This is a genomic window from Sphaerisporangium flaviroseum, assembly GCF_039537005.1.
Taxonomy (GTDB): domain Bacteria; phylum Actinomycetota; class Actinomycetes; order Streptosporangiales; family Streptosporangiaceae; genus Sphaerisporangium; species Sphaerisporangium flaviroseum.
The window spans coordinates 184,885-297,555 of sequence record NZ_BAAAZR010000043.1; the positions used below are offsets into that span (position 1 = coordinate 184,885).

Annotated in this window: 105 protein-coding genes, 4 tRNA genes and 1 riboswitch (2 of these 110 cut by a window edge); of the genes, 71 read left to right on the forward strand and 38 right to left on the reverse strand. The window is 69.5% G+C overall.

What is annotated here, in order from left to right; genetic code table 11:
* Nucleotides 1-182 carry the 5' end (the start) of a heparinase II/III domain-containing protein gene (locus ABD810_RS35650; RefSeq protein WP_344951353.1) on the reverse strand. It extends 1,522 nt beyond the left edge of the window, so only the first 182 of its 1,704 coding nucleotides appear in the window; its start codon is at nt 180-182; the stop codon falls past the left edge of the window.
* A gap of 323 nt (nt 183-505) precedes the next feature.
* Between ABD810_RS35650 and ABD810_RS35655 the strand changes: the two genes are divergently transcribed.
* Nucleotides 506-1,465, forward strand: a complete 960-nt coding sequence (locus tag ABD810_RS35655; protein WP_344951356.1) for a helix-turn-helix transcriptional regulator — start codon at nt 506-508, stop codon at nt 1,463-1,465.
* 105 nt (nt 1,466-1,570) lie between these two features.
* Here the strand turns inward: ABD810_RS35655 and ABD810_RS35660 are convergent, their stop codons facing one another.
* Entirely contained in the window at nt 1,571-1,984 is a 414-nt protein-coding gene (locus ABD810_RS35660) for an antibiotic biosynthesis monooxygenase family protein (protein WP_344951359.1), read from the reverse strand.
* A 153-nt stretch (nt 1,985-2,137) separates the two neighbouring features.
* On the opposite strand from ABD810_RS35660, the gene ABD810_RS35665 reads away from it, so the two are divergent.
* Nucleotides 2,138-2,914 (forward strand): fumarylacetoacetate hydrolase family protein, encoded by a 777-nt coding sequence (locus tag ABD810_RS35665; protein WP_344951362.1) that lies wholly within the window; start codon nt 2,138-2,140, stop codon nt 2,912-2,914.
* 58 nt (nt 2,915-2,972) lie between these two features.
* Nucleotides 2,973-4,319, forward strand: coding sequence for a glutamate--tRNA ligase (gltX, locus tag ABD810_RS35670; RefSeq protein ID WP_425567017.1), 1,347 nt, complete (start codon nt 2,973-2,975; stop codon nt 4,317-4,319).
* 238 nt (nt 4,320-4,557) lie between these two features.
* Here gltX and ABD810_RS35675 read toward each other — a convergent pair whose 3' ends face one another.
* Both ABD810_RS35675 and ABD810_RS35680 read right to left on the reverse strand, forming a co-directional pair.
* A complete protein-coding gene (locus ABD810_RS35675) occupies nt 4,558-5,121 on the reverse strand; it encodes a hypothetical protein (protein ID WP_344951365.1) in 564 nt (187 codons plus the stop codon).
* A gap of 93 nt (nt 5,122-5,214) precedes the next feature.
* Nucleotides 5,215-7,209, reverse strand: coding sequence for a M3 family metallopeptidase (locus tag ABD810_RS35680; protein WP_344951368.1), 1,995 nt, complete (start codon nt 7,207-7,209; stop codon nt 5,215-5,217).
* 208 nt (nt 7,210-7,417) lie between these two features.
* Here ABD810_RS35680 and ABD810_RS35685 point away from each other — a divergent pair.
* Nucleotides 7,418-7,489 (forward strand) — tRNA-Gln (locus ABD810_RS35685).
* 98 nt (nt 7,490-7,587) lie between these two features.
* On the opposite strand, the gene ABD810_RS41185 is transcribed toward ABD810_RS35685, so the two are convergent.
* Nucleotides 7,588-7,833, reverse strand: a complete 246-nt coding sequence (locus tag ABD810_RS41185; protein WP_425567023.1) for a hypothetical protein — start codon at nt 7,831-7,833, stop codon at nt 7,588-7,590.
* Between ABD810_RS41185 and ABD810_RS41190 the strand changes: the two genes are divergently transcribed.
* The 3 genes from ABD810_RS41190 (at nt 7,715) to ABD810_RS35700 (ending at nt 8,252) form a co-directional block, all read left to right on the forward strand.
* Nucleotides 7,715-8,083 carry a helix-turn-helix domain-containing protein gene (locus tag ABD810_RS41190; RefSeq protein ID WP_425567018.1) on the forward strand — a complete coding sequence of 123 codons (369 nt, stop codon included), beginning with the start codon at nt 7,715-7,717 and terminating at the stop codon, nt 8,081-8,083. The genes ABD810_RS41185 and ABD810_RS41190 overlap by 119 nt on opposite strands.
* Nucleotides 8,069-8,144 (forward strand) — tRNA-Glu (locus ABD810_RS35695). The genes ABD810_RS41190 and ABD810_RS35695 overlap by 15 nt, the downstream gene beginning before the upstream one ends.
* Nucleotides 8,145-8,179: 35 nt before the next feature.
* A tRNA-Glu gene (locus ABD810_RS35700) sits at nt 8,180-8,252 on the forward strand.
* Nucleotides 8,253-8,598: 346 nt separating this feature from the next.
* On the opposite strand, the gene ABD810_RS35705 is transcribed toward ABD810_RS35700, so the two are convergent.
* On the reverse strand, nt 8,599-10,236 hold the full coding sequence (locus tag ABD810_RS35705) for a hypothetical protein (RefSeq protein ID WP_344951371.1): 1,638 nt from the start codon (nt 10,234-10,236) through the stop codon (nt 8,599-8,601).
* A gap of 300 nt (nt 10,237-10,536) precedes the next feature.
* Entirely contained in the window at nt 10,537-11,253 is a 717-nt protein-coding gene (locus ABD810_RS35710) for an IclR family transcriptional regulator (protein WP_344951374.1), read from the reverse strand.
* Between the two features lie 137 nt (nt 11,254-11,390).
* On the opposite strand from ABD810_RS35710, the gene leuC reads away from it, so the two are divergent.
* The 4 genes from leuC to ABD810_RS35730 all read left to right on the forward strand — a co-directional run bounded on the left by leuC (nt 11,391) and on the right by ABD810_RS35730 (nt 14,072).
* A complete protein-coding gene (gene leuC / locus ABD810_RS35715) occupies nt 11,391-12,767 on the forward strand; it encodes a 3-isopropylmalate dehydratase large subunit (RefSeq protein ID WP_344951376.1) in 1,377 nt (458 codons plus the stop codon).
* Between the two features lie 14 nt (nt 12,768-12,781).
* Nucleotides 12,782-13,369, forward strand: coding sequence for a 3-isopropylmalate dehydratase small subunit (gene leuD, locus ABD810_RS35720; protein WP_344951379.1), 588 nt, complete (start codon nt 12,782-12,784; stop codon nt 13,367-13,369).
* Nucleotides 13,348-13,608 (forward strand): SCO5555 family protein, encoded by a 261-nt coding sequence (locus ABD810_RS35725; protein WP_344951381.1) that lies wholly within the window; start codon nt 13,348-13,350, stop codon nt 13,606-13,608. The genes leuD and ABD810_RS35725 overlap by 22 nt, the downstream gene beginning before the upstream one ends.
* A gap of 164 nt (nt 13,609-13,772) precedes the next feature.
* Nucleotides 13,773-14,072, forward strand: coding sequence for an HU family DNA-binding protein (locus ABD810_RS35730; RefSeq protein ID WP_344951383.1), 300 nt, complete (start codon nt 13,773-13,775; stop codon nt 14,070-14,072).
* A gap of 139 nt (nt 14,073-14,211) precedes the next feature.
* Here ABD810_RS35730 and ABD810_RS35735 read toward each other — a convergent pair whose 3' ends face one another.
* On the reverse strand, nt 14,212-14,415 hold the full coding sequence (locus tag ABD810_RS35735) for a hypothetical protein (RefSeq protein ID WP_344951386.1): 204 nt from the start codon (nt 14,413-14,415) through the stop codon (nt 14,212-14,214).
* Between the two features lie 114 nt (nt 14,416-14,529).
* A complete protein-coding gene (locus ABD810_RS35740) occupies nt 14,530-15,273 on the reverse strand; it encodes a TetR/AcrR family transcriptional regulator (RefSeq protein WP_344951389.1) in 744 nt (247 codons plus the stop codon).
* A 239-nt stretch (nt 15,274-15,512) separates the two neighbouring features.
* Here ABD810_RS35740 and ABD810_RS35745 point away from each other — a divergent pair, with 239 nt between their 5' ends.
* Entirely contained in the window at nt 15,513-17,225 is a 1,713-nt protein-coding gene (locus ABD810_RS35745; protein ID WP_344951392.1) for an MFS transporter, read from the forward strand.
* Between the two features lie 58 nt (nt 17,226-17,283).
* On the opposite strand, the gene cofC is transcribed toward ABD810_RS35745, so the two are convergent.
* Complete coding sequence (gene cofC / locus ABD810_RS35750) at nt 17,284-17,967, reverse strand: 2-phospho-L-lactate guanylyltransferase (RefSeq protein ID WP_344951395.1); 684 nt, start codon at nt 17,965-17,967, stop codon at nt 17,284-17,286.
* Between the two features lie 77 nt (nt 17,968-18,044).
* Between cofC and ABD810_RS35755 the strand changes: the two genes are divergently transcribed.
* The 4 genes from ABD810_RS35755 (at nt 18,045) to ABD810_RS35770 (ending at nt 22,258) form a co-directional block, all read left to right on the forward strand.
* Entirely contained in the window at nt 18,045-18,764 is a 720-nt protein-coding gene (locus tag ABD810_RS35755; RefSeq protein WP_344951398.1) for a lysophospholipid acyltransferase family protein, read from the forward strand.
* Between the two features lie 80 nt (nt 18,765-18,844).
* Nucleotides 18,845-19,852, forward strand: coding sequence for an NAD(P)H-dependent glycerol-3-phosphate dehydrogenase (locus ABD810_RS35760; RefSeq protein ID WP_344951401.1), 1,008 nt, complete (start codon nt 18,845-18,847; stop codon nt 19,850-19,852).
* Between the two features lie 14 nt (nt 19,853-19,866).
* Complete coding sequence (locus tag ABD810_RS35765; protein WP_344951680.1) at nt 19,867-21,102, forward strand: trans-sulfuration enzyme family protein; 1,236 nt, start codon at nt 19,867-19,869, stop codon at nt 21,100-21,102.
* A 40-nt stretch (nt 21,103-21,142) separates the two neighbouring features.
* Nucleotides 21,143-22,258 (forward strand): D-alanine--D-alanine ligase family protein, encoded by a 1,116-nt coding sequence (locus ABD810_RS35770; RefSeq protein WP_344951404.1) that lies wholly within the window; start codon nt 21,143-21,145, stop codon nt 22,256-22,258.
* Nucleotides 22,259-22,320: 62 nt separating this feature from the next.
* Here the strand turns inward: ABD810_RS35770 and ABD810_RS35775 are convergent, their stop codons facing one another.
* Nucleotides 22,321-22,749, reverse strand: coding sequence for a DUF3515 family protein (locus ABD810_RS35775; RefSeq protein WP_344951407.1), 429 nt, complete (start codon nt 22,747-22,749; stop codon nt 22,321-22,323).
* A gap of 25 nt (nt 22,750-22,774) precedes the next feature.
* Nucleotides 22,775-23,008 carry an Lrp/AsnC family transcriptional regulator gene (locus tag ABD810_RS35780; RefSeq protein WP_344951410.1) on the reverse strand — a complete coding sequence of 78 codons (234 nt, stop codon included), beginning with the start codon at nt 23,006-23,008 and terminating at the stop codon, nt 22,775-22,777.
* Between the two features lie 59 nt (nt 23,009-23,067).
* On the opposite strand from ABD810_RS35780, the gene ABD810_RS35785 reads away from it, so the two are divergent.
* The 3 genes from ABD810_RS35785 (at nt 23,068) to thiD (ending at nt 26,600) form a co-directional block, all read left to right on the forward strand.
* Complete coding sequence (locus ABD810_RS35785) at nt 23,068-24,036, forward strand: thiamine-phosphate kinase (protein ID WP_344951413.1); 969 nt, start codon at nt 23,068-23,070, stop codon at nt 24,034-24,036.
* Between the two features lie 77 nt (nt 24,037-24,113).
* Complete coding sequence (locus tag ABD810_RS35790) at nt 24,114-25,784, forward strand: hypothetical protein (protein WP_344951416.1); 1,671 nt, start codon at nt 24,114-24,116, stop codon at nt 25,782-25,784.
* Nucleotides 25,785-25,814: 30 nt separating this feature from the next.
* A complete protein-coding gene (gene thiD / locus ABD810_RS35795; protein WP_344951419.1) occupies nt 25,815-26,600 on the forward strand; it encodes a bifunctional hydroxymethylpyrimidine kinase/phosphomethylpyrimidine kinase in 786 nt (261 codons plus the stop codon).
* Between the two features lie 14 nt (nt 26,601-26,614).
* Here thiD and ABD810_RS35800 read toward each other — a convergent pair whose 3' ends face one another.
* Both ABD810_RS35800 and rpmB read right to left on the reverse strand, forming a co-directional pair.
* Nucleotides 26,615-27,238, reverse strand: a complete 624-nt coding sequence (locus ABD810_RS35800) for a hypothetical protein (protein WP_344951422.1) — start codon at nt 27,236-27,238, stop codon at nt 26,615-26,617.
* A 148-nt stretch (nt 27,239-27,386) separates the two neighbouring features.
* Nucleotides 27,387-27,572, reverse strand: a complete 186-nt coding sequence (rpmB, locus tag ABD810_RS35805) for a 50S ribosomal protein L28 (protein ID WP_262848146.1) — start codon at nt 27,570-27,572, stop codon at nt 27,387-27,389.
* 333 nt (nt 27,573-27,905) lie between these two features.
* On the opposite strand from rpmB, the gene ABD810_RS35810 reads away from it, so the two are divergent.
* The 12 genes from ABD810_RS35810 (at nt 27,906) to ftsY (ending at nt 42,141) form a co-directional block, all read left to right on the forward strand.
* Nucleotides 27,906-29,513, forward strand: coding sequence for a DAK2 domain-containing protein (locus ABD810_RS35810; RefSeq protein ID WP_344951425.1), 1,608 nt, complete (start codon nt 27,906-27,908; stop codon nt 29,511-29,513).
* 114 nt (nt 29,514-29,627) lie between these two features.
* The gene (gene recG / locus ABD810_RS35815) at nt 29,628-31,811 is read left to right on the forward strand and encodes an ATP-dependent DNA helicase RecG (RefSeq protein WP_344951428.1); all 2,184 of its coding nucleotides are present in this window, start codon (nt 29,628-29,630) and stop codon (nt 31,809-31,811) included.
* A gap of 359 nt (nt 31,812-32,170) precedes the next feature.
* The gene (gene rsmD / locus ABD810_RS35820; RefSeq protein ID WP_344951431.1) at nt 32,171-32,740 is read left to right on the forward strand and encodes a 16S rRNA (guanine(966)-N(2))-methyltransferase RsmD; all 570 of its coding nucleotides are present in this window, start codon (nt 32,171-32,173) and stop codon (nt 32,738-32,740) included.
* Between the two features lie 15 nt (nt 32,741-32,755).
* The gene (coaD, locus tag ABD810_RS35825; protein ID WP_189161848.1) at nt 32,756-33,232 is read left to right on the forward strand and encodes a pantetheine-phosphate adenylyltransferase; all 477 of its coding nucleotides are present in this window, start codon (nt 32,756-32,758) and stop codon (nt 33,230-33,232) included.
* A gap of 48 nt (nt 33,233-33,280) precedes the next feature.
* The gene (locus ABD810_RS35830) at nt 33,281-33,853 is read left to right on the forward strand and encodes a YceD family protein (protein ID WP_344951442.1); all 573 of its coding nucleotides are present in this window, start codon (nt 33,281-33,283) and stop codon (nt 33,851-33,853) included.
* 1 nt (nt 33,854) lies between these two features.
* Entirely contained in the window at nt 33,855-34,034 is a 180-nt protein-coding gene (gene rpmF, locus ABD810_RS35835; protein WP_248958187.1) for a 50S ribosomal protein L32, read from the forward strand.
* A gap of 293 nt (nt 34,035-34,327) precedes the next feature.
* Nucleotides 34,328-35,017 (forward strand): ribonuclease III, encoded by a 690-nt coding sequence (gene rnc / locus ABD810_RS35840; RefSeq protein ID WP_425567019.1) that lies wholly within the window; start codon nt 34,328-34,330, stop codon nt 35,015-35,017.
* A gap of 4 nt (nt 35,018-35,021) precedes the next feature.
* Nucleotides 35,022-35,909, forward strand: coding sequence for a bifunctional DNA-formamidopyrimidine glycosylase/DNA-(apurinic or apyrimidinic site) lyase (gene mutM, locus ABD810_RS35845; protein ID WP_344951450.1), 888 nt, complete (start codon nt 35,022-35,024; stop codon nt 35,907-35,909).
* A complete protein-coding gene (locus tag ABD810_RS35850; RefSeq protein ID WP_344951453.1) occupies nt 35,906-36,205 on the forward strand; it encodes an acylphosphatase in 300 nt (99 codons plus the stop codon). The genes mutM and ABD810_RS35850 overlap by 4 nt, the downstream gene beginning before the upstream one ends.
* Before the next feature lie 189 nt (nt 36,206-36,394).
* Nucleotides 36,395-36,589, forward strand: coding sequence for a hypothetical protein (locus ABD810_RS35855; protein WP_262848107.1), 195 nt, complete (start codon nt 36,395-36,397; stop codon nt 36,587-36,589).
* Between the two features lie 346 nt (nt 36,590-36,935).
* Nucleotides 36,936-40,616 (forward strand): chromosome segregation protein SMC, encoded by a 3,681-nt coding sequence (smc, locus tag ABD810_RS35860; RefSeq protein ID WP_344951462.1) that lies wholly within the window; start codon nt 36,936-36,938, stop codon nt 40,614-40,616.
* A gap of 346 nt (nt 40,617-40,962) precedes the next feature.
* Nucleotides 40,963-42,141, forward strand: coding sequence for a signal recognition particle-docking protein FtsY (gene ftsY / locus ABD810_RS35865; protein WP_344951465.1), 1,179 nt, complete (start codon nt 40,963-40,965; stop codon nt 42,139-42,141).
* A 39-nt stretch (nt 42,142-42,180) separates the two neighbouring features.
* On the opposite strand, the gene cds1 is transcribed toward ftsY, so the two are convergent.
* Nucleotides 42,181-43,254: an L-cysteine desulfhydrase Cds1 gene (gene cds1 / locus ABD810_RS35870; RefSeq protein ID WP_344951468.1), complete on the reverse strand. Its 1,074-nt coding sequence runs from the start codon at nt 43,252-43,254 to the stop codon at nt 42,181-42,183.
* Between the two features lie 286 nt (nt 43,255-43,540).
* Here cds1 and ABD810_RS35875 point away from each other — a divergent pair, with 286 nt between their 5' ends.
* Together ABD810_RS35875 and ABD810_RS35880 are read left to right on the forward strand one after the other, a co-directional pair.
* Entirely contained in the window at nt 43,541-44,137 is a 597-nt protein-coding gene (locus ABD810_RS35875; protein ID WP_344951471.1) for a sigma-70 family RNA polymerase sigma factor, read from the forward strand.
* 20 nt (nt 44,138-44,157) lie between these two features.
* Nucleotides 44,158-44,550: a RidA family protein gene (locus ABD810_RS35880; protein ID WP_344951473.1), complete on the forward strand. Its 393-nt coding sequence runs from the start codon at nt 44,158-44,160 to the stop codon at nt 44,548-44,550.
* A 35-nt stretch (nt 44,551-44,585) separates the two neighbouring features.
* Here ABD810_RS35880 and ABD810_RS35885 read toward each other — a convergent pair whose 3' ends face one another.
* Complete coding sequence (locus ABD810_RS35885; RefSeq protein WP_344951476.1) at nt 44,586-45,422, reverse strand: EamA family transporter; 837 nt, start codon at nt 45,420-45,422, stop codon at nt 44,586-44,588.
* Between the two features lie 84 nt (nt 45,423-45,506).
* Here ABD810_RS35885 and ABD810_RS35890 point away from each other — a divergent pair, with 84 nt between their 5' ends.
* Entirely contained in the window at nt 45,507-46,088 is a 582-nt protein-coding gene (locus ABD810_RS35890) for a helix-turn-helix domain-containing protein (protein WP_344951480.1), read from the forward strand.
* 598 nt (nt 46,089-46,686) lie between these two features.
* A complete protein-coding gene (locus ABD810_RS35895; RefSeq protein ID WP_344951483.1) occupies nt 46,687-47,466 on the forward strand; it encodes a polysaccharide deacetylase family protein in 780 nt (259 codons plus the stop codon).
* Between the two features lie 22 nt (nt 47,467-47,488).
* On the opposite strand, the gene typA is transcribed toward ABD810_RS35895, so the two are convergent.
* Nucleotides 47,489-49,342, reverse strand: a complete 1,854-nt coding sequence (gene typA, locus ABD810_RS35900; RefSeq protein WP_344951486.1) for a translational GTPase TypA — start codon at nt 49,340-49,342, stop codon at nt 47,489-47,491.
* Between the two features lie 511 nt (nt 49,343-49,853).
* Here typA and ABD810_RS35905 point away from each other — a divergent pair.
* Nucleotides 49,854-50,651, forward strand: coding sequence for an alpha/beta hydrolase (locus ABD810_RS35905; RefSeq protein ID WP_344951489.1), 798 nt, complete (start codon nt 49,854-49,856; stop codon nt 50,649-50,651).
* A gap of 56 nt (nt 50,652-50,707) precedes the next feature.
* On the forward strand, nt 50,708-51,835 hold the full coding sequence (locus ABD810_RS35910; RefSeq protein WP_344951492.1) for an acetate/propionate family kinase: 1,128 nt from the start codon (nt 50,708-50,710) through the stop codon (nt 51,833-51,835).
* Nucleotides 51,836-51,986: 151 nt separating this feature from the next.
* Here the strand turns inward: ABD810_RS35910 and ABD810_RS35915 are convergent, their stop codons facing one another.
* The gene (locus tag ABD810_RS35915) at nt 51,987-53,423 is read right to left on the reverse strand and encodes an aldehyde dehydrogenase (protein ID WP_344951495.1); all 1,437 of its coding nucleotides are present in this window, start codon (nt 53,421-53,423) and stop codon (nt 51,987-51,989) included.
* Nucleotides 53,424-53,806: 383 nt separating this feature from the next.
* On the opposite strand from ABD810_RS35915, the gene ABD810_RS35920 reads away from it, so the two are divergent.
* Nucleotides 53,807-54,706: a coiled-coil domain-containing protein gene (locus tag ABD810_RS35920; RefSeq protein ID WP_344951498.1), complete on the forward strand. Its 900-nt coding sequence runs from the start codon at nt 53,807-53,809 to the stop codon at nt 54,704-54,706.
* 61 nt (nt 54,707-54,767) lie between these two features.
* On the opposite strand, the gene ABD810_RS35925 is transcribed toward ABD810_RS35920, so the two are convergent.
* Complete coding sequence (locus ABD810_RS35925) at nt 54,768-56,093, reverse strand: GH1 family beta-glucosidase (RefSeq protein WP_344951501.1); 1,326 nt, start codon at nt 56,091-56,093, stop codon at nt 54,768-54,770.
* Nucleotides 56,094-56,163: 70 nt separating this feature from the next.
* Here ABD810_RS35925 and ABD810_RS35930 point away from each other — a divergent pair, with 70 nt between their 5' ends.
* The 3 genes from ABD810_RS35930 to ABD810_RS35940 all read left to right on the forward strand — a co-directional run bounded on the left by ABD810_RS35930 (nt 56,164) and on the right by ABD810_RS35940 (nt 58,875).
* Nucleotides 56,164-56,820, forward strand: a complete 657-nt coding sequence (locus ABD810_RS35930) for a TetR/AcrR family transcriptional regulator (protein ID WP_344951503.1) — start codon at nt 56,164-56,166, stop codon at nt 56,818-56,820.
* An 84-nt stretch (nt 56,821-56,904) separates the two neighbouring features.
* Nucleotides 56,905-57,315, forward strand: coding sequence for a MerR family transcriptional regulator (locus tag ABD810_RS35935; protein WP_344951506.1), 411 nt, complete (start codon nt 56,905-56,907; stop codon nt 57,313-57,315).
* A 108-nt stretch (nt 57,316-57,423) separates the two neighbouring features.
* Nucleotides 57,424-58,875: a peptidoglycan D,D-transpeptidase FtsI family protein gene (locus ABD810_RS35940; protein ID WP_344951508.1), complete on the forward strand. Its 1,452-nt coding sequence runs from the start codon at nt 57,424-57,426 to the stop codon at nt 58,873-58,875.
* Nucleotides 58,876-58,882: 7 nt separating this feature from the next.
* On the opposite strand, the gene ABD810_RS35945 is transcribed toward ABD810_RS35940, so the two are convergent.
* Both ABD810_RS35945 and ABD810_RS35950 read right to left on the reverse strand, forming a co-directional pair.
* Complete coding sequence (locus tag ABD810_RS35945) at nt 58,883-60,715, reverse strand: ABC transporter ATP-binding protein (RefSeq protein ID WP_425567020.1); 1,833 nt, start codon at nt 60,713-60,715, stop codon at nt 58,883-58,885.
* 351 nt (nt 60,716-61,066) lie between these two features.
* Nucleotides 61,067-61,210, reverse strand: coding sequence for a hypothetical protein (locus tag ABD810_RS35950; RefSeq protein WP_344951513.1), 144 nt, complete (start codon nt 61,208-61,210; stop codon nt 61,067-61,069).
* Nucleotides 61,211-62,000: 790 nt separating this feature from the next.
* Here ABD810_RS35950 and ABD810_RS35955 point away from each other — a divergent pair.
* Nucleotides 62,001-64,277 carry an ATP-binding protein gene (locus ABD810_RS35955; RefSeq protein ID WP_344951516.1) on the forward strand — a complete coding sequence of 759 codons (2,277 nt, stop codon included), beginning with the start codon at nt 62,001-62,003 and terminating at the stop codon, nt 64,275-64,277.
* A 484-nt stretch (nt 64,278-64,761) separates the two neighbouring features.
* On the forward strand, nt 64,762-65,550 hold the full coding sequence (locus ABD810_RS35960) for an AMP-binding protein (RefSeq protein ID WP_344951519.1): 789 nt from the start codon (nt 64,762-64,764) through the stop codon (nt 65,548-65,550).
* Nucleotides 65,551-65,602: 52 nt separating this feature from the next.
* Here the strand turns inward: ABD810_RS35960 and ABD810_RS35965 are convergent, their stop codons facing one another.
* Nucleotides 65,603-66,223, reverse strand: coding sequence for a pentapeptide repeat-containing protein (locus ABD810_RS35965; RefSeq protein ID WP_344951522.1), 621 nt, complete (start codon nt 66,221-66,223; stop codon nt 65,603-65,605).
* Nucleotides 66,224-66,596: 373 nt separating this feature from the next.
* On the opposite strand from ABD810_RS35965, the gene ABD810_RS35970 reads away from it, so the two are divergent.
* From ABD810_RS35970 to ABD810_RS35980, 3 genes are all read left to right on the forward strand, one after another.
* Nucleotides 66,597-67,883: an ABC transporter substrate-binding protein gene (locus ABD810_RS35970; protein WP_344951525.1), complete on the forward strand. Its 1,287-nt coding sequence runs from the start codon at nt 66,597-66,599 to the stop codon at nt 67,881-67,883.
* Nucleotides 67,884-67,948: 65 nt separating this feature from the next.
* Nucleotides 67,949-68,836, forward strand: coding sequence for a carbohydrate ABC transporter permease (locus ABD810_RS35975; protein ID WP_344951527.1), 888 nt, complete (start codon nt 67,949-67,951; stop codon nt 68,834-68,836).
* Nucleotides 68,833-69,708, forward strand: a complete 876-nt coding sequence (locus ABD810_RS35980; RefSeq protein WP_344951530.1) for a carbohydrate ABC transporter permease — start codon at nt 68,833-68,835, stop codon at nt 69,706-69,708. The genes ABD810_RS35975 and ABD810_RS35980 overlap by 4 nt, the downstream gene beginning before the upstream one ends.
* Before the next feature lie 27 nt (nt 69,709-69,735).
* Here the strand turns inward: ABD810_RS35980 and ABD810_RS35985 are convergent, their stop codons facing one another.
* The gene (locus tag ABD810_RS35985; protein WP_344951688.1) at nt 69,736-70,716 is read right to left on the reverse strand and encodes an ArsR/SmtB family transcription factor; all 981 of its coding nucleotides are present in this window, start codon (nt 70,714-70,716) and stop codon (nt 69,736-69,738) included.
* Nucleotides 70,717-70,894: 178 nt separating this feature from the next.
* Here ABD810_RS35985 and ABD810_RS35990 point away from each other — a divergent pair, with 178 nt between their 5' ends.
* A complete protein-coding gene (locus ABD810_RS35990; RefSeq protein ID WP_344951532.1) occupies nt 70,895-72,280 on the forward strand; it encodes an MFS transporter in 1,386 nt (461 codons plus the stop codon).
* A gap of 75 nt (nt 72,281-72,355) precedes the next feature.
* Complete coding sequence (locus ABD810_RS35995) at nt 72,356-72,916, forward strand: hemerythrin domain-containing protein (protein WP_344951536.1); 561 nt, start codon at nt 72,356-72,358, stop codon at nt 72,914-72,916.
* 179 nt (nt 72,917-73,095) lie between these two features.
* Here the strand turns inward: ABD810_RS35995 and ABD810_RS36000 are convergent, their stop codons facing one another.
* Nucleotides 73,096-74,064: a zinc-binding dehydrogenase gene (locus tag ABD810_RS36000; RefSeq protein WP_344951539.1), complete on the reverse strand. Its 969-nt coding sequence runs from the start codon at nt 74,062-74,064 to the stop codon at nt 73,096-73,098.
* 274 nt (nt 74,065-74,338) lie between these two features.
* Between ABD810_RS36000 and ABD810_RS36005 the strand changes: the two genes are divergently transcribed.
* From ABD810_RS36005 to ABD810_RS36015, 3 genes are all read left to right on the forward strand, one after another.
* Nucleotides 74,339-74,695, forward strand: coding sequence for a hypothetical protein (locus ABD810_RS36005; RefSeq protein WP_344951542.1), 357 nt, complete (start codon nt 74,339-74,341; stop codon nt 74,693-74,695).
* A gap of 180 nt (nt 74,696-74,875) precedes the next feature.
* Entirely contained in the window at nt 74,876-75,628 is a 753-nt protein-coding gene (locus tag ABD810_RS36010) for a hypothetical protein (protein ID WP_344951545.1), read from the forward strand.
* A gap of 364 nt (nt 75,629-75,992) precedes the next feature.
* Nucleotides 75,993-76,334 carry a hypothetical protein gene (locus tag ABD810_RS36015; protein WP_344951548.1) on the forward strand — a complete coding sequence of 114 codons (342 nt, stop codon included), beginning with the start codon at nt 75,993-75,995 and terminating at the stop codon, nt 76,332-76,334.
* 352 nt (nt 76,335-76,686) lie between these two features.
* Here ABD810_RS36015 and ABD810_RS36020 read toward each other — a convergent pair whose 3' ends face one another.
* On the reverse strand, nt 76,687-78,768 hold the full coding sequence (locus ABD810_RS36020; protein ID WP_344951550.1) for a hypothetical protein: 2,082 nt from the start codon (nt 78,766-78,768) through the stop codon (nt 76,687-76,689).
* Nucleotides 78,769-78,899: 131 nt separating this feature from the next.
* Nucleotides 78,900-79,859, reverse strand: coding sequence for a winged helix-turn-helix domain-containing protein (locus ABD810_RS36025; RefSeq protein WP_344951552.1), 960 nt, complete (start codon nt 79,857-79,859; stop codon nt 78,900-78,902).
* A gap of 315 nt (nt 79,860-80,174) precedes the next feature.
* Between ABD810_RS36025 and ABD810_RS36030 the strand changes: the two genes are divergently transcribed.
* Entirely contained in the window at nt 80,175-80,498 is a 324-nt protein-coding gene (locus tag ABD810_RS36030) for a hypothetical protein (protein ID WP_344951555.1), read from the forward strand.
* Nucleotides 80,499-80,815: 317 nt separating this feature from the next.
* Complete coding sequence (locus ABD810_RS36035) at nt 80,816-81,202, forward strand: hypothetical protein (protein ID WP_344951558.1); 387 nt, start codon at nt 80,816-80,818, stop codon at nt 81,200-81,202.
* Between the two features lie 380 nt (nt 81,203-81,582).
* On the opposite strand, the gene ABD810_RS36040 is transcribed toward ABD810_RS36035, so the two are convergent.
* The 4 genes from ABD810_RS36040 to ABD810_RS36055 form a co-directional block, all read right to left on the reverse strand.
* Nucleotides 81,583-82,194: a dihydrofolate reductase family protein gene (locus ABD810_RS36040; protein ID WP_344951561.1), complete on the reverse strand. Its 612-nt coding sequence runs from the start codon at nt 82,192-82,194 to the stop codon at nt 81,583-81,585.
* Between the two features lie 74 nt (nt 82,195-82,268).
* The gene (locus ABD810_RS36045) at nt 82,269-82,463 is read right to left on the reverse strand and encodes a hypothetical protein (protein ID WP_344951564.1); all 195 of its coding nucleotides are present in this window, start codon (nt 82,461-82,463) and stop codon (nt 82,269-82,271) included.
* Complete coding sequence (locus ABD810_RS36050) at nt 82,454-83,563, reverse strand: LacI family DNA-binding transcriptional regulator (RefSeq protein WP_344951567.1); 1,110 nt, start codon at nt 83,561-83,563, stop codon at nt 82,454-82,456. The genes ABD810_RS36045 and ABD810_RS36050 overlap by 10 nt, the downstream gene beginning before the upstream one ends.
* A gap of 81 nt (nt 83,564-83,644) precedes the next feature.
* Nucleotides 83,645-84,436 (reverse strand): IclR family transcriptional regulator, encoded by a 792-nt coding sequence (locus ABD810_RS36055; RefSeq protein WP_344951570.1) that lies wholly within the window; start codon nt 84,434-84,436, stop codon nt 83,645-83,647.
* Between the two features lie 287 nt (nt 84,437-84,723).
* Between ABD810_RS36055 and ABD810_RS36060 the strand changes: the two genes are divergently transcribed.
* The 6 genes from ABD810_RS36060 to ABD810_RS36085 all read left to right on the forward strand — a co-directional run bounded on the left by ABD810_RS36060 (nt 84,724) and on the right by ABD810_RS36085 (nt 90,867).
* On the forward strand, nt 84,724-85,665 hold the full coding sequence (locus tag ABD810_RS36060) for an ABC transporter substrate-binding protein (RefSeq protein WP_344951572.1): 942 nt from the start codon (nt 84,724-84,726) through the stop codon (nt 85,663-85,665).
* 41 nt (nt 85,666-85,706) lie between these two features.
* On the forward strand, nt 85,707-86,483 hold the full coding sequence (locus tag ABD810_RS36065; RefSeq protein WP_344951575.1) for an ABC transporter permease: 777 nt from the start codon (nt 85,707-85,709) through the stop codon (nt 86,481-86,483).
* Between the two features lie 5 nt (nt 86,484-86,488).
* The gene (locus tag ABD810_RS36070) at nt 86,489-87,295 is read left to right on the forward strand and encodes an ABC transporter permease (protein ID WP_425567022.1); all 807 of its coding nucleotides are present in this window, start codon (nt 86,489-86,491) and stop codon (nt 87,293-87,295) included.
* Nucleotides 87,288-88,052, forward strand: a complete 765-nt coding sequence (locus ABD810_RS36075; protein ID WP_344951579.1) for an ABC transporter ATP-binding protein — start codon at nt 87,288-87,290, stop codon at nt 88,050-88,052. Before ABD810_RS36070 ends, ABD810_RS36075 begins: the two co-directional genes overlap by 8 nt.
* Before the next feature lie 69 nt (nt 88,053-88,121).
* The gene (locus ABD810_RS36080) at nt 88,122-89,585 is read left to right on the forward strand and encodes a benzaldehyde dehydrogenase (protein WP_344951581.1); all 1,464 of its coding nucleotides are present in this window, start codon (nt 88,122-88,124) and stop codon (nt 89,583-89,585) included.
* 25 nt (nt 89,586-89,610) lie between these two features.
* Nucleotides 89,611-90,867 (forward strand): CynX/NimT family MFS transporter, encoded by a 1,257-nt coding sequence (locus ABD810_RS36085; RefSeq protein ID WP_344951584.1) that lies wholly within the window; start codon nt 89,611-89,613, stop codon nt 90,865-90,867.
* 48 nt (nt 90,868-90,915) lie between these two features.
* On the opposite strand, the gene ABD810_RS36090 is transcribed toward ABD810_RS36085, so the two are convergent.
* Nucleotides 90,916-92,208: an ABC transporter substrate-binding protein gene (locus tag ABD810_RS36090; RefSeq protein ID WP_344951587.1), complete on the reverse strand. Its 1,293-nt coding sequence runs from the start codon at nt 92,206-92,208 to the stop codon at nt 90,916-90,918.
* Between the two features lie 305 nt (nt 92,209-92,513).
* Here ABD810_RS36090 and ABD810_RS36095 point away from each other — a divergent pair, with 305 nt between their 5' ends.
* Entirely contained in the window at nt 92,514-93,653 is a 1,140-nt protein-coding gene (locus ABD810_RS36095) for a glycerophosphodiester phosphodiesterase (protein WP_344951590.1), read from the forward strand.
* A gap of 14 nt (nt 93,654-93,667) precedes the next feature.
* On the opposite strand, the gene ABD810_RS36100 is transcribed toward ABD810_RS36095, so the two are convergent.
* The gene (locus ABD810_RS36100) at nt 93,668-94,318 is read right to left on the reverse strand and encodes a response regulator (RefSeq protein ID WP_344951592.1); all 651 of its coding nucleotides are present in this window, start codon (nt 94,316-94,318) and stop codon (nt 93,668-93,670) included.
* Nucleotides 94,319-94,364: 46 nt separating this feature from the next.
* The gene (locus ABD810_RS36105; RefSeq protein WP_344951595.1) at nt 94,365-95,651 is read right to left on the reverse strand and encodes a sensor histidine kinase; all 1,287 of its coding nucleotides are present in this window, start codon (nt 95,649-95,651) and stop codon (nt 94,365-94,367) included.
* 172 nt (nt 95,652-95,823) lie between these two features.
* Between ABD810_RS36105 and ABD810_RS36110 the strand changes: the two genes are divergently transcribed.
* From ABD810_RS36110 to ABD810_RS36125, 4 genes are read left to right on the forward strand one after another with little or no spacing between them, the layout of a single operon-like run.
* A complete protein-coding gene (locus ABD810_RS36110; protein ID WP_344951598.1) occupies nt 95,824-96,372 on the forward strand; it encodes a hypothetical protein in 549 nt (182 codons plus the stop codon).
* Nucleotides 96,369-97,454, forward strand: a complete 1,086-nt coding sequence (locus ABD810_RS36115; protein WP_344951601.1) for a peptidoglycan-binding protein — start codon at nt 96,369-96,371, stop codon at nt 97,452-97,454. The genes ABD810_RS36110 and ABD810_RS36115 overlap by 4 nt, the downstream gene beginning before the upstream one ends.
* Nucleotides 97,451-98,143: an ABC transporter ATP-binding protein gene (locus ABD810_RS36120; protein WP_344951603.1), complete on the forward strand. Its 693-nt coding sequence runs from the start codon at nt 97,451-97,453 to the stop codon at nt 98,141-98,143. The genes ABD810_RS36115 and ABD810_RS36120 overlap by 4 nt, the downstream gene beginning before the upstream one ends.
* A complete protein-coding gene (locus ABD810_RS36125; protein ID WP_344951606.1) occupies nt 98,140-99,399 on the forward strand; it encodes an ABC transporter permease in 1,260 nt (419 codons plus the stop codon). Before ABD810_RS36120 ends, ABD810_RS36125 begins: the two co-directional genes overlap by 4 nt.
* A gap of 49 nt (nt 99,400-99,448) precedes the next feature.
* On the opposite strand, the gene ABD810_RS36130 is transcribed toward ABD810_RS36125, so the two are convergent.
* Nucleotides 99,449-99,958: a cysteine dioxygenase gene (locus tag ABD810_RS36130; protein WP_344951609.1), complete on the reverse strand. Its 510-nt coding sequence runs from the start codon at nt 99,956-99,958 to the stop codon at nt 99,449-99,451.
* A complete protein-coding gene (locus tag ABD810_RS36135) occupies nt 99,955-100,848 on the reverse strand; it encodes an amidohydrolase family protein (RefSeq protein WP_344951612.1) in 894 nt (297 codons plus the stop codon). Before ABD810_RS36135 ends, ABD810_RS36130 begins: the two co-directional genes overlap by 4 nt.
* 195 nt (nt 100,849-101,043) lie before the next feature.
* Here ABD810_RS36135 and ABD810_RS36140 point away from each other — a divergent pair, with 195 nt between their 5' ends.
* Nucleotides 101,044-102,051, forward strand: a complete 1,008-nt coding sequence (locus tag ABD810_RS36140; protein WP_344951614.1) for a LacI family DNA-binding transcriptional regulator — start codon at nt 101,044-101,046, stop codon at nt 102,049-102,051.
* Here the strand turns inward: ABD810_RS36140 and ABD810_RS36145 are convergent.
* Nucleotides 102,038-102,415 carry a phage holin family protein gene (locus tag ABD810_RS36145; protein ID WP_344951695.1) on the reverse strand — a complete coding sequence of 126 codons (378 nt, stop codon included), beginning with the start codon at nt 102,413-102,415 and terminating at the stop codon, nt 102,038-102,040. The genes ABD810_RS36140 and ABD810_RS36145 overlap by 14 nt on opposite strands.
* Before the next feature lie 143 nt (nt 102,416-102,558).
* Between ABD810_RS36145 and ABD810_RS36150 the strand changes: the two genes are divergently transcribed.
* The 6 genes from ABD810_RS36150 to ABD810_RS36175 all read left to right on the forward strand — a co-directional run bounded on the left by ABD810_RS36150 (nt 102,559) and on the right by ABD810_RS36175 (nt 108,359).
* Nucleotides 102,559-103,563, forward strand: coding sequence for an NADP-dependent oxidoreductase (locus ABD810_RS36150; protein ID WP_344951617.1), 1,005 nt, complete (start codon nt 102,559-102,561; stop codon nt 103,561-103,563).
* 53 nt (nt 103,564-103,616) lie between these two features.
* Nucleotides 103,617-103,892, forward strand: coding sequence for a hypothetical protein (locus tag ABD810_RS36155; protein ID WP_344951620.1), 276 nt, complete (start codon nt 103,617-103,619; stop codon nt 103,890-103,892).
* A gap of 44 nt (nt 103,893-103,936) precedes the next feature.
* Nucleotides 103,937-104,320, forward strand: coding sequence for an OsmC family protein (locus ABD810_RS36160; RefSeq protein ID WP_344951623.1), 384 nt, complete (start codon nt 103,937-103,939; stop codon nt 104,318-104,320).
* 714 nt (nt 104,321-105,034) lie between these two features.
* A riboswitch (cyclic di-AMP (ydaO/yuaA leader) is annotated at nt 105,035-105,176 on the forward strand.
* A gap of 314 nt (nt 105,177-105,490) precedes the next feature.
* Entirely contained in the window at nt 105,491-106,096 is a 606-nt protein-coding gene (locus tag ABD810_RS36165; protein WP_344951625.1) for a hypothetical protein, read from the forward strand.
* Between the two features lie 194 nt (nt 106,097-106,290).
* Nucleotides 106,291-106,367: transfer RNA gene (locus ABD810_RS36170), tRNA-Lys, on the forward strand.
* A gap of 600 nt (nt 106,368-106,967) precedes the next feature.
* Entirely contained in the window at nt 106,968-108,359 is a 1,392-nt protein-coding gene (locus ABD810_RS36175; RefSeq protein WP_344951628.1) for an endonuclease/exonuclease/phosphatase family protein, read from the forward strand.
* A 214-nt stretch (nt 108,360-108,573) separates the two neighbouring features.
* On the opposite strand, the gene ABD810_RS36180 is transcribed toward ABD810_RS36175, so the two are convergent.
* Nucleotides 108,574-111,405, reverse strand: a complete 2,832-nt coding sequence (locus tag ABD810_RS36180; protein WP_344951631.1) for an AfsR/SARP family transcriptional regulator — start codon at nt 111,403-111,405, stop codon at nt 108,574-108,576.
* A gap of 144 nt (nt 111,406-111,549) precedes the next feature.
* A protein-coding gene (locus ABD810_RS36185) for a M20 family metallo-hydrolase (protein WP_344951634.1) crosses the window boundary here: on the reverse strand, nt 111,550-112,671 show its 3' portion. It continues 117 nt past the right edge of the window; only the last 1,122 of its 1,239 coding nucleotides appear in the window; the start codon falls outside the window, past its right edge; it ends in the stop codon at nt 111,550-111,552.

Here is a 112,671-nt window from a genome sequence, read left to right on the forward strand (position 1 = left end):
CCCGACATGACCTGTGTGGACGTCGGGGTGGCCGGCAGCCAGTCGCCCTGGCATTCCGAGGTGGGCTTCGCGGAGGCCCGCGTGCCGAGGGTCCCGGCGGCGGCGGGCGCCGCCTGGGAGATCCCGCCGCCGGTCAGGAGGAGGGTGAGGAGAAGACCGAGAGCTCGTGAGCGGCGGGGCACGCCATTTCCTTCCGTACCGAAGTGGGGCGGATCATGCTGACATGAATCACACCGAATCGGTCAAGTAGCAGGGGCCCCATCCAGCACATCGTTAACAACCAGATGCCATGGCGCCCCCGGTCGCGACGTGCGCGGCCGGGGGCGTACGAGGTGGGCCGCTCCATCGGCGGACCACCGGTACGGGGCGGGCATTCCGGCGCGGGCCGCGGGCGGGGCTTCGAGTATCGCGGTCATTCGAGTGCCTCCTGATTTGGAGGCCGTTAAGACCACGCTAGGCTGGATAGCGGCCACTTCCTGACCGGAATGACGAGCACCCTGAAGACATGGCGAACACGAGCTCACGGACGCTGCGATTGCTCTCCTTGCTGCAGACCCACCGCTACTGGCCGGGCGCGGAGCTGGCCGGCCGGCTGGAGGTCTCGGTCCGCACCCTGCGCCGCGATGTCGACCGGCTCCGCGAGCTCGGCTACCCGGTGGAGGCCCATCGCGGGGTCGACGGCGGCTACCAGCTCGCCGCCGGCGCCGCGCTGCCTCCGCTGCTGGTCGACGACGAGGAGGCGGTCGCGCTGGCCATCGGGCTGCGGATGGCGGCCCAGGGTTCGGTCGCCGGCATCGAGGAGTCCTCGGTCCGCGCGCTGACCAAGGTCGTCCAGGTCATGCCGCCCCGGCTGCGGCGGCGCATCGAGGCGCTGCGCTCGGCGACCGTTCCCACGGTGTGGGGCAGCGGGCCGACCGTCGACGCCGGGGTGCTGACCGCCGTCGCCCAGGCCTGCCGCGACGAGGAACGGTTGCGGTTCTCCTACCAGGCGCGCGGGGCCGAGCCGGGCGATCGCCATGTCGAGCCCCATCGCCTGGTCTCGCTCGGGCGTCGCTGGTATCTGGTGGCCTACGACCTGATCCGCCACGACTGGCGCAGCTTCCGCCTCGACCGCCTCGACGACCCGCGCAGCACCGGTGAGAGGTTCCGGCCGCGCGAGCTGCCCGCCGAGGACGCCGCGGCCTTCGTACGGGCCGGCATCGACAACATCGCCGCGCCGTACGCCTTCGAGGCGGTGCTGCACGCGCCCGCGGAGAGGGTTCGCCGCCTCGTCGGCCAATGGGGAACGATCGAGGAGATCGACGAAGGGCGATGCCTGCTGCGGATGAGCTCGGACACGCTCGACTGGCCGACGATGGCCCTGGGCGTGGTGGGCGCGGACTTCGAGGTGATCCACCCACCCGAGCTGATCGACCACCTACGCGACTGGGGCACCCGCTTCACCCGCGCCTCCGCCGGCGCCTGATCGGGATAGGCCCGCGCGGGGTCAGGGCGTGTGCGGGCCGGGGCCGGGGCGCCTGCCGGTGTCGCCTCCGGGCGGGCGGCACCGGCGGCGCGCCGTGTCACGGGCTCAGGACTTCCTCCGCCCGGTGCTCTGGACGACCTCGAAGGACCACAGCTCCGAGCCCGTGGCCGCCGGTCCTTGACCGTGACCATGCCCCGGCCCCTGCCCCTGCCCGTGCCCCTGGCTCGGCCCCTGCCCATGGCCGTGCCCCTGCCCCTGCCCCTGGCTCGCGGCCTCGGCCGCCGCCTGCGCGTGGCCCGCCTGGAAGGACTGGCTCTCCTGCCAGCGCTTGAAGTCCTCCTCGCTGCGCCAGCGGGTGTACACCAGGTACCTGTCAGTGCCCTCGACCGGCCTCAGCAGCTCGAACCACTCGAAGCCGTCGGACGACTCGACCATGCCGGCACGGTTACCGAACCGGCGTTCAAGCTCCTCGCGCATCTCGGCCGGGACCGTCAGCGCGTTGATCTTCACAACGGACATGTCCACTCCTCGTCAGGCGTGTTCCTACCGGTCGGCCCGCCTGCCTTGGCCGGCGGCGAACCCGGTACCGCCACCTTACGATCGACCACCTCCGCCAGGCGTTCCGCGACGGTGGTGTCCCTGCGGGTTCGTGCGCGGCACTAGCCTTGTGGGGTGCGTATCGCAAGGTTCTCCACAGGTGAAGGTGTCGCTTTCGGCGTGGTCGAAGGCGCTCAGGGTGAGGAGTTCGTCGCCAGGATCGCCGGGCACCCGTTCGGTGAGATCCAGTTCACCGGCGAGCGCTACCCCCTGCAGGAAGTCCGCCTCGTCGCCCCGATGCTGCCCAGCAAGATCATCGCCGTCGGCAGGAACTACGCCGAGCACGCCCGTGAGATGGGCGGCGAGCCTCCGGCCGAGCCGCTGATCTTCAGCAAGCCGTCCACGTCCGTGATCGGGCACAACGAGTCGATCGCGTATCCCCACAAGCTCTCCGAGCGCGTCGACTACGAGGGCGAGCTGGCCGTGGTGATCGGCCGCCTGTGCCGCGAGGTGCCGGTCGAGCGGGCCCACGAGGTCATCTTCGGATACACCTGCGCGAACGACGTGACCGCCCGTGACCTGCAGCGTAAGGACGGGCAGTGGACGCGGGCGAAGGGGTTCGACACCTTCTGCCCGCTCGGCCCGTGGATCCAGACGCAGCTCGACCCCGGCGACCTGGCGATCACGACGACCGTGAACGGCGAGCTCAGGCAGAGCGGGCGCACCTCCCAGCTCATCCATGACATCCCCAAGCTGATCTCCTACATCACCGACGTCATGACCCTCATCCCCGGCGACGTGATCCTCACCGGCACCCCGGAAGGCGTCGGCCCGCTCGACGACGGAGACGAGGTCAGCGTGGGCATCGAAGGCATCGGCACTCTCACGAACCGGGTGGTTCCCCGTGACTGATTCCCAAGGCTCGGCGGAGCCCACGCTGCGGGTGCGCTTCGCGCCCTCCCCGACCGGCATGTTCCACGTGGGCGGCGCCCGCTCCGCGCTGTTCAACTGGGCGCTGGCCGAGCAGTCGGGCGGCAGGTTCGTCCTGCGCGTGGAGGACACCGACGCCGCGCGCAACCGGCCCGAGTGGACCGAGGGCATCATCTCGGCCCTCGCCTGGATCGGCATCACCGGCGACTCGCCGTACTTCGAGGGTCCCTACTTCCAGTCCGCGTACGAGGAGCAGCACCGCGCCGCGGCGGCGAAGCTGCTCGCGGACGGCAAGGCGTACCACTGCACGTGCACCCGTGACGACGTGAAGGCGCGCACGGGCTCGGAGCACCAGGGGTACGACGGGTTCTGCCGCGATCGCGGGCTCACCGAGGGGGCGGTGCGCTTCCGCACGCCCGACGAGGGCGTGACCGTGGTCGACGACCTGGTGCGCGGCCGGGTGGAGTTCCCGAACCAGGCCATCGAGGACTTCGTCATCGCCCGTGGCGACGGCTCCCCGCTGTTCGTCCTGGCCAACGTGGTCGACGACATCGAGATGCGCATCACCCTGGTGGTCCGCGGCGAGGAGCACCTGTCGAACACCCCCAAGCAGCAGCTCCTCTGGGAGGCGCTCGGCGTCACCCCGCCCACGTGGGCGCACCTGCCCGTCATCGTCAACGAGAAGCGGCAGAAGCTCTCCAAGCGCCGGGACAAGGTGGCGCTGGAGTCCTACCGCGAGGAGGGGTACCTCCCCGAGGCGATGGTCAACTACCTCATGATGCTCGGCTGGGGCCCGGGCGACGATCGCGAGATCATGCCCTGGTCCGAGATGGTCCCGCTGTTCCGGCTCTCCGACGTGAACCCGTCCCCGGCGTTCTTCGACGAGAAGAAGCTGCGGGCGTTCAACGGGGAGTACATCCGGGCGCTGCCGGTCGAGGTCTTCATCAGGCGCTGCGAGCCCTGGCTCGACCCGAGCTGGGGCCGGGAGGCGTTCGAGAAGGTCGCTCCGCTGGCGCAGACGCGCATCGCCGTGCTGTCCGAGATCACCGCCAACGTCGACTTCCTCTTCCTGGACGAGCCGGTCTTCGACCAGGCGAGCTGGGACAAGGCGATGAAGCCAGGAGCCGAGCAGATTCTGACCGGCTATCTCGCGCGGCTGGAGACCGTCTCCTTCGACCCCGAGTCGCTGAAGACCGCTCTGGAGGAGGTCGGCCTCGATCACGGTCTGAAGCTCGGCAAGGCCCAGGCCCCGGTCCGCGTCGCGATCACCGGCCGCACGGTGGGGTTGCCTCTGTTCGAGTCGATCGAGGTACTGGGCCGCGAGAAGGCCGTCGACCGCCTGCGTAACGCTCTGGCGCGCCTCCGGAGCCAGGCGACGCCCTCCTGAGCACGGAGCCGCGAGGGCGCGCCCGGCCGCCTGGCCCCGACGGGGCGCGCCCAGAAGGCATTCTGGAGGTGTGAGCTAGATGTCCACCGTGGCGATCGCGGTGGTGACGGGCGGCGGTACCGGTTCATCCACAACCTACGGGCCGGATGAAGGACGCGATGGCGGGCTTGGCGGCATGGCCGTTGGACGAGGCCGGGTTCGGCTTGAGGTACCTGAGCGCCGCCGATCAGCGGATCGGTCAGCGCCAGACCGCGTTCGTGAGCACCTTGGACAGGCCGGCAGTGCTGAACTTGTCGACGATAAGGATCTTGGACTTCGGCAGCAGCCACTCACGCTGGATAAAGGTTGCCCTCACCTTGGACGAGTAGTTCGCGACGCACTTGATCTGCCAGGCGCGGTACTGCGCCTTGTGCCCCTTGCCGATCTCGCGATAGCCGGACTTGAGGAGCTTGACACCGCCACCGTAGCTCCACTTCGCGTTGAGCGGGCACGGCTGCACGTCGGTGGCAGGGTAGTAGGGCGACTCGCCCGTGTAGGGATTGAACAGTTCATTCCCTATGGCGATGCCCTTCGGGCCATAGATCGAGAATTGGTGGCAGCCGGGCTCATGGAGCTTCTTGCACTTACCGGCGACCACGTAGATGAAGTCGCCCTTGCCGTGCACCTTCCACGCGTACGGCAGGGTGAGCGTCAGCCCCTTACGCAGCTTGAGCACCTGCCCGGCTGACGCCTGTGCCGTGGCGGGCGCCAAGGCACCCAAGGCCGTGACGACGGCGACGAGGGAAAGAATCCGCTTAATCATGACCGGTGAGACGAGCCACCGCCGGGAAAAGTTCGGGGGGCGACGAGAACTGCACAAGGACTCGGTTCATCTCCCGGGCGCGCCCTGGGATGTCTACAGGAGTCCGCGGCGCTCCAGGAGGGGCTCGATGCGCGGGTCGCGGCCGCGGAAGTTACGGAAGGCGGTCATCGCTTCCACGCTGCCGCCCTTGGAGAGCAACTCGCGGCGGAAGGTGTCGCCGTTCTCCCGGGTGAGCCCGCCGTTCTCCTTGAACCACTCCACGGTGTCGGCGTCCAGCACCTCGCTCCAGATGTAGGAGTAGTAGCCCGCGCTGTACCCGCCCGCCCAGATGTGCGCGAAGTACGTGCTGCGGTAGCGCGGGGGCACCAGCGGCAGGTCCACGTTGGCGTTCCGCAGCGCCCGCCTCTCGAACTCCTCGGGATCGCCGGGCTCCTCGTCAATGGTGTGCCATGCCCAGTCGAGCAGCGTCGCCGCGAGGTACTCCACCGTCCCGAAGCCCTGGTTGAACTTCTGGGCCTCCAGCATCCGGTCGACCAGGTGCTGCGGCATGGGCTCGCCGGTCTCATGGTGCCGGGCGTAGTTGGCCAGCACCTCCGGCCATACGGCCCACATCTCGTTGACCTGGGAGGGGTACTCGACGAAGTCACGCGGCACCGCCGTGCCGGAGAAGCGCGGGAACCGGACCGCCGAGAACAGCCCGTGCAGCGCGTGCCCGAACTCGTGGAACATCGTGTTGACCTGGTCGAAGGTCATCAACGTCGGCTCACCGGGGGGCGGCTTGACGATGTTGAGGTTGTTGACCACCACCGGCCGGGTGCCCTCGAGGGCCGACTGCTTGACCAGGCTGTTCATCCAGGCCCCGCCCCGCTTGGACGCCCTGGCGTAGAAGTCGCCGAGGAACAGGCCGAGGGGCGAGCCGTCCTCGTCCGAGACCTCGAAGACCCGCACTTCGGGGTGGTATCCCCGCAGGTCCGTACGCTCGGTGAAGCCGACCCCGTACAGCTTCTGCGCCGCGTGGAACACGCCGTCACGCAGGACGCGGTTCAGCTCGAAGTACGGCCGCATCTGCCGGCTGTCGATCGCGAACCGGGCCTCGCGCACCTTCTCGGCGTAGTAGGACCAGTCCCAGGCGGCGATGTCGAAGCCGGCCGTCTCGCGCAGCTCGTCGGCCTCCCGGTGGGCGTTGGCCACGGCGGCCGGGGTCAGCTTGCCGAGCATCTCGGTGACGGCCCGCGTGCCGGGCGCGGTCTGGTCCGCGACGACGTACTCGGCGTGGCTGCCGTACCCGAGAAGCGCCGCCCGCTCGGCCCTGAGCTTCGCGATGCGGACCACCACCTCCGAATTGGTCGCGAGACCCCTGCTGACGGACGCGCGGTGGATGCGCTCGCGCAGGTCGCGGTTGGTGAGCTCGGTCAGCACCGGCTGCCCGCTGGGCAGCACCAGCGTGATGACGTACTTGCCCTCGAGCCCGCGCGACTTGGCGGTCTCGGCCGCGGCCCTGATCGAATCCTCCGACAGCCCGTCGAGCTCGGCCACGTCCTCCACCACGATGGCCGAGGCGTTGGTGTCGGCCAGCAGGTTCTGCTCGAACCGTGTCGAGAGGGTGGACAGCTCCTCGTTGAGGCTCTTGAGCCGTTCCTGCTCCTCCGGCCCCAGCTCGGCGCCGGCCCGGACGAAGTCGGTGACGTAGCGCTCCAGCAACCACCTATGCTCGGGCTCCAGCTCCCCGGGGGAGATCGCCTGGATGCGGGAGAAGAGCCGCCTGTTCAGGAAGATGGCGTCCCCGTGCTGGGCGAGCTTCGGGGTGATGGCCTTTTGGATCTCCTGAAAGCCCGGGTTGGTATCCGAGGAGGCCTGGTTGAAGAACACCACGGAGACGCGGTTCAGGATCTGCCCCGACCGCTCCAGTGCCGCCACGGTGTTGTCGAAGGTGGGTGGATCGGCGCTGCCGGCGATGGCCTCGACCTCCGCCAGCTGCTCGGCCATGCCGCGTTCGAAGGCGGGCACATAGTGCTCCTCGCGGATCTCCGCGAACGGCGGCAGCTGGTAGGGCAGGGCACTCGGGGCGAAGAACGGGTTCTCGGACAACGCGCGGGCTCCTCACGTGGCAAAGGTTCTTCCTTGCAGCGTTACACACCGAGCCTGTCCCCGGCACTCCGAGTGCCGATCCACCGGACCGGAGCGGGACTCACCAGGGGCGATCCGCCGCTTCGGCAATCGTTTTGGTCTTGGCCCCCAAGCTGGGCTATTCTTTCGGAGTCGCGAGCGAGCCTGGCAGCAAGCAGGCCGCGAGCAATGGGGTATGGGGTAATTGGCAGCCCGGCTGATTCTGGTTCAGCTAGTCTAGGTTCGAGTCCTGGTACCCCAGCAGGTTTCCTGCACAACGCCTATGCCTTCGAGAAGGCATAGGCGTTTTCGTTTTCCGGGGCGCGGGGCGCGGGGCCGCGGGCGCAAGCCCCGCCCTGGTCAGGGCGCGAGGCCGTGCAGGATCTTCACGATCTCCCGCCGGCCCGAAAGCGTCGGTGCGTGGCTCGTCCGCACCGTTCGGACGTCGAAACGGTTGTCCGGCGTCAGCGCGTCCGCCTCCCTGATCATGCGGTCCTGTAGCGCCGGAGCGTTGAGCCCTCGCGAGGTGCAGGTGCTCGAACTCGTCGCCGAGGGCGTGACCAACCGGGAGGCGGCCTCCCGGCTGTTCATCAGCGAGGCCGGCATCAAGACCCACCTGATCCGCGTCCATGCCAAGCTCGACGTCCGCGACCGGGCCTCCGCCGTCGCCGAGGCCTACCGCCGCGGGCTTCTCGGTCAGGCGGGACGGGGGTGTGCGGGCCAGGGCGTCGCAGAACCGGTTTGGCCGTGCTCTCAAGGGTGCGGTAGAGTTACGCCCGTTGCCGAGGCGTCCGCAGGGGCGCCTCCGTCGGTTCTCACTCGATCCGGCAGGCAGTGGCAAGGTCCCGTCGTCTAGTGGCCTAGGACGCCGCCCTCTCAAGGCGGTAACGCCGGTTCGAATCCGGTCGGGACTACCACACTGCCGCAACAAGACCCAGGTCATGTGAACCCTGGCTCCGTCGTCTAGTGGCCTAGGACGCCGCCCTCTCAAGGCGGTAGCGCCGGTTCGAATCCGGTCGGGGCTACAGATCGGGAACCCTCGGAAGCGCTGCTTCCGGGGGTTTTCGCATGCTCCCGCCGCCATCCATTCCAGCCGGCATCCGGACGCGTTGGTAAGGACCTTGGACACGCCGGTGAGCAATTCGGACACGCCGGTGAGGACGTGGAGAGCCGGTGAGGACCTGGGGACCCGGTGAGGACGTGGAGAGCCGGTGAGGACGTGGGGACCCGGTGAGGACGTGGGGACCCGGTGAGGACCTCGGACACGCCGGTAAGGATCGGCGGGCATAGCGGTAGGGATCGCCGCCGAGGCCGGACGGGTGCCTCGCCGTCGATGGCGCTTCACCCGTCCCGCGCCGGCCGGACGTGCGGTTACTCCCGGTGACCGGCCCCGGAGCGGGCCTTGAAGAGGGCCCGTTTGGCGGCCTTGGCCACCTGCTTGTCGGGGTGGGCCTCGCCGATGGCCTCCAGCAGCTCCTCGACGTGCGGGTGCGGGACCTTCCAGATCACGTCGAGCAGGCTGCTCAGCACCGGCGCGGGGCCGATGTCGTGCAGGCTGCTGACGAACTCGGGCCTGCCGAGGCCCGCCGAGATCGTCCACATGTCGAGGATCAGCCAGTGGGTGTCGCTCTGGCTCGGCTCCGGTGCGTCCTCGACGCCGAGCTGGGCGAGATGCGTCGCGGCGTACGGGCGCAGCGACGGCTCATCGAGGGCCTCCTGCCAGGCGGGAACCGCGACGGGCCCGAGCGTGCCGACCAGGCTGGCGGCCTGCACCCGGATGAGCGCGTCCGCCTCGTCCTCCGCGGCGGCCTCCAGCAGCTCCTCGGCGGCTCTGGCGGGCTCGCGCAGCAGCATCCAGGCGGCGAACTCGGCGTCCGCCTCCTCCTCGGGCAGGTCGGCGCTGAACGACAGCAGGTCGAGCGCGGTCATCGCGTCGATCGCGGGACGCGCGTCCACCTCGATGTCGTCGTCGTCGAGCAGGTGGACCACGCCTTCTGTACCGAGCGGCGTGAGGCGCACCTGCTCGTCCGACACGGTGATCATGCCGTAGCCGGTGAGCCATTCGAGGACGGAGGCCAGGGGGTCGTCCGCCTCGGCCCAGGCGGTCGCGCCCAGGTCGTCGAACTCGGCGGCGGCCTCGGCCAGCTCCTCGCGCAGGTCGTCGACGCGGCGCTCGCCGCCCGCGATCAGCAGCCGGATCAGCAGGGCCCGGGTCAGGCCGGAGAGGGCCAGGGTCAGGTCGTCGTCGTCGAGCTCAGGGTCGCCGTAGTCGACGGAGTGAAGGCCCAGCATCCAGGCGTCGAGGACATCCTCGTCGTTCTCGAACGGCCAGGCGGCGGTGTCCTCGTCGACGCTGACGGTGTCCTCGCCGTCGGGCGTCAGGAACTCCAGATCGACGGCGAGGTTCCAGAGGTTCCACAGCGCGGGCACGGCGTGGGCGAGCGGCTCCTCGCCGGGCTCGGGAAGATCGACGACCCCCAGCGCCTGGCGGATCTCCTCGTCGCTCAGCAGGGTGTCCTCGCCGACCTTGCGGGACTTGCCCACCCAGACGGCCAGGTCACGGGCCTTGAAGATCAACGGCACCGTACGGGCGGCGGTGGCGAGCTCGGCGTCGGGACGCAGGCGGATGGTCGGCAGATCGGCGAGCTCGTCGGCGAAGGGCTCGAAGTCACCGAGGCCTTCCACCTCCTCCTCGTCGAGGTCCTCTTCCTCCTCGTCCCAGTCGCGCTCGCCGAGGACCTCCTCCATCGCCTCGATGAAGTCGTCCTCCACCGCGTCGAGCTCGTCGAGCAGGTCGTCGAGGCTGTCGGATCCCTTCGCCAGGCGGCCGGTCTCGGAGAGGAAGGTGAGATAGGAGCGCACGGCCGGGATCATGGCGTCGGCCGCGGTGTCGGGATCCTCCACGACCTGTGGCATGCGTTCGACCAGGACCGGACGCAGGTCGTCACGCTTCCACAGGTGGACGTCGTCACGAGCGATCAGGCGGTGCCAGAGTGCGGCGGGTCCCACCAGGTCGGGATCACTGTCCGGTGCGTTGTCTGGTGCCCAGAGAATGAACTCTTGAAGGAGGGGACGCAGCTCCGTTGCCGCTGCCTCGATGCGATCTGTCACCCCGCCAGGCTAGTGCTTGGCGGCGGCCGTCTCTAATCAGTTAGCACGGCTTCCATGACCAATCGGTGAGGACATGTCCGATTGGTGGATTCAGTGGACTCCAGTTGGCACAACGATTACTCCGCCATGACGGACGGAACCGGATGCGGAGTCCCCTCTAGAGGGGGCTGATCAGAGGTGATGGGGACCGAGGGCGGTTCAGTTGGCCCGGCGCATGGCCTCGGTGATGCGCTCGGCGGCGGCCACGACGGGGGCGGCGTGCATGCGGCCGGGAGTGCGGGTGAGGCGCTCGATGGGCCCGGAGACCGAGACGGCGGCGATGACCTTGCCGCCCACGCCGCGGATGGGGGCGGAGACGCTGGCGACGCCCTGCTCGCGCTCGCCGACGCTGTGGGCCCAGCTGCGCCTGCGGACGCTGGCGAGGGTGGCGGCGGTGAACTTGGCGCCGCGCAGGCCGCGGTGCAGGCGGTCGGGCTCCTCCCAGGCCAGCAGGATCTGCGCGGCGGACCCGGCGGTCATGGGCAGCGAGCTGCCGACCGGGACCGTGTCGCGCAACCCGCTCGCGCGCTCGGCGGCGGCGACGCACACGCGCTCGTCGCCCTGTCTGCGGTAGAGCTGTGCGCTCTCGCCGGTCAGGTCGCGAAGCTGGGTCAGCACGGGGGACGCGACGGCGAGCAGGCGGTCCTCGCCCGCCGCCGTGGACAACTCGGACAACCTGGGGCCCAGGATGAAACGGCCCTGGGTGTCACGGGACACGATGCGGTGGTGCTCAAGCGCGACGGCCAGCCGGTGAGCGGTGGGGCGTGCCAGTCCTGTCGCCTGGACGAGCTGTGCCAGGGAAGCGGGGCCCGCCTCAAGGGCGTTGAGCACGAGAACGGCCTTGTCGAGTACGCCGACTCCGCTAGAGTTGTCCATACCCCGATACTGCCGTCTCGCTATCCGAGATGCAACTGGCATTCACGGGAGGGATGGGTAGGCTGTCCATATCCCGAAATGCCCGTCTTATCATATGAGACGTTCCCAGGGATGAAACGCAAGGAGGCGTTCACGACATGGGTCGCACACTGGCTGAGAAAGTATGGGAGCAGCACGTCGTCCGTCGTGCCGACGGCGAGCCCGACCTGCTCTACATCGATCTCCACCTCATCCACGAGGTGACCAGCCCGCAGGCGTTCGACGGCCTGCGCCTGGCGGGGCGGAAGGTGCGCCGGCCCGATCTCACCATCGCCACCGAGGACCACAACGTCCCCACGGTGCTCGGCCCGATCGCCGACCCCGTGTCCAAGGCGCAGGTGGAGACCCTTCGCAAGAACGCCGCCGAGTTCGGCATCCGCCTCCACCCGATGGGCGACGCCGGCCAGGGCGTGGTGCACATCATCGGCCCGCAGTTCGGCCTGACGCAGCCGGGCATGACCGTCGTCTGCGGCGACTCCCACACCTCCACCCACGGTGCCTTCGGTGCCCTCGCCTTCGGCATCGGCACCTCCGAGGTGGAGCACGTGCTGGCCACCCAGACCCTCCCGGCCTACCGGCCGAAGACGATGGCCATCGAGGTGTCCGGCGAGCTGCCGTTCGGCGTCACCGCCAAGGACCTGATCCTCGCCATCATCGCCCAGATCGGCACCGGCGGCGGCCAGGGCCACATCGTGGAGTACCGGGGCCAGGCCATCCGCAATCTCTCGATGGAGGGGCGGATGACCGTCTGCAACATGTCCATCGAGGCGGGCGCCCGGGCGGGCATGATCGCCCCAGACGAGACGACCTTCGAGTACCTCCGGGGCCGCCTGCACGCGCCCACCGGACAGGCCTGGGACGACGCCGTCTCGTACTGGAAGTCGCTCAGGACCGACGACGACGCCGCCTTCGACACGGTCGTCGAGATCGACGCCTCGACGCTGTCGCCGTTCGTGACGTGGGGCACCAACCCCGGCCAGGGAGCGCCGCTCCGCGACGCCATCCCCGCCCCCGAGGAGACCTCCGACCCGGCCGCCGCCCGGCGGGCGCTCGACTACATGGGCCTCACCGCCGGCACCCGGCTCAGCGACATCCAGGTCGACACCGTCTTCGTCGGCTCCTGCACCAACGGCCGCCTTGAGGACCTGCGCGCCGTCGCCGATGTGCTGCGCGGCCGTACGGTCACGGCGCGCACCCTGATCGTGCCGGGCTCGATGCAGGTCAAGGCCGAGGCGGAGGCCGAGGGCCTGCACGAGGTGTTCAAAGCCTCGGGCGCCGAATGGCGCGAGGCCGGCTGCTCCATGTGCCTGGGCATGAACCCCGACACCCTCGCCCCGGGCGAGCGCAGCGCGTCCACCTCCAACCGCAACTTCGAGGGCCGCCAGGGCAAGGGCGGGCGCACCCACCTGGTGTCGCCGGCGGTCGCCGCCGCCTCCGCCGTCACCGGCCGCCTCACCGCGCCCGCCGACCTGTAAGGAGCTTTGGAACCATGGACGCCTTCACCACGCACACCGGCCGTGCCGTGCCGCTGCGCCGCAGCAACGTGGACACCGACCAGATCATCCCCGCCGTGTGGCTCAAGCAGGTCAGCCGCACCGGGTTCGAGAAGGGGCTCTTCGCGGCCTGGCGCGAGGACCCGGAGTTCGTCCTGAACGACCCCGCGTACGAGGGCGCCTCGATCCTCGTCGCAGGGCCCGACTTCGGCACCGGCTCCTCGCGCGAGCACGCCGTCTGGGCACTCCAGCAGTACGGCTTCCGCGCCGTGATCGCGGCCCGGTTCGGCGACATCTTCCGTAACAACTCCACCAAGATGGGCCTGCTTCCGGTCGTCCTTCCGGCGGAGTCGGTGGAGGCGCTGCAGGCCGCCGTCGAGGCCGATCCGGCGCTCGAGGTGACCGTCGACCTGGTCGGACGCCAGGTACGCTGGGCCGGCGAGTCGGCCGGCTTCGAGATCGACGACTACACCCGCTGGCGGCTTCTCGAAGGACTCGACGACATCGGACTGACCTTGCGTCATGCCGAAGACGTCGCCACGTACGAGAATGGTCGGCAGCCATGGCTGCCGACGACCGTTTGACCCCCGCCCCGAGCCCTGAGGACGAGCTGGCGCGGCGGTTGCGCGACGCTTACCGTCGCGTCGCCGCCGCGCGTATGTCGCCTGCGGAGAGAGAGCGGTTCGCGAGGAGGTTCGTCGTGATTTGTGACCTCGCGAAGCGTGATGTCGATCATGCCTGCACCCGTCTGGACGCCTTTCTGGCCGATCTGTCAGCGGAATTCGACACGCCGCGTAGGCGAAACAACGCGGAATGTGATTGAGTCCTGGCCGTGTGTCCTTTAATTTCAAGCGGGTAAGGGGTTTCTGACCGTTGACTGGTGGGTGCGTGCCGAAACCCCGCGCTTGGGCACACCGGGTGAGACGGGATCGGGCGACGCCCGCCACGCTCATCCTCAGACAGCGGTAACAGGGGGAGCAAACCTAGATGAACAAGCGAGAACTCGTGGACGCGATCGCAGATCGGGTCGGCGACAGGAAGACGGCCACCGAGGCCGTGAACGCCATAATCGAGGCCATCCAGCACGCTGTCTCGAGCGGGGAGAAGGTTTCGATCACGGGCTTCGGCGCGTTCGAGATGGCGCACAAGCCGGCCCGCCAGGCCAGGAACCCTTCAACCGGGGAGCCCATCAAGGTCTCCGAAAGCTGGGGGCCCAAGTTCCGACCCGGCGCCGACTTCAAGGACCAGGTCAACGCGGCGGGGAAGAAGGCCTCCAAGAAGAAGTGACGCCTCATCGGCTCACTCGCAACGCCCGGAAACCCATCCAGGGGTTCCGGGCGTCGCCGTGCCCGGGCCGGTGAGACGGTATGCCGGGCCATGGCGGTTCCTGTGAGGCGGCGTGCGGGGGAAGGGGTCGCCCGGACGGCTACTCCGGCAGCGGGAACGTCGAGAGGGTGATCACGGTGATGGTGTCGTCCTCGACCCGGATGTTCACTCGCTGCCCGACACGCAGCAGCCGCAGGGGTCCCGCGTCGAAGGCATCGGCACCGAACGGGAGCTCGGTGCCGTTGTCGAGGAGCACCGATCCCGAGCGGGTTTCCGAGTCGAAGATCCGCACCGTGGCCTGCACGCCGGTCAGCTTATAACCCCGCAGATCGTTTGGCCCCTCTTCGGGGCTCGGGGCTTGGCGGCTTCTCCTGATCGCAGCGGACGAACGCCCCTCGATGGCATCAAGGGCTCATGTCTACGGCTGGGTCCGCGGCTCGATGTAGGAGGCGAGCCCACGCAGGATGATCTCGATGCCGAGCTCGAACCTGGCGTCGTTGTCGTCGTCGAAAATCATCCCGGAGAGCGCGATCAGGTTGGGGAACCGCTCAGGCGGGAGCGTGTCGAAGTAGCCCTTGATGGTGCTGCGCATCTCCTTCCAGGACGCCGCCTCGGTGTTGCGGCGGCGCTCCTCCCACATGCTCTCCTCGAAGGTGAATCCCTCCATGAACGTGGACATCATGTCGCCCGCGGCCGCCGCGACCGCGTCGGGCAGGCCGCCGGCGCGGAAGATCGCGAGAAGGCGCTCGACGTGCGGGAGCAACTCGGGGGTGAAGGGGACGTGGGCCATGGAGATGCGGGCCATATCGCGGTGCCGCAGGAGCCGGGCCCGGCCCTCGCGTGCGAAGTCCTTGATCTGCTCCTGCCAGTGCTCGGGGTCGGGATCGGGCAGGCTGTGGCCGTCGAACAGCCGGGTGTACATGTGCTCGAGGAGCTCGTCCTTGCTCGACACGTGGGCGTACAGCGCCGAGACCGCCACGCCGAGCTCGCCCGCGACCTGGCGCATGCTCAGCCTCTCGTATCCCTCGCGGTCGAGCACGGTGTACGCGGCGTCGATGATGCGCTCGCGGGTGAGCGGCACGCGAACCGGGGCCACCCGCTTCCGTGACCGCTCCCATGGGGGCGACGGTACGGCTGGGTCGGCCTGACCTGGTTCGCTCATGCGTCACCGCCCTGTCGTCCGTGGTGATGGCTTCTCACGGAGTCTAGTTGCCCGATGAACGGCGTTCGTAGAACTAGAACACCATTCTAATTCGCGATATATCTTGCCTCCTCCTTAGACGCGACATATCTTGAGAACGCCGCACTTGATGGCGAACACCGTTCAATGGTAGAACACAGCTCGCAAATGGTGAACACTGTTCTAAGGGCGAAGACGACGCCCGGCACTGAGGAGTCCGCATGACGACGACCGGCACCGCCCCACTGGGAACCGGGCAGGAGGCGCCCCCATACCGCTGGCGCTGGGTGGCCCTGTTCATCATCCTCGCCGCCGAGGTGATGGACCTGCTCGACGCCGTGGTGACCAACATCGCCTCGCCCACGATCCGCGTGGAACTCGGCGGCAGCGCCGCCACCATCCAGTGGCTCGGCGCGGCCTACACCCTTTCCATGGCCGTCGGGCTGATCACGGGTGGCCGGCTGGGCGACATCTTCGGCCGCAAGAGGATGTTCCTCATCGGCGCCGCCGGCTTCACCGTGGGCTCGCTGCTGTGCGCCCTCGCCCAGGGCCCCGAGCTGCTGGTCGCCGCGCGGGTCGTCCAGGGCCTGTTCGGCGCGGTCATGCTCCCGCAGGGCCTCGGTATGATCAAGGAGATGTTCCCGCCCAAGGAGATGCAGGCGGCGTTCGGCATGTTCGGCCCCGTCATGGGCCTGTCCTCGGTGGGCGGCCCGATCCTGGCCGGCTGGCTGATCGACGCCGACTACTTCGGCACCGGCTGGCGCATGATCTTCCTGATCAACCTGCCCCTGGGCCTCGCCGCCGTGTTCGCCGGGCTGCGTTACCTGCCCGAGTCGCGCTCACCGCATCCGCTGAAACTCGACTTCGTCGGCGTGCTCCTGGCCTCGCTGGCGGGCCTGTTGATCATCTTCCCGCTGGTCCAGGGCCGGGAGCACGACTGGCCGCTCTGGTCGTTCCTCATGATGGGCGCCTCCGTCGTGGTCTTCGCGATCTTCGGCTGGTTCGAGTCGCGCAAGAACAGGGCCGGAGGCGACCCGCTGGTCGTGCCGAGCCTGTTCCGGAAGCGCGCCTTCACCGGTGGCCTCATCACGGGACTCGTCTTCTTCTCGGCGATGATCGGCTTCACGCTGGTGTTCAACCTCTACACCCAGATCGGCCTCGGCTACTCGACCCTGAAGGCGGGTCTGTCGATGGCGCCGTGGTCGCTCGGCATGGTCCTCGGCTTCGGCATCGCCCAGCCCCTGCAGAAGTACGGCAGGAAGCTCCTCCACGGCGGCACGATCCTCATGGGCGTGGGCACGCTGGCCATCCTGGTCACGCTGAACCTCGCGGGCATCGGCGTGACCCCGTGGCAACTGGTCCCCGCGCTGCTGCTGACGGGTGTCGGCATGGGCCTGCTCATGGCGCCGTTCTTCGACATCATCCTGGCCGGTGTCGAGGACCACGAGACCGGCTCGGCGTCCGGCACGCTCACCGCGGTCCAGCAACTGGGCAGCGCCTTCGGCGTCGCACTGCTCGGCACCGTCTTCTTCGGGCTGCTCGGCGGCGGCGTGGCCACGGCCGCGGACGACGTCACGCCGAAACTGCGCTCCGACCTCGCCGCCGTGCAGGTGACCGGAGCGCCACAGGACCAGATCGTCACCGGGATGCGCGCCTGCGTCCACGACCGCGCGGTCGCCAAGGACCCGGCGGAGGTGCCCGCGTCCTGCACGCGGCTGGAGGCCGACGCACGGGCCGCGGCGACCTCGCCCGAGTCGGGGGTCGCCATCCAGAAGGCGGTGGCCACGGCCGGGACGCAGTCGGGCAAGGAGGGCTTCGGGCACGCGATGAAGACCATCTTGTGGGTCGTGGAGGCCATGCTGCTGCTGACCTTCCTCGCGGCCTTCCTGCTGCCCAAGCACGCACGTGAGGGTGAGGCGGCGGGAGCTCACTGAGCCGATCCGGCGCCGGGTGCGCGCCGAGCCGCGCCGGCGCCCGCGGGTCCTAGAGGGATCAAGAAGGAGTCCTCCACGTGGAGGACTCCTTCAGCTTCCTCACCACGGCGGCGGTGTGCGGTCCGACGCCGAGGGCGACCGCCTCCTCCAGATCAGAGGGCGTGTCGACGTCACGGCGTACCGAGGGGATGCCGTCCGGCGCCACCTCCTTCGCGCCGCCGCCGAGGTGCCTGGCCCGGGACTCGCCCCCGAAGCGCGGGGCGAACACCACGCCGGGACGTACCCCGTAGAAGGTCGTGCCGATCTCGGCCGCGTCCGGCACGAAGGACTGGTCGAAGTCGGCGGCGCAGGACAGCACGACGCTCAGCTCCTCCGGCCGCAGGGCGGGCAGGTCGGCCTGCAGGGCGCCGATCGGGCCGGCCGGCGCCAGCAGGGCCGCCTCCGCGCCGCCGGATCGCAGCGCGGCGTTGAGCCCGGCGTTCGGATCGGCGACGACGCGCGCGCCCAGCGCGGCCAGCGCCTCGGCGGGCACGGGGTCGGCCGTCACCACGATGACCCCCGCGACGTGCGGGCAGGCCAGGGCCGCCGCGACCGTGTCGCACGCGATGGCCACGGCGAGCGCGGCGCGATGGGGCCCGGCCGCGGCGGCCAGGCGGGTCTTGGCGGCCACCAGGGTCTTCACCGGCACCACAATGGTCCAGCCGGTCTCCCGGCCGAAGTCCCTACGCTCCGTACGACGCATAGCCTTAGCATCCCGCCTCGACATCTCGTGGAGCCAACCGGGAGACTGATGGCGCACAGGCATGACTGGAGGAGTCAATGAGCCGCCCCGGACGTCCGCCCATCCCCTGGGAAGCCCTCGTTGTGGCGATCGTCAAGCCGCTGCTGTATCTCTTCACCAAGAGGGACTGGCGGGGCCGCGACAACGTGCCTCGCACCGGCGGCGTGATCATCGCAGCCAATCACCTGTCGTGGAGTGATCCGCTGCTGTTCGCCCACTACGCCTACGACAACGGCCGCTGGCCCGTCTACCTGGCGAAGTCCGGGGTGTTCAACATCCCCGTGATCGGCACGATCGTCAGGAAGTGCAGGCAGATCCCGGTGCAGCGCGGGAGCACCGACGCGGCCCGCTCCTTGAAGGACGCCGAGCAGGCGCTCCGCGACGGCTCGTGCGTGATCTTCTACCCCGAGGGCACGATCACCCGCGACCCCGACTTCTGGCCCATGGCCGCCAAGACGGGCGTCGCCAGGCTGGCGCTGGCCACCGGCGTGCCGGTCATCCCCGTGGCCCACTGGGGCGCGCAGGAGATCCTCCCGTACGGTGAGAAGCGGCCGAGGCTGTTCCCCCGCAAGACCTTCCGCGTGCTGGCCGGGCCGCCGGTCGACCTCTCGAAGTACGAGGGCCTTCCGATGCGGGGCCAGGTGCTGAAGGAGGCGACCGCCGACATCATGGCCGCAATCACCGCCCAGTTGGGCGAGCTTCGTGGCGAGAAGGCGCCGGACACTCTGTTCGGCGAGGGCGAGGCCCGCGCCGGGTGACGAGCACCGGCATCGGGCCGGCGTCCGATGGTGACCGTCCAGAACGACTTCACATCGCGGAGTGAGCGTACGGTGAGTAGATGACCAAGGCCGTCGTTTTCGGAACCGGTTCCTGGGGGACCACCTTCGCGATGATCTTGGCGGAGGCGGGCACCTCGACGACGCTGTGGGGAAGGCGCGCCGAGGTGGTGGAGGCCGTCGAACAGCGGCACGAGAACCCCGAATACCTGCCCGGAGTGCGGCTTCCCCCCTCGCTGCGCGCCACCACGGACGCGGCCGAGGCGATGGAGGACGCCGACTTCGTGGTCCTGGCCGTCCCGTCCCAGACCCTGCGCGGCAACCTGGCCACCTGGCAGCCGCACATCCCCGACCACGCGGTGCTCGTCAGCCTGATGAAGGGCATCGAGCTGCGCACCTCCAAGCGCATGAGCGAGGTCATCTGCGACGTCGCAGATGTCCCGGCCGAGCGGGTCGCCGTCGTCTCCGGCCCGAACCTCGTCGGAGAGCTGATCCGGCGCGAACCGGCCGCGACGGTGGTCGCGAGCGTCGACGACAAGGTCACCGGGCGCCTGCAGGAGGCGTGCCACCTGCCGTGGTTCCGCGCCTACACCAACTCCGACGTGGTCGGGGTCGAGCTCGGCGGCGCGGTGAAGAACGTCATCGCCCTCGCGGTGGGCGTGGCCGCGGGCATGGGCCTCGGCGACAACGTCAGGGCCACGCTCATGACCCGCGGTCTCGCCGAGATCTCCCGGCTGGGCGCGGCGCTCGGGGCCGACCCCCACACGTTCGCCGGTCTCGCGGGCATGGGAGATCTGGTCGCGACCTGCACCTCCCCATTGTCGAGGAACCGCACTTTCGGTGAGAATCTTGGCCGGGGCATGACCCTGGCCGAGACCATCGCCGCGACCAGGCAGACGGCGGAAGGGGTCAAGTCCTGCGAGTCGGTTCTCGACCTGGCGAGGAAGCACGATGTGGAAATGCCGATCACCGAGGTGGTGGTGGGCGTGGTCCACGACGGAATGACCCCCAGAGAGGCCGCGGTGATGCTGATGTCCCGTACTCCCAAGCCCGAACGGTACGGCGTGTGACACCCTCCCGACGTATGCGCAGGAGGCTCGGTGAGAACTCCCGGGCGGTCCATCTGCCCCCCGCGCCGGTCCCCCGCCAGCTGCCCATCGGCCTGCCCGTGTGGCGGAGCGCGGCCTGGAGTTTCGACAGCTCCGCCGAGTACGCCGACGTGCTCGGCGACCGCGCGCCCGGGTTCGCCTACAGCCGGATCGACAACCCCACCGTCGCGGCCTTCGCCTCCGGCATCGCCTCGCTGGAGGGCGCGGCCGCTCCCGAGGACGTCTCGGGCCAGGCGTTCTCGTCCGGCATGGCGGCGGTCAGCGCGGTGTTCATGACATTCCTGCGGGCCGGTTCCCACGTCGTCGCGCCCGCCCCGGTGTACGGCGGCACCTACTCCCTGCTGGCCAACGTGCTGTCGCGCTTCGGCGTGTCCGTCGACTTCGTGGACTACTCCGACCTGCGCCGGGTCCACGCCACCCTCAGGTCCTCGACCAAGCTCGTCTACGCGGAGACGCTGACCAACCCCACGATGGCGGTCGCCGACATCCGAGGGCTCTACCGCATCGCGCGCGACGCGGGCGCGCTCCTGGTGGTCGACTCGACCTTCGCCACCCCCGTGGTGTGCCGTCCGCTGGAGCACGGCGCCGACCTGGTCATCCACTCCGCGACCAAGTACATCGGCGGGCACGACGACTGCACCGGCGGTGCCGTGGTCGGCCGTCCCGATCTGATCTCCAAGATCCGCGAGGTCCGCATCGACACCGGAGGGACCCTCGCGCCGGACGAGGCCTTCCTGCTGCGCCGGGGCCTGGAGACGCTCCCGCTGCGCGTGCGCCGCATGTGCGCGACCGCGATGGTCTTCGCCGCCGCCGTCGCCAAGCACCCGGCGGTGCGCCGCGTCGACTACCCCGGCCTGACGAACCACCCCGGTCACCAGCTCGCCCGCCAGCTCTTCGACGCCGGCCCCGAGGGCACCAGGTACGGCGCGTGCGTCACCGTCACCCCGCACGGCGGGTACGAGGCCGGGGTCATGCTGGCCGACACCGTACGGCTCGCCCGGATCGCGACCTCGATCGGCGGTACGCACACCAAGGTCGCGCATGTGGCCTCCACGACCCATCGCCAGCTCGACGAGGCGGCCCTGACGGCCTCCGGCATCGACGCCGGGGCGGTGCGCTTCGCCATCGGCCTCGAGGACTCGGAGGATCTCATCGCGGACGTCACCGAGGCGCTCGACGCGTTGCGGTCCAATACCGCGAGCCGCACCTGACAAGCAGGGACGACGGCCACGCAAGGTAGATTCGGGCATCATGAACCATCAGCATGAATCCGGACCTCGCGTACGGGTGGCGGTCGTCTTCGGCGGGCGCAACTCCGAGCATGCGGTGTCCCTGATGGGCGCCGGTAGCGTCCTCTCGGCCATCGACCGGTCCAAATACGAAGTCGTCCCCATCGGCATCGCGCCGGACGGTCGCTGGGTGCTCGTCTCGGAGGAACAGCGGTACGAGATCGAGGACGGCGAGCTTCCCGCCGTGGACGGGAGCGGCACGTCGCTCGCCCTGCCGTCCGCCAGCGGATCGATCGTGGCGCTCGAGGCCGGGCGGATCCCCGCCTCCCTCGGCCAGGTCGACGTCGTGTTCCCCATGCTGCACGGTCCGTACGGCGAGGACGGCACCATCCAGGGCCTGCTGGAGATGGCCGGCGTCCGCTACGTCGGCTCCGGCGTGCTCGCCAGCGCGGTGGGCATGGACAAGGCGTACATGAAGACGCTGCTGGCGGCGGCGGGGCTCCCCGTCGGGCCGTACGTCGTGGTGCGCGACCGTGACTGGCGCGTCGACCGCGAGCGCGTTCTCAAGGACATCGAGACGCTCGGCTGGCCGGTGTTCGTCAAGCCGTCCCGCGCCGGCTCCAGCCAGGGCATCTCGCGGGCGGACGACTTTCAGGGGTTGGAGCGCGCGATCGAGCTCGCCCGTGAGCACGACCCGAAGGTCCTGGTCGAGGCGGCCATCGAGGGGCGCGAGATCGAGTGCGCGGTGCTGGAGTCCCCCGGGGACGAGCCGCCCGCCGCCAGCCTGCCCGGCGAGGTGGTGGTCAACGACGACCACGAGTTCTTCGACTTCTCCGCCAAGTACATCGGTTCGGACATGTCGCTCACCGTCCCCGCCGACCTCCCGGTGGAGGTCAGCGACGACCTGCGGCAGATGGCCGTACAGGCGTTCGAGGCCCTCGGCTGCGAGGGGCTGTCCCGCGTCGACTTCTTCTACACCCCGTCGGGCCGCCTGATCCTCAACGAGATCAACACGATGCCCGGCTTCACGGCGATGTCCGTGGCGCCGCAGCTCTGGGCCGCCACCGGCGTTCCATACGCCGAGCTGGTCGATCGCCTGATCCAGCTCGCGCTGGCTCGTCCCGAGGGCCTGCGGTGATCGGCGTGTCCGTACGCCCGTGATGATCCGCCCGGCGGCCCCGGAGGGGAGGGCCGCCGGGTTCAAGCGGGAAAGGCCGCCTTGATCGGTGCGGCGAGGTCGGCGAGCACTCCCGTGGTCTCGTGCCTGCGGGAGATCGTCACCTCGACGTAGCCGTCACGGGTGATGGCCGTGAACAGCGCGGGCCTGACCGGGTCGGCGAACCAGGCCACGCCGTTGATCTCCGGCAGTTGCTGGAGAGGGTCCATCGCGGCGGGGCGCGGCACGCCGCAGCGGAGCGCGATCTCCGCCTCGCCCCACACCGCCACATAGGGCGAGGGGGGTTCGGACGGGACACGCTCCGCGCCGTCGAGAATCTTGGGCAGCCTGCCGTTCAGCGTGGCGCAGGCGGTCGCGGTGGCCCCTCGCGGGGCAGGGGGATCGACCCTTACGGCCCCGCCGCACCCGGACAGCAGGACCGATGCCGCCACGACGAGGACGACCCGGACCACTGCTTCCCCCGAAAGACTTGGACGCTCAGATATGAACGATGGGACACGTAAGGGTACGCGTGATTCCCTCTACGGCCTGGATCTGCGCGACGACGAGCTTGCCGAGGTCGTCCACGTTGGCGGCCTCGGCGCGAACGATCACGTCGTACGGGCCGGTGACGTCCTCCGCCTGGGTCACCCCGGAGATGACCGCGATCGCGGACGCGACCTCGGCGGCCTTGCCGACTTCTGTCTGGATAAGGATGTAGGCCTGCACCATCACGTCCTCCCGCGGGGGCGATGCTAACTAGCTAGATCAGTGCCGAATCGCCACCGTACATGCAAGACACCTGGAGGTGTGCTATCAGAGTCGCAGATCTTGGTGAATTCGGGATCATTGCCCGTATTGTCGGGCGTTTGCCACAATTTCCGGCGGTATTGCTTGGCCCGGGCGATGACGCCGCGGTCCTTCGCGCTCCCGATGGCCGAGTTGTCGTGACGACGGACCTTCTACTTGAGGGTAGACACTTCCGCCGTGATTGGTCCAGTCCATACGATATCGGGCGAAAAGCGGCAGCGCAGAACCTTTCCGACGTGGTCGCGATGGGCGCCGACCCTACGGCGATCTTCGTGGGCCTGGGGCTGCCCGGGGACCTTCCGGCGGAGTGGCTCGACGGCCTGACCGACGGCTTCGGGGACGAGTGCGCCCTGGTGGGCGCGAGCGTCGCGGGGGGTGACATCGCCAGGTCCGAGAAGATCGTGCTGGGGGTCACCGCCCTGGGGGACCTGGGCGGGCGCGCGCCGGTCACCCGGGCGGGCGCCCGGCCCGGGAACGTCGTCGCCGTGGCGGGCCGGTTGGGTCACGCGGCGGCCGGTCTGGCGCTCTTCCTCGCAGGTCGTGGCGACCTCCCCTTCCCGGGCCTGGCGGCCGCCCATAGGCGTCCCGAGCCGCCGTACGCCTGCGGTCCCGGCGCCGCCGTTCTGGGGGCCACGGCGATGGCCGACGTCAGCGACGGGCTGCTGCAGGACGCGGGGCACATCGCCAAGGCGAGCGGTGTTCGGATCGAGCTGGAGTCGCGGGCGTTGCCGGTGCCCGAATCGCTGGCCGAGGCCGCGGCCGAGCTGGGGCAGGACCCGCTGGGATGGGTGCTGACGGGCGGGGAAGATCACGCGCTGGTGGCGGCCTTCCCTCCGGAGACACGGCTGCCGCCGGAGTGGAAGATCATTGGCAGCGTGACCGAGGGCGAAGGTGTGCAGGTCACGGGGTACGAAGCGCCGCACGGTGGCTGGGATCACTTCCGTGAATAAGGTGAAAATTGTGACAAAGAAGTATTGAAGGTGTTATGAAGTGGGGCGCTGTGGTTTCTTTACTAGGAAGGCGCTTCATGGGACGGGGACGCCACAAGTCATCCCGAGGTCGGGACTCTGACTCGGAGTGGGCGGGCGAGCACGGGGGTGCGGGCTGGCACGACGATGAGCGCGGAACTCAGGAGTGGCTGAACGATGGCAACGGACCAGGGTGGCTCGACGACCCCGAACCCGACGAGCCATCCCGGCCCCGCCACGACCCCCCGGACTCCGGCAGGCACGTAGAGAACCAGGACGTTCTCGGACGCGCGGAGGCGCCCGGCGTTCGCGAGCCCATGCGCCGGCCGCCGTATCCCAGCGCCTGGGACACCGGATCTCCTTCCCCCGCCCGGCCCGCCTGGCCGAACGCCTGGGATGACCCGGCCCCGGCCCCGACCGGACACGCGGACCCCACCGCGTGGGACCCCGGCACGGCGGTCTCCGGCCCGCAGCCGGTGCGGGACTCGGGCACGGCGGTCTCCGGCCCGCAGGGACGGTCCGCATGGGACTCCGGCACGGCGGTCTCCGGCCCGCAGTCGGTGTGGGAGTCGGGCACGGCGGTTCAGGGTTCGCGGGGACAGGCCGGGTTCCCCGGCTCCGATCCGCAGACCGCCTTCCCGGCCACAGGACCGCAGCCTGGACGCTCAGGGGCGCTGGGAGGCGCTGAGGGGGCGGAGGGTTTCCCGTCCACGGAAAGCCCGGCTGAGGGCACCAGAGGCCTCTCCGGCCCGGCCCTCGACGGCCAGGACGGGTTTCCAGGATCCGGCCGGGCGCTGGATCGTGAGGACGGGTTCCTGGGGTCCGGCCGGGCGCTGGATCGTGAGGACGGGTTCCTCGGTTCCGGGGGAGGGGCCGATCCGGAGGCCGACTCGTTCGACCTGAGCCCGGAGAAGGGACGCAGACGGCAACGGGCGAACCGTCCCCGGTTGTGGAGAGGACGCCGCCTGATGGTGCTGTCCGCGGTGGCGGTCGTGGCCGCCATCGGCAGTGCGGTCATCGGGATCAAGCTGTCCTCCAATCAGCTCGATCTGACGCGCACACCGGACTGCCCGAAGGGCGAGGCCTGCGCCGCCATCGCCCCGGCCAAGCCCCCGGCGGACACGGCGTCGGCCGGGCCCGCGGACACCGACGACCCCACCGCGTCCGGCTCTCCACGCGCGTCCAAGCCGGCCAGGCCGACGGCGAGCCGTACCCCGGCCCCGCGGACGCCGGTCGCCTCCGCCCGTCCCACGCCGGACCGTACACGGGCGACGCCCACCCCCAAGCCGAGCCGGACGCCGCGGAACACGCCGGAGCCCACGCCCACGCCGGACGAGACCGATACCGCGTTTCCGGAAGAGACATCGCCGGCCGACGAGACCGACCCCATCGTCTCGCCGGGACGGGTCGACATCGACTTCGGCGTCTCCGGAGTGACCAACACGGGTTACACCGGCGAGCTCACGGTCACCAACAGAGGGCTCACGCTGGACGAGTGGAGCGTCCGGGTGCCGGTCGGCGGGAGCGTCACCGGAGCCGACGGTGCTGAGTGGACCCAGGAGGGCGACACCCTGGTGCTCAGTTCCACAGCCCCGCTGGGGGAGAACGATCAGGTCGTGATCTCGTTCGTCGCCACCGGGGAATCCGCCCAGCCCGACAGTTGCGAGCTGAACGGCGGAAGCTGCCAGCTCAGCGTGAGCGAGGACACCACACTCCAGTCCGTCTTCTGAGCGCGCGGACGGTCCTGGTTTGATGGTCAGATGACTCCTCCCCGCGTGCTGACGATCGCAGGCTCCGACTCCGGCGGAGGGGCGGGCATCCAGGCCGACCTGAAGACCATGCTCGCGCTGGGCGTCCACGGCATGAGCGTGATCGCGGCGGTCACCGCCCAGAACTCCGTCGGGGTCCAGGGCTACTGGGAGCTTCCCGCCGAGGCCGTACGGGCCCAGATCGACTCGGTGCTCGGCGACATCGGCGCCCAGGCGATCAAGACGGGCATGCTCGCGTCCCCGGAACTGGTCGCGCTGGTCGCCGAGGCGCTGGCCGGTGTGGACGCGCCGGTGGTGGTCGACCCGGTGGGGGTCTCCAAGCACGGGGATCCGCTGCTCGCCCCGGAGGCCGTCCAGACGATGGCCACCCGCCTGCTGCCCGTGGCGACCGTGGTGACCCCCAACCTCTGGGAGGTGGAGCAGCTCACCTCGTACAAGGTCGAGGACGAGGACGGCCTGCGCCCGGCGGCCGAGGCGATCTTGGAGCTCGGGCCCACATGGGTGCTGGTCAAGGGCGGGCACCTGCCGGGCCCGCCGGTCGACCTGCTCACCAATGGCGCCGAGGAGTACCGGTTCGCCGCCGAGCGGCTCGACAACCGGCACACCCACGGCACCGGATGCACGCTGGCCTCGGCCATCGCGTCCCATCTCGCGCTGGGCGAGGACGTCCCGGGTGCCGTGGGCAAGGCCAAGGAGTACGTCACGGGCGCGATCGCCGGCGGTTTCCCGCTGGGCGCCGGCATCGGCCCGGTGGACCACGCCTGGCGCTGGCGCTGAACCCTACGGCCTGGTCAGAGCAGGCGGGCGATCGGGTCGTCCGCGAGGCGGCGGAGCAGGGTCGCGGTGTTGGCGGCCTGGGAAGCCTCCGGTCCGGCGCGCTCGCCCGACTCGACCGCGGCGGCGAGGGCGCTGAGCTCGTGGGGCGGCAGCAGCGTGCGGCCCATGCTGTGCAGACGCAGCCGGATCTTCCTGCGGCTCTCGGGGTTCTCGGCCACCAGGTGCGGCACACGGCGCCCCGTGGGGATGGTGCCCTCGCCGTGGGGGTTCCTGACGTACTCCGGCTCGGAGTCGATCCACACCCGGGCCGTCGCGAGGTCGGCCTGGCGCGCGCCGAGCAGGCCGCGTACCTCCAGCACGGTGCCGTTGAGGATGGCGCGCCGCCGGTAGGTGCCAAGGACCATGGTCGCGACGAACCCCACCATCAGCACCGCGATCACGATGAAGATCATCTGAACCGCGTTGACGGGGAACCCGCTGCCGGCGACGGCCGGCGAATCCGTGAACCCGCTCGAGGATCGGCCGGGCTCGGATCCTCTGAGGACGAGGGCCGCGACGCCGGTGATGCCCCCGAGCACGGCGAGGAAGAGGAACGCGACGACCGACACGGTGACCTTCTGGCCGGTGGAGGCGTTCACGCTCAGATGTACGGGCGGATTCAGCACGAGAACAAGTTACCCAGCAACGCCTGCCCCATGCGCCCGCCTCGCCACACCCGGCTCGGCGGTGCGGGAACGCAGACAGCCCGTCGCCTGGACGGCGACGGGCTGTCTGGAAGAACTCAGGTCAGCGGGTGACCTTACCCGCCTTGATGCAGGAGGTGCACACGTTCAGCCGCTTCGGCGTGCTGCCCACCATGGCGCGCACACGCTGGATGTTCGGGTTCCAGCGGCGGCGGGTGCGGCGGTGCGAGTGCGAGATGTTGTTGCCGAAAGTCGGCCCCTTGCCGCAAACGTCGCAGACGGAAGCCACGGTCATCGCTCCTTAGATAAGTCAATAGGCCCGAAACCGAGGTAGAAGCGGTGGTCGGGCATGCCGGGACAACCGGCTGGCCACACGAGGGTATCCGATGTTGCCCGGTGCACGCCAAATGGGGGAACCGGCGAACAGGGATAATCTCGTAACACCAACCGTAGCGCATCCGCGGAGACCCGTGGTCGCGCGGCGTGCGGATCATCGCCCGCCCGTGAGAGCGTGCATGGGAGAGAGATCGGCGTTCGGAGCGTGCCGGGAGGCGCGTGCGATGCGTGCGAGGCCTCGCGCACGCAACGTGCGCGGAAGGCGCCCCGCGCGGGAGGGAGTCATATGCCTTCGGAGCCCGCCGGCGCCGGTGATCCCGTACAGGAGTGCCTCCAGGTGCTCGATCCGCAGGCGGTGCGCCGCTGGTCCCGGCTGTGCGCGGACGCGCTCGGCCGTGCCCGTGCGGAGATCGACGCCCTCAACGTGTTCCCGGTTCCGGATGGCGACACCGGGACGAACCTCCACCTGACCATGCTCTCGGCCGCCGAGGCGCTCGACGGGCTGCCGGAGGACGCCGACGCTGACAGCACGTGGCGCACGCTGGCCCACGGCGCCCTGCTCGGCGCCCGGGGCAACTCCGGAGTCATCGTCAGCCAGGCCCTGCGAGGCATGGCCGAGGTGCTACGTCACGCCAAGGGGGAGGGGCGTGACCTTCGTGAGGGGCTGGCCAGGGCGGCCCAGTCGGCGAGGAGTGCCGTGGCGAGACCTGTCGAGGGCACCGTGCTCAGCGTGCTCAGCGCGGTGGCCGACGCGGTGGAGGGGACCTCCGGCGAGCTCGCGGAGGTGGCCAGGAAGGCGGCGGCCGCCGCCCGCGGGGCGCTCGGCCGCACCACCGGTCAGCTCGACGTGCTCGCGCGCAACGGGGTGGTGGACGCGGGTGCGGCGGGGCTCACCGTCATCGTCGAGAGCCTCGCGGCCGTGATCACCGACTCCTATGTCGACCGGTACGAGGTGCCCGCCCCCACCGTGCGCTTCGAGCCGCAGCCGGTGGAGGGCCCGGGGTACGAGGTGATGTACCTCCTGGACGCCGACGAGGCGGCCGTGGCCGTGCTGCGCGACGAGCTCGACCGCCTCGGCGACTCGCTGGTGGTGGTCGGGGGAGAGGGCCTGTGGAACGTGCACGTCCACGTGGACGACGCCGGGGCCGCCATCGAGGCCGGCATGCGGGCCGGGCGGCCCCATCGGGTCAAGGTCGTCTACCTGGAGGCCCCCGCTCGCACTCATCGGGCCGGGGACGGGCGTGGCGTGGTCGCGGTGGCGGCGGGCGACGGCATCGCCAGGCTGTTCGAGGAGGCCGGTGCCGTCGTGGTGCGCCGCAAGCCCGGGAGCAGCCCTCCGCTGGCTGCGGTGCTCGCGGCCATCAGGGAGGCCGGGACCGAGGTGGCGGTGCTTCCCAACGACAGCGGGGTCAACGCCGTGGCCGTGGCCGCCGCCGAGATCGCCCGCGAGGAGGGCATCGTGGTGAGCGTGCTGCCCACCAAGGCGACCGTCCAGGGCCTGGCCGCGCTCGCCGTGCACGACTCGCTGCGCCGTTTCGACGACGACGTGGTGGCGATGACCGACACCGCCGGCCACACCCGCCACGGCCATGTCTGGGTGGCCAACCGCGAGGCCATGACCAGCGAGGGCATGTGCCACCCGGGCGACGTGCTCGGCGTCATCGACGGCGACGTGGCGCTGATCGGCACGGCCGTGGAGGACATCGCCGTGGAGATCACCTCCCGCATGCTCTCGGTCAGCAGCGAGCTGGTCACCCTGATCATGGGGGTGGACGCGGACGCACGGCTGGCGCAGGCCGTACGGGACCATCTCGACGCCGTACGGCCGGACGTGGAGGTCGTGGTCTACAAGGGCGGGCAGGGTGGCTACCCCCTCCTCATCGGCGTCGAGTGATCCGCGGGCATGGCGGCCCGGCTCGCCTGGGCGGCCGGGCCGTGAACGTCACGGCGGCGCGGACTGTGGGGCATGGCGTGTTCTTGTCGGCCGGGAGCGGTAGAACATGGTGACGTGACGCGTTTCGACGAGCCGCTCATCAAGGCGCTTGACCCTAAAACGGCCAAGCCGCTCGAGAGCTCGCTCAACATCACCACGGTCGGCGAGCTCCTGCGCCACTACCCCCGTCGCTATGCCGAGCGGGGAGAGCTGACCGCGCTCGACGCCCTCGAGGTCGACGAGCACGTCACCGTGGTGGGCGAGGTCTCCCGCCTCATGCGCAAGCCCATGCGCAACCGCGGGGGCACCTGGCTGGAGGTCGAGGTCGTCGACCGCGTGCGCAACACGATCTACCTGTCGTTCTTCGGCCGGGCCTCCCACGTGATCGAGGGCCGGCTGAAGCCGGGCACCCGCGCGATGTTCTCCGGCAAGGTCGGCAGGTTCGGGCACGGCGAGCGGGCCAAGTGGCAGCTCAACCATCCCGAGTTCGAGCCCCTGGAGGATTCCGACTCCTCGGCCGCCGAGTTCGCCGCCGCGCCGGTCCCGATCTATCCGGCGGCCGGCGGCATCACCTCATGGGTGATCCGCAGGGCGATCGCCGTCGTCCTCGACACGCTGGGCCCGATCGCCGATCCGCTCCCCGCCGACCTGCGGTCGCGTCACCGGCTGCCGGGGCTGGCCGACGCGCTGGAGGCGGTCCATCGGCCGCGCGACCAGGGTGACATCTCGCGGGCGCGCAAGCGGCTGAAGTTCGACGAGGCGTTCGTGCTGCAGGCCGTGCTGGCCCAGCGGCGCCAGGCCGCCGCCGCATGGCCCGCCACGCCCCGCCCGCGCCGGGACGACGGGCTGCTCGCCGACTTCGACGGCCGCCTGCCCTTCCAGCTCACCGAGGGCCAGGTCCAGGTCGGCGAGGAGGTCGCGGCCGAGCTGGCGCGCGATCATCCCATGCACCGGCTGCTCCAGGGCGAGGTCGGTGCGGGGAAGACCGTGGTCGCGCTGCGTGCCATGCTGCAGGTCGTCGACGCGGGAGGCCAGGCGGCGCTGCTCGCCCCCACGGAGGTCCTCGCGCAGCAGCACCACCGGTCCATCACGCGCATGCTGGGCGATCTCGGCACGGGCGGGGTGTTCGGCGGCACGGTCGTGACCTTGCTGACCGGCTCGATGGGGGCGGCGGGGCGGCGCGCGGCGCTGCTCGACGCCGCGTCCGGCGCGGCCGGCATCGTCGTGGGCACCCACGCCCTGCTCCAGGAGCACGTCCAGTTCGCCGACCTCGGGCTCGTCGTGGTCGACGAGCAACACCGCTTCGGCGTCGAGCAGCGAGACGCGCTGCGCGAGAAGGCCGGTGGGGGCCGTCCCCACGTGCTGGTGATGACCGCCACCCCGATCCCGCGCACGGTCGCCATGACGGTGTTCGGAGACCTGGAGGTCTCCACGCTGACCCAGCTCCCGTCCGGCCGGGCGCCGATCACGACCCACGTGGTGCCCGCCTCCGACAAGCCCCACTTCCTCGAACGCACCTGGGAGCGCATCCGGGAGGAGGTCGGCCTCGGCCGCCAGACCTACATCGTCTGTCCCCGCATCGGCGACCTCGAGGGCGACGAGGGCGACCTGAGCGAGGCGCCGCCCGAGAACGGAGATGAGCGGCGGCCGCCCCTGGCGGTGCTGGAGGTCGCGCCGATGCTCGCCGACGGCCCGCTCGGCGGTCTGCGCGTCGAGGTCCTCCACGGACGGCTTCCCCCCGAGGAGAAGGACGCGGTGATGCGGGCCTTCACGCGCGGCGAGGTCGACGTGCTGGTCGCCACCACCGTCATCGAGGTGGGGGTCGACGTCCCCAACGCCTCGGTCATGGTCATCATGGACGCCGACCGGTTCGGCGTCTCCCAGCTCCACCAGCTCCGCGGGCGGGTCGGCCGTGGGGGGCTGCCCGGCCTGTGCCTGCTCGTCACCGACTTCCCCGGGGGCACCCCGGCACGCGAGCGGCTCGACGCGGTCGCCGCCACGCTCGACGGCTTCGAGCTGTCCCGGGTCGACCTGGAGCAGCGGCGTGAGGGCGACGTTCTGGGCGCGGCCCAGTCCGGGCGCAAGTCGTCGCTCAAGATGCTGCGGCTGCTCCGCGACGAGGACGTCATCAGCGATGCCCGCGAGGAGGCCGCGAGCCTGCTCTCCGGCGATCCGCGGCTGGAGGAGCATCCGGCGCTGAAGGCCGAGATCGACAGGCTCCTCGGCGACGACCGCGCCGAATACCTGGAGAAGGCGTGAGATGCCCGAATACCAGGAGGCGTGAGATGGCACGAAATACCTGGAGAAGGCGTGAGATGAGGGCCGGGGCCTCGGGATCATCCCGCTTGGAATGACCCAGGGCCCAGCCTTGGGACGGCCTCCCCCCGAATGCCGTCCCCGGCTGGGCCCACCCTCGGGTCAGGTGCCGAGGGCACCGGCGCGCGGAAGGGCTCACGATCACGCCGGTCGGCCTTCCCCTGGGTCACCATGAAGGCCGCAGAACTCATCATGTGGGTTCGGAAGGCAGTGGGGAACGACCCTTGCGCATTCCTCGCCGACACTTGGCCACTCTTGACCTGGCGGCCCCGGCATGTACCGCAAACAGCGAGAATGGGCGGGTGACCCGAGTCATCGCAGGAACCGCCGGTGGGCGGCGCATCGCCGTCCCCCCGGGCCGTGGCACACGGCCGACGAGCGACCGTGCCAGGGAAGGGCTGTTCTCCACCGTCGGATCCCTCCTGGGCTCGCTCGACGACGCCAGGGTGATCGACCTGTACGCCGGCTCGGGCGCGGTGGGGCTGGAAGCGCTCTCCCGCGGGGCCTCACACGCCCTGCTCGTCGAGTCCGACGCGAAGGCCGCGCGCACCATCCGGGCGAACATCGCGGAGCTCGGCCTGCCGGGGGCCGTCGTCGTGGGCGACCGGGTCGAGCGGCTGGTCGCGGGCCGGTGCGCCGAGCCGTACGACTTCGTGTTCGCCGATCCCCCCTATGCGGTCAAGGACGAAGTGGTCCGTGAGGTGCTCGAACGCCTCCGCGACAACGGCTGGCTCGCCGAGGACGCCCTGATCGCGGTGGAGCGGGAGTCCCGGGGGAAGGACTTGGTCTGGCCCTCCGGATTCGCGGAAGAGAGGGTCCGTCGCTATGGCGAAGCGACCGTTTGGTACGGTCGCGCCGCCGGGAACCAGTGAAACTGGGGGTAAGCCTTGCGTCGTGTCGTCTGCCCGGGGTCCTTCGACCCCGTCACCAACGGCCACCTTGACATCATCGGGCGGACGTCCCGCTTGTATGACGAGGTCGTCGTCGCGGTGCTGATCAACGTGGAGAAGAAGAGCCTGTTCACCGTCGACGAGCGCATCGAGACGCTGGAGGCGGTGACCCGGGAGTACGGCAACGTGCGCGTGGAGAAGTTCTACGGACTGCTCGTCGACTTCTGCAAGCAGCAGGGCATCCCGACCATCGTCAAGGGCCTGCGCGCGGTCAGCGACTTCGACTACGAGCTGCAGATGGCCCAGCTCAACTACCGCATGTCGGGTGTCGAGACGCTCTTCATGTCGACCAACCCGGAGTACTCCTTCCTGTCGTCGAGCAGGCTCAAGGAGATCGCCAGGTACGGCGGAGACGTGTCCGGCCTCGTGCCCGATCTCGTGCACCGGATGCTCGTCGAACGGCTGCGTGGCTGAGTACTGGTATTCTTTCTCATCGGCCTTGTACGACGGCGGTGATTCGCCATGCCTCTAGAGAGCAGGAAGACGCTGCGTAGCCTCGACCCCCGCGCACCCTGGGTGATCTCTACCCATGATCTGGGCAGGCGACCGGGTTCTATGCGCGAGATCTCCCGTTCCCTTCCGGCTCCGGTGAACCTCTCCGTCGGCATGATCGGCGTCCCTGAGGACGCCGAAATCGAGCTGAACTTGCGGCTCGAGGCAGTGATGGAGGGAGTGCTCGTCACGGGCACGGCGCGGGCTCCGCTCGGCGGAGAGTGCTCGCGCTGCCTGGATCCGTTGATCTCGGATATCGAGGTCGGCTTCCAGGAGCTCTTCTTCTACTCGGCGGAAGAAGCCGCCGAGGACGACCCACTCCTCGACGGTGAGCTTCTCGATCTCGAGCCGACGTTCCGCGACGCGGTGGTGCTCGCACTGCCGTTGAGCCCGGTCTGCAGTGACGACTGCCCCGGGCTGTGCGTGGAGTGTGGGGTCAAGCTGGCGGAAGCCGGCCCCGACCACCGGCACGAGCAGATCGACGCCCGCTGGGCGACGTTGCAGAGCCTGAAAACCGACAACAACAATGACCAGGAGGGTTGACGTGGCAGTCCCAAAGCGGAAGATGTCGCGGAGCAACACCCGCTCCCGCCGCGCGCAGTGGAAGACCGCCGCGCCGGTTCTCGTTAGCTGTAACCAGTGCCGGTCGCCGAAGCTGCCTCACGTGGCATGCCCGACCTGTGGCACCTACAACCGCCGTCAGGTCATCGAGCCGTCGGCCTGATTCGCGCCCGCGGTGGCCGGTGAGCCGGCCGGACGCCTCAACGTCCGGCCGGGATGACCGTCCATCACGCGAGGCGTGCGGTGGCGGTTCGCCCGCGGCCGTGGTGGGCGCCGGGGTTGCCGCAATCTCCCGGCGTCCACCACGTTTTCGGGCATTTCCCGCGTTCCATCCGCCATCGCGACCATGGTCGTGACGTGCTGCGTGACGGCCGGAGATTTCCCGTCCGAGGAGGAGACGTGGCCGCAGGTGGAAAACCGATTCCTGTAGAGGTCGCGAGAGACGAGCTTGAGCGCGTGCTCGTCGTCCGGCTGGATGACGAGCTTCTCGAGCGGGCGCTGACGCACCGCTCGTACGCCTACGAGAACGGCGGCCTGCCCACCAACGAGCGCCTGGAGTTCCTCGGCGACTCGGTGCTGGGCCTCGTGGTCACCGACACCCTGTTCCGGGGCCATCCCGATCTTCCCGAGGGCCAGCTGGCCAAGCTTCGGGCCGCGGTGGTCAACATGCGCGCCCTGGCCGACGTCGCCCGAGCCCTCGACCTTGGCCGTTTCACGCGGCTGGGCCGTGGCGAGGAGGGCACGGGAGGCCGGGACAAGTCCTCGATCCTCGCCGACACCCTGGAGGCGCTGATCGGCGCCGTCTACGTCGACAAGGGGCTCGACGAGGCCTTCCGCGTGGTGCACCTGCTCTTCGATCCGCTGATCAAGCGCTCCGCCTCGCTGGGCGCGGGTCTCGACTGGAAGACCTCGCTCCAGGAGCTGACCGCCTCCGAGATGCTCGGCGTCCCCGAGTACCACGTTGACGAGAGCGGGCCCGACCACGCCAAGTCGTTCACCGCGGTCGTCAGGGTCGGCGGCCAGGAGTACGGCTCGGGCGCTGGGCGCAGCAAGAAGGAAGCCGAGCAGCAGGCCGCCGAGGCCGCGTGGACCGCCATCCGCGCCCGTAGCGACGCTCAGGCGAAGCTGGAGAAGGCGACCACGTAACGCCATGCCCGAGTTGCCCGAGGTCGAAGTCGTACGGCGGGGGCTCTCACGCTGGGTCGCCGGACGTACGATCGCCCAGGCCGAGGTCCTCCACGCCCGGGCGATCCGCAGGCACGTGCCCGGGGCGGCCGAGTTCGCCGGAAGGCTCGCCGGCCGCACCCTGGTGTCCGCCGAGCGCCGTGGCAAGTACCTCTGGATGCCTCTCGGTGACCCTGAGAGCGCCTCTGGGGCCGGTTCGGGGAGCTCGGAGGCTCTGCTCGCACATCTGGGCATGAGCGGCCAGCTCCTGGTCGTGGAGCCCGGCTCCCCGGTCGAGAAACACCTGCGGGTGCGGCTGAGCTTCGACGACGACGGTCCCGAGCTCCGGTTCGTCGACCAGCGCACCTTCGGCCACCTGCTGGTCGCCCCCCTGGCGCCCCTCGGGCGTCCGGTCCCCGAGCCCATCGTGCACATCGCGGCCGATCCTCTCGAAGAGGCGTTCGACGACGAGGTGTTCGCGGTCCGGCTGAGCGTGCGGCAGACGGAGATCAAGCGGGCACTGCTCGACCAGTCGCTGATCAGCGGTGTCGGGAACATCTACGCCGACGAGGCGTTGTGGCGGGCGCGGCTGCATGGGAGGACGCCGACCCGCGCGCTGAGCAGGCGGAAGACCGGCGAGCTGCTGGCCGCGGTCCGCGAGGTCATGGGCGAGGCCCTCGGCCAGGGCGGCACGTCCTTCGATAGCCTGTACGTCAACGTGAACGGTGAGAGTGGCTACTTCGATCGGTCACTCAACGTGTACGGCAGGCAGGGCGAGCCGTGTGCCCGCTGCGGCGGGCCCGTCCTGCGGGAGGCGTTCATGAACAGGTCTTCCTATAGTTGCCCCCGATGTCAACCCCTGGTGGGGTCATGACCGAGGTTCCGGACACGGGCACGAGTGAGGTCCGTCTCAACGCCTGGGTACGCGGCCGGGTCCAGGGCGTGGGTTTCCGCTGGTGGACGCGGGCTCGCGCGTTGGAGCTCGGCCTGGTCGGATCCGCGTCCAACCTCGCCGATGGGCGGGTGGAGGTGGTCGCCGAGGGGCCCCGCGAAGGCTGCGAGAAGCTTCTTGCCCTGCTGAGGGGTGGTGACCCTCCAGGGCGGGTAGATGCAGTAGTGGAGCGTTGGTCACCAGTTCGCGGCGGTTTTGGTGGATTTGTGGAGCGGTAGGTGCTTCCCTTAAACCCCCTAAATGCGGTATATTTACATGTCGGGAGTGCCCATTGGTGCATTCATGGGGAGCGTTCAACTTGACCGCCTCCATTGCCGGTGCGACTCTTGATAGGAAACACGCGCACCCCTCCCGCGGCAAGAAGTGCGCGAACCAGTTTGGTCACTCAGCGTGGAGGACCCTTAACCATGGCGAAGGCTCTACTCGGCCACGTCGGCGGTCTTGACCCTCGAATGGTCTCGGAAATGCGCCGTCTCCAGCAGCGAATCCGGGATCTGGAGGCAGAGCTCACAAGGCTCCAGGCCCAGAATGACGCTCTCGCCGCGCAGTCGCGCGATGAGGCGTTCGCTCGTCTGCAAGATCGCGAGCCGGCCCTCACCTGAGAGGTTCGGTACGGCAACACACTGTCAGGGACGCCCCTCAAAGGCGTCCCTTGTCATTTACCCGGTCTCCTTCGCAGTGGTATGACCCGCTTCGCACCATTTGCCAGGCATCGAGCTTGGCCTGGTGCGTTGCCAGGCGTCGAGCTTGGCCTGGTGCGTTGCCAGGCGTCGAGCTTGGCCTGGTGCGGCCGAGCCGGTGCGCCGTCCGAGCCGGGCGCGAAGCGTTTCCGTCCGCCGAAGCATCGCCGCCCGCACACCTGAGCGGCTGCGAGCCGGTAGTGTGCCCCGCATGGATCGCCCCGGAGGCTTGATGGCGGTCCCGTAGCAGACGGGGAGGGCGGCGCGGGTGTATCTCAAGAACCTCACGCTGCGCGGCTTCAAGTCCTTCGCCTCGGCCACGGCCCTGCGCTTCGAGCCCGGCATCACCTGCGTGGTCGGCCCGAACGGCTCGGGGAAGTCCAACGTCGTCGACGCCCTCGCCTGGGTCATGGGCGAGCACAGCGCCAAGTCCCTGCGCGGCGGCAAGATGGAGGACGTCATCTTCGCCGGCACCTCCTCCAGGCCGCCCCTCGGGCGGGCCGAGGTGACGCTGACCATCGACAATTCCGACGGCGCCCTCCCCATTGACTACACCGAGGTCACGATCAGCCGGCTGATGTTCCGGTCGGGCCAGAGCGAGTACGCCATCAACGGCGACACCTGCCGGCTCCTCGACATCCAGGAGCTTCTCTCCGACTCCGGCATCGGCCGCGAGATGCACGTGATCGTGGGCCAGGGCCAGCTCGACACCGTCCTCCACGCGGGCCCCGAGGAGCGCAGGGCCTTCATCGAGGAGGCGGCGGGCGTCCTCAAGCACCGCAAGCGCAAGGAGAAGGCGCTGCGGAAGCTCGACGCCATGCAGGCCAACCTCACCCGCGTCCAGGACCTGGCCAATGAGCTTCGGCGCCAGCTCAAGCCGCTGGGCCGCCAGGCCGAGATCGCCCGGAAGGCGGCCGTCATCCAGGCCGACCTGCGTGACGCCCGGCTGCGGCTGCTCTCCGACGACGTCGTACGGCTGCGCACCCACCTCGACCGGGAGGCGGCCGACGAGGCCGCGGTGCGCATGCGGCGCGCTGAGGTCGAGGGCCGGCTGGAGCAGGGCCAGGCCCGCGAGGCGGAGCTGGAGGCCGCCGAGGGGGCCGCGCAGCCCCGCCTGGCCCGCGCCCAGGAGACCTACTACCGTCTGGCCGCTCTGAAGGAGCGGCTGCACAGCGTCGAGACCCTCGCCTCCGAGCGGCACCGCCACGCCATCGAGGCCGCCTCGATCGAGCGGCGCGGGCGCGACCCGGAAGACTACGAGCGCGAGGCCGCCGAGATCGGCGAGCGCGAGGAGGCGCTCAAGATCGAGCTGGAGCAGGCCGAGGAGATCCTCGAGCAGGCCGTCTGGCGCCGCACGGAGGCCGAGGGCGCGCTCGCGACCGAGGAGAGGCGCCTGGCGGCCGCGGCGAAGGCGGCGGCCGACCGGCGAGAGGGTCTCGCCAGGCTGAGGGGCGAGGTGGCGGCCGTGCGCGGCCGCGCGCGGGCGGCCGAGGAGGAGATCGGGCGCCTCACCAAGGCCCTCGACGAGGCGCGCCGGCGCAGCGAGCGGGCGCGGGAGGACCACGACGCCCAGGAGCTCAGCGAGCCTGTGGCCGACTCTGCCCTCGCCGAGGAGCTGGAGCGGGCGCAGCAAGGCGTGACCGAGGCCAAGGCCGCGGCCGAGGAGGCCAGAGCCGCGGCGGAGGAGGCCAGGGCCGCCGCCGAGGAACCGAGAAAGGCCCTCGCCGAGGCGCGGTCGGCCACGAGCGCGGCCCGGGCCACCGACCAGGAGGCCCAGCGGGCGATCGCCGCGCTGGAGGCCCGGCGGGACGCCCTGGAGATGGGTCTTTCCGAGGGCGCCGACGGCGGTGCGGCGCTGCTGGCGGCGGGCATCTCCGGGGTGCTGGGGCCGCTCGCCGCGATGATGACCGTCCAGGCGGGAGCCGAGGTGGCCGTCGCGGCCGTGCTCGGGGCCGCCGCCGAGGCGGTCGCCGTGGAGTCGCTGTCCACCGTCGTCGACGCGGTCGAGCTGCTCAGGGCCGAGGGGGCCGGCAGGGCGGGGCTGGTCATCGCCTCCGACGCGGCCGTCGGCGAGCCCGCTCCGATCGACGGTGCGCAGTGGGTCTCCGATCTCGTGGTCGTCTCCGACCCTTTCCGTCCCGCCGTGGCGAGCCTGCTGTCCGGCGTCGTCGTGGTGGACGATGCGCAGGTCGCGAGGAAGCTCGTGGAGGAGCGCCCAGACCTGCGGGCGGTCACCTGGACCGGTGACCTCGTCGGCGCGTACTTCGCGCAGGGCGGGTCCGGCGGCGGCGCCTCGGTGCTGCAGGTCCGCGCCGCGCTCGACCAGGCGATCGCCGACCTGTCGAAGGCCCGTGACACCGCTGAGAGCACAGGCGCCGCCCTGACCGACGCCGTCGAGGCCGAGCGCGCCGCCCAGCAGGCGGTAGAGGCCGCCCAGGCGTGGGCGGGCCAGGCGCAGAACGGCGTCAACACGGCCCAGGCCGGGGTCAACGCGGCGCAGGGCGTGCTCGACCGCGTGCGCGGGAGGCAGCGGGAGGCCGACCAGCGGGTCGCCGTCGCCGCGAGGCGGCTGGCGCAGCTCGACGCCGCGGCCAACGCCGCCCGTGACGAGTGCGACCGGCTGGCGAAGAACGTCGCCGCGGCCGAGGAGTCGCGCGATCGTGACATGGCCGGCGTGGTGGAGCTGGAGGAGCGGCTCGCCGAGGCCGAGTACGCCGACGAGCTGGCGGTCGAGCCGACCACCGAGACACGCGACGAGCTGGCCGGTGCCTGCGCGGTGACCCGGCAGGCCGAGATGGAGGCCCGCCTCACCGTCCGCACGGCCGAGGAGCGGGTCAAGGGCATCACCGGCCGCGCCGACCAGCTCATGCGGGCGGCCAGGCGCGAGCGCGAGGAGCGGGCGGGCGCGGCCGCGCTGCGCGAGCGGCGCCGCGCGCAGGCCCAGGTCGCCGAGGTGGTCGTCCACGGGGCGGGGCGCGCCCTCGGCGTGCTGGAGGCGTCCCTGGCGCTGGCCGCCGAGGAGCGCGACGAGGCGGAGCGCGCGCGTGGCGAGATCGACACCGAGCTGAAGGCCGTGCGCGTCCGGGTCCGCGAGCTGTCCGTAGAGCTCGACAAGCTGGTCAACCACGTGCACGGCACCGAGGTGGCCCGCACCGAGCAGCGCCTGCGCCTGGAGCAGATGGAGATCCGGGCGATGGAGGAGTACGGCGTCGAGATGGACGCCCTGATCTCCGAGTACGGCCCCGAGCAGCCTGTGCCCGTCGCCGACGGGGAGATGGTGCCCTACGTCCGCGAGGAGCAGGAGAAGCGGGCGAAGGTGGCCGAGAGGCAGATGACCCAGCTCGGCAAGGTCAACCCGCTGGCGCTGGAGGAGTTCGCGGCGCTGGAGGAGCGGCACACCTTCCTCAACTCCCAGCTGGAGGACCTGCGCAAGACCCGGCGTGATCTTCTCCTGGTGGTGAAGGAGGTCGACGAGCGGGTGGAGCAGGTCTTCACGGCCGCCTACGAGGATGTCGCGCGGGAGTTCGAGACCATCTTCACCCGGGTCTTCCCTGGTGGTGAGGGGCGTCTGCTGCTCACCGACCCCACCGACATGCTCACCACGGGCGTCGACGTCGAGGCCAGGCCGCCGGGTAAGAAGGTCAAGCGCCTGTCCCTGCTCTCAGGCGGCGAGCGCTCGCTGACCGCCGTGGCCTTCCTCATCTCGATCTTCAAGGCCCGCCCGTCGCCGTTCTACGTCATGGACGAGGTCGAGGCCGCGCTCGACGACACCAACACCCAGCGGCTGCTGACCCTCTTCGAGGAGCTGAGGCAGAGCTCGCAGCTCATCGTGATCACCCACCAGAAGCGCACGATGGAGATCGCCGACGCGCTGTACGGGGTCAGCATGCGCGGTGACGGCGTGACCCAAGTGATCAGCCAACGCCTCCGCGAACGCGAATCCGCCTGACCCACACCCCCCGCTAGCGGGGCGTCGGGATGACCTGGATCCCCCATTCCCGCTAGCGGGGTGTCGGGATGGCCTGGGCCCTCACTCCCGCTAGCGGGGTGTCGGGATGACCTGGATCCCCCATTCCCGCTAGCGGGGTGTCGGGATGACCTGGGCCCTCACCGCCGCTAGCAGGGCGTCGGGATGACCTGGACCCCCCCACCCCCCTCGCGTCGTCAGTGAGTGGGACGCCATGACCTTTTTCGCGGGCTGGGGGGTTGGGAGATGTGGGAAATATCGGTATAAGCGCGTGGTCGGGGTGTGCCCGGGTGTGAGCATGGTCTGCCGTCTGGGAAACTGACATCTTGTGGATGGGTACCTCGGCATCATCGTGATCGTCTTCCTCATCGCGTTGCTCGCGGTGGGGGGTATGTTCCTGCTCTTCCGGCCGCGTGAGAGGCACGCTCCACCGGTCAGGCCGCCGGAGGCGCCGGCTCTCCCCGAGCAGAGGCAGGCCCCGCCGACCGGCGTCGTGGAGGACGACGCCGCCACGACCACCGTCCCGCCCCCCGCCCGGCCGGTCGAGCCCGTGGCCCCGGTGGCGCCGAAGATCGAGATCCCGCCGCCGTCGGCCGGTCGCATGGTACGGCTGCGCGCGAGGCTGGCCCGCTCGCAGAGCACGCTGGGCAAGGGTCTTCTGGAGCTGCTGTCGCGCGACCGCCTGGACGACGAGGTCTGGGACGAGATCGAGGACATGCTGATCACCGCCGACGTGGGCGTCTCACCCACGCGCGCGATGGTCGAGGAGCTCCGCACCAAGGTGAAGGTGCTCGGCTCGCGCAGCCACGACGAGGTGCGCGCGCTGCTCCGTGAGCAGTTGCTCACCCAGATCGGCGCCGACATGGACCGCACGCTGCATACTGCGCCTCATGGCGAGCGGCCCGCCGTCCTGCTCATCGTCGGGGTCAACGGCACCGGGAAGACCACGACCACCGGCAAGCTCGCCCGCGCTCTCGTCGGTGACGGCCGCAGGGTCCTGCTGGGCGCCGCCGACACTTTCCGTGCCGCCGCCGCCGACCAGCTCCAGACCTGGGGTGAGCGCGTCGGCGCCGAGACCGTGCGCAAGGACGAGGGCGCCGATCCGGCGTCCGTCGCCTTCGACGCCGTGAGCAAGGGCATCGAGGACAAGGTCGACGTGGTCATCGTCGACACCGCGGGCCGTCTCCACACCAAGACCGGCCTGATGGACGAGCTCGGCAAGGTCAAGCGGGTCATCGAGAAGAAGGCCACGGTGGACGAGGTCCTGCTCGTGCTCGACGCCACGACCGGGCAGAACGGCATGCGCCAGGCGCAGGTGTTCGCCGAGGTGGTGAACATCACGGGCATCGTCCTCACCAAGCTCGACGGCACCGCCAAGGGCGGCATCGTGATCTCGGTTCAGCGCGAGCTGGGCGTCCCGGTCAAGCTGGTGGGCCTGGGCGAGGGCCCCGACGACCTGGCCCCCTTCGACGCCGAGGTCTTCGTCGACACCATCCTCGGCGACTGACCGCTCGGGGGCGGGGGTGAGGGCCCGCCTCTGGGGGCCTCAGGTGGTGAGGAAGGCGCGGAAGGCGCTCAGGGACGGGGCGATGTCGATGGACTGGTCGGCCAGCCAGGTGTCGTCGTCGTAGGTGCACTTGTAGCGCTCGCCGCCGTCACAGATCAGCGTCACCACGCTTCCCTGCTCGCCGTTCTCGAGCATCTCCTCGATGATCTGCACGGCCGCCGCGACGTTCGTCCCTGTGGAGCCGCCGACGTGGCGGCCGGTGACCTCCCGGACCCATCGCATGGCGGCGATCGACGCGGCGTCCGGCACCTGGATCATGCGGTCGATCACCGTGGGCAGGAACGACGGTTCCACCCGGGGCCGGCCGATTCCCTCGACCCGGGAGCCGGAGGCGGTCATGCCTGCGTCACCGGCGATCCACGACGGGTAGAACGCCGAGCCCTCAGGGTCCGCCACCGCGAGGCGGGTCTCGTGACGGCGGTAGCGGATGTAGCGGCCTATGGTCGCGGAGGTGCCGCCGGTGCCGGCGCCCACGACGATCCACGCGGGCTCGGGGTGGCTTTCCAAGGACATCTGCTGGTAGATGCTCTCGGCGATGTTGTTGTTGCCGCGCCAGTCCGTGGCCCGCTCGGCGTAGGTGAACTGGTCCATGAAGTGGCCGCCGGTTTCCTGGGCCAGGCGGCGGGACTCCTCGTAGATCGTTCCCGGGTCGTCGACGAGCCGGCACTTGCCGCCGTAGAACTCGATGAGCGCGATCTTCTCCGGTGAGGTGGAGGACGGCATCACCGCGACGAACGGCAGGTCGAGCATGCGGGCGAAGTACGCCTCGCTGACCGCCGTGGAGCCGCTGGAGGCCTCCACGACCGTGGTGGAGGGGCCGATCCAGCCGTTGGCCAGGCCGTAAAGGAAGAGCGAGCGGGCCAGACGGTGCTTGAGCGAGCCGGTCGGATGGACGGACTCGTCCTTGAGATACAGCTCGATACCCCACCGCGGCGGGAGCGGGAACACGTGCAGGTGGGTGTCACAGCTACGGTTGGCGTCCGCCTCGACCCTGCGGATCGCCTCGGACACCCACGCGCGAGTCGTCGGATCATGCCGGTCCACGTACTTCATGACTCCACGTTATCGGGTGTCCGATCTATGTGACCCTTAACACACTTTCTCCCTTTTGGGGTGTTGTCTGTTACTATAATGAGACTTGTCCGGCCTCGGGTGTGAAGTCACCGCCCCCGGCCAATCGCTTCAAGACCCCTCCTGACCAGCTAATACCCTTAACGTCACCCTTATAGGTGAACCGTGAGCATGTGATCAGCCGTCAGATGGAGTAAAGCGGTTACCGAGCCTGCATGGGTTCATGCCGGATGGGTAACGGGGGACAGGCAGGTATGAGGGGGATGAGATGATCTCGATGACCGAACAGCAGCGGCAGGCGTGGTTCGAGCGCGACGTCATGCCCGTGACGAACCAGCTCTACGCGTCCGCCATGCGCCTCACCCGGAACACCGCTGACGCAGAGGACCTGGTGCAGGAGACCGTTGCCAAGGCGTACACCTCGTACCACCAGTTCCGCCCTGGGACGAACCTGAAGGCGTGGCTGCACCGCATCCTCACCAACAACTTCATCAACGACTACCGCAAACAGCAGCGGTCGCCGAAGTTGTCGGCCGCCGAGGACATCGAGGACTGGCAGCTCGCGGCCGCCGAGTCGCACATGTCGACGGGCCTGCGCTCCGCGGAGACCGAGGCGCTGGAACTGCTTCCCGACAGTGTCGTGATGAACGCTCTTCGTGCTCTTCCTGAGGACTTCAAGGTCGCGGTGTACCTGGCGGACATCGAGGGGTTCGCGTACAAGGAGATCGCCGAGCGCATGGGCACGCCGATCGGCACCGTCATGTCCCGCCTGCACCGCGGTCGTCGCCAGCTCAGGACGATGCTCGAGGGCTACGCCCACGAGGAGGGCGCCCTGCGCCCCTCCCCCCAGTTCCAGGCTGCCTGACACCCCTCGCGGGTCGGTCCATGACGGCACGGAGATTGATCTCAAGCGGTTCCACATTCGAGGAGCAGATCGGTTACTCGCGCGCGGTGGTCGACGGCGACTGGATCCACGTGTCGGGGACGACCGGGTTCGACTACCAGAGCATGACGATCTCCGAGGAGATCGTGGAGCAGGTCGAGCAGTGCATGAAGAACATCGAGGCCGCGCTGCGGGAGGCCGGGTCCTGCTTCGCGGACGTGGTCAGGGTCCGGTACATGCTTCCTGACCCGGCCGATTTCGAACCCTGCTGGCCGGTGCTGCGCCGTTGCTTCGGCGATGTGCGCCCGGCCGCCACGATGCTGGTCTGCGGCCTGTCCGACCCGCGGATGCGCATCGAGATCGAGGTCACGGCCCACCGCTCCGCGACCGCCTGACCGCCGAGCACGGCGAGACGGTCGTACGAAAAGGGCTACGCCGAGGCGATCAGGGCGACGGCGCCGAGGGCCAGGCCGACACCGGCCGCCTGAACGGCGTTGAGGCGCTCTCCCAGCACGTATCGCGCGAGCAACAGCGTGCTGGCGGGGTAGAGCGAGACCAGCACCGCCACGAGCACCAGCAGGCCACGCTGGACCGCCAGCAGGTAGAGCACGTTCGCCAACATGTCGAGGACCCCGGCGGCGATGATCGTGGGCAGGGCCCCCCGGCCCGGCACGACCGTTGCCCTGATGCTCAGTGCCAGCACGGCGACCACCACCACGGAGGCGAGCCGGGCGCCGAACAGCGGCCACATGCCGCTGTCCTCGGGCACCTGCTTGAGCAGGATGAAGAATGCGCCGAACCCGAGTCCCGAGGCCAGCGACTGGAGGATCGGGGCGAGCGCCGGACGCCCTCCTCCGCCGCCGGAGGCGCGGCTGACGAGGACCACGGCCGCCAGCGCCAGCACCACCCCGCCGAGCGCCAGCGGTTCGGGCCGCTCACCCACCGCCAGGCCGAACAGCACGGGCAGCGCCGCCGACATGGTGGCGGTCGTGGGCGCCACCACGGACATCACACCGCCGGCGAGGGCCCGGTAGAACAGGATGACGGCCAGGCCGCCGGCCAGGCCGGCCGCCATGCCCCAGGCGAGCGCCCCGGCGTTCAGCGTGCCGGGCAGCAGCGGGAGCAGAGGGAGCACGAAGACCAGGCCCGTGATCTGCGTGAGCATGACGACGGCGAGCACACGGGAGCGTTTGGTGGCCAGCCCGCCGAAGAAGTCCGCCGTGCCGTACACCACGGCGCAGACCGTGGCCAGCAACACCGCTGTCATGCCATTCACCCCTCACTGCATTGCACTGTTAGTACAACCTATTGGGATCAATACAGTGCACACAAATCTCACTACACTGCCCTCATGGCGGATCCGGAGACGGTTACGGCGGCGATCGCCAACAACGTCCGCGCTCAGCGCGCCCATCGAGGGCTGACCCTCGACGCCCTGGCGGCGCGCTCGGGGGTGAGCCGGGGGATGCTCGTGCAGATCGAGCAGTGCCGCACCAACCCGAGCGTCAGCACGCTGACGCGCATCGCCGACGCGCTCGGCGTGACGGTCGCGCGCCTGGTGGAGGTCTCCGACACCCCCGTGGTCCGGGTGGTGCACGCCTCCGACGTCGTCACCCTGTGGCGCAGCGAGAAGGGTGGCTCGGCACGGCTTCTCGTGGGCTCGGACACGCCCGCGATCCTCGAGTTGTGGGACTGGACCCTGGCGCCGGGGGAGCACCACGACGGCGACGCGCACCCCGCCGGCACGCGCGAGATGCTGACCGTCCTCGAGGGCGAGCTGACACTCTCGGTATACGGCCGGAGCCATGTCGTCGGCCGGGACGAGGCCGTGCTCTTCAGCGCGGACCGGCCGCACCGCTACGCCAACGAGGGGGCGGTGACGTTGCGCTACATCATGGTCGTCACCGAGCCCAGGGACACCCTCGACCAGTAGCGCCACGCAGCGTATCTGGTTGAATCCTCACGGTCACATTACGACTCGCTTACGGCCGTGCAAAGCTGTGCCCAATGCGGGTACATCATCGGTGTGTATGCGCTGAAGGCTTACCGTCCTGCCCGGCCGCATGTCGCCGGGGGGTGGTCGGGTGACTGACTCCCGGGGGGCCCTGCCGAAACTCCGTGTGGAACTCGTGGGCCTGGGGGTGACGGACGCATACGAAGTTTGTGATGACACCATCCTCTCTGTCTGGATTGGGCTAGTCGTCACTTTTCGTGATGGCTTTTACTGTTGGCAGGAAGGTGTGGTGAAACGACGGCACTTGGGTACAGATCCGGTGGGATGCGCCATTCGGGTGGCGCGTCGTTACGCCGAGTTACAGGCCGATGCTCCGCCCTGGTGGGACGAGCTCGCCAAGACTCTGCGCGGGGGAACGGCCGAGCATTACCCGTGACCCTGCCGCTGTTTCGGGGGGAGCGAGCGGGTGGCACTATTTCGGTTGCGAGTCCTGTGGCTGTCTTTCCCGCTGTCGCTCTCACTGGCCCTTGGCCTGTCGGCATGCGGCGAGGTCGTGGCCCCTGGCCAGAAGAGGTACGTGGATGACATCGTCCGGATCCGAACCTCCGCGCCCGTCCGCGGGAACGTCGACCCCCGCCTGCTGGCAGCGCGGGTGATCGCCCAGCAGCCCGGGTGGCCGGGAGCCCGTCCGATAGTGGCCCCGCATCGCCGGTCGATCCGGTGTGAGCAGATCAAGTGCGTGGCGCTGACCTTCGACGACGGCCCGTTCGACTACACCGGCAAGGTGCTCGACATGCTCGCCGAGCATCACGCCAAGGCGACGTTCTTCGTGGTCGGGCACATGGTGAACGCCCAGACCGGCTTCACCCTTCGCCGCATGGTCTCGGAGGGGCACGAGCTCGGCAACCACTCGTGGGACCACCCGACGCTCACCGCACTGTCCCACGAGGCCCTGCGCGGGCAGCTCGAGCGTACGCAGGAGGTGGTCAGGGCCGTCACGGGGACCACCATGCGGCTGATGCGCCCGCCGTACGGGGCGACCGACGGCAAGGTGGCGGAGGAGACCGCACGCGCGGGGCTGGCGCAGATCATGTGGGATCTCGACACGCTCGACTGGCGCGACAGGGACAGCGCCCTCGTCGCCCGGCGTGCCTCGGCCGCCCCGCCGGGCTCGGTCGTCCTGATGCACGACATCCACAAGAGCACGGTCGAGGCGGTGCCACGGCTGCTGCGGGAGCTCGACGCCAAGGGCTACACCTTCGTGACCGTGTCGGAGCTGTACGGCACGCGGGAGCTCACCCCGGGCAAGCGCTACGCCGGCGAGGCGGAGGAGGAGAACGGCACCAAGCGCCGCTGATCCTCCACGCCCCGCGGCGGCGTCAGATGCCGCGCTTGGCCCGCGCGGCGCTGCGGCCTCGGACGGCCCCGTCGAGCACGACCTTGCGGATGCGGACGTTCTCCGGGGTGATCTCCACGCACTCGTCCTCACGGCAGAACTCCAGCGCCTGCTCCAGCGAGAGCATGCGCGGCGGGATGAGCTTCTCGGTCTCATCACTGGTGGAGGAGCGCATGTTGGTGAGCTTCTTCTCCTTGGTGATGTTGACGTCCATGTCGTCGGCGCGGGAGTTCTCACCGACGATCATGCCCTCGTAGACCTCGGTGGTCGGCGACACGAACAGCGTGCCGCGCTCCTGGAGGTTCATCATCGCGAACGCGGTGACCACGCCGGCCCGGTCGGCGACCAGCGAGCCGTTGTTACGGGTGCGCAGCTCGCCGAACCACGGCTCGTACGCCTCGAAGACGTGGTGGACCAGGCCGGTGCCGCGCGTCTCGGTGAGGAACTCGGTGCGGAAGCCGATCAGGCCGCGGGCCGGGACCACGAACTCCATGCGGATCCAGCCGGTGCCGTGGTTGGTCATGTGCTCCATGCGGCCCTTGCGGACGGCGAGCAGCTGGGTGATCGCGCCGAGGTACTCCTCGGGTGCGTCGACGGTGAGCCGCTCGACCGGCTCGTGCAGCTTGCCGTCGATCGTCTTGGTGACGACCTGCGGCTTGCCGACGGTCAGCTCGTAGCCCTCGCGGCGCATCTGCTCGACCAGGATGGCGAGCGCCAGCTCGCCACGCCCCTGGACCTCCCAGGCATCGGGCCGGTCGGTGGGGAGCACGCGCAGCGACACGTTGCCGACGAGCTCCTTGTCGAGCCGGTCCTTGACCATGCGGGCGGTGACCTTGGAGCCCTTGACCCTGCCCACCAGGGGGCCGGTGTTGGTGCCGATCGTCATCGAGATCGCCGGCTCGTCGACCGTGATGAGCGGCAGCGGGCGCGGGTCGTCGGGGTCGGCCAGCGTCTCGCCGATCATGATTTCGGGGATGCCCGCGATGGCGATGATGTCGCCGGGCCCTGCCTCATCGGCGGGCTTGCGCTCCAGCGCGTCGGTCATCAGCAGCTCGCTGATCTTGACCCGCTGGATGGAGCCGTCGGTGCGGCACCAGGCGACTTGCTGGCCCTTCTTGATGCGGCCCTGGTGGACGCGGCACAGGGCGATACGGCCGAGGTAGCTGGAGGCGTCGAGGTTGGTGACGTGGGCCTGGAGCGGCGCGGAAGGGTCGTACACCGGCGCCGGGATCGTCTTGGTGATGGTCTCGAACAGCGGCTCGAGGTCATCGGAGTCGGGCATGCCGCCGTCCTCGGGACGGTTGAGGCTGGCCCTGCCGGCCTTGGCGGAGGCGTAGACGATCGGGAAGTCGATCTGCTCCTCGGTGGCGTCGAGGTCCATGAAGAGCTCGTACACCTCGTCGACGACTTCCTTGATGCGCGCGTCGGGGCGGTCGACCTTGTTGATGCACAGGATGACGGGCATCTTGGCGGCGAACGCCTTGCGCAGCACGAACCGGGTCTGCGGCAGCGGGCCCTCGGAGGCGTCGACCAGCAGCACGACGCCGTCGACCATCGACAGGCCGCGCTCGACCTCACCGCCGAAGTCGGCGTGGCCGGGGGTGTCGATGATGTTGAGGGTCATGCCGGCGTGCTTGACGGCGGTGTTCTTTGCGAGAATGGTGATCCCCTTCTCGCGTTCCAGGTCGTTGGAGTCCATGACTCGCTCGTCGACGTCCTGGTTGGCGCGGAACGCCCCGGACTGCCAGAGCATGGCGTCCACGAGCGTGGTCTTCCCGTGGTCGACGTGCGCGATGATCGCGATGTTCCGCAGGTCGTCGCGGCTGTTCAAAGGCATGATGGAGTCTCGCTCTGGGTCGTTGAGGCCGGCCACGGAAACTGCGGCCTCGTCCATTTTAGTTGATCGCTGTTACCACCACGTGCCCAGCCTGCGCAAAGAGGGGCAAATCCGGCATATTTTGTTGTTTTGTGGGGTGGCACCCCGACCTGTGTTGACCAGGCACGAAGGGGTGGATACGGAGATCATGTCTCTGGGTTAGGACGGTTAAGGAACCCACATTCTGGACTAACCCCGTCGTCCCCGGGCAGACAGCCAGCATGGTGGACGACGGACTTACGCAACTCGCCGCCTCCGCACGCTGGATCGCCGAACCCTTCGGCCCGTTTCCATGCAGGCGGCAGCTGACGGGATATCGATGCCGCCTCGCCGTATGGGCAGTAGTGGTCGGCGCGTTCGTGACCGGGTGCGTCACACCGATGGCGGCCAAGGCGGAGAGCTCCACGGCGGCGGCACACTCCGGGGTCGTGGGGCCGAGCTGTGCCGGCGCGACCCCCATTAAGCTCGATCCATGTCTCTTGCCGCAGCATTCCCCGCGACGCTGGTGACAAAGGACGGTGTGCGGATCGACGCGGCGCACACCCCCTCACGCGGCGACGCGGATCTGGGCGTGGTGATCGCCCACGGCTTCACCGGTTCCTGGCGTGAGGGGACCACGCGACGCATCGCCCACGTGCTGAGCGGGTTCGGCGGGGTCGTGGCGTTCGACTTCCGCGGCCACGGACGGTCGGGCGGGCTGTCGACGGTGGGAGACGCCGAGGTGCTCGATCTCGACGCGGCGGTACGGCACGCACGTTCGGTCGGCTACTCCCGCGTGGTGAGCGTCGGGTTCTCGATGGGCGCGGCGGTCGCCGTACGCCACGCGGCCCTGCACCGTGGGACGGACGCGGTGGTCTCGGTGAGCGGCCCCGCCCGCTGGTACTACAGGGGCACCCGGCCGATGCGGCAGGTGCACTGGGCCATCGAGCGGGCATCCGGGCGCTTCGTGGCCCGGCTCGCCAAGCGCACCCGCATCCAGGCCGGCAAGTGGGACCCGGTTCCGCTCGCGCCGCACGAGGCGGTCGAGCGCATCTCACCCACCCCGCTGCTCATCGTCCACGGCGACGCGGACACCTTCTTCCCCCTGGAGCACGCACACCAGCTCTTCGACGCCGCTCGGGAGCCCAAGGAGCTGTGGATCGAGCGGGGATACGGTCACGCCGAGTCCTCGGCGACCCCCGATCTCATCCGGCGGATCGGCAGGTGGATCGTAGAGGTTCCGGCGAGGGACGACGGGGCCCGGCCCCGGCGGACCCACGCGCCCGGTTAGCCGTCCCTCGCGGGGCATCGGATCCGGACAGCACACCGGAAGCAGGGGGTGGACCAGTGATCCTGGTGATCAACTCGGGGTCATCGTCGGTCAAGTACCAGCTCATCGATCTGGACGGTCCTGAACGGACCAAGCCGGGCAAGATCGAGAACATCGGTGAGCCGGGATCCGAGGTTCCCGACCACGAGGCGGCGCTCACACGGGTGGCCGACGAGGTGTCGGCGCATTCCGGCGAGCTGACGGCCATCGGTCACCGGGTCGTCCACGGCGGGCCGGTTTTCATCGAGCCGACCCTGATCACCGATGAGGTGGTCAAGCACATCCAGGAGGCCGTCCCGCTGGCCCCGCTCCACAACCCCGCCAACCTGGCGGGCATCGAGGTGACGCGCAGGCTCTGGCCCGATCTGCCGCAGGTCGCCGTCTTCGACACCGCCTTCCACAGCACGATGCCGCTCGCGGCCCGCACCTACGCCGTCGACCACGAGGTCGCCCAGCGGTACGGCCTGCGCCGGTACGGCTTCCACGGCACCTCCACCGCGTACGTCTCGCGCGTGGCGGCGGAGCTCGTGGACCGGGCCGGGCTCGCCAACGTGATCGTGCTGCACCTCGGCAACGGCGCGAGCGCCACGGCCGTCGCGGCGGGGCGGTGCGTGGACACCTCCATGGGCATGACGCCGCTGGAAGGCCTGGTCATGGGCACCCGGTCCGGCGACCTGGACCCTGGGACGATCTTCCACCTGATACGCGGCGGCATGGCGCCCGACGAGGTGGAGTCGATGCTCATCGAGCGAAGCGGCCTGCTCGGGCTCTGCGGCGACAACGACATGCGGGCGGTCCTCGCGCGAGTGGAGTCCGGTGACGAGGCCGCGGCCCTCGCCTACGACGTGTACTGCCACCGGCTGCGGAAGTACATCGGCGCCTACTGCGCGGTGCTCGGCGAGGTCGACGTGATCGCCTTCACCGGCGGGGTCGGTGAGAACTCCGCTCTGGTGAGGCGGAGCGTGCTCTCGGGCCTGGAGCACATGGGCATCCGCCTCGACCCGCTCCGCAACATGTCGGGCGATGCCAAGCGGCTGATCTCCGCCGACGACTCGGACGTGGTGATCGCCGTCGTGCCGACCGACGAGGAGCTGGAGATCGCCAGGGAAACTTCTCTTGTGGTGTCGCGAACCATTTCCGAATAAATGTCGTCTACCTCCAAAGGAGGTATGAGATCCACCAGGAGAAATCCAGACACGGACGTGACCACTGGCGGGGGCGATCTCGGACATCCTTGTATCGCGGGGCCGTCGCCCAGCGACGCGGGGGCGCGCTGGGCGACGGTTGCGCACGATCTCACCCCAGGCGGGCGATCGACTTGTACTCCAGGTAGGACGACAGGCCCTCGGGGCCGAGTTCGCGGCCGATGCCGCTGGCCTTGTATCCGCCGAACGGCGTGGCCGGCTCCATGGTGTTCATCATGTTGACGCCGTAGGTTCCGGTGCGGACCTGGCGGGCGATGTCCATGCCGTGGTCGGTGTCGGCGGTCCAGACCGTGCCGGACAGGCCGTAGTCGCTGTCGTTGGCGATACGGACGGCGTCGGCCTCGTCCTCGTACGGGATCACCGACAGCACGGGACCGAAGATCTCCTCGCGGGCGATCCGCATGTCGTTGGAGACGCCCGCGAAGACGGTCGGCGCGACGTACCAGCCGCGGTCGAAGGGACGGTCGAGACCGCCGACCACCGGCTTCGCGCCTTCCTCGATTCCGATCTTGATGTAGCCCTCGACCCGCTCCTGCTGGCGCTTGGCCACCAGCGGGCCGATGCCGGTGCCCGGGTCGGCGGGGTCGCCGACCGGCTGGCCGCTGACCATGTCGGCCACCGCCTGGAGCACCTCGTCGTAGCGAGAGGAAGGCGCGAGGATCCGGGTCTGGGCCACGCACGCCTGGCCGTTGTTCATGAGCGACGCGATCGACAGGAACCCCATGGCCCCGCCGAGGTCGCAGTCCTCGAGGATGATCGCGGCCGACTTGCCGCCCAGCTCGAGACTGCAGCGCTTCAGTTGCTCACCGCAGATTCCCGCGATGCGGCGCCCGGCGGCGGTGGAACCGGTGAAGGCCACCTTGTCGACACCCGGGTGCGAGACGAGGTGCTCGCCCGCCTCGCGGCCGGCGGCGACGATGTTGACGACGCCCTCCGGGATGCCGGACTCCTTGATCATCTCAGCGAGGAGGTAGGAGTCGAGCGGGGTCTCCGGAGCGGGCTTCACCACGACGGTGCATCCGGCGATCAGGGCGGGGGCGAGCTTGGTCATGATGACGAACTGCGGCACGTTCCACGGCACCACGGCCGCGACGACGCCGACCGGCTCACGCCGCACCGTCACCGGGCCGAACATGCCGGGACGCTCGTCCTCCACCGCGAACGTCTTGCCCAGCTCGCTGAAGTACTGCAGCATCCCGAGCGGCTGTGGCGCCTGGGCGAGCTGCGAGAACGTGATGGGGCTGCCCATTTCGAGCGTGATGATGTCGGCCATCTCGGCCTGGCGGGCGGCGTACAGCCCGGCCAGCTTGCCGACCACCTCGGCGCGCTCGGCCATGGACATCCTCGGCCAGGGCCCGTTGTCGAAGGCCTGGCGGGCGGCGGCCACCGCGCGGTCCATGTCGGAGGGAGTGCCGTCGGGCACCCGCCCGATGACTTCCTCGGTGTGAGGAGAGATGACGTCGATCGTCGCCGTGCCCGCGGGGTCGACCCAGTCGCCCCCGATGAAAAGACGGTCGTGCTGAAGCATGTGTCTCCCTCCTGGTCGGGCAGGCCGGGCCATTACTTGACCGAATGCTTGCTTGTTTAGTCTTGCCGCGAAGAGCCGGGCTCACAAGAGGCCGCATCGCCCAGTGGCTGAGACAGAACCATGTTCTAACCCGGTTGGCAAGAGTCGGGGACTCCACGGAGCGTCCATGGATAAGATCGGTCGCCCGGCACCACGGGGTGGCCTCCGTGGCGCGATCTGCCCAGATGTGCGGAGATTGTCGGGCCTAATTCGCTGGAAAGTCGCATCCGGCATCATCTCAAAGTGGTAGATAGTTCGCTAAAGGTTGATGGCTTCTTCCGATCGTGTGGCAGCTCCGAAGATCGGCTTCTATAGTTTCGGGGCGTCTGAAGTGGGGAGGGCTGATGCGATCAGGTCGTGTGATGGGGCTGGCCGCCGTCCTCGTCGGCCTGTTCTCGATGTTCGCCATGCCGGCCGCCGAGGCGAAGCCGAGCCCGCAGGCCCAGCTCAACAGGCTGACCAAGCAGGCCGCCGAGCTGCAGAAGGCCTACCGGGGCGAGATCCAGAGCCTGGAGGAGACGCGCCGATCCGCGCAGAAGGCCGGTGACCGGGTCAAGAAGCTCCGTTCCGACCTGGCCGAGGCCGAGGAGCAGATCGCGCAGTTCTATCGGAACTCCTACATGTCCGGCACGGTCGACGGCCCCCGGGTGTTCTCCTTCAGCGGCGATCCCGACACGATCCTCGGGCAGGCGGCGACCGTCACCTACCTCGCCGAGGAGAAGAACCAGCGGCTGAACAAGATCGGCACGCTGATCAAGGAGTCCCGGGCCGCCAAGAAGGAGGCCGACGGCAAGATCGTCGACCTCAAGAAGGAGATCAAGGAGCTCGAGGACAAGAAGCAGGACGTCGAGCGGCTGCTGAGGAAGTTCGGCTTCCAGACGCCGGACGCGGGCAGCGGCCTCACCGGCCGCATGATCAGCATCCGTAACGTCATCATGCAGAGCTTCCCGATGCCCTTCGGCGTCGGATGCCTGCGCCCCGGCGACCCCGGTGAGCACGGCAAGGGCCGTGCCTGCGACTTCATGATGAGCACGGGCGGACGCATGCCCGACGCGGCGTCGGCGGCGCGCGGCGACGCCCTCGCCCAGTGGTGCATCGAGAACGGCCGCCAGGTCGGCATCATGTACATCATCTGGAAGCAGCGCTACTACGACATCCGCACGGGCGCCGGTTGGCGGCAGATGTCCGACCGCGGCGGGATCACCGCGAACCACTACGACCACGTCCACGTGTCGGTCTTCTGACCTCACGCCGCTCCCGCCGTCCCCCTCCAGAGTGGTGCGCGGCCGGGGGCGGCGGGCGCCGTCACGGCGATGGACGGGCGGCGATGCGCTCCCTCAGCCAGTGGTACGACGCCTTGGGCGTGCGCTTCTGGGTGGTGAAGTCGACGTGGACCAGGCCGAACCTCTGACCGAATCCCTCGGCCCACTCGAAGTTGTCCATCAGCGACCAGACGTAGTAGCCGCGCACGTCCACCCCCTCGTCGATGGCGGCGCGGACGGCCTGGATGTGCCCGTCGAGATACGTGATGCGCGCCTGGTCGTCCACCACGCCATCCGGGCCCGGCTCGTCGGCCTGCGAGCAGCCGTTCTCGGTCACGTACACCGGCGGGAGCGCGGCGCCGTACCTGGCCTTGAGCCCGGCCAGCACCTCGCGCAGGCCGTCGGGCACCACCGGCCACCCGAAGGCGGTCGTGGGGTAGCCGGTGACGCCCGCGTCCTGGAACGGCAACTCTCCCGGGGCCGGCGCGGTGGCGGGCGCGGCGATGCGCGTGGGGTTGTAGTAGTTGACACCGAGGCCGTCGAGGGGCTGGGCGATGATCTCCAGGTCGCCGTCCTGGACCGCGGCCATGCTGGTCACGCCATAAGCCGACAAATCTGGATATTTCCCGAGAAGGATGGGGTCGTGAAACAGCCTGTTGTGCAGGGTGTCGTACGCCTCGGCCGCCTTCAGATCCTCGGCCGCGCCCGAAGCGGGCCACACGGGCGTGCAGTTGTTGGTGATGAGCACCTTCCCGGCCCCGTGCGCCCGTAGTGCCTGTACGGCGAGTCCGTGACCGAGCAGCTGGTGGTGGGCGGCGGGCAGGGCGTCCAGGAACAGGGTCCTGCCGGGGGCGTGGACGCCCAGGGCGTAGCCGAAGACCATATGGATGAACGGCTCGTTGAGCGTGATCCACATCGGCACCCGGTCGGCGAGGCGCTCGGCGACGATCCCCGCGTAGTCCGCGAGGTGGCGCGCGGTGTCACGGTTGAGCCAGCCGCCCTCGTCCTCCAGCGACTGGGGGAGATCCCAGTGGAAGAGCGTGGCCGCAGGCACGATGTCGTTGGCGCACAGCCCGTCGACGAGCCGGTCGTAGAAGTCGAGCCCCGCCTGGTTGATCCTCCCTCGCCCCTCGGGCTGGATTCTCGGCCACGAAATGGAGAAGCGGTAGGAGTTCACCCCCAAGGCGTTCATGAGCATGACATCCTCTGACCACCGGTGGTAATGATCGCACGCGACGTCTCCGGTGTGACCGTCACCGATCCGGCCGGGTTCACGGGCGAAGGTGTCCCAGATGGAGTCTCCCCGGCCGTCCTCCGCCACGGCGCCCTCGATCTGGTAGGACGCGGTGGCCGTACCCCAAAGGAACATGGTGACCTCCGGTGATATGAGTGGACCTCATGTTAAGCCGCGCAAGCCGATTCGGGAGGATGATGGGGGGATGACGAACGTCTCCGCAGGGACGCTCCGCCGCCGTCCAGCCCAGCGTCGCAGTGTCGAGCGGGTCGAGCGAATGCTGGACGAGTGCGCCCGGCTCCTCGACGAGGTGGGATACGAAGCGCTCACCACCAAGGAAGTGGCCCGCAGCGCGGGCGTGCCGATCGGCACGTTCTACCAGTTCTTTCCCGACAAGCAGGGGCTGGTACGGGCGCTGGCGCTCCGCAACCTCGACGCCTTTCTCGCCCGGCTCACCGCCCGGCTGGGGTCGGCCGGCATCTCCGACTGGACCGACGCCGTCGACCTGGCCGTCGACGAGTTCGTGGCGATGAAGCGCACCACGCCGGGCTTCGCCATCGTCGACTTCGGCGAGGTGCTGCCCACCCCGGAAGGGCCACCGCTCAAGGGCACCAACCGCCTGCTGGACGCCGCCCTGGAGAACAACGTCATCGTGGCCGACCGGCTGAGGGCGCTCACCATCGACCTTCTCGGCGCGCCGACCGGTCCCGGCCTCGACCGGGCGCTGATCGTGGCCGTGGAGGCGGCTGACGCCGTGCTGAAGCTCGCCTTCCGCACCCATCCCGACGGCGACCCCGACCTGATCGCCGAATGCAGGCGGCTGATCCGCGCCTACCTCGCCGACCACCTACCGGAGCTGTAGTCCCCTGCCCGCCGGATCTCCGTGCTGCGCTGACACCGTCAGGAAGCTTGACCCGGAGCCTACTCCAGGTGTCATGCTCGACCCGTGAGCGTTTACACACCGGCACAGGCGGTCGAGGAGACCGGGTTCAGCCTGGACACTCTGCGTTACTACGAGCGCATCGGCCTGCTGGAGCGGGTCGAACGGAACGCGGCCGGCCAGCGGCGGTTCAGCGACGAGGACCTCGGCTGGCTCGGCATGGTCAGGTGCCTGCGCGACACCGGGATGCCCATCGCGGAGATGCTGCGCTTCGCCGAGCTGGTCCGCGACGGCGCCCACACCATCGACGACCGCATCACGCTCCTGGAGGCCCACGACCGCGACGTCGAGGCGCAGATCGCCCAGCTCCAGGAGAAGCAGGCCGCCATCCAGCGCAAGATCCAGTACTACCGCGACGTGCTGGCGATCTCTGGAGCGTCGGCCTGCCGGCGGATCGAGGAGCCCCGGCCACACTGATCGGCCGCAGCCGGGGGGCACCGTCCTCGAGAGCCATGGCCACCCTTTGCCCTGGTGAACGCGCCTCTTTCTGAACCGGCTGCTACACCGGTAGGAGAGGAGGGGTGCATGGCCGGACCGCGCGCCACGCGGATGAACATCCCGCTGCGCCGGGTCGCGACGGCGTGCGGGCTCATGGTATTCGCGCTCATGAGCAATGTGACGCTCATCCAGGCCTTCCACACCGACGCACTGGGGAGGGACCCGCGCAACCCGCGTGAGACGATCGACCGTTTCGCACACCCACGCGGCGACATCCTGCTCCGCGACGGCACCGTGGTCGCGACCGAGGGGCCGGGCCAGGGCAGGTACAAGTACCGGCGCGTCTACCCCGACGGCCCGATGTACGCACCGGTCACCGGCCACCTGTCCCTGTACGACGCCACAGGCGTCGAGCTGGCGCAGGACCACATGCTGTCGGGTGCGGACTCGGAGATCAGGATGCGCAGGCTGATCGCCAACCGCCTGGAACAGGGAGCGTCGGTCAAGCTCACCATCGACGGCAGGGCCCAGCGCGCGGCGTACGAAGGGCTCATGGCCACCGGGCACAAGGGAGCCGCGGTCGCCATCGACCCGGCGACCGGGGCGATCCTCGCGCTGGCGTCCTACCCTTCCTACGATCCCAACCTCTACAGCACCTTCGACGGCAAGCAGCTCATCGAGGCCGACCGCCGGCTGAGGAACGACCCCACCCGGCCACTGCTCAACCGGGCGATCGAACGCACCTACCCTCCGGGCTCCACCTTCAAGATCGTCACTGCGGCGGCGGCGCTGAGCTCCGGGTTCTACGCTCCGGGCACCACCGTCACCGCCCCTCCCTGGATCCGGCTTCCCGGCACCGCCACCACCCTGGCCAATGCGGGTGGGGAGAAATGCGGGAACGGCAGGCCCCCGCTCGCGCTGGCCTTCAGGCTCTCCTGCAACACCGCCTTCGCGGAGATCGGGCTCCGCCTCGGGCAGGACACGCTGCGCACGCAGGCGGAGGCGTTCGGATTCAACGTCGACGACCTGGCCATCCCGCTGCCCGTGGCGAAGAGCGTGTACCCCTCGAACCTCGACCGTGCTCAGACCGCCATGTCGGCCATCGGCCAGTTCGACACCCGCGCCACCCCACTGATGATCACGATGATCTCGGCGGCGGTCGCCTCCCACGGCTCCATGATGCGTCCCTACCTCGTCGAGGAGGTGCGGCTACGGGACGGGACGATCATTTCGGTCACCGACCCCGCGAGCTTGCCGAGGACGGTGTCCAGGGAGGTGGCCGACCAGATCACCGCGATGATGGTCACCGTCACGGCGCCAGGCGGTACGGGCTCGGCCGCCGCCATCTCCGGGGTCGAGATCGCCGCCAAGACCGGCACGGCGCAGAACGCCGCCGACGCCCGGGACCATGCGGTCTTCACGGCCTTCGCTCCAGCGGCGGAGCCCAGGGTGGCCGTGGGCGTGCTCGTGGAGAACGGCGGCTTCGGCGGCGACACGGCCGCTCCCATCGCCCGAGCGATCATGGAAGCCGTCCTCTAGAGGGCGGTCAGACCTGGGTCGGCGACTCCTTGCGTTCGTGGACGACGGTGTAGGCGCGAGCCTGGAGGCTGTACAGGTCGGCGTAGATGCCTCCGTGGGTCATGAGCTGGTCGTGGGTGCCCTGCTCCACCACCTTGCCGTGGTCGAGCACGTAGATGCGGTCGGCGTAGCGCACGCTGGCCAGGCGGTGGGTGATGAGCAGGACGGTGCGGCCGTCGGCGTGCCTGCGGATCCGCTCGAACAGGGCGTGCTCGGCGCGGGCGTCCAGCGCGGCCGTCGGCTCGTCGCAGATGAGCAGCGGCGCGTCGCGGTAAAAGCCCCTCGCCACGGCGATGCGCTGCCACTGGCCCCCCGAGGGTTCGTGGCCGTCCTTGAAGCGGCGGTCGAGCAGGGTGCGGTAGCCGTGCGGCAACTCGGCGACCACCTGGTCGGCGCCCGCGACCTCCGCGGACGCGTGCAACGCCTCCTCGCCCTTCTCCAGGCCCATGGAGATGTTCTCCTTCGCCGTCAGCGGCCAGCGGGTGTGGTCCTGGGCGATGACCGCGATGTGCCGCCGCAGTTCCTCCTGGTCGACCTCCTGGATGTCGACGTCGTCCCAGCGGACCTGGCCGCTCGTCGGGTCGTACAACCCGGCGAGGATCTTGGACAGGGTGGTCTTGCCCGAGCCGTTCTCGCCGACGAGGGCGACCACCTCACCCCTGTCGATGTGGATGGACACCTGGTCGAGAGCGGGGTCGTCCTTGCCGGGGTAGCCGAAGGTCACCTCGTCGACGGTGATCCGCTGGAAGTTGGTGGGCGCCACGCGTGCCCGGACCGCGCCCATCCGCTCGCGGGCCTGGGCGCAGAAGTCGAGGAAGTCGGTGAAGTAGAGCCCCTCCTCGTACAGCCGGTTGGTGGCGAACATCAGGTTGGACAGGGAGCTCTGCCCCGACCGGATGGCCAGGACGGCGGTGCCGGCCACGGCCAGCGGAACGGCGCCGATCGCGAGGAGCACCCCGAGCGCGACGTAGACGATGGCGGTGCCGACACCGCCGAGCGCCTCCCCGATGATGCGCGCCACCGTCTGCCGCCTGGCCAGATCGAGGACGACATCTTGCTCGGCGCCCGCCACCTTGTCGTACAGGCGCATGAGGAAGCGGCGCATGGTGAACGAGCGGACCTCGGCCGCGGTCTCCCTGTCGGCCATGAGATCGGTCAGGATCCACTTGCGTCGTCTGACGGGCACCAGGGCGTACATCGTCGTGTAGCGCATCCGCGCCGAGCGGACGGCCGCCCATGCGTCGGGGATGACCGCCAGCACGAGCAGGGGGAGCAGGACCGGGTGGAGGATGCCGAGCACCCCGGCGGCGGCCACGATGCCGATCAGGCCCGTGAGCAGGTCGATCGCCGAGTCGACGACGCTGTCGACCATGGAGACGCCGCGCATGCGGGCACGCTGGAGGGAGTCGTGGAAGTCGGGGTCGTCGAAGCACACCAGGTCGACCCGGCCGGTCAGGTCGTAAAGCTGCTTCTCGGCGATGCGCACGACCTGCGGCTCCAGGCGGGACTGGGCCCACCCGGCACCGGCCTCCAGGGTGGCGCGCAGCGCGGCCGCCACGCCGACGAGCAGCAGGCTGGGCAGTGCGGCCCTGACACGGTCGGGCGTCGGACCAGACGAGAACAGCGCCTGGAGCACGCCGGTGGTGGCGAGCAGGCCGAAGGCGGTGAACATGCCGCCAAGGACGCTCAGGGAGATCGTGGCGACGGTGTCGCGCGGGCTCGCCCGCCAGGCCATGCGGACGGCGTGGCCGATGAGCGCGGGGAGCCTGCGGGCCACCGTGAGGAAACCCACGTTGGTCATCGTGACGGTGTGGGCGTACCAGTCGCTGAAATTGACCTCGCCGAGATCGATCAGCGCGTCATCGGTGACGGAACCGTCGGGGCCCGGGGTCTTCGGCGGTTGGTCTTCAGGTGGGGGGCCGCTGGAGCCGGCGGCTGGACCCGGGAGGGAGTCACCCGGTGTCGAGGCCTTCGGAGTGGAGCCGTCCGGAGCGGAGGATTCCTGGGGAAGGTCGGCCATCCTCGCAGTGTGACCGGCATCACCGACACTTTAAAGCGGCCGTCGTAAAGATCGGTATTTAAGTTGAAAGTCGCAAACACTTGCTTCGTCCGCTTACGCCCGGACGGTCCGGTCATTGGACCCGGGTGAGGACTACTTGCGGCGAAGGGCTGTAGCCAGCTTGATGTGGCTGCCCGACGGCTCGGGAAGCTGGGAGGCAAGGCGCTCCGCCTCCTCGTGCAGCGCGGTGATGAGGAGGAGTTCGAGGCTCAGGTCTTCCAGGTCGACGGTCTCCATCTGAGTCTCCCGACGTGAGGTGCCCTTACCGGCCCGGAAACGACCCGGGATGCCGGTGCTCGTGGAATCTTACCTTCCGTGACGACAGAGCGCAGCCACAGCCTGTGTTGATCACGCTTTGTATAGAACGGCCAGGCCGGAACCGGGGTTAGGAGAGGGGCCTTTATCGGCGACCCGAACGGATCAGAGGGGCGGAGGCTGGATCCGTCTCGGGTCACCACTGATCTCCTACCGGCTGGTCGTGCCACCTTCGCGCTGAACCGCGCCCTCACCGGAACGTGCCAGAGATGGTGCGACCTGGCTCGGCGAGGCGTCGTCCATGCGAGGTGATCAGAGCAGAGTAGCTAATCTGATCATAATTACGGAAGGTCGGTATTAAAGAAATCGATTAACAATTTCTGTCCGTCGCCGGGCCGCCGCACCGCCTTGACAGCGGCTCCTCAGGGGAACCCTTCCGGCGGAAGGATCTGTATCCCAAGAAAGCCCCATGTGTCCGTTCCAGCGCTGGTGCCGCGCCCTGGCACGCCGGATGCGCGCCCGGTGGGACGAGCGTTCGAAACCCTTGACGACGGACTTCACCCTGCGTGGATCAATCCACAAAAGTGCTGATTCTCTCGGCGCGTTCGGCATGGTTCACCAGGGATGACGCGAATCCCGTCATCACTTGAGCGCGCTCCGTTATTTGATGGAACACTTGGGTAATGCACCACTCCGCAACTCCCCGAGGCGTATGACTCTCACCACCAACTTTCCGCCGGAGCCCACCACCTTTGTCGGGCGCGATTCCGATGTGGACGAGTTGGCGCAGCTCCTCACCGTGAGCCGCGTGGTGACGCTGTGCGGCGTCGGCGGCATCGGCAAGACCCGCCTGGCGCTCAGGGTCGGCGCCGAGATCGCGGAGCGGTTCCCCGCCGGAGTGTGGCTGGTGGAGCTCGCGGCCGTCGAGCAGCCGCAGGAGATCGTCGCCCGCATCGCCGCGATGCTCCAGGTCACGCCCGAGAGCTCCCAGACTCCCGAGGACGCCGTGGTCGAGGAGATCGGGGACAGGCGCGTGCTCCTCATCCTCGACGGATGCGATTCTTTGGCCGACGACTGCGCCCGCATGTGTGCGCGGGTGGTGGCCGGCTGCCCCGAGGCCAGAGTCCTCGCCACGAGCCGCCGGCCGCTGCGGCTCGCCCGCGAGACCGTCTGGCGGGTCCCCCCTCTGTCGGTTCCCGCGAACGGCGAGCACCCCTGGATGCGCGACCTGGCCGCCTGCGAGGCCGTACGGCTGTTCCGCGACCGCGCGGCGGAGGCCAGTCCCGGATTCGCGCTGACCTCTCAGAACATCGCGGGCATCGCCTCCCTGGTCCGCCGCCTCGACGGCATCCCGCTCGCCATTGAGCTGGTGGCGGCCACGACCTGGAGGCTGGCGATCGACGAGGTCGCGGCCGGCATGAGCGGCCACTTCCATGAATCGGCCACCGGCGAAGGCCAGGGGGCGACCTCACGCGAGCGTGTCCTGACCGCCGCCATCGACTGGAGCCACCACCTGCTCAGCGAGCCCGAGCGGGCCCTCCTGCGCCGGGTCACCGTCTTCCGTGGCGGGTGGACGCTGCGAATGGCCGAGCAGGTCTGCGCGGGCAGCGGCCTGTGGACCGAGGACATGCCGGCGCACACGCGCGGGCTGGTCGCCAAGTCGCTGGTCGTCCTCGACGGCGAGATGGCGGGTGAGACCCGATACCGCCTGCTCCGTCCCATCCGCGACTACGCCGCCGAGCGGCTGGGCGTCTCAGGCGAGGAGGAGCGTTTCCGGGGGCGCCACCGCGACTACGTCCACCAGCTCGCCGAGGAGTTCGACACGGTCACCAGGGCGGGCCGCCACACGCCATGGCCGGAGACGCAGCGCCTGCTGCGGCAGCTCGAAGACCTCAAGCCCGAGGTGGTCGGTGCCATCAGGTGGTCGATCGACACCGACGACCCCGAGCCGGCGCTCCGCCTGATCGTGAACCTGCGCTGGCTCGTCATCGGCGCGACTCCCTGCCACTCCCAGGTCGGCGCCTGGCTCGAACGCCTGCTCGCCGCCGCCCCGCCTCACATGTCCGCCGCTCTGCGCGGGCGCGCGCTCGCCCTGAGCGGCACCCTGGCGCTGATGCGGGGACGGCGGGACGAGGCAGGCGAGCACGCGGAGGCCGGGCTGGCGCTCGTCCGGGCGGCGCGAGGGCTCCAGGGTGACGCGCTCGCGCTGATCCTGCTCGCGCTCCTCGATCCCGAGAGAAGCCGGCAGGACACCCACGACGACCTCCTCGACCGGGCCGTCAACGCCGCCCGCACCGTGGGAGACCGGTTCGTCACGCCCGAGGTGTCCGGCATCCCCGCGCTGGTGGCCGAAACGGTCGGCAGGCTCCGTGAGGCGCGGCGGGCGTACGAAACGGCGCTGTCGATCTGCACTTCTCTCGGCACGGAGGCGCGCAGGAGGCTCGGCGAGGCGCTGGCGCTCGGCCGTGAGGCCGGGCCGAAGACGGAGACCGCCCACCGGATCGAGTCGCCGCCGGTCGCCGGCCGCGACGAGGACGACCTTCGCGCCCTGCGGCAGGCCGGCGTGGCCGAGGCGCCGCGCGAGCGCCGCCACGAAGGCGACATCACGCTCGCCGGCCTTCCTGGAGAAGCCTGGCTTCTCGGCCAGGCGATCATCGGGCCGGCCGGAGGACGCGTCGACGACCCGCTCGTCACCTACCTGTCGGCACAGGTCAGGCGGATGACGGCCGACCAGGCCGTGGCGTACGCCCTGGAGGTCGCCGCACAGGCCGATCGGGATCTCGAGCCCGGCACTTCCCGGCGCCCGCACGCGACACACGAGGGGACGCCGACCCCCGCCGGCACGCTGACGGCCCGAGAACGCGAGATCGCCCTGCTGATCGCCCAAGGGCTGAGCAACCGTGCCATCGCGGCCGAGCTGGTCATCAGCGCGGCCACCGTCGCCCGCCACGTGGCCAACATCCTGGCCAAGCTGGGTTTCTCGTCTCGCACGCAGGTGGCCGCCTGGATCGTCGAGCGAGGCGCTCACCGGCCGAGCGGTCACAGCTGAACGCCGGCGGGCCTGCGTCTGATCCGCCCCGATGAGGTGCCGTCACGGCGTTCGCCGCGGTTCGTACACAGGGTTGCGGCCTGGCGATTACACCCCTGAATACGCAGAGTGGAGCATGTGCCGGGCCGGGGTTTCGCGCTTAGGTTGGTGGCCTGATCGGTCGGTGGCAGCCGGTCTCCGGTGACCCCGGGCAGGGGGCTCGCGGGAGCGGTGCGGACAGCCGCCGGCCGGTCGCACACGAACGCCGCGTGTCCCGCGCGAAGGGCGAGGTCACCTCGGAGGGGTGGAGACCGAGCCCGGGGGCACGCGGCCCGCGAGCTCGGGTCACGGCCGATCAAGACGCCGCCGGCCCGAGCTCGTCCTCGCTGATCACAGGCGACGGTTCGACCAGCCTGCCATATGTAGGCGTCCGGTCTGCGGCTACACAGCTATCTACACACATTGGCGGATCCCGTAGAGACGCGGCAGCCCTTACCTTCTTCAGATGACGTCCAGCACCTTTCCGGCGACCACCACCGTGACCGGCGCCCTGCTCAGCAGGGCCGCGGAGCTGGGCGACAGGCACGCGTTGGTCGACCTCGCCGGGGGAGCGGTCTACAGCTACCGGCGGCTCGCCCTCTCGGTGGCCATGGCCGCGACCGGCCTGGTCAAGCGGGGCATGAGGACGGGCCAGGTCTCCGGTGTCTACGTCCACACGGTGCCCACGCAGATGATCGCCCTGCTCAGCGTGATCGCCGCCGGAGGGGTGGCCCTGCCGGTGAGCGTGAGCAGCGGCATCGCGGGGATGGCCAAGCTGTTCGCCCGTCACGACGTCCGGCTGCTGTTCACCACTCCGGACCTGGTGGAGGCGGCGGGGGAGGCGGCCGACGCCTCGCGCGTCCGGCAGATCGTGTCGTTCGGGCCCACTCCGAACACGGTGGACTTCGAGGACCTGCTCGCCCTCGGCCAGGTGGCCTTGCCGGACCCCGATCCCGTGACCGAGGCGGCGGTCGCCACGGCCGGCGGGGCGCTCACGCACCAGGAGTTCCTCGCGGGCGTGCGGACCTTCGACCGTACCGCCGACATGGTCGCGTCGGACGTCGTGCTGGTGGCCTGGCCGCTCGACGGGGGGTGCGACGTCCCGGTGCTGGTCAGCCTGGCGCTGACGCGGGGCGCCACGGTGGTCGCGGCGCCCGGTGTCACCCGTCCTCAGCTCCGGGGGATCGTCAACGACTTCGGCATCACGCTCGCGGCCCTGGTCGACGGGGGCCGCAAAGTGATCACCAGGGTCTGAGGGCCCCGGCGCCGGAACGATCCGCGAGCGGTCCTCCGGTACGGGAGGAGCGTCAGTCGGAGCGGACCTCCAGTCCGAGCGCGCCGGCGATCACCACGGCCTGGCGGAGGTCGATCACCGCGTCCTTCAGCTCCACGGTGAGCGGGTGGATCGAGGTGAGGTCGCTGCCGCGCAGGTCGCAGCGGGTGAGGTCGGCTCTTTGCAGCCAGGCGCCCGACAGGTCGACCCGCTTGAGCGTGGCGCCCTCGCACCGCGCACCGGTGAGGTCCGCTTCGCGCATCCGCACGTCCTCGAAGGTGGCGCCGCCGAGGTTGGCGCCGGGCAGCCCGACGAACGACCAGTCGCCGCCGACGACCTTCAGCAGGTCGAAGGTGCACCCGTCGAACATGCTGCCGACGAGCTTGCAGCCGGTGAAGGTGGCGTCGAAGAACGTGCTGCGCGTGAAGGTGCAGTTCAGGAACGCGGCGTCGGTATGGGTGGAGGCGTTGAACCGCACTCCGCGGAAGGTGCACTCGGAGAAGACCGCGCCCTCGTTGGTGACCTCGGTCATGTCCACGTCGACGAAGGCGACGTTGGCATGGCTCTGGCCCGACAGGTCATCGCCGTCCCAGTCCTTGGACACGATGGAGGTGTGGGTCTCGGGTGCCGGCCGGCCGTGCTTGCGCTCAGCCACGACGGGCCGCGACGGTGGGGGTAGTGATCACTTGACCGACCTTCCATGCGGGGTTGGAGATCGCGGCGGTGCGTCGCCGGGCCGCGAACGTTCCTCAGAGTAGTGCGGCCGTCCGTTCGTCAGGAGGAGTGCGGCTGCCTGTTCGTCACGGCCGGGGCGCTTCATGCGGCTGCCTGTTCGTCACGGCCGGGGCGCTTCATGAGGTGATCAGGCAGGGGGCCCCTGCCCTATATGGAGACGTTATTTTCACACCCTTGACGCCCTGGTGTGCGAAGTGGCTTGATTGCGTACTGACAACGTTGTCACCAACGGCCCGGTAGACGGGGGCGGGCTTATGTGGACAGCCTCCTCAACCGTGAAGGGACCAAAAGAAATGCGACGACGGTGGATGTCGGCCGTCGCGGTCACCCTGGCAGGCGTTCTCTCCCTCTCCGCTTGTGGCGGTGGTGGCGAGACGAGCACCGGCGGCGGGCAGGCGGCGAAGAAGCAGGTCGAGGTCTTTTCCTGGTGGACCGGTCCAGGCGAGGCCGACGGTCTGAAGGCCATGCGGGAGATCTTCGAGAAGCAGAATCCCGACCTGACGTTCTTCGACGCCGCGGTCGCGGGTGGGTCGGGAGACAAGGCCCGGGCGTTGCTTTCGAGCAAGCTGCAGGCCGGTCAGCCGCCGGACACCTTCCAGGGACACGCGGGCGCCGAACTGCAGGGTTACATCAAGGGCGGCAAGCTGGAGCCGCTGAACTCCCTCTACGACGAGCTCAAGCTGAAGGAGGCCTTCCCGCAGCAACTCGTCGACCAGATCACCTACGAGGGCAACGTCTACTCGGTGCCGGTGAACATCCACCGCTCCAACGTCCTCTGGTTCAACCCCAAGGTCCTCAAGGACGCGGGCATCGAGGCGGCGCCCAAGACGATCGAGGAGTTCATCACCGCCCTCCAGGCCGTCAAGAAGGCCGGCAAGATCCCGCTGTCGATCGGCTCGGAGTGGACGGTCGTCCACCTGCTGGAGAGCGTGCTGCTCGGCTCGCTCGGCACCGACGCCTACAACGCGCTGTGGGCCAAGGGCGCCGACTGGTCGGGCGCCGCCGTGACCAAGGCACTGGAAGACTTCAAGACGATCCTGTCGTACGCGGGCCCGCCGCAGGACGACTGGCAGCCCGCCGCCAAGCAAGTCGTCGACGGCGCGGCCGCGTTCAACGTCATGGGCGACTGGGCGTACGGCTACTTCCACAACCCCCCGGACGGCGGCCTCGGCAAGACCTCCAAGGAGGACTTCGACTGGGCGGCCTCACCCGGCACCGACGGCACGTTCCTGTGGCTGTCCGACAGCTTCACCCTCCCCAAGGGCGCTCCGAACAAGGAAGGCGCTCTCGCGTGGCTCAAGGTGGCCGCGAGCAAGGAGGGCCAGGACGCCTTCAACCCGAAGAAGGGATCCATCCCGGCTCGCAAGGACGTCGACAAGGCCCTCTACAAGGACTACCTGGAGTGGGACCTCAACGAGTGGGCGAACGACAAGCTGGCCGGTTCGATCCAGCACGGTGTCGTGGCCAACGACGCCTGGAAGACGGCCATCACCGAGGCGGTCGGCCTGTTCCTGCAGAGCAAGGACGCGGCGAAGCTGCAGCAGGCTCTGGCCGAAGCCGCCAAGACCAACAATCAGTGAGCTGAACTCATACGGCTTGCGCCCGCGCATCGCGTCGCGGGCGCGAGCCTTCGCTGGGGGTATGTGTGTCGCGCGTCAAGAGATGGCTGCCGGGCCTGCTCCTGGTGATGCCGTCGATCATCGCGATCGCCGTCTTCGTGTACGGAATGCTCGGCTGGAACTTCAAGCTGGCCATGACCGACCAGCACGACGAGATCTCGGCGGGCGAGTTCGTGGGCCTGACGAACTTCGTCTCGCTGTGGGACCAGGAGCGCTGGGAGATCTCGGTCAGGCACGCGATCGTCTTCACGGTGGTCTTCGTGGGCGGTGCGCTGGTCCTGGGCTGGCTCCTCGCCTTCCTGATGGAGAAGGGGATCAGAGGTGAGGGCGGCTTCCGGGCCATCTACCTCTTCCCGATGGCCATCTCCTTCGTCGCGACCGGAGTCGTGTGGCGCTGGCTGATGAACAGCGGCCAGGACGACCAGGCGGTCGGGCTGAACCGGCTTCTGGACGGCGTCGGCCTGGGGTTCCTGCAGAACGAGTGGTTCCGGGATCAGGACTGGGGGATGGCGGCCATGGCCATCCCGGCGGTCTGGCAAATGTCGGGATATGTCATGGCACTGTTCCTGGCCGGGTTCCGCGGCGTCCCGGAGGAGCTGCGCGAGGCCGCGCGGGTGGACGGCTGCAGGGAGTGGCAGGTCTACCGGTACATCGTCTTCCCCTACCTGCGGCCGGTGACGCTGGCGGCACTGATCATCCTCGGCCACATCTCGCTCAAGGTCTTCGACCTGATCGTCTCGGTGTCCGGCAAACAGATCATCACCGACGTGCCCGCCGTCTTCATGTGGGTCGCCGTGTTCGACTCCCACGACCCGGCCAAGGGCGCGACGATCGCCTCGTACATCGTCCTGACGGTCACCGTCTTCGTCGTGCCGTACCTGGTGTGGAACGCCCGTAGGGAGAAGCGATCATGAGCACGGCCGTCGCGGCGCCGCCCAAGCCCAGGCACGAGGCGCCGCCGGTCGCCCAGAGGACACGGTGGCCGGTCTACGTGCGGTTCGTACTGCTGGTCGGCTTCATCCTGCTGTTCCTGATCCCGATCTACGTGCTACTGGTCACCAGCTTCAAGCCGCTGACCGAGGCGGACCCGAGCCAGGCCTGGAGCCTGCCCAAGGTCTGGACCACCGAGGCCTGGGAGGTGGCCTGGGAGAAGCTGAAGCCGGGAATCGTCAACAGCTTCCTGCTGGCGATCCCAGGGTCGGTCATCTCGGCAGCGCTGGGCGCGATGAACGGGTTCGTCCTGTCCAAGTGGCGATTTCCCGGCGCCGACCTGGTGTTCACGCTGTTCCTCTTCGGCATGTTCATCCCGTACCAGGGGGTGATGATCCCGCTCGTCCAGCTCATGGTGAACCTGGGCGTGTACGGCGGCATCCCGGGCCTGGTCCTCGCCCACGTCGTGTACGGCATCCCGATCTGCACGCTGATCTTCCGCAACTACTACGTGACCATTCCTGACGAACTGATGGAAGCGGCCAGGGTCGACGGCGCGGGGATGCTGCGGAGCTTCTGGTCGATCGTGATCCCGGTGTCCGGGCCCGCGTTCGCCGTCGTGATCATCTGGCAGTTCACCTCGATGTGGAACGACTTCCTGTTCGCGGTGTTCCTCACCGGGCCGACGTCGTGGCCGACCACCGTGATGCTGAACAACATCGCGGGAGCCCAGACCGTCCCCTACAGCCAGCAGATGGCCGCGGCCATCCTCGCCTCGATCCCCACGATGGTCGTCTACGTGCTGCTCGGTCGATTCTTCATGCGTGGGCTCATGGCGGGCGCCCTGAAGGGCTGATCGGGCGGCGCCCGCCGCAGCTGGACCTCACCCCCCGTTGACCAGCGCGTCGCCGAGCGGTGTGCGGCGGTAGAGGACCGACCGGCCCACTCGGGCACCGGTGATCAGCCCGGCCTCGCGGAGCGCGGCCACGTGGTCGCCGGTCCCCCCGATGCTCAGCTCCAGCAGGGCGGCGAGCTGACTGGTGGTCGCCGGGGTATTCAGCAGGATCGCCGCACGGGTCTTCCCGATGAGCTTGGCGAGCCCCTTGCGCGGCGCATGCTCCACGGCGATGCCCCGCGCGGGGTAGACGAGCGCGTACGGCCAGGCGTCCTCCAGGTAGGCCCCCACCCCGGCTCCGAAGACGCTCGGCACGAACAGCAGCCCCCGGCCGCCGAGCCGGTGGTTCTGGTCCGTTCTTGAGTCGTTCATCCGCACGTGGATGTGGCCGGAACCGCCGTCCGTGTGCCAGTGGACCCGTGGGCTCAGGTCGTCGAGCGCGGCGGCCCATCCGTACGTCGCCAGGCGTCCCGCGCGTTGTACGACGTCGCGTTCGAGGATCGCGTGGAAGCGCGGCCAGTCGGGTGCCACGATCTCCTCCCAGGTGGCCGCCAGCGCGTCCGCCAGCAGCTCCACCACGTCCGGTCGGTCGAGGACGGCGACGGTGTCGGGCGGCGGCACCGGCGACCCGCGCAGGTTCCTCGCGATCTCGTCGCGGGCCTGGGCGAGAGGCGTGGCCCGCATCACCGCCAGCTCCTCCTCGAACGAGATGTTCACCCCGGACGGGGGCGGGGCGATGAAGTCCGCGTTGTACTCCCCGCGCCGGAACAGCGCGACCATGGCCGCGAGACCGGGCATCCGCCCGAGCAGCCGTTCGTACGGCTTCCGCCCTCGCTCGGCCCACGGCCGGTGCACGCCCGCCTCCTGGTTCCCGGAGAGGATCCAGAGGGCGTGCATCGTCTCGATCAGCGGCGAGATGGCGAACCGGCTCGCCATGACGTCCTGCGGGCTGACCTCGATCCGGATCATGCTTCCCAAGGCGCTCCACCTGCGTAGTCGATGTCCGGCGAGGTGATCGTCATCAGCCGGGTGTCCCCTGGTCCGACGTCCTTCGCGTCCGCCGATGTGCCCATCGCACCTTTCGCCTATTTCCGAAATCTTAGCCAAGCGCCGTATGGGTGGCCCAGCATCGTCGCGGGAGGCGCAGATGATCGAGCCACCGCAGGAGCGGCAGGCCACGTTCGGCGAGGTGTTCGCCGTACCGGAGTTCCGTGTGCTGTTCGGCAGTTTCACGCTGCTGGTGGCGGGTGACACCGTCAAGATGCTGGCGTTCTCCGTGCTCGTGTACGGGCGCACCGGTTCGCCAGGGCTGTCCGCGCTCGCCTATATGAGCGGGTTCCTGCCGTACGTCATCGGCGGGATCTTCCTGCTGTCGCTCGCCGACCGGATGCGCCCCCGGCGGCTGATGGTCATCGGCGAGCTCGTCCGGGTGGTGGTCTGCCTGACCTTGGGTTTCGCGGGGCTGCCGGTCTGGACGATGCTGCTGCTGGTCGTGGTCACCGGCGCGCTGAGCCCGGTCTTCGGCGCAGCGCGCATGGCGACGCTTCCGGAACTGCTGCCCGGGGACGCGTTCGTCCTCGGGCGTTCTGTGCTCACGGTGACCGGGGCCGCCGCGCAGATCGTCGGCCTGGCGGCCGGCGGCGCCGTCCTCGCCCTCGCCGGTCCCGGGGGAGCCCTCCTCATCACTGCGGTCCTGTCGGGCGCGAGTGCCGTCGTCCTCAGGCTCGGCCTGCCCGACCGGCCCCCGCGAGCGACGGCCACGCGAGGCGGCGACCCACCCCGAAGCCGGGCCGCACGGAGGGCCGATCCTGTACGAGGGGCCGACCCGGGACGGGAGACCGATCCTGTACGAGGGGCCGACCCGGGACGGGGGACCGATTCCGTACGGGGGACCAATCCCGTTGGGCAGACCCTGCGCGTCAACCGGCGCCTGCTGGGCGACGGGCGCGTTCGAGGGCTGCTGCTCGCGGCATGGGCGCCGATGATGTTCGTGGCCGGGGCGGAGGCCGTGGTCGTGCCGTACCTCGGCGAGCGGGGGACGCCGTCGCTGGCCGGCCTCGTCCTCGCGGCGTTCGCGGTGGGGATGGCGATCGGGGACTTCGTGGTCGGTCGGTTCGCCGCGCCCGCACTGCGTGAACGCCTGTCCTTCCCGCTCGCCGTGGCGACCGGCGTGCCGCTGCTCGGCTTCACGGCACGCCCTGACATCGCCTGGTGCCTCGCGTTCGCCGTGCTCACGGGGATCTGCCTCGCCTACAACCTGGGGCTGCAGCGCAGGTTCGTCGACGCGGTGCCCGAGGACGTACGCGGGCAGGCGTTCGGCCTGCTCAGCTCGGGCCAGATGACGTGCCAGGGAGCGGGCGCCGCGCTGGCCGGCCTGCTCGCCGAGTTGGTCCCCGCGCATCTCGCCATCGCCCTGGCCGGCGCGGGCGGCACCCTCGCCGCCCTGGCTCTCATGCGGCACCTCCGCCCCGGCGGCCCGGCCTGCATGGAGCACCTCCCGTCCGCCAGGGTGGACGCCGCGACTGATTCGTGACGGGCAGGCGGGCACCTGGGTCGGCCTCGCCATCCGTCTCGCGCGTTCCGGGGACGTCACGAGATACTGGACGCGATGACCCATTCCAAGAAGAACATGGACGCACGATCAGGGGCGGGCGACCGCCTCAACGCCCTGGGCACGCAGTTGCTCGAAGTTCACATCTGGCTCCGCGAGATGCTGGAGGACCTGCGGGACAGCGTCGACGACTACTTCGACGGCAAGGGAATTCCTCCACGGGACCTGCGCGCCCACTGCCTTTCCTTCTGCACGGCGTTGACGCGCCACCACACCGGCGAGGAGAAGGGCGCGTTCCCGGCGATCGCCGAGGAGTTCCCCGAACTGCGCAAGGTGCTGTCGGACCTGCGCACGGACCACAACCAGCTCGACTGGCTGATGGGGAGCCTGCGGAAACTCCTCGAGTCCCTCCCGGACAGTCCCGACCCGGCCACAGCCACCAAGGTGCGTGAGGAGGTGGGCGCACTGTCGGCGATCATGCAGACGCACTTCATCTACGAGGAGAAGAAGCTGATCTCCGTGCTCAACTCGATGGACGTGCCCGAGTGGCGCGAGAACCGGCCCGACTTCCTGATGACCGACGACGACCAGGACGGGCCGGAGGCCTTCGCCCGCTGAGGTCCTTCACCCCCCCAGGACGGGCCGGGTGCCCGCTCCCGCTGGGTCCTTCACCCAAGGACGGGTGACCGCGCCCCGGCTCCGGCTTGTGGGGCGCGGCCCCCTCGGCCCGGCCGTCCCGAACATCTGGCCCGATCGGTCACACCAGCTGGGGTCACACCCAACCGGACACGATCGGGTCAGATCAGCAGGAGGGCCTTGCCGAGGACCTCTCGGGACTCGATGGCGGCGTGTGCGTCGGCGGCGCGATCGAGGGGGAAGGTCCGGCCGATCACCGGCCTGATCCGGCCCGCGGCCGCCTCCGACAGCGCGCGTTCGGTCAGCCGCTTCCTCTCGGCGGCGGACAGCTGGACGTTCCGGAGGCCGCGCACGCTGATCCCCCGCCGTCCCGCGTCGTCCGGGTCGATGGGAGTGAAGCCGCCGGTGGAGGCGCCGTGCGCGGAGAACCGGCCGCCTTGTGCCGTGATCTCGTATGCGGCCCGGCCGATATCGCCACCGGCACCGTCGAACACCACGTCAGGGCCCTTGCCGCCGGTCACCTCCGCCACCCGCTCGTCCCAGCCCGGCTCGGTGTAGTCGACCGCGAGGTCGGCCCCCTGTTCCCGGGCCAGGGCGAGCTTGCGCTCACCCCGGGCGGCGGCCGCGACCCGCGCGCCGGCCGCGTGCGCGAGCTGGACGAGCAGGATGCCCATGCCTCCCGCCGCCGCGGTCACCAGCACCCACTCGCCCGGCTTGACCTCGGCGGCGTCGAACACGCTGAGGCCGGTGACACCATCGGCGAGCAGCGCCACCGCCTGCCGCGTCCCGAGCCCTTCCGGGACGGGGATGAGGGCCTCCACGGGTACCACGACCTGTTCGGCGTAACCACCGCCGACCGCCCTGGCGACGACGTCGCGGCCGGTCCAGGACGCGTCGACCCCCTCGCCCACGCCGAGCACGCGCCCGCCGACCCCGCTTCCAGGAACGTACGGCGCCTCCACCTGGAACCAGTCCTTGGCGTACCCGCTGCGGATCTGCGTCTCCACGAACAACGTGTCCGCCGCCGACACCCCGATCACGACCTCCCCCGCCCCCGCGACCGGGTCGGGCACCTCCCGGACCACCAACTCCTCAGGCCCCCCGAACCGCTCCACCCGTACAACCCGCATACCCGCCACCCTCCATCGAAGATCCTGCGCTTTGTGAGGTCAGTCTTCGACCTGAACAGGAGTTGAGGTCAAGAGGTGGAGCGCTGGGTCCGTGTGGCGAGCCCGCCCCCGTGGCCGAGATGTCGTACGAAAGTCCGGCGAAGCGTGTTCAACCCCCTGCTTGTTGCATCTCTCCTCCATTGAGGGGAATGTGAGGCTACGATCTTCAACGCATCGTTTGACCATGCTGGGCATGAGGTAGGCCTTGCAGCCATACGTTCGATTGGAAGATCAAATGGCGGAGCGCGACATCGACGACTTCCTGCAGGTGGACCCTCAGACCTTCCGGAAGGCAGCCAGTGAGATCGAGCGCGTGGCGGAGGAGATGGCCGCCATGAGCAAGCGGGACTGGTCGGGTCCCGACGGGTTCGGCGATGACGAACTAGGCCGGGTGATCCATCAGTTGTTCGCGCACTTCGCCGAACCGATGTCACCGATGATGGAGGCCTCGCACCGATCGCTGGGAGACCACGGCGGCGGGCTGCGCATAATGGCCGATCGGTACGAGGCAACGGAACTGTCCTCTGCTGAGGGTTTCAACGCCGTTGCGAATTCGCTTGCTGACGGGCCCGGCCGGGTCCGATCTCTTTAGCGTTCGCTGGAGTCGCGGATCGACGGCAGTACTCTCCCGACGACGCGAACCCCTTAGTCGTACCTCGATCGTGCCGGTAGTCGCCTGGGAAACGGCACGACGGTGAAGCCCTCCCATCAAGACCCTGACGGATCAAGCGCCGGGCTGCCGGCGCCTGTGAAGTGAAGTAGAGGATTCGATATGAACGCCCTGCCCAATGAACTCCTCTCGCTGGTGATGCCGCTCTTTGCGACGGGGTCACCTCAACAGCTTGAGGTGCGAGCAGCCGATCATTTCGCGCTCGGTGATTCCCTTCGAGCGTCCGCGGACCGGATTCTGGGTGCGACCGACGGCCTCGGGCAGGCAAACCATGAGGCCGGCATCGAGAAGTTCATACAATCGGCCGCAGGTCCGGGCGGGGAAGCCGACGCATTGCTCGCCAGAGCGGACGAGGCCTATCGAACCGGCGGGGCACTCAAACTGTGGGGGCATTCCATCCCCATCCTCCAACTCGCCGCCTTCGGTCTCGTCGCTACAGCCGCACTGGCCCTGGTAAACCCTGGAATCGCCGCCGCGCGACTGGCCGTCCAGCACGCGGCGGTCGTATCTCTGCGCAAAAAGGTCGCGCGAGGCGTTCTCGACGTCTTGAAGAAGCAGCTTCTCGACACCAATCGAATGGGCATGTTCGGCAGGGGTAGCCGCGCGGATAGGAAATTCGTCAAAGATGAGGCAGCCTTCCAGAAGACCCTCACTGACGGCCGTGTCCGAGACGCGCAGGCTAAAGGCCGGAAGGCGGCCAAGGATGGCGGCGATCCAGCGGGCCGGCACGTAAAGGCTGCAAAGCTCGGGAGAACGTTGGATCTGCAACAACAACTCCAGGCGGCGAGAGCCAGGGGAGACACGCAGGTGGCGAAGGGCATTGAACGTGCTCTCAAAGACCGTAGGCTCAAATAACCAAGAGTCGATTTCAAGTACTGAGAGCGGTGAGGGCGACGCGGACCGTTGAGGGGTCGGTGCCGGAGAGGGGCAGGGCGAAGATCGCCGTTCGGTCTCGCGCCGCGTAGGCGACGAACCGCAGGCCGTCCTCGTCGGTTCGGACGGTGGATCGTGCGTGGAGGTGGCGACGAATCTGGTCGGGGGGGTCGGGGTGCGGGATCGACGCACGAACGACAGGCCGGCCATTGAGGACCGCACGAGTCCAGTTGTCTGCGGACGATCTTCAGGGTCGATTGCCGAGAGTGCGACGTTCGGCACCGTCCCCTGTAATGGTCCGTGCCTACGGCTCGGGCAGTGCCTTTCAGCGGGCCTGACGGCCCTCATGACGCTTACGCCCTACCGCTGTCCCTCAACCCATCAAGAAAGATCCACGAACGAGCACTTCCAGAAAGTATTCGCCGCCGGTGCCGCGGCCACCGGCTACGCCGTCCGACCGCCGGACGGCGGCGATCCCCGCCGCCGTCCCCATCCCCTCGCCTCGTTCGTGCAGACGATCCGGCTCACCGGCACCCTCGCCGAGGTCCCCCGCCGTGAGTTCGTCTACTGCTCGGGATGGGAAAACCGGATGCCGTTCGCCGGACTCCGCACCCGGCTCCTAGCCGCTCGACGACCAGCACGACTCGCCATCGCGCGGCACGTAGGCGTCGAGATGCACCAGCCGTGATATCCGGCCGCCGGCGCGATCGGCGGCGGCGGCGATCACCATCCCGGCGTAGCTGTGGCCGACGAGCGTCGCGCTGGTGACGCGGGCGAGGTCAGTCGTGATCCACCATCAGGACGGTTCTGGGACACGCGATGCGTCCGCCATGATCGGCAATTTGTGCGGGAGATCCTGTGGCGAAGCTGGGCTGAGAGGACTCACAGGAGGCTTCACCAGTGATGCGGCGGTCCCGCGGGCCGAGATACCAAGGATCCGGACATGCGGCTGTGAGTGCCCGGTCGCCCGCTCGTACGGCTGACGCGAATGTGACGGCTGCCCGACGTCTTCGAGGCGGTTCCCGCCAGGCGAGGGCCATTCACTGGCGTGACAGGGCGCGGGTGATTCCGGCGGCGATCGTGGTGGCGAGCACCCAGCCGGTCACGATGAGACCGTAGGCGACCCACTGACCACCGCCGGATGGCTGGAACGCCTTCTCCTGGCCGAAGTCGATCAATGGGAGGAGCAGATCGAGCGCGTACATCACGGCGTTGAACGCCGGGCCCTTGCCCGCTTCGACAGGCGGAGGGCCGTTGACGGTGAAGACGGCCGCACCGGCGACCAGAAGCGTGAGCAACCAGAATCCGGCCCGAGCGGGACGGTACCCGTACCCGACGGTCCAGTCCTGGAGAAGTCCCCAGGATCGGGCGTAGAGCGGAAGAGTCGTACGCCGCTTGCGATGCTTGGCCAGGAGCACGGTACGGGCGTCGGTCTCGTTGCCGAGACGGCGATAGGTCCCGGCAAGCTGCTCGTAGGGCTGGGGCAGGTAGCCATCGGGATCAGCGGCGAGCCAGCGCAGCCGCCGGTTCGCGGGCAGGTCGGGGTCGAGGGCTTCGTAACTCAGCCCGTCCTGGCGGATGACGGGCCACGTCTCCGGATCGTCCCGGATGACGCCTATACGAGCATGGCGGAGATCGACGATCCCCTCGATGGTGGCTCGCGGCTGGAGAATGACCTCACGTGCTTCCATTTGCGGTGCTCTAAGGGCGTTTCCGCCCGGTGCGGAGAGCCTCGCCTCTGAGAAACGAAGGTGACGGCCGATGCGGGCACCGACCAGCACGGTTTCCCCCTCCGCCGTGAATCCACGGTGACACAGCATGCCTCCGCCGACGGTGACTCCCGCGGCGTCCAGGGCCACCCCGTCCGGGTTGCCGAGGTGGGCTCCCGACATGTCCAGGCCCTTGCCGATCCTGGCATCCGTGAGGTCGGTCTCTCCCTCGGTGCGGAACCCATCCGTGCACGTCAGGCTTCCGTCAACGGTCATGCCGTTCGCCTGCAGAGCGACGCCACCAGGGGTGGAGAGCACCGCCCCGACGAAGCCGGCCGATCCGGTGATGTGGGCGTGGGGCATGTAGAGCGTCCCGCGGGAGCTCAGACCGTTGCAGGTGAGCGTGCCGTCGACGGTGAGGTCTTCGGCCTGGAGGGCTTCGCCGTCGGGGTGGATCAGCTTGGCCTTGTTGAAACTCAACTGCCGGCCGATGCGAGATCGCGTGAGCCGTACGGCGCCTTCCGCGGTGAACCCGTAGTCGAGGTGCATGCCACCGTCGGCGGTGAGGCGAGTGGCACGCAGTGCCCGGCCACCGGGATTGGACAGCACACTTCCCGAGAGGATGACCGGGCCGGTGAACCTGGCGTGGCGGGCGGAGACCTGCCCGACGATCCGGGCGCCCCGGCAGTAGACACCACCTTCGGTGATCATGGAGTCCAGGACCAGCGCCGCCTTCTTCGGACAGGTGATGCGCGCACCATCCAGATAGGTCGTCCCCTCGACCGTCGCGTTGAGAAGGCGCACTTCACCGGCCGCCGTGAAACCGCCACCTGCGGACAGGTCGCGGCCCACGTGAAGGCGCTCACCGTACAAGGCGACGCCGCGTGGCCCGGTGAGGTGGGCACCGGTCAGCATCAGACCACCGACGACGTGCGTCCCACGTAGCCGCAACGGCCCCGTCATCAGGCACTCCTCCAGCCGCAGATGTCCTTCGATCTGAGCGTTGGAGCAGCTCAGCCCGGGCATCCAGGACCCTCGGAAGTTCAGTTGGGTGCACCGCGCCCAGTAGAGGCTCGGCTCCTCGTCGAAGTGGCAGTAGGACAGCCTGGCCGAGTGCCGCACCGTGGAGTAGGCGAGCTCCAGACGTCCGGTGACGCGCACACCGGAGATCCGCAGAGCGGGAATCCGATGGGCGACGGGGGCCTCGTCCCCGAGCAGCATGGCGGCGATCACGCTGGCCCGCACCGTCCGGTCGGATCCCCAGCCGCCACCGTTCATGGGGAGATCGTCCTGCGCACGGCCCGTCATGAAGCTCACCTCACGGCCGGCCGGGAACGCCTCCCACACGCGACGCTCGGCCTCGGACAGACCTTCGAGCTCCAAACGGCCCCCCAGCACGGCGACGTTCGACACGTGGACATCGTTCTGAGAATGGCGAGGATACCGAGTCGACAGCCATCTCGCTCCGGCACAGGACCTTCACAGCGGACCGAGCACAGAGGCGGAAGCCGCGCGGCGGGGAGTTCGAGGTGGTCACGCCCGGCTCACCGCGAGGCGTGGTCCCCGTCGAGAAGCGCTTCCCCCACAGGGGTCAGGGTGTGCAGCACGGCCCCGCCGAGGCGGGCGGTCGATATGAGCCCCGCGTTTCGCAGGACCCTGGCGTGCTCGCTGGCGGAGGCGAGGGAGATGCCGACCCGCTCGGCCACGGCGGTGGTGGTCGCCGCATCACGCAGGCTGGCCAGGACGGCCGCCCGGGTACGGCCGAGCAGGGGGCCGAGTGCGTCGGCCGGGCCGCAGGGAGGGTCTCCGTTGTGCATGGGATACACCAGCACCGTCGACTGGTCCGGCCTGTACATCACCATGGGCCCCGCCGCGAAGAACGACGGGATCAGCAGCAGCCCGCGACCGCACAGCGGAACGTCCGCCGTGGAGTGCGACGGGACCCGCAGCACCGGCGGCTGCCACAGCCAGAGGGTGTTGAGCGTGGTGAGAAGGGCATCGACCCCGCCCCTGAGCAGGGTCTCCGCGCGCAGAGAGCGATCGGCGACGGCGTTGGCCCGTACCTTGGACCACATCGGTTCGACCGACGAGCAGTAGCGACTCCGCAGATCATTCGTCAGTATCTGCCAGGCCCCTTCAGCGCCCGCCGCGAGTTCCCTGACCCAACGGCTCGCCTGGGCGGCGGAGGGCAGCCGGCTCAGGTCGTCGGCCAGTCGCGCCGCCGGAGTCTGGCCGGCCATTTCGACGCCGGTGGCGAAGTCGTCGGCCATCGGCTGCAACAGGAAGTCCGGTACGAAGTCCTCCGACTGGAGCAACTCGCAGAGCGTCCCTTCCCCAGGTGCGAGGGCGGCCTTCGTCCGGGAGCGCGTTCGCTCCATGCCGGGCCCTGGCCCTCTCCTGCTGCGCAGGCGCCGCGCGTCGAGCACGGTCTCCCAGAGGGCGTTCGGCGCCGGCGCCAGCGTGATCTTGCGTAAATCGGCGTCGGTGAACCGCAGACTGATCATATCGATCGACCCTTGCATAGGGAGGACATTTCGGCCAGGGCTGAAAGGCGCTGTCCGCCAGAACCATGCTCACTCCCGGAACGCGGTCGTCATGGGATCACCGTGAGTAGGCACGCGACGGCCGCGACGGCCTTCCCACCTGGGGGTTTCAGGCAGGACCGAAAAGCGTTGACGGCGAGAACCGGCCATAATTACGGTGCTTCTACCAATGGCGGTAAAGGCCGACCGGATCGTGCGGGGAAGAGAATTCGGAGCCGAGTTCTCGTGCCGGGGAAACGAGTCGGGCGGCAGTTGACGCAACGGCAAAGGAGCCCAATGAAGGCAGGATTCAAAGTAGCGCTCAAGGCGGCCGTGGTCGGCGGACTGATGGCCGGAGGGGTGATCGTGCCGGCGACGACCGCGCACGCGCTGCCTTCCAACTGCAGTGACAAGTACACGTTCCACGAGTACTGGGTGAACTGCACGAGCGGAACGGGTTACTACCGCGCCAAGGTGCGGTGCTACAGAATCGGATCTTCGTCTTACACGACTCGGTACGGTACGTGGAAAAAGGTGGGCCAAGGGATCTCGATCGCCAGCTGCCAGAGCAGCGAAGAGCCCGCGTCCGGCTCGTGGGAGTTGCGCAATACAAAGCCCTGACCAGGGAACTCCAACAGTAGCCGGGTGCTGAACGTTCGCGCCGGATCCCCACCCGGCCACGGGTATCCGGCTCTGCCTCCCTGTCGAACAGCGCCTCCGTCGCCCGCTGGAACCACTTAATCGTGTACGGCCGCTCTGCCGGCAGGGCTTCGTCGTGGGATATGTCGTAAGAACGATCTCACCGCGATCAGGCGCCGATGGTATTCGCCGATTTCCGGCGCATGTGCACGCCAGGCATTGTGTCAACGGCCTGGTCGCCATTCCCGCTGCTTTCGGCGATTATCGCCGGGGCCCAATGAGATCCCAAGGAGATGACAATGGCGTCACGTAAGATCGGCCGTCGGATGGTCACCGTCGCGGCGGCATTCGGCCTGGCACTGTCGGCCACCCTGACCGTCGGCTCGCAGTCGGCCTCTGCCCTGGCCTGCGGGGGCACCGCCGCCAAAACGCCGTGGAAGTCGGGCACCACTATCTGGGGCGAGGGATACGCCGGCTCATGCAGCGGTGACTATCGCGTCATGCTCGAGCGTTCACGGTACTACGGCTGGGAGACCGTGGCGGCGTCGATCTGGATCAGGGCCAATGAGGGCACGGTGGTGACCTACAACTGCGCCGGAACAGGGACCCACACGTACAGGACCACTGTCTGGCAAAGCGGCACGGGCACGATAAAAACATCGGGAACGTTCAGGACCTCCTGCTAGCACCAGCGCCTGAGACCCTACCCGTCGCCGGTACGGGACAAGAGATGACCTTCCCGGCGGCGGTGACGAAGATGGCGAACAGCGTGATGGCGTCCGAGCGTACGTAGCCGTGGCCACGGCGCTCGGGCGCCCCGCCTTAACGGCGAGTTCGAACGCTCGTACGGCATGAGTGGCCGATCCGAGGATGTGCTTGACCTGAGCAGCTGTGCCAGGAGTGGAGGAACGCCACACCGACCGCGTAGCCGGCGACCTCGCGGAGATGGTCCTCGCCTTCGGCTCGGGCGGTTCCTTCAGGCCCACCCGTTCACCTGGACCAGGAGCGCCGACCAGATCATCAGCGTAATCGGCCGCTACCGCGCACGAATCTCCGGAGCCGAATGCTAGCGGCGCACCTTGAACCTCAGGTGTAGCACCCCTTCGCCCTGGATGACCACGTGGGGATCCTCCAGCAGATGCTGCCCATCGACGCTGCCGAAGTAGCGTTTGCCCGACCCGAACACCACCGGCACCACGTCCATCGCCACCTCGTCCACGAGGCCGGCCGCGAGGATCTGGCCGCCCACGTCGCCGGCGTTCACGGCGACGGTTCGCTCCCCGGCGAGTTCCTTGGCCTCGTCGATCGCAGCCGTCACGCCATCGACGAAATGGTACGACGCCTCGGAGTGCCAGCCCTCCGGCTTGGGCCGGTGGGACACCACGACCACGTGGTCGCCCGAGGGCGGCCGACCCTCCCAGCCGTTCACCAGGTCGAACAGGTGGCGGCCCATCACGATCGTGCCGATCGTCTCCCACGTCGAGCGGACGTACTCCGCCGATTTACGTGAGACCTTGATACCGGTTCCAGCTCCGGAATGATCGTAATCCTGGTCGGCACCTCCGGTGATCGGGGTGTCGCCGTTGAAGTACCAGTCGTGGAGTGGCCCGACGTCGTCGTTCTTGTCGGCGACGAAGCCGTCCACCGACACCACGTTGTGCATGATCACTGTGCCCATAGGCTCTCCTCGAGTCTCTTGCGCATTCGCCTCCAAATCTTGTCGCGTCCGGGGGCAACCGGGCTTGTGAAAACTCAATCGGCGGGCATCGGACCGCTGTCCGGCGGGAACCCCTGCTCGGCGGGGAAGCGGCGCCGCAGGGCCAGGTATTCCGTCGGGATGTGGCCGGTGAAGTCCTTGAACTCCCGGGTGAAGTGAGCCCGGTCGAAGTAGCCCGCCGTCTGAGCGAGGGCCGACCAGTCGACTGGACGCAGGGCGTCTACGGACACGATCGCGGTGGGAGTTCGCCGGAGCCGCGGGGGATGAGGTGGGTGGGGAGTTGGACGCGCTGGGCCGGGGGGTCGTCTCCGGACAGGCGGCGGAAGAGGAGTTCGGCGGATGTGCGGCCCAGCCCGGCGGCGTCCTGGGCGATCACGGTGATGGCCGGGGTGAGCATGTCGGCCAGTTCGAAGTCGTCGAAGCCCACGATGGCGAGGTCCAGGCCGGCTGGGTAAAGGGACCGCGGACCGGGGGCGCCCAGAGGTCGTACGGTGGCGCCGTGGTCGTCCAGGGGCCCCGTGGTCGCCCGGAGGGCTTCCAGCGCTCGCAGGGTGGTGACGGTGGTGCGGCCGTTGCCGGTGAACAGGGCCGTGGGCGGGTCGTCCAGCGCGATCAGGCGGCCCAGGTCCGCTTGGACCCGGGCCTGCTCGGGAGTGCCCATGGCGACCAGTGACTCGTCGTACGGCAGGCCCGCGGCCTCCAGCGCCTGACGGTATCCCCGAAAGCGTTCCGCGGCGGTGAAGATGGCCGCGCTGTCGCCGAGGAACGCGATGCGCCGGTGGCCGTGCGCGATGAGGTGGGCCACCCCCGACCGCGCCCCGCCGGCGTTGTCGCACAGCACGGTGTCGACGTCCAGCCCCGCCCCCGCGGGACGGTCGGCGAAGACGGCGTGGATCCCGGCGCTCAGCTCAGGGGCCAGGTACCCATGGTCGGAGCCGGCGGGCACGATGACCAGCCCGTCGACCCGGCGGGCGCAGAACGCCAGGACCAGCTTGCGCTCACGCTGCGGGTCCTCTCCGGAGGAGCCGGTGAAGACCAGGCAGTCGTTGCGGAGTGCCACATCCTCCACCGCCCGGCTCAGCCCGGAGTAGAACGGGTCGGCCACGTCCTCGATGATGAGCCCGATGCTCGCCGTGCGCCCTCGGCGCAGGACGCGGGCGCCGTCGTTCCGGCGGTAGCCCAGAAGATCGATGGCCTGACGGACCCGCTCGGCGGTCGCCGCGTTGACCCCCGGCTCGTCGTTGACCACACGGGAGACGGTCTTGAGCGCGACCCCCGCCGTGGTGGCGACGTCGTTCATCGTCGGCCGCCCTCGCCTGGTCTCTGCCACGGTCCGAATCATCGCCTATCCGAGCCGTACGTGACAACGTTGTCACCGGGGAGATGCCGGTGGGTGACGTCAAAGGCACGTTCAGGTGGCGGGGAGGGCGGTGCGGCGGTTGCCGCCGGTGGTGTGCAGGTCGGCCTCGATGCGTGCGGCCGTCGCCAGCAGCGGGGGCAGCAGGTCGCGGCGGGCGGACTCGATGGTGGTGCGGCTGGCGTGGGAGGAGATGTTCACCGCCGCCACGACCTGCCCGCTCCGGCCGCGGATGGGCGCGGCGAGGGACCGAAGGCCTTCCTCCAGCTCCTGGTCGACCATGGACCACCCTTGGGACCTGACCCGCTCAAGCTCGGCGGTGAGCGCGTCCCGCGAGGTGACCGTGCGTGCGGTGTGCCGCTCCAGCGTGGCCCCGGTGAAGTACGCCTCCAGCTCGGCGGGGGGCAGCCAGGCCAGCAGCACCCGGCCCATCGAGGTGCAATGGGCGGGGAAGCGCGTGCCGATGCTGATCGTCACCCGCATGATGCGTGTGGTGGGCACCCGGGCGACGTACACGATGTCCGAGACGTCCAGCACGGAGACCGAGGCCGATTCGTGCACCTCGGCGACCAGGCGTTCGAGGTGGGGGAGCGCCACCTCGGGAAGCGACATGCTGGACAGGTAGGCGTAGCCGAGCTCCAGCACCCGGGGGGACAGGGCGAACAGGCGGCCGTCGGTGCGGACGTACCCCAGCTCGACGAGCGTGAGCAGGAACCTGCGGGCGGCGGCCCTGGTGAGCCCGGTGGCGCGGGCCACCTCGCTGAGCGTGAGCTCCGGGCTGGTGGCGTCGAAGGCGCGGATGACCGCCAGCCCCCGGGCCAGCGACTGGACGTACTCCTCCGCCATGGTGGACCCCCTTTCCGCGGTGACCGTTATACCAGCAGTGCTACGGGCGTCAGCGGATTCCGTGCGAGTGGACCTGCCTTCTAAGCATGTTCGTCCGACGAACAGTTGTTCTCGGCACGGACGCTACTGATCGGCCGGCCGACCGGTCAACCCGTGTAACGCCGATGTTTCATGAACGTTGACGCGATCTACCGGCAGGCGTAGCTTTCACTGACACGTTCTTCTGAAGAACGCTCGTTCGCCTACCGAACATCTGACATCACTTGGAATACCCCCTTGGAGTGCTGATGCGTCGCTCCGTTCGTATCTGGCTCGCAGCCGCCCTCGTGATCCCGGCTGCGGCCTGTGGCTCCGGTTCTTCGGAGGGCGCCGGTGGTAAGGACAAGGTCACCGCAGGAGTGATCGCCATTGTGGACACGGCCCCGATCCACCTCGGCAAGGCCAAAGGCTTCTTCGACAAGCAGAACATCGAGCTTGCCATCACCCCCGTACAGGGAGGCGCGGCCGGCATCTCCGGCGCGGTCGGCGGCCAGTTCCAGTTCGCGTTCGGCAACGTCACCTCGCTGCTGACCGCCAAGGAGCAGGGACTGCCGATCAAGGTGGTCGCCAACGGCGTCTCCTCCACCGGTGAGGAGGGCAAGGACTTCAGCGCCGTGCTGGTCAAGGAGGACAGCCCGATCAAGACCGCGAAGGACCTCGCGGGCAAGAAGGTGTCCGTCAACCAGCTCAAGAACATCGGCGACACCACCATCCGGGCCTCCGTGCGCAAGGCCGGCGGCGACCCGTCGCAGGTGACGTTCGTGGAGTTGCCGTTCCCCGACGCCCCGGCGGCGCTGCAGGCGGGACGCGTCGACGCCATCTGGGTGGTCGAGCCCTTCGTCAGCCAGGCGATCTCGCAGGGAGCCCGGCCGGTCGCGTGGAACTACGCCGACGCCGCGCCCAACCTGACCGTGGCGACGTACTTCACCACCACCAAGACCGACCCGGACCTGGTCAAGCGGTTCACCGCGGCGATGAACGAGTCGCTGCGGTACGCCGACGCCCACCCTGACGAGGCCCGCGACATCCTGAAGAGCTACACCAAGATCGATCCCGCGGTCATCGCCAAGATCGTCCTGCCCAAGTGGACCACGGACATCAACCGCGAGTCCATCCAGGCCATCGCGGACGCGGCCCTCGGCGACGGCGTGCTCAAGCAGAAGGCCGACCTCGGAACGCTGTTGCCATGACCGCGTCGAGGGGATCTCGAACGGGGCGCTCCGGGTCGGTGATGACCCGGAGCGCGAAGCTGGGTCACGGCCTGGCGGGGCTGGCGTGCCTGCTGGCGGTGATGGAGGCGGTGCCCCGGCTCGGCGTCGTCGACCCGCGGTTCCTGCCGCCCGCGTCGGAGATACTCGGCGCGCTGGCGGCGGAGGTCCGTACGGCGGCGCTGTGGACGGCGCTGGGCGAGACGATCGGCGGCTGGGCCCTCGGCCTGGCCATCGCGTTCCTCACCGCCGTCCTCATCGGGGTCGTCATCGAGGTGGTCCCCGGGTTGCGGGCCGCGTCCCACTCCACGATCGAGTTCCTCCGGCCGATCCCCTCCGTGGCGCTGATCCCGCTGGCGACCCTGCTGTTCGGCGCCTCGCTCGGGTCGACGCTGCTGCTCGTGGTGTACGCCGCGTTCTGGCAGGTGCTGATCCAGGTCATGTACGGCGTCGCCGACGTGGACACGGTGGCCGACGACACGGCCCGCTCGTACGGGCTGTCGCGGTGGTCCCGGATCCGGTACGTCGTCTGGCCCACGGCACTGCCGTACATCATGACCGGGCTCAGGCTCGCCGCGGCCGTGGCGTTCATCCTCACGATCACGGCCGAGCTGGTCATCGGCAGCCCGGGGCTCGGCCTGGAGATCCAGCTCGCCCAGTCCAGCGGCGCCGTCGCCACCATGTACGCGCTGGTGGTGCTGGCCGGGCTCATCGGCATCGTCGTCAACCTGGCCGTACGCATGCTGGAGCGCCGGGTCCTCGCGTGGCATCCCTCCGTACGAGGCGAGGTGACGTCGTGACCGTGATCGAGGACGCGCCGGCGCCGGGCGCCGGGAGAAGGGCCTCGGGTGCGAAGGGATTCGGCCGCACGCTGCTCCGCGTGCTGGGCCTTCCGGTCCTGCTGATCGCCGGCTGGTGGGTGTTCAGCGTGTGGTCCGAGAGCTTCTACGTACCCACCCCGCCCCGCATCGCGCAGGCGTTCGCCGAGACCTGGTTCTCGCGGCGCCTGTTCGACGACGCCCTGCCGAGCGTCGCGCGGCTGCTCGCCGGCTACGCCCTGGCGACCGTCCTCGGCGTGGGCCTGGGCGTGCCCATCGGCCTGTCGGTACGGTTGCGCGCGGCGGCCGAGCCGGTGCTGGAGTTCTTCCGCGCGATCCCCCCACCCGTACTGGTCCCGCTCATCATGCTGCTCGCCGGGATCGACAACGGGATGAAGATCCTCGTCATCGTCTCCGGGTGCGTCTGGCCGATCCTGCTCAACACGGTCGAGGGCGTCCGGGCGCTCGACGAGATGCTCTCCGACACCTGCCGGGTGTACGGCGTGCGGGGCTGGTCACGGCTCCGCCACCTGGTGCTGCGCGGGGCCAGCCCGCAGATCATGGCGGGGCTGCGGCAGGCCCTGTCCATCGGGATCATCCTCATGGTGATCAGCGAGATGTTCGCCAGCAGCAGCGGACTCGGATTCACGATCGTGCTGTTCCAGCGCGGCTTCGCCATTCCCGAGATGTGGAGCGGAATCCTGCTTCTCGGATTGCTGGGGTTCGGGCTGTCCATGCTCTTCCGCATGCTGGAACGCCGCGTCCTTTCCTGGCATTGGAGCCACCGTGCTTGAGGTCACCGGCCTGAAGAAGATCTACGAGACCACCGGGCGGGAAGCGGTCGGCGACCTGACCTTCCAGCTCGACGCGGGCGAGCTGGCCTGCGTCGTGGGGCCCTCGGGATGTGGGAAGACCACGTTGCTCCGGTGTATCGCCGGGCTGCTCGCCCCGACGGCCGGCACGATCCGGGTCGCCGGGCGTCCGGTGACCGGCCCGCCGGACGACATGGCCGTGGTGTTCCAGGAGTACGGCCGCAGTCTGTTCCCGTGGATGACCGTCCAGCAGAACGTCGAGCTGCCGCTGAAGGAGAAGAAGCTCCCGAAGGCGCGGCGCGCTGAGCTGATCGCCGAGTCGCTCGTCGCCGTGGGCCTGGACGACGTGCCCCGGTCCTACCCGTGGCAGCTCTCCGGCGGCATGCAGCAGCGGGTGGCGATCGCGCGGGCCCTCGCGTACGAGCCGCAGGTGCTGCTCATGGACGAGCCGTTCGCCGCCGTCGACGCGCAGACCAGGGCGGAGCTGGAGGATCTGGTCCTGCGCATCTGGCAGCGGCTCGGCACCACCACGCTCTTCATCACGCACGACATCGACGAGGCCATCTACCTCGGCCGACGGGTGATCGTGCTGTCCTCCTCGCCCACGGTCGTGGTGGAGGACATCAAGGTCGACCTGCCGCCGGAACGCGACCAGCTCACCACCCGGGCGCTCCACCGGTTCACCGAGCTGCGCGGGCACGTGTACGCCCAGATCCAGCGAGCGAAGGACGCGCGGTGACGGCGGTCGACCCCATGGACGTCAGCCCGTACGGGCGCGCGGTACAGCACCATCGAAAGGGGATGTGACATGGACTTCCTTGATCCCAAGCTCTGGTCCGGATCGATCTTCGGCGCCGACGGCTGGCAGGCGTCCCGGGCCGGCGACGTGCCGGTGACCGAGCCCGCCACCGGCAACGAGATCGGCCGGGCGGGCATCGCCGGCCCCGCGGACGTCACCGCGGCGGCCGTACAGGCCGCGAGGGCCCAGCGCGGATGGGCGGCCGCCTCCTTCGAGGAGCGCGCCGGGGTCCTGCGCAGGGCCGGCCGGCTGTTCGAGGAGCATGCCGCCGAGATTCAGAGGTGGCTCATCCGCGAGTCCGGGTCGATCCCGGGGAAGGCCGGCTTCGAGACCCACGTCGCCGCGCAGGAATGCTACGAGGCCGCGGCCCTGGCCTCCCAGCCGCTCGGCGAGATCCTGCCGACCGCCAAGAAGCGGCTCAGCCTCGCGCGCCGCGTGCCCGTCGGGGTGGTCGGCGTCATCTCGCCGTTCAACGCGCCGCTGATCCTCGGCATCCGGTCGGTCGCCCCGGCGCTGGCGCTCGGCAACGCGGTCGTGTTCAAGCCGGACCCTCGTACCGCCGTCTGCGGGGGCGTCGCCATCGCCCGGGTCTTCGAGGAGGCAGGCCTGCCCTCCGGCCTGCTGCACATGCTCCCCGGCGGCCCGGAGACCGGTGAGGCGATCATCGCCGACCCCCGTATCCGCGTCGTGTCCTTCACCGGTTCCACCGGGGCCGGGCGCAAGGTGGGCGAGCTGGCCGCCCGCCACCTCAAGCGCGCCCACCTGGAGCTCGGCGGCAACTCGGCGCTGGTCGTCCTGGACGACGCCGACCTCGACCTCGCCGTCTCGGCGGGCGCGTGGGGGTCGTTCTTCCACCAGGGCCAGATCTGCATGACCGCCGGCCGGCACCTGGTCCACTCCTCGATCAAGGATGAGTACGTCGAGCGGCTGGCGGCCAAGGCCGACCACATGCCGGTCGGCGACCCCGCCACCCAGGAGGTCGCCCTCGGCCCGCTCATCGACGGCGGCCAGCGGGACAAGGTCCACGCGCTGGTCACCGGCAGCGTCGACAGCGGCGCCCGGCTCGCGGCCGGCGGCACCTACGAGGGGCTGTTCTACCGCCCCACGGTGCTCACCGACCTGACGTCGTCCGCGCCGGCGTACGCGCAGGAGGTCTTCGGGCCGGTCGCCCCGGTCATGCCGTTCTCCTCGCTGGAGGAGGCGGCGTCCCTGGCGGCCGAGAGCGAGTACGGGCTGGCGCTCGGCATCCTGACGGGCGACGCCATGAAGGGTCTGGCTCTTGCCGACCTCATCCCCACCGGCATCGTCCACATCAACGACCAGACCGTGGACGACGAGGCCGTCGCGCCGTTCGGCGGGGTCGGAGCATCCGGCACGGGATCGAGGTTCGGCGGCACCAGCGCGAACATCGAGGCGTTCACCGACACCCAGTGGGTGACCATGCAGGGTGACATCGCCCGGTATCCCTTCTGATGGTCACCGATAGGCTCCGGAGCCTATGACCCGCACCACCGCCGATCCCGGACCCGACGATCTTCCAAGGTCCGGGATCGGGCCCCCCTCCAAACCATCCCGCCGTACCACACAGGTGCTGCTCATCGCAGGTTTCGTACTCGCCTCGCTCAACCTGCGGCCCGCCCTCGCGGGGGTGTCGCCGCTGCTCAGCGAGATCATGGACGACTTCGGGCTGACCCCGGCGGCGGGCGGGGCGATCACCACGGTCATGGTGGTCTGCCTCGGCCTGCTCGCGCCGGTCGCGCCCGCCCTGGCGACCCGGCTCGGCCTGGACCGCACCCTGCTGATCGGGCTGCTCATCCTGGCCGCCGGGATCACCCTGCGCGGCGTCGGCGGCGTCGTGGCCCTGTACGCCGGTTCCGCGATCGCCGGCACGGCCATCGCCATCATGAACGTGGTCATGCCGGGCGTGGTGAAGCAGCACTTCCCCGACCGGATCGGCCTGTTCACCGGCATCTACGTCTCGGGTCTGGTGGCGGGCGCGGCCTCGGCGTCGGCGCTCATGGTTCCCATCGAGGAGCGGTACGGCTGGCGCGTGGCCGCCGGATCGTTCGCGGTGGCGGCGGTGGCGGCGGCGGTGCTGTGGGCCCCGCAGGCGTTCAAGCGGCACCGCCGTGACCGCGGCGCCGGTGGGCACAGGCCCTACGCCATGCTCCTGCGCAGGCGCGTGACCTGGTACGTCATGGCGTTCATGGGGTTCCAGTCCTTGACCTTCTACATCATGCTGGCCTGGTTGCCGACGATCTTCCGGGATGCCGGGCTGCCCGCCGCGCAGGCCGGTTACCTGCTCGCGCTGACCAACATCTCCCAGATCGCCGCCACGCTCACGGTTCCCGTGCACGCGGGGCGGGCGCGGTCGCAGGTCCCGCACATCGTGGGGGCGGCCCTGCTGACCGTCGCGGGATACCTCGGCGTGCTGCTCGCCCCGGTCACGCTCCCGTGGCTGTGGATGATCGTGCTCGGGCTCGGCCAGGGAGCCTCGATCGCGCTCGCCCTGCTGATCATCGCCCTGCGGGCGCCCGACCCCGCCTCGGTCACCGCTCTGTCGGCGGTGGCCCAGTCGTCCGGCTACCTGCTGGCGGCCCTCGGCCCCTTCGCGATCGGGCTGCTCCACCAGGTCTCCGGCGGCTGGACCGTGCCGCTGGTGGCGGGCCTGCTCACGTGCGGGGCGCAACTGGCGTTCGGCGTGCTCGCCGGGCGATCGCCGACGCCCGGCGTGCCGGCGCGGGTGCCAGGGTGAGCCGCCTGCCGTGGCCGCGAGAGCTCGTCCAGCCGGGCGCCGCCGCCGTCAGGGGTTGGTGGGGGCGAGGTCGGCGCCGATCGGGACGGCCGGGTTGAGGCTGTTGTCCACGACCATCATCTCGTAGGGGAACCGGCCGGCGCCCTTCTTCCACTGGACCCCCACGGGCTGCTGGATGGCGACGCCCGGTACGGGTCCCCGCGAGAAGTCGAGCACGCCGGACATGCCGGAATAGTTCAGCGTCCTGAGACGCGCGGCCACGGCCTTCCTGTCCCGCGGCGTGTCGACCGTCGTGAACGCCTGGTGGGCGATCTCGAACAGCGAGTACACCGAGCCGAGGGTCTGCAGCCACTGCTTGCCGCTCGCCGACTGGTAGGCCTCCGCGAACCGCTTGGCCGTCTCCCCGTCGAGGGACGACCTGTTGGGCATGTAGGGCCCCCACCAGGAGTCGGTCGCGATGTTGTTGACCAGGTCCCCGAGGGGCAGGGTGTCCGAGGGGAACAGCAGGACCTTGGCCACCGTGGCGAGCCGGGGACGGAAGCCCCGCTTGGCCGCCTGCTTCCACATCCTGTTGAAATCTGGAGGAAGCGGGGCGTTGATAAAGATCTCGCACGAGTCCCGTTCGAACTTGGAGATCATCGCCTCGAAGTCCGCGCCCTCGTTGTACGAGCCGCCGTCGACCCAGGTGTAGCCGGCCTTCTCGATGATCGGGGGCCAGGCCTCGCGGAAGGCGTTGCCGTCCGGGTCGTCGGGGAACATCCCCGCCACGACCTTGTTGGTGGACACGCGCTCCCACATGGGGACGAAGCATCCGCCGAACTGGTCGACGCCCAGGAAGAACATGGTCGTGTAGGTGAAGGGCTTGGGCTTCTTCGGGTCGGCCTGCCGGGAGAAGTACCACGCCTCCCACGGGACGACGGTGGCGACGCAGGGGATCCCCTGCTCCTCGCACACGGTGGCGACCGGGTTGGTGGTCTCGGGGGCGGAGCTGGTGAGGATCATGTCGGCGTGGTGGTGGGAGATGAGCTCGCGTGCGGCCCGGGTGGCCTGCCGGGGATCGGACAGGGTGTCCTTCACCACGATCTCGATCTGGTAGGTCTTCCCGCCGACCCTGAAGCCTCGGGCGTACGGCGGGGTCCGCCGCACGCGGTCCACGACGAAGGCGTCTCCCGAGGCGAAGCTCCCGAGTGGGCCGGACTGCGGGCTGACGTACCCAATGACGATCTTGTTGTCGTCGGCACGGGACTTTTCGCCCGACGAGCCGCACGCGCTGGTTCCTGCGGCGAGGGCTCCGAGGCCCACGCCCTTGAGTAAGGCTCGGCGCGGGAGGGACGGATCCATCAAAGCAGCCTCCGATATCCGATATGCCGTAGCCGATCGTGAAAGGGCCGGACCGCCTATGGCTGGACCGCACGTCTGGGCCATGTACGGCACGACGCGCGTCTGATTTGAGTGGTTCGAGTGACTGACGATGCTCTGTGAAGATGATTACGGATAAAGGTGCTTTGTCGCTGGTGATCGCCAATAGTGGTCACCACATCTGCCGTGCGACACCCGGTTCCCGGCGCGCGACGACGGCTCGTCCGTGCCGGTGCGCCCTCTGCGTGTCGACGGAGATGAGCCGCTGACCAGGCCTAACATCAAGCGTGATCATCTTCGCCCTGGTCCTGGCCGGTATGGTGTCCCTCACTCCCGGGGGCACGGCCTCCGGCGCCGAGGCCGGTACGCGGCCGCGCGTGGCAGCAAGAACGGTCCCCGGCGAGGGACCCGGTCCGCATCCGATCGTCATCGGTCACCGGGGCGCCTGCGCGTACCGGCCCGAGCACACCCTCCTGTCGTACGAGACCGCCGTCCAGATGGGCGCCGACTACATCGAGCCCGACCTGGTCCCCACCAAGGACCACGTGCTCGTCGCCCGGCACGAGAACGAGATCTCCCACACCACCGACGTCGCCACGCATCCGGAGTTCGCCGCGCGCCGGACCACCAAGGTGGTCGACGGCCGGAGGCTGACCGGATGGTTCACCGAGGACTTCACCCTGGAGGAGCTGCGCACGCTGCGGGCGGTGGAGCGCCTGCCCGGCCTGCGCCCCGCCAGCGCCGCCTTCGACGGACGCGCCCGCATCGCGACCTTCCAGGAGGTCGTCGCCCTCGCGCGGCGGGCCGGAGTCGGGATCTACCCGGAGACCAAACACCCGGGCTACTTCGCCTCGATCGGGCTTCCCCTGGAGGAGCCGATGCTCGCGACGCTCGACCGGTACGGCTGGCGCGAGAAGTCGGATCCGGTGTTCGTCCAGTCGTTCGAGACCGCGAACCTGCGGGCGCTGCGCGGCAGGACACGTCTTCGGCTCATCCAGCTCATGGAGGCCTCCGGGGCTCCCCGGGACCTGGTCGTCGCGGGGGACCCGCGCACGTACCGCGACCTCGCGACCCCCGCGGGGCTGCGCGAGATCGCCACCTACGCCGACGGCATCGGCGTCTCGACCCAGCTCGTGGCGCCGGTGGACGGGCATGGCGCGCTGATGGCCCCGACCACGCTGGTCCAAGACGCCCACCGTGAGGGCCTGCCCGTCCACGTCTGGACCGTCCGCCCGGAGAACTCGCAGCTTCCCGCCGACTTCCGCACGGGCGACCCGGCCGCGCCGGGTTACGCGGGCGCGCACGGCGACGTGGCCGGCTGGTTGAGGATGCTGTACGAGCTGGGCGTCGACGGGGTGTTCGCCGACGATCCGGCAACGGCGCGGCGGACCCGCGACCAGCGCGCGGCCGGCCCCTCCCCGCGTTGACGGGCGCGACGGTCTCAGGCGATTCCGTGCTGGTGGGCGAAGATGACGGCGTGGATACGGTCGCGCAGCTGGAGTTTGGCGAGGATCCGGCTGACGTGCGTCTTCACGGTGCCCTCGGCCAGGAGGAGAGCGTCGGCGATCTCCCGGTTCGACATCCCCTGGGCGATGAGCGCGAGCACGTCTCTCTCTCGTACGGTCAACACGGCGAGCGCCGTGGTGTCCGGGGCACGGGGCGCGGTGCCGACGAAATGCCGGATCAGGCGGCCGGTGACGGTGGGCGCCGCCACGTTCTGGCCGGCGGCGACCGTGCGCACGGCGCTCACCAGGTCGGCGGCCAAAGTGTCCTTGAGCAGGAATCCGGCGGCCCCGGCACGCAGTCCGTCGTAGACGTACTCGTCGAGGTCGAAGGTGGTCAGGATGATCACGTGGGGCGGGTCGTCCGCGGCCGCCGTGGCACGCAGACGGCGGGTCGCCTCGATGCCGTCGATGCCGGGCATGCGGACGTCCATGAGGACCACGTCCGGCTCGGTCCTGGCGATGACGGTGAGCGCGGCGAGGCCGTCGGCCGCCTCCCCGGCGACGGCGATGTCCCCGGTCTCGTCGAGGATCATGTGGAAGCCCGTGCGTACGAGGGACTGATCGTCGGCGATCACGACACGGATCATGCGGGTGCCTCCAGGAGGGCCGTGCCGGCCTGGACCATGACACGGATCACGCGGGCGCCTCCAGAGGGAGGACCGTGCTGACCTCGAAGCCTCCGTGGTCGCCTGGCCCGGCGTGCAGCGTCCCGCCGAGGGCGGTCACGCGCTCGGCGATGCCGCGCAGCCCGTTGCCGAAGACCGGTGGGGAATCCGGCGTTCCGGTGTCGAGCACCCGGATCCGCAGCCGGTCGGCGGCGAAGTCCAGATCCACTGTGCAGCCGCTCCCCGGGCCGGCGTGCTTGAGGATGTTCGTCAGGGCTTCCTGCACGATGCGGTAGGCCGACAGCTCGACCACGGTGGGCAGCGTGGGCGGTTCGCCGGTGACCCGGAAGTCGACCGGGGTGCCGCTGGCCCTGACCTGTTCGATGAGCTCCGGCAGCGCGGCCAGGCTCGGCTGGGGGACGAGCTCCGCCTCGGGCTCGGTGCGCACCAGGCCGAGGAGCCGGCGCATCTCGGCCAGCGAGGCCCGGCCCGTGGTGACGACGTTGGTCAGGGCGACCTGGCTGCGTTCGGGATGGCGGAGCAGCGCGGCCTGTGCGCCCTGCGCCTGGATCACCATCACCGAGAGGCCATGTGCCACGACGTCGTGGAGCTCTCGGGTGATCCGGCCGCGTTCGGTGGCCACGGCGAGCGCGGTGCGCTGCTCCTGCTCTCGTTTCAGGTCCGCGGCGCGGGCTTCCAGCGTCGCCACGTGGGCTCTGCGGGTACGGGCGTTGTCGCCGGTCGCCCACGCGATGCCGAGCAGCAGGGCCGGTATGAGGGCTTGGAAGACGCCTTGCATGATCGGGCTGTCGTTCATCTCCTTGCCGGTCAGGTACGGCTCGACGAGGGTGTACTTGCCGATACGGCCGAACATGCCGGTCACGATGGCCACGCTGAACCAGCACAGAACCGCTTGGACGGCGATGAGCGCGACCACCGAACGGCGCCTGGTGCGGGCGGTGGCGGCCAGGGTGTAGAGGGTGAGCAGGTTCACCAGGTCATGGAACAGATGCGGCAGGCCCGGCGTCCGTAGATGCGCGGCGGTGCCGATCACGGCGAACCCCATGGCGATCAGCGGCCGGCGATGGCGAGCGAAGATCGCGATGACCGTGGGCAGGCAGGCCAGCCACCACCACACGACCTGCTCCCGCCACTCCTCCATCGTGCCGAAGCGCTTGAGGATCACGTTGAACGCGGGAGCGTCGAGCCACGGCATGCCGGCACCCAGCAGGAGGCTCGCCCCGATCACCACGGCGGCCAGGCAGATGTCGAGCAGCGGCCTGCGCATGCCGATCGGCGACCCGGGGACGTGCATAGGGGGAGGGTATGCGTCTCGCGGCCGGGCGGCATCTGTCGTGAGATGTACACCGGCGCCGCCCGGACGGCGGACGCACGGCCCAGGCGGCCGGCATCTGTCGTAAGACGTACGCCGGGGTCCGCCCGATGGCAGACGCGGCCCGCAGGGCGGTCCGGACAGCCTTGAGGGCATGACTCGCAGACTCGCCTCAGTGGTCCTCGCCGCCGCGGCCATCGCGCTCTGTTCGGCCGCCTGTTCGACCGGCGGCCCGGCCCAGGCGTCGCCCACGCCCACCCCGTCCCGCGACGATGTCCAGCGGGAGCTCGCGATCAAGAAGCGGTTCGCCCAGTGCGGACGCGAGCACGGTTACCCCGCCATGCGGGACCCGGTGATCGAGAACGGCGAAGTGCACTTCCCGGCCGTGCCGGGGATGACGAAGGAGAAGATGATCGCCCTGGAGGAGATCCCGGAGTGCCGCAAGATCCTCAATGAGATGCCGTCGCTGACCGACCGCAACCGCCCCAACCCCCCCGCCGACGCCGCCACGATGCGGAAGACGCGACAGTACGCGCAGTGCCTGCGTAAGAACGGCGTTCCTGAGTTCCCCGATCCGAAGCCCGACGGCTCGTTCCCCGTCAGCGGCACCCCGCTGGAGTCCGAGATCAAACCGCCGTCGCAGCGAATGGAAGCCGCCCGCAAGGCGTGCGTCAAGTACGACACGAACCACAACTTCTCATGAAGACCACAGCGGTCGTCGCGGCCGCCGCCGTGGTCCTCGCCGGTGCCGCCGCGGGTGCGTGGGAGGTCACCCGAGAGGACCCGGCCGACGAGGCGACGGCGCCATCGGTGGCCGTGACCTCGGCGGCGGTGAGCCGCTCCGACATCGTCTCCCGCATCCAACTCGGCGGCGTGCTCGGATACGACGGCTCGTACACCATCGTCAGCCATCTGCCCCCCGGCGTGGTCACCGCCACACCCCGGCCGGGCTCGGTGCTCAAGCGCGGTTCCCGCCTGTTCGCCGTCGGCGCGAACCGCGCCTGGCTCATGTACGGCCCCGCCCCCGCCTATCGGGACTTCACCGCGGGCATGACCGACGGCGCGGACGTCAAGGCGCTGGAACGCAACCTCGCCGCCCTGGGTATGGACCCCCACCACTGGATGACGGTCGACCGGCACTTCACCGCGGCGACGGCGGCGGCGATCCGCCGCTGGCAGGCCGCCCATGGGGTGCCGGCCGCCTTCCGCACCGGCCGGCTGGACCTGGGTCAGGTGGTCTTCCTGCCCGGGAAGATCCGCGTCGGCCAGATCCCCACCGGCTCCGGCTCGCAGGCCGGGCCGGGTACCACGATGCTGAAGGCCACCTCCACCGCCCAAGTCGTGCGGGTCGCGCTCACCACCGACCGGCGGTCGCAGGTGCACCGGGGCGACTCGGTGCGGGTCACGCTCCCCGGTACGACCCGCGCCATCAAAGGAACGGTACGCACGGTGGGCAAGGTCGCCACGGCGGCGGACCCGAACTCCGGCCCGGCCACCGTCCAGTTGACGATCACGCTGGTCAAGCCGGGTAAGGCCGTCGCCGGTCTCGACCTTGCTCCGGTCCAGGTCGACATCGTCAGCTCCCGGAGCCGGGGCGTGCTGACGGTTCCCGTCACGGCGCTGCTGGCCCGGCCCGGCGGCGGCTACCAGATCGCCGTCCTCGACGGCTCCGCCCGCCGGCTCGTCAAGGTGGAGCCGGGGCTGTACGACGACGACGCGGGCGCCGTCGAGGTGGCCGGCGACGGGCTGAGCGAGGGAACCCGGGTGGAGGTGCCGGTGTCATGAGCGACGTCGTCCTGTCCTTCGAAGGGGCGGTGAAGACCTATCCCGGCACGCCGCCGGTCCACTCGCTGCGCGGGGTCGACCTGACCGTCCGCGCCGGGGAACTGGTCGCGGTCGTCGGCCCCTCAGGTTCCGGCAAGACCACCCTTCTCAACCTTGCGGCGGGACTGGACCGTCCCACCGGCGGATCCGTCGAACTCGCAGGCCGGCCCATCGAGACGCTCTCCGACCGGGAGCTGTCGGGGCTGCGCGCGCACACGCTCGGCGTGGTCTTCCAGCAGTTCTACCTGCTCGACCACCTGACGGCCACGGACAACGTCGCCACCGGGCTGCTCTACCGGGGCCTGCCGGCCCACCGCCGCCGGGCCGCCGCCCTGGCCGCCCTCGATCGCGTCGGCGTCTCCCACCGCGCCCACCAGTCGACCCGCACCCTGTCGGGTGGGGAACGCCAGCGGGTCGCCATCGCGCGGGCCCTCGTCGGCCGGCCCGCCCTGGTGCTCGCCGACGAGCCCACGGGCAACCTCGACAGCGTCACCGGCGACCAGATCCTCAGCCTGCTCCGCGACCTGAACGCCGATGGAGTCACCTTGCTCGTCATCACGCACGACCCGCATGTCGCGGCCATCTGCACCCGCCAGGTGGAGATCCGCGACGGCCTCGTCGGCGCGGGCACCGGGCCGGACGCCGGATGAGCGCCCTCGGATCACCGGCCGAGCCGGCCGGACGCCAGGTGAGCGCGCTGCGGTCACGGGTCCATCCGTCCGACCTGCTGCCGCTGGCGACCACCGGCCTGCGCAGCCGGCGCCTGCGCACCGCCCTTTCCATCCTGGGCATCGCCATCGGCATCGCGGCGATCGTCGCGGTGCTCGGCATCACCCGCTCCAGCCAGTCGGAGTTGCTCACCCGCATCGACCGCCTGGGCACCAACCTGCTCACGGTCGCCAACGGGACCACCATCGCCGGTGACGAGTCCCGGCTCCCCTCGACCGCCGGGATCAGCAGCGCCCGCACCGACGGCGTCCAACGCGTCACGGCCACCGCCACGCTGGAGGACGCCACGGTCTTCCGTACCGACCGGATCCCCGGCACCAACACCGGCGGGCTGGAGGTACGTGCCACCGAGTCCAGCCTGTTGGACACCTTGGACGGCCACCTGGCCGCCGGCGTCTTCCTCAACGCCGCCACCAGCCGGTACCCGGTGGCGGTCCTGGGCCACGAGGTCGCCGCCCAGCTCGGCATCGCCCACCTTGACCCCGCGACCCGCGTCTGGATCGAGGGACGGGACGGAGCGGGAAAGGGGCGGTGGTTCACCGTCGCGGGCATCCTGCGGCCGCTGGAACTCGCCCCCGAGATCAACCGGGCCGCCCTGATCGGCATGCCGATCGCCGTCGATCACTTCGGCTACGACGACCACCCCACCCGCCTCTACCTGCGCGCCGACACCGATGACGTCGTCCAGACCGCCGACCTGCTCGCCCGCGCCGTCAACCCCCAGGCCCCCGACACCGTCACGGTCAGCCGTCCCTCCGAGGCCCTGGTGTCCCGCGTCCTGGTCGCCGAGTCCGGCACCACGCTCCTGCTCGGCCTGGGGGCGGTCGCCATCCTGGTCGGTGGCATCGGCATCGCCAACGTCATGGTCATCTCGGTGCTGGAACGCCGCACCGAGATCGGGCTGCGCCGGGCGCTCGGCGCCACCCGCCGGCAGATCGCCGCCCAGTTCCTGCTGGAGTCGCTGCTGCTCGCCACCCTCGGCGGCCTCACCGGTATCGCACTGGGGGCCCTCGTCACCTACGCGGCCGCGCTCAACCGCGGCTGGCAGCCCGTCATCCCCTCCGCGGGCATCGCCGCCGGGCTCCTCGCCGCCGTGGCCATTGGCGCGCTCGCCGGACTTTATCCGGCCACCCGAGCGGCCCGCCTGGCACCGACCGACGCCCTGCGCGCCGTCTGATCTCCGTGCGCCGGCCGGACGGGGACCGGCCGGCCCCGGGCGAGCGGGGCTAGACCAGAACCTCCTCGTCCATCTGCCGCAACTCGTCGGCGTAGCTCACCGAGACCCGGCGCATGACGCCGTCGTCGCTGATGGAGTACTGACCAAGACGCCACAACGGGGGAGAGTAGGCGTGGATCGACACGCTGCCCTCGGTGTGGCCGTTGATCCGGTGGATGTGGTCGGGCCCGAACGACAGCGACTCGCCCTCGGAGACGTAGGTCTCCAGGTGGGCGCCGCCGATGCGGGGGTTGGACTCCTTGAGCTGCCCGCTGATCACGCGGACGGCCCCCGAGGAGATGTCGTGGTCGTGCCACCCGGTGTCGTCCTCGGGGCGCCAGCAGAGGAGCCAGATGTCGACGTAGGAATCGCGGTAGAGCGACGCGTAGTGGCGCCCCTGCCCTTCCTCGTCGAAGCGGACATGGTGCGACCACAGCTCGGGACGCTTCTCCAGGTCCTCCACGAGTGCGCGCAGTTCGCGCTTGTCGAGAAATCTGCCAGGCAGTGATTCCCAGCTCATCTGGGCACGGCTCCTTCCATGTTGAGCAGGCGCATTGGATTGACGACCGACATGGTGCGTGCGGCGGCCTCACCGAGGAGGGCCTGGGCGGGCGCCGCGTAGGGACGGTCCGAGCCGAGCACCACGACCTCGACCCCGACCGCCCGCGTGATCGCGTCGATGGCCTGGTGGCCGTACGAGGAGGTCTCCAGGAAGGCGTCGGGGTCCACGACTCCCCTCTCGGAACCGCCCCGCGTGATGAAGCGCTCCACGTGGAGAGGCGCGAGGCCGCCGAGCAGCGCGAAGCAGACGCGCAGGCGGGGGTGGCGCGGACGGCCGAACGCCCGGAAGGCGTACCAGGAGGCGTGCATCTGCTGGACGTACGGCACGACCGCGGCCCACCACGCGGGGGCGCCGGGCGCCGAGGCCGGCCCCGGATGGACGAAGAGCGGGAGATCGCGCTCTTCCAGCAGGTCGAGCACGGGAGCGACCCTGGCGAAGTCCCGCGCGTCCAGAAGGCTGGTGGCCGGGAGCTGGAGGCCGACGAAGCCGCGGTCGAGCTCACGGGCCGTCCTGGCGGGGTCGATCTCGCTGACGCAGGTGGCGGCCCACGCGCGGAATGACGCGGGCAACTTCAGCGCGTCGTCGTGGTAGGCGCTGATCAGCGGCCACGCGTCACCGGGCGGCAGGTGCTCGATGCCGAGCGGGCTGGACAGCGAGACGAGTGCCAGGTGGAGGTCCTGGTTCAGCGCGAGCCGGTGATCGAGGTCATGGTCGAGGGGGTTCGCCGCGAAGGGCTCCTCACCGTCGAGGAACAGTGTCCAGCCGTCGAGGAACGGCGGGGTCACGCGCGCCCGCAACGCGTCGACGAAACCGGACGTCCATATGTGCTGGTGCACATCGATGCTCACCGCGACCACCTCCTCATCTTCGACTCTACCCGACAATTCCTATCGTCATTATCGGGTATAGCTTGGGATCCCTCGTGAAACGTTTCACTGATACGTTTCAGTGAACCGCTTCACAAGGGTTTCGTCAACGGTCTGTCCAGAGCTCGAGACGACGCCGGCTCCTCTCCAGGAGGGGATTCCGCATAAGCTGGGCCGATGCCGCGTTCCCAGCCACGCAAACGGGCGACGATCCGCGAGGTGGCCCAGGCGACCGGCCTGTCGCCCGCGGCCGTCTCCTACGCACTACGTGGCCTGCAGGTCTCCGAGGAGACCATCGAGCGGGTGCGCCAGGCCGCGGCCGAGCTGGGATACGAGGCCGATCCCATCGCCAGGGCGCTGGCCAGCGGGCGCACCGGCATGATCGGCCTGCTGTGCGGGTCGCTGGAGGACCTGTGGCAGCAGTCGCTGGCCTTCGGCATCGGGCGGGCCCTGCGCGACAAGGACCGGTACGCGCTCATCCTCGACGCCGCGGGCGACCCCGCTCGTGAGCGCACCCTGGCCCGTCAGCTCCGTGACCAGCGGGTCGACGGGCTGATCGTGCAGCCGGTCGACCCGGCGGCGCCGCTGTGGGCCCAGCTCGCCGAGACGCTGCCGGTGGTCGCCATCGGCGACGCGCTGATCGACGCGCGGACGGCCGGCGAGGTGGTGTTCGACAACCGCCGGGGAGTCACGCTCGCGCTGGAGTACCTCCGCGACAAGGGGCACCGCCGCATCGCCGTCCTGACCCCGACCCGATCGAGCACCCCCGACCGGCCCGCCGACGTCCACGTCATCGCCGAGGCGAACCGCCTCGGGCTGGACATCGACGTCATGACCGCGCCGCACGGGCTGGCCGCCACGACAGAGGTGGCCCGCGCCATGCTCAGCGGCGCCTCCCGGCCCGGCGCGGCTTTCTGCTTCTCCGACTCCATCGCCTACGGCGTGTACGCGGCGGCGGCCGAGCTGGGGCTGCGCGTGCCCGACGACATCTCGGTCATGGGGTACGACGATCACCCGATGTCAGGCCTGCTCACCCCTGGCCTGACCACCGTCAACTGGGACATCGACGGCATCGTGCGGGCCGCCGTGCGGCTGGTGGTCGCGGCGGCGGACGGGCAGCACCGCAGGCGGAGGATCATCCAGGCCCCCGAGCTGCGGGAGCGCGGATCGGTCAGTCGTCGTTGAGGCCGAGGAGCATGTCGAGGAGCCAGCTGATCACGCCGACCAGGATCGCGCCCAGGAAGGCGGCCCAGAAGCCGCTCACGTGGAAGGGCAGCTCCAGTTGCTCGGCGATCCAGCTCGTGAGCAGCAGCAGGAGCGCGTTCACCACCAGCGCGAACAGTCCCAGCGTCAGCACGTAGAACGCGCAGCCGAAGGTCTTGATGATCGGCTTCAGCACGGCGTTCACGAGACCGAATATGAGCGCGACGGCGATGAGCGTGCCGGCGGTCTTCGCCGTGGTGGACCCGGAGACGGTGATCCCAGGGATGAGCTGGGTGGCCGCCCAGAGCGCACCGGCGACGACAAGGATCTTGAGGACGATCTTCACGCTCATGATGGTCGCATGGGTCACGGTGGCAGCGGTAGGGCCGTAGGGCCTCGGCCGTTTGGTCGCGGGGCCGGTGAGAGGTCGAAAAGCGGGGGAGTGTTCCCTTGAGGGGTGAGGCATTCGCGGACCGAAGGGAGCAGACCATGACACGCGCGATCACGTTGCGCTCGCGGCCCGTCGGGTGGCCGACCGAGGACAACTTCGAGTTGGTCGAGGTGGAGCTTCCGCCACTGCGCGAAGGCCAGATCCTCGTGCGCAACCTTTTCATGTCCGTCGACCCCTACATGCGCGGGCGCATGAACGAGGGGGAGTCGTACGTGCCGCCCTTCGAGGTCGGCGAGCCGCTCCAGGGCGGTGCCGTCGGAGAGGTGGTCGAGAGCCGGGCTCCGGAGTTCGAGATCGGCGACACCGTCCTGCACAACTACGGCTGGCGCGAGCACGCCGTCATGGACGCGTCGGAGGCACAGAAGATCACGCCGCTGCCCGGGGTGCCGCTGTCCGCGTACCTCGGCGTGCTCGGCATGCCGGGCCTGACGGCCTACGTGGGCCTGCTGGACATCGCGGCCTTCAAGGAGGGCGACGCGGTGTTCGTCTCGGGTGCCGCCGGTGCGGTCGGCAGCGTGGCGGGGCAGATCGCCCGTCTGAAGGGCGCCTCCCGGGTCGTCGGCAGCGCCGGGTCCGAGACCAAGGTCAGGTACGTGATCGACAAGCTGGGCTTCGACGACGCCTTCTGCTACAAGGCGAACGGGCCCGTGGTCCAGCAGCTCAGGCGTGCCGTGCCCGACGGGATCGACGTCTACTTCGACAACGTCGGCGGCGAGCACCTGGAAGCGGCGATCGAGGTCTCCCGCCGCTATGGGCGGACCGCGATGTGCGGGGCCATCTCCACCTACAACGACCCCGAACCGCCGCCGGGCCCGCGCAACCTGTTCCAGGTCATCGCCAAGCGCCTCACGCTGCGTGGCTTCATCGTCAACGACCACGCGGACCGGATGCCCGACATGATCAAGGAGATCGGCCAGTGGCTCCAGGAGCGCCGGATCACCTTCGAGGAGACCGTCGTCGAAGGGCTGGAGAACGCCCCGGCGGCCTTCCTCGGCATGCTGCGCGGGGAGAATCTCGGCAAGATGATCGTGCGGCTTGTCTGATGTGCATATCCCCCCGAGTGGGGGGAAAGGGGCCTTAAAGGGGGTGAGCGCAAATGGACCAGGACGAGCTGCAGTCGCTGTCGCCCAAGGAGCTCCACGACAGGGCGGTGCGCTACGCCGTGGCGCACGGCGACTTCGGCTTCCTGTGGAAACTGCTGACCGTGATCCCGGCCGCCGAGGCCGCGAGCGGGCACTCCGACGAGGCGGCCAACGACCTCAGCCGGGTCTCGGCGCTGCTCAGTGATGCCATGGCGTCTGGTGAGGGCGAGCTCGGCGAGGCGCTGCGCCCGGTGTACATCGCCTATCTCTCCGAGCACCCGGACGCCTGAACCGGCGCGGCCGGCTTTAGGCTCCAGATATGGCATTGGTGAGTGTGGAGCGTACAGATGACGGCTTCGTGGCGCGCAACGACCGCGGAGCGGAGATCGCCCTGGGCGGCGGCGACGAGGAGGGTGTGTTCACCCCCGTGGAACTACTGCTGGTCGCGGTGGGAGGCTGCAACATCGTGACGGTCGAGCCGCTCACCGCTCAGCGCGGTCACCGGCTCGTGCGGCTGGCGATGACGGTGCAGGCGGAGAAGATCGAACCCACCCTGCTCGGGCCGGTCACCATCACCTACGACGTCGAACTGCCCGAGGGCGACGCCAAGGCGGACGAGGTCTTCCGCGCGGTCGCTCACCGGGTGCACGAGCGGCACTGCACGGTCAGCCGGTCCCTGGAGAAGGGCACCGAGGTCAAGGTCGAACTGCCTGAATAGCCACTTGCGCCTGCGGGTCCGACCGTACCCGGTCATCACCGTGAGTTAGACCGAATCTATACCCTGCGATGACGAGTAGCTCAGGCCCCCGTATGTAGTGTTAAGGCAGGTCAAGAGGGATGCGACCAGTCGCCCGAGAGGGCGTCGCAGAGCTTTTCACCAAAAGGACGCGGTGGGGGACCGCGTCCAGTCTGCGGGACCGCCCGATGCGTTTGGGGGAAGGCATCGGCGCTGGACCGTGAGAGATCGGGGCCGGGCAGGCGGGGGACTGCCCGGCCCCGATTCATGCCCGGGGACGGTTCCCCCTGGCGCTCACCCTCGCCTTCCCGGCCCGCTTCCGCCACGCCCCTTCCCACCCCGCCGCGGCTTCCCGCCCACCACACCCTTCCCCCGGCCACGGCCCTTCCCCCGCCTTGCCGCGCCCTTCCTCGCCCAGCGGGCCTTCCTCGCCCTGCCCCTGCCCTTCCCTCACCCGCCCTTCCCCTGCCACGCCCCGCCGACTCCAGCGCACCTTTCCGTCACGCCGGTCACATCGCCCTCCGCGTGACCCTACGCTGGAGGAGCTATGAGCACTGATGTCGGTATTGATGGGGTTTGTGGCCCGAAGGTAGATCTTAATATGCTTTGCAATGATTTCGTTTGCTTTGTCCTGACTCGGTGGGTAAGGTTTCAAGCACGAAACGGATGGTGACCTGGTCTTCAGCAGGAAGGCCACCGTCCCGTACGTCGAATCCCACGGGCGCACCGCCCACGGGAACCGGGGACCCAAGTTTTGTGGGGTGAATCCGCGCAAGCGGTAGGGCGGCTCCAAGCCCGAATCCGTCAGCTAACCCGGTAGACGCGATGGAGAGGAGACCAGAGTGGAGCATCCCACTCCGCACAGTCCACAGACCGGGCAACCCTAAGACCTGGATCTTGCCGTCAGAAGCGGCCGGACTAGTCGGCTGTTAGCAGCCGTCCCATCGGGCGATTGACTCGCCCTCTGCGACACATGGTGGCCTGGTGCCACCGCTAACCGACCCAAGTACGAACGCGCGCTCGGCGCGGCTGGACGCTGTCCCGTTAAGCACCCGAAAGCGCTTTCCACCCCCCGCACCGATCCCCCTCGGCGACTCGGAGCGCGGTCCCCTTGTCTTCTGATGAAAGATCCCTTTCCCCATGTCTTTTTTCATGAACACCCCCAATGCACGATGGACGGCAACTCTCGTAGGCGCGGCTCTGCTCTGTACCACCGCTGTCGCCACCACCGCCGGCACCGTCGCCGCCCATGCCGATGACCACGTCGTGAAGACCGTGACGGCGCAGGCCGCCAAGCCGGTGCTGCTCAAGGGCAGCACCAAGGCCTCGTACTTCTGGGACGACGCTTCCGGGCGTATGGGTGACACAGGCCTTCCGGCCATCGGCAAGCCCATGCAGAAGGGTCTCTTCGCGAGCCCCAGCTGGCCTCTCGGCACCGAGGGCTACGTCGAGTACAACGGCAAGAAGGCCCCCTTCTTCATCGGTGACCGCGGCCCGGGCGTCCCGTCGGAGAGCGGCGTCATGCTCGACATCGACGGCAAGACCTTCGCCCAGCTGACCGGCGGCACCTTCAGCGACAGCTCGCTCGTGGTGACCGGCTTCTCCGCCGGCCACATCAAGGTCAACTACGTGATCACCAAGTGGGGCACCGGAGTGGGCAAGAAGAACCACCCCGTCCCGTTCTCCACGGGCGCGTGGGGCGTCTACGACCACAACCCCGCCAAGCCCGTCACGCCGGCGGTCCCCGCCGGCAACTGAGACCGGACGAGGACGCGGGGCGCGGAACACCTCCGCAGAGGGACGCACTGGTGAACGCTGAGGCACGCCCGGACACCGCCGTCCGGGTGAACTCACAGCCCCCCGCACGAAGGCATGACCTGGCCACCCGCCCGTCACATCGCCCCCGCTGATGTGCGGAGCCTCGCCGGGACTGCTAAAGTCACCGTAGTCACGCGCCGCTAGCTCAGTTGGTTAGAGCAGCTGACTCTTAATCAGCGGGTCCGGGGTTCGAGTCCCTGGCGGCGCACCACGGCAATGGCCGATGGCATGGGCATTCTCCACTTGACGGAGGATGCCCACAGTCATTTCCGGCCCTGTGTGGGGTCGTTTGCTGGTCGGCCCATCCTCCGCAGGTGTACTGGACGGCGGCCGCGTTGTTGTCGACGCCACGGACGACCAGGCACTTGCCGCTGTTCTTGTTGCGGATCTGCCCGTAGGGGCTGCGGCTGTGGCCGATCTGTGGGGAATCCATGGCGGGTCTGGACATCATGTACCGGTCGATCTGGCACCCACCAACATCACCAACGAAGGGGGAGGGCGGTGCCGTGCCCTCACCCAGACCTGCGCACCCGCAGCTCCGCGACGGTCTCCACTGTGCATGTGTACTACCGCGAGTGTCCCATCCGTACCGCCTACAGCCCGCCATCGCGAGTGACCATCCAACTCGGCGACGACAACACCGGGCAGCCTGGTGGAGATCTCGGGGGTGCGGGCTGCGCTCCCCCGATCAATTGACGGCCACCATCGTTCGATCATCGATCCGTTACAGGCTGCTGAAAACGGCCACAGCTGTGCGGGGCAGGCGCCTGCACTGACGCGGTTCTGATCCATTACGTAGCTGGGAGGTTCGTTGCGTCACTTTATTCGGTTCCTCGTCGTCGGCTGTGCCGCCGCGTTTGTGGTGACGGGTCCGGCACCGGCACCCGCGCACGCAGCCGGTGCACCGCCGTCGAGCGCCGGCCAGCGCTTCGCCCTGCTGGCCCAGGCCAACAATCTCTACGTCACCGCCGAGATCAGCGACAGCGGTGGCCACAACGGCATGCTGCGGGCACGGGCCGCCACGGTGGGCTCCTGGGAGACCTTCACGCTGCACACCTATGACAAGGGCGCCTCGGTCACGCTGCGCTCGGACGCCAACGGCCTGTACGTCACAGCCGAGGCCGGCGACACCGGCGCGGATAAGGGCATGCTGAGGGCGCAGGCCGATCTGGTGAAGTCGTGGGAGCAGTTCACGCTCGTCAACGCCGGGTCGGGCCTGTATGCGCTCAAGGCCAAGGCCAACGGGCTGTACGTCACCACCGAGAAGAACTACACCGGCAGCAGCGCCGGCATGTTGCGTGCCCGCAACTCCACCATCGGCTCGTGGGAAAGGTACAAGCTCGTGCCGGTCGGCGGTGCCGGCCCGGTCCCGACAGCCGCCACGCCCAGCGCGCAAACCGTCTCGGTGATGTCCTGGAACATTTGCAGCAACAACAGCGCCTGCCCGCTGTACCGGGCGACCACCGGCACGGTGGCCGGCACAGTCGCCGGGGCGGCGACGAACTCCTTCGCGCCGGATGCCCTGCTGTTGCAGGAGTTCTGCGAGAAGGACGCCAAGCCCCTGGAACTGGAGCTGGAAGGGCGGACCGGGCGCGGCTGGGATGTGCGGTACGCGCCGATCCAATACCTGCTCTCCGGTACGGCGGTGACGGCACAGAAGGTCTGCGTGCCCGACGTCAACAACGTCGACCGGGGCTCCTACGGCATCGCGCTGGCGGTCCCGGACGTGAACACCTGGTACGCGGCGGCGCCGCTGACCTCGCCACCCGGCTACGAGCAGCGCACCGCGCTGTGCGCCGTCGTGGAGTCCAAGGCACTAAACCTCTGCGCCGCGCACTTCAGCTCCGGACTTTCCACCGACGACCCCGATGGCAGCTACCGAGTCCAGCAGGTGTCCGAGCTGCTCGCATCGGCGGCCAAGCCCGGATACAGGTCCGTCTTGGGTGGGGATCTGAACCTGACCCCGCCCGACAGTCCGTCCGGGCCCGTACCCGGTGCACTGGCACCGGTGTACGCGGCGTACCAGGAATGTGATCAGTCAGCCCACAGCGGTGCCCGCAGGGGCACCCCCACCGCAGGCGGTTCGAAGATTGATTACATCTTCGGGCCGCGGTCGGCCGGCTACCAGTGCCAGGTGGGCACTTCCAACACCAGCTCTGACCACAAGCCGATCTACGCCACTATCACGATCCCCGATTCCTGAATCCGTGATGGTGCCCGGCGGTCACCCCGGGCACCACCACGGCCGGCTGCCATGCCGGCGCGCAGATCAGGACATGATCTAGCGCGTCCAGGTGGAAGGTTGCCGGTGGATGGCGGACATACCCTGGCAGTGGACGTGCGACCGGGTGAGGGCGCCGTCGCCTGCCGCCGTCCCCGGTCCGGTCGGACGTAGGGGAGCGGCATGGAGCCTGTCGTCAGCGAACAGGCAGGTTGTTCGCGCCGGTGAGGCGACCGCGTACCTGGTCGGCGTCGGGGTGGCGCAGGTCGTCGAGGATCGCCACGGCCGCCAGCCAGGCGTCCGACGCGTGGTGCGGTGAGCCGCTGGCCTGGTGGCTATCTCCGAGGTGAACCAGGACATCCGCCTCGCCATACCGGTCACCGGACTCACGATAGAGGCGCAGGGCGCGTTGATAGCACTCCATCGCCTCGGGGTGCCGGCCCAGGTTGTGGTAGGCGAAGCCGAGGCTGTCTCGAACTCCCGCCTCCCCGTAAAGGTCACCCAGCCCTCGCACCAGCACCAGCGCCTGACCACAGTAGAACAGTGCATCCTCGTGGCGGCCGAGGAGTCCACAGTTCCAGCCGATCGCGTTGAGGGCCAAGGCCTGGCCGTACGCGTCATCCGCCTGCCGGAATAGTTCGAGGCCGAGCAACGCCTGTTCCAGCGCCGCGTCGTGCTTCTGCCGGCACTCGTACACCCGCGCCAGGCCAAGCCGGACGACGGCCGCACCGCCCGTGTCTCCCAGGCTGTCATACATGGCCAGTGCCTGCTGGTAGTGATCGCATGCCTCGTCCTGGCGACCCATCATGGTGTACGCGCGGGCACACAGCCGATGTGACACGGCCTGGCGGACGATGTCACCTGTCCGGAGGGCTCCCGCCAGGGCGGTCCGCTGCGTCGCGGCCTGATCCTCCCACAACCCCCGCTTCGTGCAGAACGTCGCCAGCGCCCAAGACAGTTGCCAAGCATGTGCTTCGAAGCCGTCCCCGGCCCTGTGCACCGCCGACAGCAAGACCTGGTATTCCGCCGCGAACCACTCGAAGGCCTGCGCGCGATCCGGCAACTGATGGACATCCACCCCCTCACGCGGCGGCTCCAGCACGGTCGGCTCCCGCTGGGGGTCCAGCATCAGCGCAGCCGTGCAGGCGGTGTGCACGTAGTGGTCGAGCAGCCGGTGTCGGGCATCCCGGCGGTCGGATTCGGTGTCGACGGTGCGGCCCAGTTCCCCCGCGTACGCCCGCAGCAGATCGTGGAAGGTGTACCGGGCCGGAACGTGCTCGATGAGCAGGCTCGCCCGGGTCAGTTCCGCCAGCAGCACCCGGGTGGTCCGCAACGGGAGTCCGGCGAGGTTGGCCGCGGCCATGGCGGAGATGTCCGGACCGGGAACGGTCCCCAGCAACCGGAACAGCCGTGCCGCCGGCGCACCCAGGGCCCCGTACGACCAGGAGAACACGGCGCGGGGATCACTGGCCGGGTCTTCCACCGCCAGCGCGTCCAGCCGATCCCGGCCGTCCCACAACTCCCGGCACACCTCGGCGAGAGGAAAGTCGGGGTGGACCGCCGCGCGTCCCGCCACGATCGCCAGCGCCAGCGGTAACCGGGCGCAGGCGTCGGCGACGGCTTCCACCGCATCCATGTCTGGATGTGTCCGCTCTGCGCCCAGCCGTTCGGTCAGGAAATCGACCGCCTCGCCGGCGGTGAACACGTCGAGCATCACTGGTCTCGCAGCGTGGGTGGCCAGCAGCCCGTCGAGACGGCTGCGGCTGGTGACCATGGCCAGGCAGCCGGCCGCGCCGGGCAGCAACGGCCGTACCTGCTCGGCGTCCCGGGCGTTGTCAAGGACGACCATGATGCGCCGGTCCGCCACGATACTGCGGTACAGGGCCGTCCGGCCGTCCAGGTCCACCGGGATGTGTTGCGCCGGAATGTGCAACGCCTCAAGAAATCCGTGCAAGGCCTCGGTGGCCGCCACCGGCCTACCAGCAGGGTCGAAGCCGCGCAGGTCAACGTAGAGCTGCCCGTCGGGGAAATGGCTGCGGGTCTTGTGCGCCCAATGCACCGCGAGTGCCGTCTTGCCCACGCCGGCCGCACCCCAGATCACGCCGACGCACGCGGACGCGCCGGCGCGTGATCCCTGCAGCAGACCGTCCAGCTGTCGAATCTGATCCGTCCTGCCGACGAGAAGACCGGGAGCGCCCGGCAACTGGGCCGGCCTCACCTCGGCGATCGCTGGTACAGGCACATCCGGCACGCGGGCGGACGGCGGGCGAAGCAACTTGTCGGCGTCCACCCCGCCGGACAGCAACCTTTCATGCAGTTGTTGCAGCTCTGGGCCGGGCTCCACGCCGAGCTGGTCGATGAGCTGGCGGCGCGTGCGCCGGAACACATCCAGAGCCTCAGCGTGTCGTCCGCTCCCGTACAGGGCCAGCATCAGCAACGCCCGCAACCGCTCCCGGTACGGCTGTGCGACAACCAGACGGTTGAGCTCGGACACCACCTTGACGTGCCGGCCCAGCTCCAGGTCCAACTCGATGCGCCGCTCCAGGATGGCCAGCCGCCGCTCCTCCAGGTGCTCCGCGGTGGTCTGCAGGTGTGGCGAGTCCAGTCCGTCCAACGCCGGACCTCGCCACAGCGAGATTGCATGGGTGAGCAGCCGACTGGCCTCATCTATGCGCCCGGCACCCACCAGTACCTCGGCTCGCGCCACCGCATTGTCCACGCGCTGCAGATCAAGTTGCCCGTCCGCCACATTGATCAGATAACCCGTGCCCTTCGGCACCAGCAGGTCGGTTCCATCGCCTGCGGCACGCAGCAGGCGCCGCAGGCTCGATGCACGGTTCTGCACCTGGGCGCGGGCGGTTGCCGGCGGGTGCTCCCCCCACGTCGCCTCGATCAACTGCTGGATGGACACCATCCGGTTCGCGTTGAGGAGCAAAGCCGCCAGCAGACGCCGGTTACGTTCACCACCCAACGCCAGTTCGCCCTGGTCGGTCCGCACCTCCAGTGGACCCAGCAGGCCGTACTGCATGGTTCACCGCCCATCGGCCGCGCGCCGCCGCAGCGTCAACTCCACGCGTGAGGGCTACAAGATCTCATAAATGCCTGTTCATGACTAGGCGGAGCCATTCTGGACCCTCCCACTTGACGGAGGATGCCCACAGTCATTTCAGGGTCAAAGTCGCAGCACCGTGCGTAGCAGTACCCGGGCGCCCGCTAGCAGGTCCGTATCCGCGGTGTCCTCCTCCGGGACGTGGCTGACCCCTCCGATGCTCGGCACGAAGATCATGCCGATCGGCGCGATCCTGGCCACTATCTGTGCGTCGTGGCCCGCCCCGCTCGGCAGCGTCTGGTGCGGGAGCCCCAGTTCGTCGGCGCTCGCCGTGATCGCCGCGCGCAGCGCCGGATCTGTGGCGACCGGTGCCGCGCGCGTATCCACACGGATGTCGATATGCACGTCCGCCTGCTTGTCCAGGGACGCCAGCGAGGTCCGCAGAGCCTCCTCGGCGTTCTCCAGGCGGCTTGGATCGCTGTCGCGAAGGTCTATCGTCAGCCGCACGCTGTCCGCGATCGTGTTCGGCGAGTTCGGATGGACCTCCACCCATCCGACGGTGGTGACCCGGCACAGCCGCCGTTCACAGGCGAGGTCTTGGGCGGCCAGCACGATGCGTGCCGCGGTGGGCAGCGGATCGCGCCGCAGGTTCATCGGGGTGGTCCCTGCGTGCCCGGCCGACCCGCGGACCTCCACGGTGAGCAGGGTGCGTCCGGTGATGGAATCGACCACTCCGATCGGGCGGCCGCTGCGCTCCAGGACCGGTCCCTGTTCCACATGGAGCTCCAGGTAGGCCGCCACCGACTCTGCCAGCCATACCGCTGTGCTCAGTGCCGCCAGATCTCCACCGGCCAGCGCGAGCGGGCGGCGCAGCGACCGTCCATCGTGGTCACGCGGATCGTCGGGCAACATCTCCAGCGCGCCGGCGAGCACCGTGGACCCCCAGAACGGCTGGGGGAACAGGGCCCCTTCCTCGTTGGCGAACGCGACGAGGACCGGCTCGTACGCGGGCTCCGCTCCGGATTCGACGATGGTCTGCATGACTTCGAGCCCCGCGAGCACCCCATAGGCGCCGTCGAGCCTGCCGCCGTTCGCCACGGTGTCCAGATGAGAGCCGATGAGCAGTACCCTGCGGCTTTCCGCGCCTCGCCCTCCTCCAGGGCGGCGGATCAGCACGTTCCCGGCGGCGTCCACGGCGGCGTCCATGCCGCCGAGCTGCGCCTCCTTGCTCAACCGCTCGCGCGC

Bases quoted from the DNA above. Each gene is read 5' to 3' on its own strand.
- ABD810_RS36080 (WP_344951581.1), top strand. From the start codon at position 88,122: ATGGACTTCCTTGATCCCAAGCTCTGGTCCGGATCGATCTTCGGCGCC.
- ABD810_RS36000 (WP_344951539.1), bottom strand. From the start codon at position 74,064: ATGCGGGTTGTACGGGTGGAGCGGTTCGGGGGGCCTGAGGAGTTGGTG.
- ABD810_RS36090 (WP_344951587.1), bottom strand. From the start codon at position 92,208: ATGGATCCGTCCCTCCCGCGCCGAGCCTTACTCAAGGGCGTGGGCCTC.
- ABD810_RS36085 (WP_344951584.1), top strand. From the start codon at position 89,611: ATGACCCGCACCACCGCCGATCCCGGACCCGACGATCTTCCAAGGTCC.
- ABD810_RS35850 (WP_344951453.1), top strand. From the start codon at position 35,906: ATGACCGAGGTTCCGGACACGGGCACGAGTGAGGTCCGTCTCAACGCC.
- ABD810_RS35930 (WP_344951503.1), top strand. From the start codon at position 56,164: ATGACGAACGTCTCCGCAGGGACGCTCCGCCGCCGTCCAGCCCAGCGT.
- ABD810_RS41190 (WP_425567018.1), top strand. From the start codon at position 7,715: ATGCGGTCCTGTAGCGCCGGAGCGTTGAGCCCTCGCGAGGTGCAGGTG.
- ABD810_RS35980 (WP_344951530.1), top strand. From the start codon at position 68,833: ATGAGCACGGCCGTCGCGGCGCCGCCCAAGCCCAGGCACGAGGCGCCG.
- mutM (WP_344951450.1), top strand. From the start codon at position 35,022: ATGCCCGAGTTGCCCGAGGTCGAAGTCGTACGGCGGGGGCTCTCACGC.
- thiD (WP_344951419.1), top strand. From the start codon at position 25,815: ATGACTCCTCCCCGCGTGCTGACGATCGCAGGCTCCGACTCCGGCGGA.
- ABD810_RS36010 (WP_344951545.1), top strand. From the start codon at position 74,876: ATGAACGCCCTGCCCAATGAACTCCTCTCGCTGGTGATGCCGCTCTTT.
- ABD810_RS35995 (WP_344951536.1), top strand. From the start codon at position 72,356: ATGACCCATTCCAAGAAGAACATGGACGCACGATCAGGGGCGGGCGAC.
- ABD810_RS36180 (WP_344951631.1), bottom strand. From the start codon at position 111,405: ATGCAGTACGGCCTGCTGGGTCCACTGGAGGTGCGGACCGACCAGGGC.
- ABD810_RS36040 (WP_344951561.1), bottom strand. From the start codon at position 82,194: ATGGGCACAGTGATCATGCACAACGTGGTGTCGGTGGACGGCTTCGTC.
- ABD810_RS35755 (WP_344951398.1), top strand. From the start codon at position 18,045: ATGAGCCGCCCCGGACGTCCGCCCATCCCCTGGGAAGCCCTCGTTGTG.
- ABD810_RS35730 (WP_344951383.1), top strand. From the start codon at position 13,773: ATGAACAAGCGAGAACTCGTGGACGCGATCGCAGATCGGGTCGGCGAC.
- ABD810_RS36150 (WP_344951617.1), top strand. From the start codon at position 102,559: ATGACACGCGCGATCACGTTGCGCTCGCGGCCCGTCGGGTGGCCGACC.
- cofC (WP_344951395.1), bottom strand. From the start codon at position 17,967: ATGCGTCGTACGGAGCGTAGGGACTTCGGCCGGGAGACCGGCTGGACC.
- ABD810_RS35785 (WP_344951413.1), top strand. From the start codon at position 23,068: ATGCAAGACACCTGGAGGTGTGCTATCAGAGTCGCAGATCTTGGTGAA.
- leuC (WP_344951376.1), top strand. From the start codon at position 11,391: ATGGGTCGCACACTGGCTGAGAAAGTATGGGAGCAGCACGTCGTCCGT.
- ABD810_RS36115 (WP_344951601.1), top strand. From the start codon at position 96,369: ATGAAGACCACAGCGGTCGTCGCGGCCGCCGCCGTGGTCCTCGCCGGT.
- ABD810_RS35675 (WP_344951365.1), bottom strand. From the start codon at position 5,121: ATGATTAAGCGGATTCTTTCCCTCGTCGCCGTCGTCACGGCCTTGGGT.
- ABD810_RS35950 (WP_344951513.1), bottom strand. From the start codon at position 61,210: ATGGAGACCGTCGACCTGGAAGACCTGAGCCTCGAACTCCTCCTCATC.
- ABD810_RS35885 (WP_344951476.1), bottom strand. From the start codon at position 45,422: ATGACAGCGGTGTTGCTGGCCACGGTCTGCGCCGTGGTGTACGGCACG.
- ABD810_RS36165 (WP_344951625.1), top strand. From the start codon at position 105,491: ATGAACACCCCCAATGCACGATGGACGGCAACTCTCGTAGGCGCGGCT.
- ABD810_RS36125 (WP_344951606.1), top strand. From the start codon at position 98,140: ATGAGCGCCCTCGGATCACCGGCCGAGCCGGCCGGACGCCAGGTGAGC.
- ABD810_RS35780 (WP_344951410.1), bottom strand. From the start codon at position 23,008: ATGGTGCAGGCCTACATCCTTATCCAGACAGAAGTCGGCAAGGCCGCC.
- ABD810_RS35810 (WP_344951425.1), top strand. From the start codon at position 27,906: ATGCCTTCGGAGCCCGCCGGCGCCGGTGATCCCGTACAGGAGTGCCTC.
- ABD810_RS35985 (WP_344951688.1), bottom strand. From the start codon at position 70,716: ATGATCCGGATCGAGGTCAGCCCGCAGGACGTCATGGCGAGCCGGTTC.
- ABD810_RS36060 (WP_344951572.1), top strand. From the start codon at position 84,724: ATGCGTCGCTCCGTTCGTATCTGGCTCGCAGCCGCCCTCGTGATCCCG.
- ABD810_RS35925 (WP_344951501.1), bottom strand. From the start codon at position 56,093: ATGTTCCTTTGGGGTACGGCCACCGCGTCCTACCAGATCGAGGGCGCC.
- ABD810_RS36130 (WP_344951609.1), bottom strand. From the start codon at position 99,958: ATGAGCTGGGAATCACTGCCTGGCAGATTTCTCGACAAGCGCGAACTG.
- ABD810_RS35790 (WP_344951416.1), top strand. From the start codon at position 24,114: ATGGGACGGGGACGCCACAAGTCATCCCGAGGTCGGGACTCTGACTCG.
- ABD810_RS35655 (WP_344951356.1), top strand. From the start codon at position 506: ATGGCGAACACGAGCTCACGGACGCTGCGATTGCTCTCCTTGCTGCAG.
- ABD810_RS35740 (WP_344951389.1), bottom strand. From the start codon at position 15,273: ATGAGCGAACCAGGTCAGGCCGACCCAGCCGTACCGTCGCCCCCATGG.
- ABD810_RS36120 (WP_344951603.1), top strand. From the start codon at position 97,451: ATGAGCGACGTCGTCCTGTCCTTCGAAGGGGCGGTGAAGACCTATCCC.
- ABD810_RS35970 (WP_344951525.1), top strand. From the start codon at position 66,597: ATGCGACGACGGTGGATGTCGGCCGTCGCGGTCACCCTGGCAGGCGTT.
- ABD810_RS35915 (WP_344951495.1), bottom strand. From the start codon at position 53,423: ATGCTTCAGCACGACCGTCTTTTCATCGGGGGCGACTGGGTCGACCCC.
- ABD810_RS35875 (WP_344951471.1), top strand. From the start codon at position 43,541: ATGATCTCGATGACCGAACAGCAGCGGCAGGCGTGGTTCGAGCGCGAC.
- ABD810_RS41185 (WP_425567023.1), bottom strand. From the start codon at position 7,833: ATGCCGGCCTCGCTGATGAACAGCCGGGAGGCCGCCTCCCGGTTGGTC.
- ABD810_RS36035 (WP_344951558.1), top strand. From the start codon at position 80,816: ATGGCGTCACGTAAGATCGGCCGTCGGATGGTCACCGTCGCGGCGGCA.
- ABD810_RS35905 (WP_344951489.1), top strand. From the start codon at position 49,854: ATGTCTCTTGCCGCAGCATTCCCCGCGACGCTGGTGACAAAGGACGGT.
- leuD (WP_344951379.1), top strand. From the start codon at position 12,782: ATGGACGCCTTCACCACGCACACCGGCCGTGCCGTGCCGCTGCGCCGC.
- ABD810_RS36005 (WP_344951542.1), top strand. From the start codon at position 74,339: ATGGCGGAGCGCGACATCGACGACTTCCTGCAGGTGGACCCTCAGACC.
- cds1 (WP_344951468.1), bottom strand. From the start codon at position 43,254: ATGAAGTACGTGGACCGGCATGATCCGACGACTCGCGCGTGGGTGTCC.
- ABD810_RS36030 (WP_344951555.1), top strand. From the start codon at position 80,175: ATGAAGGCAGGATTCAAAGTAGCGCTCAAGGCGGCCGTGGTCGGCGGA.
- ABD810_RS35880 (WP_344951473.1), top strand. From the start codon at position 44,158: ATGACGGCACGGAGATTGATCTCAAGCGGTTCCACATTCGAGGAGCAG.
- ABD810_RS35710 (WP_344951374.1), bottom strand. From the start codon at position 11,253: ATGGACAACTCTAGCGGAGTCGGCGTACTCGACAAGGCCGTTCTCGTG.
- ABD810_RS35660 (WP_344951359.1), bottom strand. From the start codon at position 1,984: ATGTCCGTTGTGAAGATCAACGCGCTGACGGTCCCGGCCGAGATGCGC.
- ABD810_RS35760 (WP_344951401.1), top strand. From the start codon at position 18,845: ATGACCAAGGCCGTCGTTTTCGGAACCGGTTCCTGGGGGACCACCTTC.
- ABD810_RS35990 (WP_344951532.1), top strand. From the start codon at position 70,895: ATGATCGAGCCACCGCAGGAGCGGCAGGCCACGTTCGGCGAGGTGTTC.
- ABD810_RS35940 (WP_344951508.1), top strand. From the start codon at position 57,424: ATGGCCGGACCGCGCGCCACGCGGATGAACATCCCGCTGCGCCGGGTC.
- ABD810_RS36140 (WP_344951614.1), top strand. From the start codon at position 101,044: ATGCCGCGTTCCCAGCCACGCAAACGGGCGACGATCCGCGAGGTGGCC.
- ABD810_RS35890 (WP_344951480.1), top strand. From the start codon at position 45,507: ATGGCGGATCCGGAGACGGTTACGGCGGCGATCGCCAACAACGTCCGC.
- ABD810_RS35960 (WP_344951519.1), top strand. From the start codon at position 64,762: ATGACGTCCAGCACCTTTCCGGCGACCACCACCGTGACCGGCGCCCTG.
- ABD810_RS36155 (WP_344951620.1), top strand. From the start codon at position 103,617: ATGGACCAGGACGAGCTGCAGTCGCTGTCGCCCAAGGAGCTCCACGAC.
- ABD810_RS35830 (WP_344951442.1), top strand. From the start codon at position 33,281: ATGCCTCTAGAGAGCAGGAAGACGCTGCGTAGCCTCGACCCCCGCGCA.
- ABD810_RS35920 (WP_344951498.1), top strand. From the start codon at position 53,807: ATGCGATCAGGTCGTGTGATGGGGCTGGCCGCCGTCCTCGTCGGCCTG.
- typA (WP_344951486.1), bottom strand. From the start codon at position 49,342: ATGCCTTTGAACAGCCGCGACGACCTGCGGAACATCGCGATCATCGCG.
- ABD810_RS36015 (WP_344951548.1), top strand. From the start codon at position 75,993: ATGACGCTTACGCCCTACCGCTGTCCCTCAACCCATCAAGAAAGATCC.
- ABD810_RS36100 (WP_344951592.1), bottom strand. From the start codon at position 94,318: ATGATCCGTGTCGTGATCGCCGACGATCAGTCCCTCGTACGCACGGGC.
- ABD810_RS36055 (WP_344951570.1), bottom strand. From the start codon at position 84,436: ATGGCGGAGGAGTACGTCCAGTCGCTGGCCCGGGGGCTGGCGGTCATC.
- ABD810_RS36025 (WP_344951552.1), bottom strand. From the start codon at position 79,859: ATGATCAGTCTGCGGTTCACCGACGCCGATTTACGCAAGATCACGCTG.
- ABD810_RS36110 (WP_344951598.1), top strand. From the start codon at position 95,824: ATGACTCGCAGACTCGCCTCAGTGGTCCTCGCCGCCGCGGCCATCGCG.
- ABD810_RS35945 (WP_425567020.1), bottom strand. From the start codon at position 60,715: ATGACCAACGTGGGTTTCCTCACGGTGGCCCGCAGGCTCCCCGCGCTC.
- ABD810_RS35725 (WP_344951381.1), top strand. From the start codon at position 13,348: ATGGCTGCCGACGACCGTTTGACCCCCGCCCCGAGCCCTGAGGACGAG.
- ABD810_RS36065 (WP_344951575.1), top strand. From the start codon at position 85,707: ATGACCCGGAGCGCGAAGCTGGGTCACGGCCTGGCGGGGCTGGCGTGC.
- ABD810_RS35855 (WP_262848107.1), top strand. From the start codon at position 36,395: ATGGCGAAGGCTCTACTCGGCCACGTCGGCGGTCTTGACCCTCGAATG.
- gltX (WP_425567017.1), top strand. From the start codon at position 2,973: ATGTTCCACGTGGGCGGCGCCCGCTCCGCGCTGTTCAACTGGGCGCTG.
- ABD810_RS35770 (WP_344951404.1), top strand. From the start codon at position 21,143: ATGAACCATCAGCATGAATCCGGACCTCGCGTACGGGTGGCGGTCGTC.
- ABD810_RS35765 (WP_344951680.1), top strand. From the start codon at position 19,867: ATGCGCAGGAGGCTCGGTGAGAACTCCCGGGCGGTCCATCTGCCCCCC.
- ABD810_RS35745 (WP_344951392.1), top strand. From the start codon at position 15,513: ATGACGACGACCGGCACCGCCCCACTGGGAACCGGGCAGGAGGCGCCC.
- ABD810_RS36105 (WP_344951595.1), bottom strand. From the start codon at position 95,651: ATGCACGTCCCCGGGTCGCCGATCGGCATGCGCAGGCCGCTGCTCGAC.